The following is a 115,343-nucleotide window of genomic DNA, read 5'->3' on the forward strand; positions in this document are numbered from 1 at the left end:
CTCCTCGTCGGCCTCGAGCCGGTCCTGCACCATGCGCACGGCACGATCCTTGAACGCTTGCGGATACTTCGAAGGCATATCCCAATCCTCTCGAAAACGGATCGGAACGAAACCCAGGACGGTTCAGTGGAGGAATCGGGCGGCGGCTAGCGCTTGGCGGTGCAGCCCGCGCTCGCGGCTCGGGCCGACCGTGGTCGGGCGGGTTCTGGGCCGCGGCAGAATCTCTGAGCCGCGGCAGAATCGCGGGGATTGTGCCGCGATTGGGGGATTGTGCCGCGGTTCGGAGCGTGTGCGGCGGTGCTGAGGCTGAGGTGCGCCGGGTGCGCTTCGCGCGCGGCGCGCCCGCACTCGCGGCGGCGCGAGCGGCGGGAGACTGGGGACATGCAGATCGAGCGGGCGGCCGAGGCGTTCGCCGCGCACCTGGAGCGGGTGCGGCGGCTGTCGCCCGCGACCGTTCGGGCGTACCGATCGGACCTGGCAGACCTCGCCGATGCCGTCGGCGACCTCGAGCTCGCCGGGATCGACATCGAGCACCTGCGCGACTGGCTGTGGCGCGCGACCAAGCGGGGCGACGCGCGGTCGACCCTCGCCAGGCGAACGTCGTCCGCACGCTCCTTCTTCGCGTGGGCGCACGACGAGGGCCTGGTGCCCGCCGACCCGAGCCTGCGTCTCGTGACCCCGAAGCGCGGGCGCACGCTGCCGCAGGTCGCGACCGCCGACGCGATGCGCGATGCGCTCGATGCGCTCACCGCGGCCGCCGCCGAGGGCGACCCGATCGCGCTGCGCGATCACGCGGCCCTCGAGCTGCTCTACGGCGCCGGCATCCGCGTCTCCGAACTGTGCGGGCTCGACATCGGCGACGTCGACCTCGACCGGGGGACGGCACGCGTGCTCGGCAAGGGGTCGAAGGAGCGGGTCGTGCCCTTCGGTGCGCCGGCCTCGCGAGCTCTCGGTGCGTACCTGACGCGGGCGCGACCCGCACTGCGGGAGCGCGCGAAGCGCGGTGCGGCTGGCGGGGACCCGGAGCCGTCGGACCGCGCGCTCCTGCTGGGGGCGCGCGGCGGGAGGCTCGGGCCCCGCGCCGTGTACGACCTCGTCGCCCGCACGATCGGCCCCGCGGTGGGCTCGTCGTCGGTGGGGCCGCACGCGCTGCGGCATTCGGCCGCGACCCACCTGCTCGACGGCGGAGCCGACCTGCGCGCCGTACAGGAGATGCTCGGGCACGCGAGCCTCGGCACGACGCAGATCTACACGCACGTCTCCTCCGAGCGCCTGCGTCAGAGCTACCGCCTGGCGCATCCGCGAGCGTAGGCCGAGTGCCGACGGGGCGGCCCTGCCGGCCACCGTGGCCGTCAGGCTGGGGCGTCGCGGGCAGATCGGGAACTCCCCGCGAACGAGGGAATCCGTGCGGCACCGGACGTGTCGACGCTGCGGGGGGAGGGGACTTCCCCGCGCGCGAGGGAACCCGTGGTCCGGTGCTCGCCGCCTCCGCCGCGGCCCCGAGTTCGGATTCGCGACGAACCGGACGCCCGTGATGGCTACGCACCCGGCGCCGTGCCCGTGGTGAGCCGGATGCTCGGTTCGCGGCGGGCCCGGTGCCCGAGCCTGTGGTGAAACGGATGTTCGGATCGCGACGGACCCTCCGCTCGAGCCCGTGGTGAGCCGGATGCCGCGGTTCGCGGCGGGCCCGGTGCCCGAGCCTGTGGTGAAACGGATGTTCGGATCGCGACGGACCCTCCGCTCGAGCCTGTGGTGAGCCGGATGCCGCGGTTCGCGGTGCGACCTATGTGCAGCAGGGCAGCAGCACGGCGCGGGGGACCCCGCCGAGGAGCAGGCGGGGGTTGATGTAGTCGCCGTGCAGGCGCACGCCGAAGTGCACGGCTCCCCGCGGCGCATGGCCGCCGGAAGCGACGACGCCGACGGCGTCGCCTGCCGCGACGGCGTCGCCGGGCGACAGGGCGCTCTCGACGGGCTCGAGCGTCGTGACGAGGCCGTCGCCGTGGTCGATCGTCACGAGCGGCCGGTCGACCACGACGCCTGCGAACGCGACGACGCCGCCGGCGGGGGAGCGGATCTCGCCGGCCGCCGCCAGGTCCATCCCGCGGTGACCCGGGGCGTAGTCGTGTGCCGGCCCGGCGAACTCCGCGAGCACGTGGACCGGCACGACGGGCCAGACCCACGGCTCGCGCGTGGGCACGGTCGCCGACCCACCGGCGGGCGCGGCCGGGCCGAGGAACCGCGCCGCGGCCGCCACGGCGTTCTCCGCGCGCGGTGCGCCCGCGGCGGCACGCGCACGGGAGGGGAGCGGAAGAGGTCCCGTCACGGCCGCGGCTGCCTGAGTCGGCCCGGATCGCTCTGCGACCGCTCCCGGGTGACGGGCATGGGCGGGATCCGCCGCGATCAGCGTCAGCGCGAGCGCGGTCGCGAACGCGAGGAACAGGCGGAACGACGCGCGCCGCCCCGCACCGCGGCGGGTCGGAGCGCGCACGCCGATGGAGTCGTCCGGCCTGCGGCGGATCGTCGTGCTCATGGCGCCACTGTGCGCCGACGCACCGCCGATCGGAACAGCACGGATCGGGGTGTGCATCGTCCCCACCGCGGGCAGGCGGGTGTGGGCGAGGAGTCGGCGACGCCGCCGGCGCACATCCCTCGGTCGCCGAACCCGCGCTCGCGCGTGGCCCCGGATCGTCAGCCGTGAGTGAGGGGCGGGAACAGGGGCCGAGCGGCGCGCACCCCTCGGCTGCCCCACAGCCGTTCCGAGGAGGTCGAGCTGATATGCTTGCCCCTGCACCCCGGGTGATCGGGGTGACTTCGCGTGCCCAGAGCGGGCGCCCGCAGCGGCCGGACGGCCGACGCGGCTCCCGCGGCAGCTTCTCCCTTCGGTCCCTCTCGATGAGGGTGGGAGTGCGTCGGGCACCAGGACACCAACCGCAGAATCGCGCCCGCGAGGGCGCCAGACAAGGAGTACGACCATGGCCGTCGTCACCATCCGCCAGCTGCTCGACAGCGGCGTTCACTTCGGACACCAGACCCGCCGGTGGAACCCGAAGGTCAAGCGCTTCATCCTCACGGAGCGCAGCGGCATCCACATCATCGACCTGCAGCAGTCGCTGGGCTACATCGACAGCGCGTACGAGTTCGTCAAGGAGACGGTCGCCCATGGCGGCACGATCCTCTTCGTCGGCACGAAGAAGCAGGCGCAGGAAGTCCTCGCCGAGCAGGCGCTGCGCGTCGGCCAGCCCTACGTCAACCAGCGCTGGCTCGGTGGTCTGCTGACCAACTTCCAGACGGTGTCGAAGCGCCTCGCCCGCATGAAGGAGCTCGAGGAGCTGGACTACGAGAACCCCTCGGAGTCGGGCTTCACCAAGAAGGAGCTGCTCCTCAAGAAGCGCGAGCTCGACAAGCTGCACAAGTCGCTCGGCGGCATCCGCAACCTGCAGAAGACCCCGTCGGCCCTGTGGGTCGTCGACGCCAAGCGCGAGCACCTCGCGATCGACGAGGCCAAGAAGCTGGGCATCCCGGTCATCGGCATCCTCGACACGAACGTCGACCCGGATGACCTGCAGTACCCGATCCCCGGCAACGACGACGCGATCCGCTCCGTCTCGCTGCTGACCCGCATCATCGCCGACGCCGCGGCCGAGGGCCTGCAGGCCAAGCACAACCCCGAGGCCGGCGACGCCGAGCCGCTCGCCGAGTGGGAGCAGGAGCTCCTCGCCGGCGACGAGGCGAAGGCGGCCGAGGGCACCGAGGCTCCTGCCGAGACCGAGGCGCCCGCCGAGACCGAGGCGAAGCCGGCCGAGGCCGCTGACGCCGAGGCCCCCGCAGCCGAGTAATGCTCATGGCCCGGCGGTCATCGCCGCCGGGCCCTCAACGACCAACTGATAGGGAGAGCCGCACAATGGCCAACATCAGCATCGCTGACATCAAGACGCTGCGCGAGCAGCTCGGCACGGGCATGGTCGACACCAAGAAGGCGCTCGAGGAGGCCGGTGGCGACATCGAGAAGGCCACCGAGATCCTGCGCCTGAAGGGTGCGAAGGGCAACGCCAAGCGCGCCGACCGCTCCACGAGCGAGGGCCTCGTGGCCTCGCGCGAGGTGGGCGGCAAGGCGACGCTCATCGAGCTCGCCTGCGAGACCGACTTCGTGGCGAAGAACGACAAGTTCATCGCCCTCGCCGACCAGGTCGTCGACGCCGTCGCCGCCGCGGGCGCCGAGACGGTCGAGGCCGGCCTGGCCGCCGCTGCCGGCGACAAGACCGTCGACCAGCTGATCAGCGACGAGGCCGCGATCATCGGCGAGAAGGTCGAACTGCGCAAGGTCGCGACCCTCTCGGGCGACGCCTTCCAGGTGTACCTGCACCGCACGAGCAAGGACCTGCCCCCGCAGGTCGGCGTGGTCGTCGCCTACTCGGGTGACGACGCGGAGACGGCTCGCTCGATCGCGCAGCACATCTCGTTCGCCGACCCGCAGTTCCTGTCGCGCGACGAGGTCCCGGCCGAGGTCGTCGACAAGGAGCGCGACATCGTCACCGAGATCTCGCGCAACGAGGGCAAGCCCGAGGCAGCCCTGCCGAAGATCATCGAGGGCCGCGTCAACGCGTTCTTCAAGCAGGTCGTGCTCGGCGAGCAGCCCTACGCGAAGGACAACAAGCTGTCGATCGACCAGGTCGCGAAGGACGCCGGCATCACGGTGACCGGCTTCGCCCGCTTCAAGGTCGGCGCGTAACAGCCCGATTCAGGGGCCCGGATCCGCGAGATCCGGGCCCCTTTTTCGCGGCATCATCCGTACCCGATGGCGGGCGACTGCGGATGCCGCACCCATCAGCTAGCGTGAGAAGCGGCCTGGACGGAACGCTTCGCGAGAGAAGGAACACACATGCGCAATGAGACGGGGCGCCGGCGCGTCCTCCTGAAGCTCTCCGGCGAGGCCTTCGGCGGTGGCACCCTCGGTGTCAACCCGGATGTCGTCGGCCAGATCGCGCGCGAGATCGCAGAGGTGACCGACGAGGTCGAGGTCGCGGTCGTCGTCGGCGGCGGCAACTTCTTCCGCGGCGCCGAGCTCAGCCAACGAGGCATGGAGCGAGGCCGCGCTGACTACATGGGCATGCTCGGCACCGTGATGAACGCACTCGCGCTGCAGGACTTCCTCGAGCAGGCGGGCGCCGCAACGCGAGTGCAGTCGGCCATCGAGATGACCCAGGTCGCGGAGCCGTACATCCCGCTGCGCGCCGAGCGCCACCTCGAGAAGAGCCGCGTCGTCGTGTTCGGCGCCGGTGCCGGCATGCCGTACTTCTCGACCGACACCGTCGCCGCCCAGCGCGCGCTCGAGATCGGTGCAGTCGAGGTGCTCGTCGCCAAGAACGGCGTCGACGGCGTGTACACGGGCGACCCCCGCACCGACGCGACCGCCACGAAGCTCGACAGCGTGACGTACTCCGACGCTCTGCAGCGCGGCCTCAAGGTCGTCGACTCGACCGCCTTCAGCCTGTGCATGGACAACGGCATGGACATGCGCGTGTTCGGCATGGAACCGGCGGGCAACATCACGCGCGCCCTGCGCGGTGAGGAGCTCGGCACGCGCGTCAGCTCCTGACGCCACGGCGGACAACGCGCCGGGCCGCCCGGCTCGGCGCGCGGCGCGGACTGCGCCAAGTAGACTCGACCCAGTTGTATCGACGAATGGAGCCACCGTGATCGCGGATGTTCTGAAAGAAGCGACCGGCCGCATGGAGCGCGCTGTCGAAAGCGCGAAAGATGACTTCGCCACGGTGCGGACGGGGCGCGCGAACCCGCAGCTGTTCGAGCGGCTGACCATCGACTACTACGGCTCGCCGACGCCGCTGCAGCAGCTGGCATCGATGCAGAACCCCGAGGCGCGCACGATCGTGATCACGCCCTACGACAAGTCGGCGCTGAAGGCGATCGAGGACGCGATCCGGGAGATGCCGAACCTCGGGGCGAACCCGACGAACGACGGCAACCTCGTGCGGGTCACGATGCCGGAGCTCACGCAGGAGCGCCGCAAGGAGTACGTCAAGCTCGTGCGCGCGAAGGGTGAGGACGCGAAGGTCCACGTGCGCGGCATCCGGCGCAAGACGAAGGACGAGCTGGACGCGCTCCAGGGCGAGGTCGGCGAGGACGACATCGCACGCGGCGAGAAGGAGCTCGACGCCCTGACCAAGACCTACGTCGACAAGATCGACGAGGCGCTCAAGCACAAAGAAGCCGAGCTCCTCGAGGTCTGACCGAGCATGTCGCGGGGGTCCGACGAGGGCGAGAAGCCGCCGGGCGAAGAGCACGGTGACGACGCTCAGCACACGCACTTCGAGGGCGCGCGCGAGCGGATGGAGCACACGCGCGAGCAGTTCGACCAGGCACGCGAGCGCGCCCGTGATCAGGTCGAGCACGCGCGCGAGCAGTTCGATCAGGCGAACGAGCGCATCAAGGAGCGCACGGGCCGCGACCTGCTGCTCGCGATCGCCGTCGCGCTCGTGCTCGGTGCCGCCGTGCTGTGTTCGCTGCTGTTCCTGAAGGGGCTGTTCGTCGTCGTCGCCCTCGCGGGTGCCGGGATCGGCGTCTTCGAGCTCGTGCGGGCGTTCCAGGGCGGCGGGCGCCGCGTCGACCTCGTTCCGCAGCTCGTCGCGGTGCCGCTCATTCTGCTTCCGGCATACTTCCTCGACGAGCAGGTGCACTGGACGAGCCTGTTCCTCGCGATCGCGCTCATCATCGTCTGGCGGCTCGTCGCCCAGATGACCGAGGGCGACGGCCGCGCCCGCGGCGCCACCGGGGTGCTCGACGACGTCGTCTCCGGCGGATTCATCGCGCTGTACGTGCCGTTCCTCGCGAGCCTCGCGCTCGCGCTTCTCCGCCACGAGAACGGCGAGTGGTGGATCCTGGCGTTCCTGATCGTCGTGGTCGTCGCCGACACGGGTGCCTATGCGTCCGGCCTCGCCTTCGGCAAGCACAAGATGGCGCCCCGCATCAGCCCGAACAAGACCTGGGAGGGCCTCGCCGGCGCGGCGGTCGCGGCTCTCGTCGCCGGTGCCCTGCTCGCCCACTTCATGCTCGGGCTGCCGTGGTGGTCCGGCCTGATCATCGGCGCCGTGATCCTATTGACGGCGACGATCGGCGACCTGGGTGAGTCGATGCTCAAGCGCGACCTCGGCATCAAGGACATGAGCGACTGGATCCCCGGGCACGGCGGCGTGCTCGACCGGCTCGACAGCATCCTGCTCTCCGCGGGCGCGGCGCTCGGCCTGTTCCTCGCGCTGTCGCCGCTGAGCTCGCTCTGATCCGCCCGCCGCTACACTCAGTGCGAACCACAGACACGAGGACCGAGGATGAGTGACACCGCGACCATCGACTCCGGGGCCGAGGCAGGCGCGCCGAAGAAGCTCCCCTTCCCGGTGACGCACGGCCGGGAGCGCGGGTACGACCGCCGGCAGGTCGAGGAGTTCATGGCGAGGGCCCGCGCCGCGTTCGAAGCAGGGGGAGCGGACGAGCCGGGCGCGCTGACGGCGGAGGACGTGCGCCGCGCCGCGTTCACTCTCACGAAGAAGGGCTTCGAGGTCGAGGCCGTCGATCAGGCGCTCGGCCGCATCGAGGAGGCATTCGCCGCTCGCGAGCGGCGCCGCGCGATCGATTCGGAAGGGCCGAATGCCTGGGTGGACCGGGCGCGCGACGAGGCACAGGTGATCCTCGACCACCTCGACCGGCCCGCGAAGCATCGCTTCGCGCGCGTCGGTGCGTTCTCGCACGGCTATGCTCCCGACGAGGTCGACGCGGTCGCCGACCGGATCACGGAGTTCCTGCAGCTCGGCACGCCGCTCGAGGCGGAGCAGGTGCGACAGGCGGCGTTCCGGGTCGTCCGCCGCGGCTACCGCGAGGAACAGGTCGACGCGCTGCTCGACGCCGTCGTCGAGATCATCCTCGCCGTGCGCTGAGCGCGCGGGGGAGAATCTCGAATCAATGTCACGGCATGGTAACGAGCCTGGTACAGTGGGGGCACTGTGACTCCCGACACACCTCAGAAGCAGAAGCAGACCACGCTCTCCCGCCGCGAGACCCGCGCCCTCATGCAGGACGCGGGGCTGATCGAGCGCCGCGAGAAGCAGGCGTGGTCGGTCAAGCGCACCGTCACGACGGCTCTCGCCGGCGTCGGTGCGCTCGCGCTCGTCGGTGCGTTCGCGGCGCCGAGCCTCGGCGCGTTCTCGGACCCGGCCGAGGCCGCGGCGACGATCCAGACGACGTCGGCCTTCGAGGACACGCTTGCCGAGGCGCAGGTCTACGCCGCCGACGAGAACGTCGAGCCGATGGCGCTGCAGAGCAGCGCCTACGAGGTGTACGTCAAGCCGAAGCCCAAGCCGAAGCCGAAGCCGGAGCCCGAGACGGCATCGAACGAAGGCGATTCCGACAGCAGCGGCGAATCGAGCGGCGACTCCGGCGGTGGCGGCAGCGCGCCGAGCCCGTTCTACTCGGGCGGCGGCTCGAAGGAGGAATGGCTCACGGCCGCCGGCATCGCTGAGTCCGACTGGGGCTACGTCGACTACATCGCCAACCGCGAGAGCGGCTGGAACCCGAACGCGACCAACCCGACCTCGGGTGCCTGCGGCATCATCCAGGCACTTCCGTGCAGCAAGGTGCCCGGCAGCGGCTACGACCCGGTCGACAACCTGCGGTGGGCCAACGGCTACGCGATCGACCGCTACGGCAGCTGGGCCGCGGCGTACAGCTTCTGGACCGCCAACCACTGGTGGTGACCGGAGCGATCCCATCGCCCCCTGCTCGCGCTTCGGCGGCGCAGGGGGCTTTCGCGCGCCCCGAACCATCCGGTGCCCGCTCGACCACGGGGGGAGCGCGCTGATGGGGCGCTCGCGCAGCAGGCGCGCCGTCGACAGGCGCCGCCGCGAGGAGCAGTCGCGCGACGGCTTCGACCGGATGCTCTCGGGCTTCCGACGCACGGAGACGCGGCGCGGCAGGGAGTACTCCGTCCAGCCTGTGTCGGGCCAGCGCGCCGTCAAGGAGTACACCTGCCCCGGCTGCAGCGGAACCGTGGCGGTCGGAGCGGCGCACGTCGTCGTCTGGCGCGAGGACGGCGTGATGGGCCCCGAGGCCGACCTCGCCGCTCGACGGCACTGGCACACCCACTGCTGGTCCATCGCCTGAGCGACGCGCAGGTGCCGCGCTGCCGTCGTTGTCGTCGGTCGCTGGCCCGGAAAGGCCCGCTTCCCTCCTCCGCCTCGGCATCACGACCCCTGCGCGCCGCTCGGGGGTGATGCGCGGGGGCCGCGCTGCCGTCGTTGTCGTCGGTCGCTGGCCCGCAAGGCCCGCTTCCCTCCTCCGCCTCGGCATCACGACCCCTGCGCGCCGCTCGGGGGTGATGCGCGGGGGCCGCGCTGCCGTCGTTGTCGTCGGTCGCTGGCCGCCGGATAGGGTGGGCGGGTCGTGTCTGACGAGCGAAGGGAACGATCGTGGCGGAGATCCGTGGGGCCGTCGAGCTGCCCGCGAGGCGCGAGGACATCGAGCTGACGACGCGGGACGGGCTGACGCTCGTCGGGGAGCTGGCGCTGCCGGCCGGGCGCGCGCCGGTCGCGACGCTCGTGACGCTGCACCCGCTGCCCACAGCGGGCGGGTTCATGGACTCGCACATCATCCGGAAGGCTGCGGCCCGACTGCCCGAGCTCGCGGGGCTCGCTGTCCTGCGCTTCAACACCCGCGGCACATCCTCGCCGCGCGGCACGAGCGACGGTGCGTTCGGCGACGGCGTCGCCGAAGAGGCCGATGTCGCGGCGGCGATGGCGTTCGTCGCCGAACGGGGGCTCCCGAACCCGTGGCTGCTCGGCTGGTCGTTCGGCACGGAACTGGCGCTGAAGTACGGCCGCGAACACCCCGTGCGCGGCATGATCCTGCTCTCGCCGCCTCTGCACCGCGCGACCGACGACGATCTGCGGGCGTGGAACGGCGACGAGCGCCCCGTCGTCGCGCTGATCCCCGAGTTCGACGACTTCCTCCGGCCCGCCGAGGCGGCGGAGCGCTTCTCGGTCGCGCCCGGCATCCGGCTCATCGCCGTCGAGGACGGCAAGCACCTGTGGGTGGGGGAGAAGCAGACCTACCGCGTGCTCAGCGAGATCGTCGGGCTGACGGCGCCGGAAGCGCTCCCGCTGCCGACCGAATATCCCTGACGCCTCAGCGGGCGTCCATCCGGGGGATGAGCACCTGGCGGTAGATGATCAGGATGCTCGCCGCGATCGGGATCGCGATGAGGGCGCCCAGGAGGCCGAGCAGGGCGCCGCCGGCGAGGGCCGCGACCACGACGACTCCGCCGGGAACGGAGACGGCCCTGCTCATCACGCGCGGCGAGATCACGTATGCCTCGATCTGCATGTACACGAGGTAGTAGATCGCGGCGATGATCGCGGTCGTCACGGAACCCGTGCCGGGGATGAGGCACACGAGGACGATGATCGTCGACGCCGTGATCGAGCCGACGAGGGGGATCAGCGACCCGAGGAACGCGATGACGGCGAGCACGGCGGGGAACGGCGCATCGATGATGTTCAGGAAGATCATGCTGAGCACGCCGTTGATCAGGCCGAGCGACAGCTGGCCCATGACGTAGTAGCCGACGGAGTCGGTGATCTGGTCGGCGACGCCGATGAAGCCCGGTCGCTTCGACGCGGGAACGACCCGGTAGACGGCCGAGCGCAGCGTCGGCGTCGACGCCGTGAAGTAGATCGTCAGGATCAGGATGATGAAGGCGCCGAACAGACCCTGGGCGACGCCGACCGTCAGCCCCAGCACGCCCTCGCTGATCGTGTCGATGTTGTCGAGGAGCCAGCTGTTCACGCGTTCGAACAGTTCGTCGACCTGAAGGGTCGGGAACGTCGTCTCGAGCCACGTGACGGTATCGGTCTGCCACGAGCCGCTGTTGATCAGGAACGAGATGCGGCGCACGAGCTGCGTGATCTGCTCGATCAGGGTCGGGAACACGATCCAGATGATCCCGCCGAAGACCGCGAGCGTCGCGATCACCGTGGTGAGAACGGCGAGCCAGCGCGGCAGCTTCTTGCGCTCCAGCCAGGACACGACGGGGTCGAGGCCGAGCGAGATGAACAGCGCCGTTCCGACGTAGAGCAGGATCGACGAGAGCGCCTGCACGCTCTGGAGCAGGATGAGCCCGAGCCCGACGCCCAGCGTCGCGACCAGGGCGACCCGGAAGGGGTTGTGGATCTTCATCGTTCTCCTCGCGTCGAGCAGTTCGCACCAAGCCTATGCGGGTGGGGGCGGCGAGCGGAGCCTCCCCGCGGGCGTTCCGCCGGATCGTCCCGGTCGGCCCATCCAGCGCTCCCGCGGGTTTCTCCCCGATCGTTCAGGGGCGGGCCCGGTACCCTGAACCGTTGAGTTCTCGACAATCGCGAGCGGCCACGGGCGCTTCCCGCCCCGCGCCGCGCGCCGAGGGAGTGGTTACGTGCGTTTCGTATGGGCTGTGGTGGCGTTCATCCTCGCCGCCGGTCTGATCGCGGTGGGCGTCGCCCAGCGCACCGTTCTGCTGGGCCCCGACTCGGAGACGATCACGGTCTCGTCCGAGGAGGACCTGCCCTACACGGTGATCGACTCCGACGTGTTCGAGGCGCTTCCCGAAGCGCTGCCGGGCGAACGAGGCACTCTGACGATCGAGAGCGAAGGCCCCATCTTCGCGACCTACGCGCGCACCCTCGACGTCGAGGGCTGGCTGAGCGACCAGACCTACACCCGTGCATCGGCCGACGGCGGCTCGATCGACGTCGCGACGGTCGCCCCGACCGCCGAGATCGACGGCGAGTCGCCCGTGCGCACCCCCGCCGGCTCCGACCTGTGGCTCGAAGAGTTCACGGCCGAAGGGTCGATGGAGGAGAACTTCACCTTCCCCGAGGGCATGGAGCTGAGCGTCCTGATCGCGTCGGACGGCGAGGCAGCGGCACCCGAGACCATCGAGGTCACGTGGCCGATCGACAACAGCACGCCGTCGGCGCCGTGGTTCATCGGCGCCGGCATCGCGATGCTCGTGCTCGGCATCATCCTGTACATCTTCGCCGTGCTGCACGCGCGGCGCTCGCGCGGCCCGCGCCGCAAGGGGCAGCCGGTGCCGCTGACGGGCCCCGTCGCGACGGCGAGGGACAAGCACGCGGCCAGCCCGCTGCCCGGAGCCGCCGTCGGCACCCAGGATGCGCTCGAGGAGGGCGAGGACGCACGGGGCGGAGACGCCGCGGGCGACGACGGCCGCGACGGCCCTTCGGATGACGACGCGAACGGCACCGGGGCATCCGGCGGCGCCTCCGGATCCGGGTCGGGCTCGTCGAGCGGGCCCCCCGAGGGCGGCACGGCGCGGCGCACCGCGGCGACCCGCCGCGGCTGGCGTCTCGCGCTCCCCGCGCTCGGCCTCTCGGCCGCGCTGCTCGCCGGCTGCACCCCCGATGCGCCTGCGGAGGGCCCTTCGCCCTCACCGAGCGCGACGGCGGACGACACAGGGGCCGACGCGCAGCAGCCGGCGGTGACGGAATCGCAGGCGGCGCGCATCGTCGCGGACGTCTCTGCGCATGTGACGAAGGCGGACGAGGAGAGGGACGCCGACGTCGCGGACGACCGCCTGACGGGCGTCGCTCTCGCGATGCGCGAGGTGAACTACTCGCTCGGCGAGGAGATCGACGACTACGGGTCGCTGCCGGGCGTACCCGCCGAACCGATCGTGGTCCTGCTCCCGCAGGCGTACGACGGGTGGCCCCGTTCCGTGATGGCCGTCGTCGAAGACGCCGAGGACGAGACGGTCGCGCCCACGATGCTCGCCTTGACCCAGGAGGACCCCTGGTCGGACTACAGGGCGACGTACATCTCGCAGCTGCGCCCGTCGGCCGAGATCCCGGATCTCGCGCCCGCCTATCAGGGCACGGCGCTCGTTCCGCCGGACTCGTCCTTCCTGCAGGTCGCGCCTCAGGATCTCGCCGGCGCGTACGCCTCGATCCTCGGAGACGGGGAGGAGAGCGAGTACGCCTCGCTGTTCGACATCGAGAACGACGGGTTCTACGCCGAGGTCCAGGACAAGCGGGCGCAGACGAAGAAGAACTTCGACAAGACGGGCGAGGAGACCGGCGACCTCACGTTCGACGAACGCGGTGGGGACACCGATCCGTTCTCGCTGCTGACGCTGCACAGCGGTGCGATCGTCGGCGTCTCGGTCGTCGAGACCGAGCAGGTCACCCCCGCCGAGGGCGAAGACCAAGACCGCACACTGATCAAGTTCGAGGACGACGCGGTGCTGAAGGCGCTCACGGGCGAGGAGGAATCGGCCGGGGGCGTCAAGACCGAATACGTCGACCAGCTGTTCTTCTACGTTCCGGCGAAGGGATCGGAGGAGAAGATCCAGCTCCTCGGCGCTTCCTCGTCGATCCGCGACGCCACCATCCTCGAGGTCGAGGATGATGGAGACGAAGAAGAAACAGCGGAGTAGCGCCCGCGCTCCGCACGCCACCCGCTGACCACCGCTCTCGACGAAAGATCGCACCCGATGTCGAACGTTCCTCCCGAGGCGGCCGCCCTGCGCGGCGCCGTCGACCTGTCGTCGCTCAAGAACCGCCAGACCGCGCCTCCGCAGGGCGCAGGCGCGCCCGGTGCCGTTCCGGATGCCGGGGCGCCTGCGGCATCCGGAGCCCTCGTCCGCGACGTCACCGATGCCACGTTCAACGAGATCCTCGAGCTCTCGCGGACCGTCCCGGTCGTCGTCGACCTCTGGGCCGAGTGGTGCGGGCCGTGCAAGCAGCTCAGCCCCGTGATCGAGAAGGTCGTGCGGGAGCTCGGCGGCCGCGTCGTGCTGGCGAAGGTCGACGTCGACGCGAACCCGCAGCTGCAGCGCGCCTTCCAGGCGCAGTCGATCCCGATGGTCGTCGCGCTGCTGGCGGGGCAGCCGGCGCCGCTGTTCAACGGGGCGATCCCCGAGGAGCAGGTGCGCCAGGTGCTCGACCAGCTGCTCCAGATCGCGGCGCAGAACGGCATCACGGGCACGGTGGAGGCCGGCGACGCACCCGAGGCCGATGCCGAGCCGGAGGAGAAGCCGCTCCCGCCGCTGCACGCCGAAGCGTTCGCGGCGATCGAAGCCGGCGACTACGCCCGCGCGGCCGAGGCGTACGAGAAGGCCCTCAAGGAGAACCCGCGCGACGACGAGGCTCAGGCCGGGCTCGGGCAGGTGCGCCTGCTCGGCCGCGTGCAGGACGTCGACCTGCAGCAGGCCCGCCAGGTGGCGGCCGAGGCGCCGAACGATGCCGCCGCTCAGCTCGTGGTCGCCGACCTCGACATCGCGGGCGGCCACGTCGAGGACGCCTTCGAACGGCTCCTCGACCTGTTCGCGTCGCTCGACGCGGAAGCGCGGGGGCCGGTGAAGGATCGCCTCGTCGAGCTCTTCGGCGTGATCGGCGCTGCCGACCCGCGCGTCGTGAAGGCGCGCACGCGGCTGACCAACCTGCTCTTCTGAAGCCGCGATGAGCGCGCACGTCTACCTCGATCACGCTGCGACGACGCCGCTGCGCGACGAGGTGCGCGACGCGTGGCTCGAGGCACAGAGCGTCCTGGGGAACGCATCGTCGATCCACGGCGCCGGTCAGCGCGCGCGGCGCGCCCTCGAGGACGCCCGCGAACGGCTCGCCGCGGTGCTCGGCTGCCAACCCATCGAGGTCGTGCTCACGAGCGGCGGCACCGAGTCGGTGTCGCTCGCGCTCCAGGGGCTGTGGCGCCGCCGCGCGCCCGGTGCCGACGGCATCGTCCTACCGGACGGCGAGCACCACGCGAGCCTCGACACGGTCGAGTGGCTCGCGAAGCGCGAGGGCGCGCGCGTGACGCCCGTGGCGCTCGATCCCTGGGGACGGATCGACCCGGACGCGTTCCGCGAAGCGCTGCGCGTCGGCTCCACGGGAGAGGAGCTGCGCGACCGCGTGCCTCATCCGGGGGCGGATCCGTCGCGCCGTGACGACGCAGGCGATGTGCCGCCGGCGGGCGTCGGCGGGCGGGACGTTGCATCGCCGATCCTGGTCGCTCGTCAGGCGCCGGTGTCGGATGGGCGCGACGGGGGCGCCGGGCCATTCGCCCGTGCCGCGCTCGCGACGGCGCTCGTCGCGGCGAACGAGACGGGCACCCTGAACGACGCCACGGGGCTCGCACGGGCCGCGGCCGAGGCGGGAGTTCCGCTGCACCTCGACGCCGTCGCGGCGCTCGGGCACGCTCCGGTCGCGTTCGACCTGTGGCGCGGAGGCGCCGAGCCCGGGGTGGGGCTCGTTGCGATGAGCGTCTCCGGGCACAAGATCGGCGCGCCCGTCGGCACGGGCGCGCTCGTGGTCTCGCGCACGATCGATATCGAGCCCCTGCTGCACGGCGGCGGCCAGCAGCGCGGGCTTCGATCGGGCACCCAGGACATCGCGGGGGCCGCTGCGCTCGCGCGCGCCGCCGAGCTCGCGGAGGCGGAGCGGGGGGCCGAGACGGAGCGGCTGTGGGGGCTCCGTCACCGATTCCTCGCGCGGCTGGGGCGCGACATGCCCGAGGCGGTCGTGCTCGGGCATCCGGATGACCGACTCCCGGGCACGATCCACCTGCACCTGCCGGGGGCATCCGGCGAATCGCTGCTGTTCCTGCTCGACCAGCGCGGCATCTCGGTGTCGACGGGGTCGGCCTGCCAGGCCGGCGTCGCCGAGCCGAGCCACGTCGTGATGGCGCTCGGCTACGGCCAGGCGGAAGCGTCGCAGGTGCTGCGCATCAGCTTCGGCCGCACGACGACCTCCGCCGACGTCGACGCGCTCGCCGAGGCGCTGCCGGAGGCCTACCGCCGGCTGGTCTGATCGCTCGGGCGCGCCCTCCTGGTCTGACCGCTCAGGTGACCCGATGGGTGGGTCACGCCGCGCCCCAACCCGCATGCAGCGGCACCGGAACGGCCGGTCGTCCGCTCTGGTGCGCCGTGTTGCGGGTGGGGAGCGCTCTGACCGCACGAAGCGGCACCCGAGGGCTGTCTCCGCGCTGACCCTCCGCCCAGGGGTGGCGCGTACCCTGGTTCTATGCGTGTTCTAGCGGCGATGAGCGGCGGCGTCGACTCCGCCGTGGCGGCGGCCAGGGCCGTCGAGGCAGGCCACGAGGTCGTGGGCGTGCACCTCGCGCTCTCGCGCGCGGGCGGTACGCTGCGCGCCGGCAGTCGCGGCTGCTGCACGATCGAGGATTCGATGGATGCCCGCCGCGTCTCCGATAAGCTCGGCATCCCGTTCTACGTATGGGACTTCTCCGAGCGCTTCCGCGAAGACGTCATCGACGACTTCATCGACGAGTACCGTGCGGGGCGCACTCCGAACCCGTGCATGCGCTGCAACGAGAAGATCAAGTTCGCGGCTCTCTTGGAGCGCGCCATCGAGCTCGGCTTCGACGCCGTCTGCACGGGCCACTACGCCACGCTCATCGAGGGGGAGCGCGGCCTCGAGCTGCACCGCTCGAGCGAGGAGGCGAAGGACCAGTCGTACGTGCTGGGCGTGCTGACGGCCGAGCAGCTCGCGCACTGCATGTTCCCGCTGGGCGAGACGCCGCAGAAGGCGCTCGTGCGCGCCGAGGCCGAGCGCCGGGGGCTCGCCGTCGCCTCGAAGCCCGACAGCTACGACATCTGCTTCATCCCGGATGGCGACACACGCGGCTGGCTGGCCGAGAAGGTCGGCGAGGAGCAGGGCGAGATCGTCGACCGCTCCGGCGCCGTGGTGGGCTCGCACGAGGGCGCACACGCGTTCACGGTCGGCCAGCGCCGGGGCCTGAAGCTGGGGGTGCCGGCGCCCGACGGCAAGCCGCGCTTCGTGCTCGAGGTGCGACCGGTGTCGAACCAGGTCGTCGTCGGGCCGAAGGAGGCGCTCGCCGTCGCCGAGCTCGCCGGGTCCCGGTACACCTGGGCGGGCGCCGCGCCGCTCGACCCCGAGGCTGCGTTCGCCTGCGATGCGCAGGTGCGCGCCCATGGCGAGCCCGTGCCCGCGACGGCGCGGGTCGAGGCGGGCGAGCTCGTCGTCGAGCTGCGCGACCCCCTGACGGGCGTCGCCCCCGGCCAGACCGCCGTACTCTACGACGGCACCCGCGTGATCGGCCAGTGCACGATCGACCGCACGGTGTCTGCCGTGCCCGTCGCGGCATAGCCCACCGCGCCGCGACGGTCTGCACACCGCGCCCGGTCGCAGATGACGCGCTTCGGGAACTTCGCACAGCGCGGAGCCTGCGATGGCGACGTCGGGGGTGGACGGGAAGCCGTTGCGGTCGCAAGCACGGCTCTGTCGGGGCGACCCGACGTGCGCGATCTGCCACGGGGCGGTCCGTGCGCGATGCCGGTGGGGACGGATGAGGCGTCACGGCTGGGTATTCGGCGCATGCGGCAGAAGTCATAACTCTGCCCTCTGGTGGCCATAGGAGCCGCATAGGGTTCGCCCGTTCACTGGTGGTCGAACGAAAGGTGAACAATGCCAGACCCGACGATGCTCCTCATCGACCTCGCCGCCATCACTGTGCTGACGGTAGCGATCTACTTCCGACGCCACCGCCGACGCGACCTCGTCGTCGCGTTCTTCGGGGTGAACGTCGGCGTATACGCCGTTGCGTATGTGCTCGCCACGGGGTCGGTCGCCGCCGGGCTCGGACTGGGGCTGTTCGGCGTGCTGTCGATCATCCGGCTGCGCTCGAGCGAGATCTCGCAGCGCGAGGTCGCCTACTACTTCGCGGCGCTCGCGATCGGCCTGATCGCCGGACTCTCGACGACCTTCTCGGTGTGGCCGACCCTGCTCATCGCCGTGATCGTCGCGGTCCTGGCGATCATCGACCACCCCGGCCTGTTCGCCGCGACTCGGCAGCGCACCGTCAACCTCGACGAGGCGATCGTCGATGAGGACGAGCTGCGCGGCGTGCTCTCGGAGCGGCTCGGGGGCGAGGTCAAGGCCCTCACGGTGCAGCACATCGACTTCGTCAACGACACCACGCTGGTCGACGTGCGCTACCGCGCGGCGCGCAGCACGGCTCGCTCCGCGGCGCGCACCGCCTCGCGAACGGCGGTCGGCGCGTGAGCGGCGCGATCGACCTGCGCCGGCAGGCGGGCGACGCGAGCGGTGCGAGCACCCGGACGGTGCAGCGCGGCGCCCGCACGGCGCCGAGCCGCGCGCACGGCACCGGCCGCACGGGTGTGCCCGCGGTCGACCCCGCCGTCGAAGCCGCCGCACGTTTCGCCCCGATCTCGCTCGAGGAGCTGATCGCCGAGGCGGAGCTGCTCACTCGTGTCGACCGCAAGTACCTCGTGCCGATCGACCAACTCGGAGCCCTGCTCGGCGGCCTCGGTTCGGCGACCCGAGTGCTCGAGATCCAGGGCGAGCGCGGCAGCGCCTACGCCTCGATGTACTTCGACACCCCGGGACTGCTGAGCTACCGCCTCGCGGCGCGGGGCCGGCGTCGGCGCTTCAAGCTGCGCTCGCGCCATTACGTCGACACGGGCGACGCGTTCCTCGAGATGAAGACGAAGGGCGCGCGGGGCGCCACAGTGAAGGAGCGCATCCCGCACCCCGTCGACGCGGTCGACGAGCTCACGCCGGACGGCAGGGAGTATGCCGCCATCGGCATGCGGGCGCTCGGCCTCGACACCGACGCCGCCGACGCGCTCCGGCCCGTGCTGCGCACGACGTATCGCCGCACGACGCTGCTGCTTCCGGACGGCGGTCGCGCGACGGTCGACACCGAGCTCGCCTGGGAGGGCGTGGACGGCGCCCGGCTCGACACGCCCCGCCTCGCGATCGTCGAGACCAAGTCGGCCTCCCGGCCATCCGGTTTCGACCGACGTCTGTGGCGCTCCGGCATCCGGCCCGACGGCATCAGCAAGTTCGCCACGGGGCTCGCCGCCATGCACCCCGAGCTGCCCTCCAACAAGTGGAGCCGCGTGCTCCGCACCCACTTCGCCCGCTGATGGGCATCGCGGCGGGCATGAATCGTCGCCCGCCGCATGACGGAAGACCCCACGAAGGAGACCCACCATGAGCACCGAACCCCACCCCCATTTCCGCCCTCGTATGCGCGCCGTGGCCGGCCTCGGCATCACGTTCGCCGCCGGCGTCGCCGTGCTCGCGGGCTGCGCCACGGCTGGTGCTGACGCCACGGAGGCGTCGACCGAGCCGACGCAGACCTCGGCGGAGACCCGGCCCGAGAACGTACAGGCGATCATCGACGAGAACTCCGACCAGACGGTCGTGAAGGACGACGAATGGTCGGCCGACGACGCACAGGACGTCGCACTGACAGGCGACGGCGTGGAGGCGGATGCCGGGGGCGTGAGCGCGTCGGACGGGACCGTGACGATCTCCGAGGCCGGCGTCTACCGTCTCAGCGGCGAGCTGGATGGCTCGATCGTGATCGACGCCGCAGACGACGCGCAGGTCGTGGTGATCCTCGACGGCGCGACGATCAGCGCCGAGGGCGGCCCGGCGATCTCGTCGATCGCGGCGGACGACGTTGCGATCCACCTCGCCGACGGCTCCCACAACACGGTCTCGTCTACGGGGACGTACGACGAGGACGCGGATGCGAACGCCGCGATCTATGCCGACAACGACCTCACGATCTCGGGCACGGGCGCGCTCACGGTGAACGGCGAGGCGAACGACGGGATCACGAGCAAGGATGACCTCGTCGTGCTCGACGGAGCGATCTCGGTCACGGCCGCCGACGACGGCCTGCGCGGCAAGGACTCGCTCACGGTGCGCGGCGGTGACATCACCGTCGGCGCGGGCGGCGATGGACTCACGAGCGACCAGGACGAGGACGAGACGAAAGGCTGGACTCTGATCGAGGGCGGCACCCTCGACATCACGGCGAGCAGCGACGGCATCGACGGCTTCACCGATGTCGTCATCACCGACGGTGAGGTCACGATCTCGTCGGACGAGGGCCTTGAGGCCGGCAGCATCGGCATCACGGGTGGCACGATCGACATCACCGCAACGGACGACGGGATCAACGGCTCGGACGGATCGACTGACAGCTCGACGACGGACACCGCTGGTGGCGCGAGCGATGGGTCGGGGGAGAGCGCCGAGCCTTCCGAGGAGGCGACCGACTCGTCCAGCGGAACAGCAGCAGCCGCGACCAACGCGGAGGACGAGGCGGCCGCCCCCGGCGGGGCCGCTCAGGGCACGCGGCCCGAGCCCCCGACCGATGGCGAGATGCCGGGCGGCGGGCAGCGCCCGAGTGGCGAGCTGCCGACCGACGGCGACATGCCGCAGCGCGGCGGCGGAATGGGCGGTGAGATGGCGGACACCGGCGAGTGGGTCCTGATCGAGGGCGGCGAGGTCACGATCGATGCCGGCGGCGACGGGCTCGACTCGAACGGTTCGCTCGACATCTCGGGAGGCAGGGTCGTCGTCTCCGGCCCGGCGAACGCCGGCAACGGCGCGCTCGACGTGAGCGGCACGCTCACGACGAGCGGCGGCACGCTCGTCGCGTTCGACTCGGGCGGCATGAGCCAGGCTCCGTCGGCGGACTCCGAGCAGGCGTGGGTCGCGGCCTCCGCCGCGGGTGAGGCCGGCCAGTCGGTCGAGGTCACGGATGCGAACGGCGCCGTGATCTGGCAGGGTGACGCCGCGAAGGCCTTCGGCGCGGTCATCGTCTCGACACCGGATGTCGCGATCGGCGGTACGTACACGGCCGTGGTCGACGGCACGGAGTCGGCGGCGGCCACCGCCGGCGAGGCGATCGCCGGCGGGATGGGCGGCGGCCCGCGGGGCTGACGTGCAGCGTGTCGGCGACGAGGGCATATCTCTCGATTCCGACCCACTGCGTTGGCCTGAGTACCTGCACGCGTTTCGCTCCTCGGTCGGCCGGCAGAGCCTGCTTCCCCTGGGCGCAGCGATCAGGCACACGCCGGGTAGGCTCACGCCGCCCGAGAGGCTCCGCGCGATGCGAAGCAGCTCGTGGACGGGGCAGTCGGGACGCGCGCCGATCCGATTCAAGAGACACGCCCGAGCCCGCGGCAGTCGTCGTTGCAACGCATGCGCTGTCGATGCGGGCTGTGCGACGGCTGCGCTGGGCCTCGAGCTGGCTCCAGACGAGGGGAGTCAATCCCGCTGAAAGATGGCGAGAGGGCGTTGTTTCCGATGCATTGGTGGTTCATTCCGACCACGGGGGCGGCCAAGGTGCGGGCGAGCACCTTGGCCGCTCCCGGCGTCAGAGGGCGTTCTTCAGCCCGACGACGCGCTCGACGATCGCCACGATGACGACCGAGAACAGGATGAGGACCACCGAGAGAGCGGCGACCACGGCATCCGCCGAGTTCTCGACGTACCGCAGCACGTAGACCGGCAGCGTCGGGGCTCCGGACTCCGCGACGAAGAGCGATATCACTGCCTCGTCGAACGACACGATGAATGCCATCACACCGCCGGCGATGACGCCCGGCCGGATGATCGGCAACGTGACCCGTCGGAAGACGGTGAACGCGTCGGCCCCCAGCACTCGGGCTGCCTCCTCGCACGAGGTGTCTGCCGTCTGCATCGCCGTCAGCGTCGTGCGGATCACATAGGGCACGGTGATCGCGATGTGCCCGATCACGATGCTCGCGTACGTGTTCGTCAGGCCCAGCGGCCCGAGCACCAGCACGAGGCCGAGCGCGAGCACGATCGTCGGCACGAGCAGCGGCGACAGGAAGAAGCCCGCCACCGCGCCCTTGCCGGGAAACTCGTATCGGTCGATCGCGAGCGTCGCGGGCACTCCGATCGCCAGCACGATCAGAGTGGTGATCGATGCCGTGATCAGGCTGGTCCTCAGCCCATCCATGAACTGCGCCTGCTCGGGCAGGGCCTTGTACCAGTCGAGCGTGAACCCCTCTGGAGGGAACGACAGGTACTGATTCGAACTGAACGAGATCACGAAGACGATCGCAAGCGGTGCCAACAGGAAGACGTACGCCAGGACGACGACGATCTTGAACAGCAGGCCGCCGTACGCGAACTTCTTCTTGAACGGAACGGGTGCAGCAGTCATGTCAGCTCATGCCTCCGAGCTTTTTCGCAAGGGCCTGATACACCGCGACGACGGTGCCGAACAGAACGAGCAGGATGATGGCAAGCGCTGAGGCGAACGGCCAGTTCAGTAGGCCGGTCGCCTGGTCGTAGATCTCGGTCGCGAGCACCTGCACGACGCCGCCGCCCAGGAGCCGTGGCGTGACGAAGGTGCTGATCGAGAGCACGAAGACCAACAGGAAAGCGGTGAGCACACCGGGAAGGCTGAGCGGGAAGGTGATGCGGAAGAACACCTTCGCCCTATTCGCTCCGAGTGAGCCGGCGGCCTCCTCGAGCTGGGTGCTGATGCGCCCGAAGCCCGACATCATCGCGAGGATCGCGTACGGCATGAAGATCTCGACCAGCCCGATGATGACGCCCGTCATGTTGTTCGCCATCGGGATCGGCGCGTCGATCAGGCCGACGCCGAGCAGGCTCGAGTTGACGAGCCCGTCGTCGTTCAACAGCACCATCCAGCCGTACGTGCGCACGACCGAGCTCGTCAGCAGCGGTGCCAGCGCCATCGCGAGGAGCACGCCGGACCACTTGCTCTGCGTGCGCGCGAGGAACAGGGCGATCGGATACGACACCACGATGCAGAGCACGCCGACGACGAGCCCCATCAAGAACGTGTCGACCGTGACCTGCCAGTAGTACGCGTCGGTGAGCGGCTCGAGGATCGTCTGGAACGTGAACGTCTCGACGACGATGCCGTTCCCTGAGCCCTCGTTGAACGCCATCCGGATCATGTATGCCAGCGGGAACACGAAGCTCACGGCCAGCCCGATCAGGCCAGGAACGACGAGCGTCAGTGCGGTCAGGCGTGAGCGACGCCTGGTGCGTCGCTCCTGCTCGCCCTGCTCGCGGTGCGGTCCCGTGCCCCGGACGGACGCGATCGTCTGCGTCGCACTCATGGCGCCGCGTCCTCGACTGGTTCCGGCAGCACGAGTGCGTCTTCTGGGCGCCACGAGATGATCGCGGCGTCGCCGACGGACATCCGGTCGGTGCCGCTGGTGAGGCGTTCCGCCGTGAACGATGTCTCGCCGACGCGCACCCGGTACGACAGGGAGTCGCCGGTGTAACTGAGCGACTCTATGGTGCCACGCAAGCCGGCGGCGGCGGCGGCCGGTTCTGCGCCCAGGCGATGGGGCCGGATCAGGAGCGTGCGCCGACCCGTGAGTCCGGGCGAGCCGATCGCGGGATGAACCCCGAACCCGGGAACGTCGACTCGGTACCGTGAGTCGGCGCCCGACTGCCGCTGCTCGTCCACGATCGTCACGGTGAGCAGGTTCGCCCGCCCGATGAAGTTCGCGACGAACCGTGTGCGCGGCCGTTCGTACACCTCGATCGGGGAGCCGAACTGCTCGATCAGCCCGCCGTTCATCACAGCGATGCGATCGGACATGTCGAGCGCCTCGTCCTGATCGTGCGTCACGAACAGGGTCGTGGCACCCGTGCGCTGCTGGATCTGCCGGATCTCGGCGCGCATTGTCTCGCGGAGCTTGGCGTCGAGGTTCGACAGCGGCTCGTCGAGCAGCAGGAGAGTGGGCTCGACCACGAGCGCGCGGGCGAGGGCGATCCGCTGTTGCTGGCCGCCGGAGAGCGCCCTGGTCTGACGCTTCGCGAGGTGCTCGAGCTGCACCATCTCGAGCGCACGGTGCACGAGGCGATCCTGCTCCTGCTTCGGCTTCTTGCGCATCTGCAGGCCGAACGCCACGTTCTCGTGTACGTTCATGTGCGGGAAGAGCGCATACGACTGGAACACCATGCCCATGCCGCGCTTGTGCACAGGGGTGTTCGTGATGTCGGCGCCGTCGACCATGATCTGGCCAGCGGTCGGGTCCATCAGCCCCGCGACCATGCGCAGCGTGGTGGTCTTGCCGCAGCCCGAGGGGCCGAGGAGGGACACCAGGTGCCCCTCCTCGACGTGCATGTCGAGGCGGTCTACGGCCGGGGCGATGCCCTGCGCGTACTGCTTGGTGAGACCGACCAGCGACAGTTTGTGAGTGCCGTTGTCAGCCACCGATGACCTCGCGCTTCCAGCGGTCGGTCCACTCGCCGCTCACCGTGCCGAGCCAGGCGGGGTCGAGCTGCAGAACCTTCAACGACCCGTCGGTCTTCACGACCCGGTCGGCGACCTCCGCCGGCAGTTCCACATCCGTGCTCGGCGCGTAATAGAGCGCTTCGGCGAACGCGACCTGCGCCTCGTCGGAGAGCGCATAGTCCATGAACGTCTTGGCGGGCTCGGGATTCGGCGCTTCGGCCGACAGGTTGATCGCGTTCATCTGGTACACCGTGCCCTCCTCGGGGAAGGCGATGCCCAGCTTGCCGTCGCTCTCGTCCGAGTAGTACTGGCCGCGGGCGTTCTGCCCGAGACCCAGAACACTCTGGCCGGTGATGATGCTCTGGTACTCATCCGGGTTCGGCGCGAAGGACTGGATGTTCGGCGCGAGCTCGGCGAGTCTGGCGATCGACTTGTCGATCGACTTCGTGTAGTCTTCGCCGAGCATCTCCGACGTGATCGCGGTGAGGTCGATGCCGAGGGCCGACGGCGGCGCCACGACCTGCACCTTGCCCGCGTACGTGTCGTCCCAGAGGATCTCCCAACTGGTGGGCGGCTCGGGGATCGTCTCGGTGTCGTAGAGCAGGCCGACGGCATCGAGTCCGACGAGCGGGCCGTAGCCGTCGGCGTTCAGGAACTCGTCCCTCACCTTCGCGATGTTCGGGACGTCCGCCTCGCTGACTTCCGCGAACAGGCCCTGTTGGTTCCCGCTGTCGGAGACCGAGCTGTCCATGATCGCGACGTCGGTGATGGGGTTCCCGCCCTCCGCCTGGATCGCGCTGAGCATCTCGGCGGAGGACCGCTTCGACGAGTAGTTGATCGTGATGTCCGGGTACTTCTCGAGGAACGGGTCGATGACGGCCGTCTGGTACTGCTCCTGCCAGATGCCGGCGTACCCGATGATGTTGACCTCGCCGGATTCGGGGCTGCTGCTCGTTTCTTCGCTACCGCCGCCGCAGCCGGCGAGCGTGAGAACGCCTGCTGCGGCTACGGCCATGAACGTCGCAATGCGACGGGAGGTGATTGCGGGCATGTGCGTGTCCTTCGTGTCGTGCGCCCAGGTGCGAGGGCGGCGGCTGACAGGACGTCGGGATTCCAACGTCTTCGTTGGCGTTCGGGGAACCGGCATCGTCCCCTCCGCTGTCAGCAACGTAGGAACTGCAGAGCGCCAGGGCGAGGTTTATGCCAGATCTGTGCCATGTCATCCTGGACAACATCAGTGAGGCAGGGGGCTGTTGCAGTTTTGTGCACGATGCTCGGCACGAACTATGCCAGGCCATAGAGTGCCGGATGCCGCGCCTCACCGCGCTGGTGCAACCTGCGGGAGCCGGGACTTCAGAAACCGAACCGAATTGATGAAGTCGATGTCCTCCTGCGGCTCGCGCTTGGGCTCGACGGTCAGCGTGCCCCGGTAGTCGTCGGCGAGCAGAGCGCTGACCTGGCCGGCGATGTCCGTCTCGCCGGTTCCGAAGTGCTGCCAGCGCATCTCGCCGTCGATGAACGTTCCGTCCTTCAGGTGCACGTTCCGGATGTGGGGGCGCAGCAGCTGGTAGCTCTCCGAGAAGTGCTTCCGCTCGGCCTCGTAGATGTTGCCCGTGTCCCAGATCAGACCGAAGTTGCTCCGGCCGACGCCCTCGAGCAGTGCAAGGCAGTTCTCGCCCGTGTCGGCCCACGAGCCGGGCAGCGGCTCCAGCTGCACCTCGAACCCGCGAGCCGCGGCGATATCGGCGGTCTCCCCGAGGAGGTCGATGACGCGGGCACGGTCCGAGGGCTGATCGAGACGGCTGCGCTCGACGCCGAAGGTGACGAGCGTGCTCACGCCGATGCGTTCGGCCAGATCGAGGCTCATCGACAGCAGTTCATTGCCGTGCAGGCCGATCAGGTCGCTGTACAGGTCGGCCTTGTACAGCCCGGGGGAGACGGTCGAGTACGTGATGCCGAACTGCTGGGCGTACGACTTCAACCGGTCCCACGCGGCCGCTTCGACGACGGGGAAGCGCTTGGCCTCGACCATGCGGATCTCGAAGTTCGAGATGCCTTCTTCTGCGGCCATCCGGAAGATCTTCGGGAACGCGCCGGCGGATCGATCGGGAGTGACTTCATCGGTGACAGTGGACAGGATCATGTGTGTGCTTTCGGTTCGTGTGCGAGCGGGGGTCAGCCCTTGACGGCGCCCGTGGTCATGCCGCGGACGAGCGAGTTCTGGAGGAGGAGGTAGACGACGAGGCTGGGGACGAGCGCGAGGAAGGCACCGGCGAGCAGGACGCCGGTGCCGACTTCCACGTCGGCGCGCAGGCTGCTCAGGGCGACGGTCACGGTGTAGTCGTCAGCGCTGTTCGCCGCGATGAGCGGGAGCAGGTACTGATCCCAAACGCTGATGAACCCGAAGATCGTGACGACTCCGAGCGCGGGCTTGCACAGCGGGAGGATGATCTGGAACAGGATCCGCATGTCTCCGGCCCCGTCGATCCGCGCCGCTTCCTCGAGCTCGTCGGGGATGTCGCGCATGAAGGCGGTCATCACGAGGATCGAGAAGGCGTTGGCCGCGACGGGCAGGATGATCGCGAACACGGTGCCGCGCAGATTGATGCCGGTCAGCGGGACGTCGCCGAGCACTACGGCCAGGGGGACGGCGACGAGCTCCTCGGGGAGCATCATCGTCGCCAGGAACAGCCCGAGCACGATCGCCTGGCCCCGGAACCGGTGGCGCGCGAGCGCGTACCCCGCCGTGATCGCGACGAGCGTCTGCAGCAGCAGGCCGCCACCGGCGATGACGATGGAGTTCCAGAAGAAGCCCCAGATACCCTGCTCCGCAGCGACCTCGAAGTTGCGCATGCTCGGATTCGTGGGCCAGAGGGTCAGCCGCGTCGGGTCGGGGTTGAGGTCGAACGCGCCGGCGATGATCGTCAGGATCGGCCCGGCGAACACGTACAGGACGAGGACCGTCACGATGATGCGCAGCACCAGGGAGACCCAGTGATCGGACCGCCACCCCAGCGCCGTGTCGAACTGCTCCGCGTTGCCCACCTTGCGTCGGCGCCGACCGCGGTGCGCCGAGGTGACGATCGTCTCGGTCTCCGTCGTCGTGCTGGTCGCGTGGGGGAGCGTACGAGACATCAGGCGTCCTTCTTCCGTCGCATGACAGCCGCGGCGACCAGGGTGAGAACGACGGTGGCGACGAGGAGGATGATCGAGGCCGCCGCGGCCAGACCGAGCTCGTTCCGCTCGAAACCGAGCGAGTACGTCAGCGTCATCCAGACCTCGGTGGCACCGGACGGACCGCCGCTGGTGAGCACCCACACGTCGGTGAAGACGCGCAGGGCCTTGATCGCGGCGAGCACGATGACGATCGTGAACGCCGGCCGCAGCGCGGGGATCACGATGTAACGGAGGCGCTGCAGGGTGTTCACGCCGTCGATGGCCGCCGCCTCGTACAGGGAGCGGTCGACCCCGGCGAGCCCGGCGAGGATGATCACCATGTTGTACGGCGCGCCCTGCCAGATGCCGACGATCATCACGGACCAGAGTGCGACATCCGGGTCAGTGAGCCACCCGACCGGGGGTACCCCGAACAGCCCGACGACTGAGTTGAGGTAGCCGTCCGCCGCCGGGAAGTAGATGATGCGCCAGACCTCGGCGATCACGGCGGTCGCGGTGACGACCGGGAGGAACGCCGCCGTGCGGATGAACCACAGGTACCGGCTCGCTCCTTCGAGCAGCAGAGCCAGGACGAAGCCGCCCACGACGGCACCGAGCGCGGTCCCGACGCCGAGCACGATGGTGTGCCAGATCGCGCTGCCGAACTCCGGGTTGGTCAGCACCGAGACGTAGTTGTCCAGGCCGCCCCAGACATCGCCGAGGAACGGGCGGACCTCGTGGAAACTCATCTCCAACCCGGTGAACATCGGGATGAACTTGAAGTATGCGAACAGGAGCAGGCCGGGGAACAGGAAGCCCCAGACGATGACCGTCCTGCGGACGTTCCGGCCCCGATGGCGGCGACGAGCGGGCGGCGCCGCCGTCGCCGCGCTCGGTGCCCGATTCGGCGCGCTGACTGTCATCGCAGTGCGTCCTGTGCGGCGAGCTCGTCGTCGATCCGGTCGGCCAGATCGCCGAGCACGCCGGCGACGTCCTGCGAACATTCGCCGTACATCGCGTTGAAGGTCTCGGCGATGTCCTGTCGGATCGCCGTGAAGTCGATGTCCGAGGGGAACAGCTGCGAATCGGTCAGCTGCTCCTGGACGACGGCCCAGCGCTCGTCGCCGTAGATGGCGGCGGCGTCGAGGCTCTCGTTCACGGGGAGGCGCACCACCGGCTGGCCGGGAGCGGTCATCCCGATCTCCTGGCCCTCTGCGGAGATCAGGTACTCCGCGAGCGCCTGCTGCTGCTCCGGCTTGTCGCTCGATGCGCCGTAGTAGATCGAGGTGCGCTCGGCGAGCACCGTGCCGCCCGCGGGGCCCGCGGGCGCCGGGATCACCTCGTACGTGTCCTTGCCGGGCGCGTTGTCGAAGTTCGCGAACGCATACGGCCCGGTCTCGTAGATGCCGGCCTGGCCGTCGGCGAAGAACGGTGTGGCGCTCGCGTTGGTCAGGGCGCCCGGCTGAACCAGATCCGCCTCGCAGAACAGGCCCTGGAGCTGCTCGGCGGCGGCGACGCTCTCCGGGCTGTCGATCACCGCTTCGTACTTCCCGTCGCCTCCGTCGACGAAGTCACCGCCGAGCTGCCAGATCGGTGAGGCGAGCCACCAGGCGAAGTAGCCGCGGTCGGTGGTGCCGGGAACGGCCATGCCGTACGTGTCGCCGTCGACGCCGTTCCCGTCGGGATCCTCGGTCGCGAACGCCGCGGCGAGCTCGATCAGCTCCTCCCGGGTCTTCGGGACGTCTTGGCCGACGTTCTCGCGCCAGTCCTTCCGGATCATCGTCATCCGCGGGTGTTGGCTGAAGGGCACGCCGTAGTACTCGCCATCGGCCATCCTGACCGAGTCCCACGACTCGTCCGACATCTGATCGGCACCCGCCAGGGCATCGCGATCGACGGTGAGCAGCATTCCCTCGTTCACGTAGTTCGCCATGCTCGACTGGTCGTAGATCATGATGTCGGGCAGGTCGCCGGTGGCGGCGCGGGCGCGCAGCTGCGTCTCGAACTCGACGGTCGCGAGGTAGTCGACTTCGATCCCGGTCTTCGCGGTGAACGCCTCGAACACCGCCTCGTACGTGTTCGAGGCCTCGGGGCCGCTGCGCGACCAGACCTCGAGCGGCTCGCCGTCGTTCCCGCCGGCGTTGTCGGTGCTCCCACCGCCGCATGCGGACAGCACCAGCATCGTCGCGGTGCCCAGTGCGGCAATGGGGGCCAGGGTGCGCATTCGCTTCGTCATCGTTCTCTCGCCTCTCTCGGCAGGTCACGGACAGGCCTCGTCGCCTGCTCTCCGCAAAGCTATGCACGCTCCGGACGGAAGAACAGCGATTCGACCATGGGGGATCCTGATACCCGTATCGCGGTTCCGAGTGGCGGCGTCGTGATCGGTGCGGGACGGCATGCGCCGCGCGCGCTGGATACACTCGGCACGACCGGAACGGTGCGAAGGGACGGCGGCGAGATGGACGTGAAGAAGCTGGAGGCGTTCTGCAAGGCCGTCGACCTCGCGAGCATCTCGCGCGCGGCGGTCTCGCTGCATCTCACGCAGTCGGCGCTCAGCCAGCAGCTGTCGTCACTGGAAGCGTCGATGGGCACCCAGCTGCTCGCCCGCACGCTTCAGGGCGTGACGCCGACGCAGGCCGGCCTGATCCTGTATCGGCACGCGCAGTCGATCATCCGCAGCGTCGACGAGGCGATCGCGGACGTGCGCTCCGGCGGCGAGAACGTCAGCGGTCGGGTCTCGATCGGGCTCGCGCCGTACAGCCTGGCCGAAGCGCTCGCGGTGCCGCTGCTCGAAGAGGTGCGGCACGAGCATCCGAACGTCGCGGTCCATGTCCGGGAGAACTTCGGCGGTCTGCTGAGCGAGCAACTGGCGGCCGGTCAGATCGACATGGGCATCCTCTACACGCCGGTACCGCTGCGCGCCGTGCACGTCGAGCCGATCTACGTCGACGAGCTCCAGGTCGTGTCGCATGCGGATCGCGGCCTCGGCGATGTCGTTCGGTTCGTGCAGCTGACCGACATCGGTCTCTACGTCCCGACGAGGCAGCACGCGATACGCACGGCGGTCGACGCCGGTTTCGGTCGCCACGACACCTTCCCCCGGATCGCCGGCGAGATCGAGAGCATGCCCACTCTGATCGGTGTGATCGAGCGGGATCTGGGCATCGGGATCGTTCCGGCGACCTGCATTCCGCCGATTCCGAGCGGCTCCGACCTGCGCGTCAGCCGGTTGGACGAAGACTCCGTGGAGGTGCGGTTGGCGTTCTGCACGCCGGCGCACGCCGCGCAGACGCCGCAGGCCGCGGCGGTGGAACGCATCCTGAGGCGCCTCGTCGCGAGGCGCCTCCTGGGTCTGAGTGCCTGATGCCCCTCACACGCGCGGCGGCCGTGAGGGGCGTCAGGGGTCGGTCGAGCGCGGGTCAGTAGAACTCGACGGTGTCGACGACGTTGCGCAGCGGTTCGCCGTCGAGGAAGCGCCGAGCGTTGTGGGCGAACAGCTCGGCGATGCGACGCGGCTCCTCGGCCGAGAGCGCTGCCGTGTGGGGCGTGACGAGCACGCGCGGGTGCGACCAGAGCGGGCTGTCGGCGGCGAGGGGCTCGTGCTCGAACACGTCGAGGGCGGCGAACGAGACGCGCCCGTCGTCGAGCGCCGCGACCAGCGCCCGCTCATCGATCACCGTGCCGCGGCCGACGTTCGTGATGATCACGCCGGGCTTCGCGGCCGAGAGGAGGTCGGCGTCGATGAGGTGCCTCGTGCTGTCCGTTCCTGGAAGCGTCGCGACGACGGCATCGACCTCTCCGACGACGTCTCCGAGCTCCTCGAGCGGCACCACGCGATCGACGCCGTCGACCGCGCGACCGGAACGGCTCGTCCCCCACACGGTCGCTCCCAGAGCGGAGAAGCGAGCCGCCGCGGCGGCTCCGATGCCGCCGAGGCCGAGCACCAGAACGGTCATGTCCTCGACGTGCCGCATCTCCCAGCGGCCCTCCCATGTCCCGGACGCCTGGGCGGCGCGGATGCGGGGGAGGTCCTTCGCGCCCGCGAGCACGCCGAAGACGGCGTACTCCGCGAGCGTCGCGCCGTGCACCCCGGCAGAGGTCGTGAACACCACGCGATCGAGCTCGTCATCGCTGAGGCCGGCCGCCTTGACTTGGCCGCCGCCGCCCGCCGCCATGATCTGGACCCAGCGCAGCTTCGGGTTCGTGCGCACCGTCCGTGCGAGCGCGGCCGGGTCGACGTCGGGGATCGAGAACAGCACGTCAGCGGAATCGACCATCTCCTCGAAGCGTCGCTGCTCGTCCGGCGTGCGCACCTGTGCGGGGTCGCCGTCGAAGTCGGCCGCCCAGCGCATCGGCTTGTACAGCGAGTGATCCCTGACGACCTCGACGCGCGGTTCGAGGCGTTCGATCTCTCGGCACAGTTCCTCGGCGAGATCCGTGCCGACGACGACGCGCAGCCGGGGTGTGGAGTCAGTCATGTTCGTCCTGTTCTGCGGAGCGGAGCCGACCACGACGAGCCGTCGTCGGCGGATGGAGCCACCATCATTGCATGGCACAATGCGTGCCGAGATCGGGTGGTCAAACTGCCGATTTCTCGCATTTCCGTGTCGGGATCACGTGCGTGTTGGCATCAGAGTGGCAAAATTTCTTGCCGATCGGTGCGCGGCATCGAGCGAATGCGTAGCCTGCCTGTACGCGCTCACTGGCGGCGCACCCCACAGGCTCCGATGGCGGAAGGAACGAGCGGATGACGCGGAGGATCGACCTCGTCGCCGACCTGGGCGAGGGCTTCGGCGACTGGAAGATGGGCGACGACGAAGCGATGCTCGACGTGCTGAGCTCCGCGAACATCGCCTGTGGCTTCCACGCCGGCGACCCGCGGATCATGGACGCCACCGTCGCCTCGTGCGCCCGCCGCGGGATCGCGATCGGTGCCCACCCGAGCTTCCCCGACCTGGGCGGGTTCGGCCGACGGGCGATGGACCTCACGGCGCACGAGGTGCGCACCGATGCGACCTACCAGCTGGGTGCCCTCGCCGGGTTCGCCGCACATCACGGCACCCGGGTGACGCACATCGCGCCGCACGGCCGACTCGGCAATCTCGTGGCCGTTCGCCACGACTACGCGGACGCGATCGTCGAGACCGTACTCGGCTTCGATGACAGCCTCACGGTGATGGCGCAGGACGGCGAGCTCGCCGCTGCCGCCCGTGCCGCAGGTCTCCGCGTCGGGATCGTGGGCATCGTGGACCGCGCATACCGGGCGGACGGCACCCTCGTGCCGCGTTCGGAGCCGGGCGCCGTCATCCACGACCCGGCGGAGGTCGCCGACCGCTCCGTGCGCCTCGTGCTCGAGGGCAAGCTCACCAGCGTCGACGGCGTCGACCTCGAGATCACGGCTGACACGCTGCTGATGCACGGCGACAACCCCGCAGCCGTCGCGCTCTCGCGCGAAGTGCGGGCCCGCCTCGAGGCCGCAGGTGTCGTCATCGCACCGTTCTCGACCGAAGCGGCACGATGAGGTCGCCCATCCGCATCCAGGAGACCGGGGAATCGGCGATCCGCGTCATCGGCTCGTCCGGCGACCGGGAGGCCGACTGGCGGGTCGTCCACAAGATCGCTCGTGCGGTGACCACGCCGGGAATCGAGGGCGTGCACTCGGCGATCCCGACGTACGACGCCGTGCTGATCGAAGTCGACCCGGAACGCACGACGCTCGCCGCGATCCATGCGATCGTGCAGGCCGTGGCCGGCGAGATCGACCCCGACGAGCCGCTCACCCAGCAGCCGCGCGAGTTCGTCGTGCCCGTCGTGTACGGCGGCGAACACGGTGAGGACCTCGCGGACGTCGCGCGTCTCACCGGCCTGAGCGAGGAGGAGGTCATCGCCGCCCACCTCGCACCGACCTACGTGATCCGGTGCCTCGGAGCACCCGGCGGCTCGCCGATGCTCGATGGGCCGACACTGCCCGTCCCCGTCCCGCGGCTGACGAGCCCGCGCACCCACGTGCCGCAGGGCGCCGTGTCGCTCGCGGGCCGGCAGGCGACGATCACCCCGACGGCCGCGCCCGGTGGCTGGTCCCTGATCGGCCGCACGCCGCTCTCGGTCCTCGACCTCTCGGAGGAGACGCTCGTGCCCTACGCACCGGGGGACATCCTGCGGTTCGAACGTATCGACGAGCGACGTTTCGCGGAACTCGCGGGGCGGCGCCTGACCGCAATGGAGACGGCGCCGTGACCGCTTCGATCCGCATCACCGAGGCCGGGCGTGCGGCCGTGACGGACCTCGGCAGGCACCGGGGGCCGGGGGTCGGCCTGCCCGTGAACGGAGCACTCGACCAGTACTCGGCGCGGGCGGCGAACATTCTCGTCGCGAACGCCGAGGGAGCGCCCCTCATCGAAGCGCTGGCGTTCGACATCGCATTCGTCCCATCGCACGACGTGCTGATCGCCGTCACCGGTGCCGACATGCTGGTCACGGTGGACGGCGTCGAAAGGCCGATGTGGGAGCCCGTTCCCGTCGAGGCCGGGCAGGAAGTCCGGCTCGGCGACATGCTCGGCGGGATGCGCACCTACATCGCCGTGCGGGGCGGATTCGACGTGCCCGAGCTCCTCGGCAGCTGTGCCCCCGACCCCGCGATCGGGTTCGGTACGACGCTCGCGGTGGGCGACAGCATCGGCCTGCATGCCCGCACCGGCGTTCCGGTGAACCCGTACTTCGGCATCTCGCTGTTCAACTTCGGGGTCGACCGGCCGTACTTCGGCGACACCGCCTGCATCGACGTCACCGACGGCCCCGACATCGACGAGTTCGCCGGAACGGCCGGGCTGCTCTTCGAAGCCCCATACCGCGTGAGCACCCGCAGCAATCAGGTCGGACTCCGGCTGAGCGGCGTGCTGCCGACGCGGGTCGGCTCCGGCGAGATGATCTCGCGGGGCGTTCCCGTCGGTGCGATCGAGGTGCCGCCGGGGGGCGAGCTGCTCGTGCTGCACCGCGGCCGAGGCGTCACGGCTGGGTACCCCGTGCTCGGCGTCGTGACCTCGACGTCGCTCGACACGCTCGGCCAAGTACGCCCGGAGACCGAGGTCTCGTTCCGCCGCGTCAGCCTCGAGCGGGCCGCCAGGGACGCCCGGGTGTGGCGCGAGCGCCTCGACCGGCTCCGCGACCGCGTCGGCACCGTCTTCTCGTGCCTCGGCGTCACGCCCGCCGGCATGGAGCGTGCCGAGTCATGAACCGACCGACGCCGCGCCGCGGTGCTCGGACCACCATCAATTGAGAGAAGGGACGTCGCAGTGACATACAGCGACTACACGACCGCACTCGTCACGGGTGCCTCAACCGGAATGGGCGAGGCGACGGTGATCAGGCTGCGTGAGCAGGGCCTCGAAGTGCACGCCGTCGCTCGGGACGAGAAGCGGCTGGCCGCGCTGGCCGAGCGCACGGGAGCGATCCCGCACGCCATCGATCTCACGGACATCGATGCCGTCGAGCGCGAGCTGGGCGGGCTCCAGATCGACGTTCTCGTCAACAACGCGGGCGTGAGCGGGCCGGGTAACATCCTGGACGCACCACGGGGCATGGTCGACGCGATGGTCGACGTGAACGTGCGCGCCGTGCTCCACCTGTGCCGACTGTTCCTGCCCGGCATGGTCGAGCGCGACCTCGGCCACGTCGTCAACATCTCGTCGATCGCCGGCCTGTACAACTTCTTCGGCCACACGGCCTACCACGCCACGAAGGCCGCGGTGCACCAGATCTCCCGCCAGCTGCGCAACGACACGCTCGGCAAGCGCATCCGCGTCACCGAGGTCTGCCCCGGCCGGGTCGAGACCGAGATCTTCGGCCGGAACATGGGCGGCAGCCCCGAGGCGATGAAGGAGGCGTGGGAGACCTATTACGAGGGGTTCGAGTCGCTGACGGTCGCCGATATCGTCGCCGCGATCGACTTCGCGCTCGCGGCGCCCCGCCACGTGAACATGGGGCTGATGGAGATCATGCCGACGTTCCAGGTTCCCGGCGGTCTCACGTTCGACAGGAGGGAAGACGTATGAGCACGGACACTCTCCGCCCCCTGGCGGCCCCGCCCCACATCACGACCAAGATCACCCGGCCCGACGCGGAAGCGCTCGCGCGCCTCGGTCGGTTCGGCTCGGCGAGCATCCACGAGGCGCAGGGGCGCCGCGGGGATGTCAGCTCCGTGATCAAGCCGATCGACAACGCGATGCGCTTCGCCGGGTCGGCCTTCACGGTCGTCTGCGCCCCGCGCGACAACCTGATGCTGCAGGTCGCGATCCATTACGCACAGCCCGGCGACGTGCTCCTCGTCTCGGCCGGCGAGATGGGTCAGGCCGGCACGTTCGGCGATGTGCTCGGCAACGCGGCGAAGGCGAAGGGCATCGCCGCCGTCGTCACCGACAGCGGCGTGCGCGACACGCAGTCGCTGCGCGCGCTCGGGCTTCCCGTCTTCTCCGGAAGCGTCGCGATCACCGGCACCGTGAAGAACTCGCTCGGCCGCGTGAACCAGCCGCTGGTGTTCGGCGACCAGCTCATCCACCCGGGCGACGCCGTGGTCGGCGACGCGGACGGCATCGTGGTCGTTCGCCGCGACGAAGTCGACACCGTCGCGGAGCTCTCCCGCAGGCGTGAAGAGCACGAAGACGAGCTCATCGAGCTGTACAAGGCGGGCCGCACGACGATCGACCTGTGCGGGCTGCACGACGTGCTGCGCGAGAAGGGCCTGACGACGGACATCGACGATGTCGATCCCGACCACGGCCTGGGGGCCAAGCCATGACCGCGTTCGTCCCCGCGAAGCGCGTCCAGCGCATCAAGGTGTCGCCGTCGACGGCCGCGGCCGCTCGCGTTCGCGAGCTCAAGGCCGCCGGTCGGGAGATCATCGACCTCACGGTCGGCGAGCCCGACTTCGACACCCCGGAGAACGTCAAGCGGGAAGGCATCCGTGCGATCCGCGACGGTGAGACGAAGTATACCTCCGTCAACGGCACCGTCCGCCTGCGCGAAGCCATCCGGGAGCGCATGCTCCGGACGAGCGGCATCGAATACTCCGACGACCAGATCACAGTCGGCGGCGGCGGCAAGCAGGTGATCTACCTGACGTTCACGGCCTCGCTCGACGAGGGCGATGAGGTCATCATCCCGTCCCCGTACTGGGTCTCATACCCCGACATGGTGGCTGCCAACGACGGCACTCCCGTGATCCTGCACACGAAGAGCGAGGACCGTCACAAGGTGACGCCGGATGCGCTGCGCGCCGCGATCACGCCGCGGACCAAGTGGCTCGTGCTGAATGCGCCGAGCAACCCGACGGGCGTGCTGTACTCCCGAGGCGAGCTCGCGGCACTCGCGGAAGTGCTCGAGGAGAACCCGCACGTGCGCGTGCTGACCGACGAGATCTACGACGAGATCGTCTTCTCCGATGAGCGCGCCGTCGGGCTCGCAGAAGCTGCCCCATCCATCCGTGACCGTGTCCTCACAGTGAACGGCGTCTCGAAGAGCTACGCGATGACGGGCTGGCGCCTCGGGTATGCGGTCGGCGACCCCGCCGTGATCAAGGCGATCAACCTGCTCCAGTCGCAGACCTCATCGTGCCCGTCGTCGATCACCCAGGCCGCCGCCGCCGAGGCCCTCACGGGCGACCAGAGCTTCGTCACCGAGTCGGTCGCCGTGTACCGCCGGCGCCGCAACCGCGCCGTGGAACTGCTCGGTGCCATCGACGGGCTCGAACCCGTCGAACCCGACGGCGCGTTCTATCTCTTCGTCGACTGCGCCGGTCTGATCGGCAGGCACACGCCCGCCGGCGACGTGCTCGAGAACGACCAGGGCGTCACCCTATACCTCCTCGACGAGGCCGGAGTCGCCGTCATCCAGGGCTCGGCGTACGGCGCGGAGTCGTTCTTCCGGATGTCGTTCGCAACCGACCTTGAGACGATCGAAGCGGGCGCCGCCGCGATCGGAGAGGCGGTCGCCGCGCTCTCGTAGCCGGCAGCCGGAGGGGCGCAGGCCCTTTCGGCACCGCGACTCGGAACGAATCGAAGGAGAACTCGTGATCCCCGAGAGAAGGTACGCGCGCCGCGTCAACCTGACGGACATCGCCCGAGCCTGCGGCGTCGCGCCGTCGACCGTCTCGCGCGCGCTCAACAATCCCGGGCGGGTCAGCACGGCGATGCACGAGAGGATCTCGCAGAAGGCGATCGAGATGGGCTACGCGTCCGCGACTCTGCCGCAGGGGCCGCGTCGGCGCTCCCGGGGGACGATCGCGCTCGTGGTGCCGAACCTGGTGAACCCCTTCGTCCACGATCTCATCCGCGGCAGCCAGGCGCAGGCACAGGCAGCCGACTTCCTCTTCCTCATCGTCAACACCGAGGACTCGGAGCACCTCGAGCAGAAGTGGCTCCGGGAGCTCTCGCAGACCGTCGACGGCGTCGTGCTGTCGTCTCCGCGCACGAGCGACGCCGAGCTCCGTGCGGTCGCCGATGCCGTGCCGCTCACGCTCATCAACCGCGACGTGCCGGGGATCTCGGGCGTGACGATCGACACTCCGAGCTCCTCGGTCGAAGCGCTGCAGTACCTCGGCTCGCTGGGCCACCGCCGTGTCGCATACGTGCGCGGCCCGGAGACGTCGTGGACGAATCGGGAGCGCGTCGCCGCGCTGCAGCGCGCGGTCCCGGACATCGGCATCGAGCTCGTTCCCATTGGCGCGTTCCACCCCTCGCTCACGGCGGGAGCAGCCGCCGCGGACGCCGTGGCCCTGACGGGGGTGACCGCCGCCCTGTTCTTCAACGACACGCTCGCCCTCGGCGCGATGACCCGGTTCCGGCAGCGCAGCATCCGGATCCCCGAGGACATCAGCGTCGTCGGCTGTGACGACATCATGGCCGCCGAGACGTCCTATCCGCCCTTGACCACGATCACCAGTTCGGGGGAGCGCGTCGGGCGCTCCGCCACCGAGCTCCTCATCCAACACTTCACGGCGCGCTCGCCCCGGGTGCGGACCGAGACCATGGCCGCTCACCTCACGGTGCGGGATTCCACGGGCCCCGCGCCCGCCGGCGTCGAGTCACCCGCATTGATCTACGGTGTGCGCTGAGCGGCACCGCAGCACCTCTTCCGAAAGGCATCTCCCCATGAATGAACTGTTCGATGTGTCCGGGCGCCTGGCCTTCGTGACGGGATCGTCGCGCGGGCTGGGGCGTTCGTTGGCGCTGGCCCTGGCGCAGGCGGGGGCGCGAGTCGTCCTGCACGGCCGCGATGAGGCGGCGCTGGAGGAGACCCGGGCGGCGCTGGTCGAGGCGACGGGCGCCGATGTGTCGTGGGTGTCGTTCGACGTGATGGATGCGGGCGCCGTGGAGCAGGGAGTGTCCGGACTGGTTGCCGAGCACGGCGTGCCGGATGTTCTGGTGAACAATGCGGGGCTGCAGTCGCGGGCGCCGTTCACGGAGTTCGCCGTGTCGGATTGGGATCGGGTGATCGCGAGCAATCTGTCGAGCGCGTTCTACGTGTCGCGGTTCGTGACGCCGGGGATGGCGGAGCGGGGCTCGGGCAAGGTGATCAACATCGGCTCCGTGCAGTCGGTGCTCGCCCGTCAGACGATCGCTCCGTATTCGGCGTCGAAGGGCGGCGTGGTGATGCTGACGAAGGGGATGGCGGCGGATCTGGCGCGGTTCGATGTGCAGGTCAACGCGATCTCTCCCGGATACTTCGCGACGGAGATGAACCGGGCACTGGTCGAGGACGAGGCGTTCAACGCGTGGCTGATCGCGCGGACGCCTGCGCAGCGGTGGGGGGACTTCCGGGAGCTGTGGGGGACCTTGATCTATCTCGCATCAGATGCATCGAGCTTCGTCTCCGGCCAGAACATCCTGGTCGACGGCGGCATGACGGCGGTGGTCTGAGATGGCGGAGACGATGCGTGCGGCGTTCATCGACGGCAAGGACACGCTGGAGGTCCGCGCCGCTGAGCTTCCGGTTCCGGGCGACGGGCAGGTGCGCCTGAAGGTCGATTACGTCGGCGTGTGCGGCTCGGACCTGCACTACTACTTCGAGGGGGCGAACGGGGAGTACGCGGTGCGGGAGCCGCTGGTCCCCGGGCATGAGTTGGCGGGCAGAGTGGATTCGGACCCGTCGGGTGCGTGGCCGGTCGGCACGCCCGTGACGGTGCATCCGGCGCGGTTCGGGGAGTCGGTGCCCGGGGTCGAGGATGCCCCGCACCTGTGGCCGGGCGGCTCGTATCTGGGCAGTGCGTCGACGTGGCCGCACACGCAGGGCGCGATGACGGAGTATCTGATCGTCGACGAGCGGATGGTGCGAGCCCTGCCTTCGGGGCTGAGCGTGCGGCGGGCGACGTTGGCCGAGCCGCTCGGGGTGGCGCTGCACGCGGTCGCGCGTGCCGGGGATGTGGCGGGGCGTCGCGTCCTGGTATCCGGTGCGGGCCCGATCGGGCTGCTCGCGGTCGTGACCGCGCAGGCGCGCGGGGCGGCGAGCGTGACGGTCGCCGATGTGCTGCCGGAAGCGCTCGAACGCGCCGAAGCGCTCGGCGCGGATGCCGTAGTGCGGGTCGGGGCCGAGGAGCTTCCGCGGGAGGCGTTCGATGTGGTGCTGGAGTGCTCGGGTGCGCCAGCGGCGATCTCGGCGGCGGCTGCCGCCGCGGTCAGGCGGGGTGTGATCGTTCAGGTCGGGATGGTTCCGGATCGGGCGCTGCCGGTCAACCTGGCCCCGCTGATCGCGAAGGAGGTCGAACTGCGCGGGACGTTCCGTTTCCGCGACGAGATCGATGCCGCGATCGACCTGCTCGCGGTCCGGGCGGATGTCGAGTCTGTGATCACCCATGAGTACGGTCTCGATGACGTCGTCGAGGCGTTCGCGACCGCGCGGGACGGGAAGCGCTCGAGCAAGGTCGTCGTCGCCCTCTGAACACCTGCGTGCTCCGGAAACGTCGGCGGGGGTTCGTAGACTGAAGCCGTGGCCGATACTGCAGACGAGACGACCCTCGACGCCGCGCGATCCGAGGCTCAGGAGCTCACGGCGCGCATCATCGATGCGCGCGAGGCGTACTACGGGCGCGACACCTCGCCCGTCGACGATGCCGAGTACGACGGGTGGATGCGCCGGCTCGAAGACCTGGAGCGGGCACACCCCGAGCTGCAGAACCGTGATTCCCCGACGCTGAGCGTCGGGGCGCCCGGCGAGACCGAGCTCGACACGATCGAGCACGCCGAGCGCATGCTGAGCCTCGACAACGTGTTCTCGCTCGACGAACTGCGCGAGTGGTGCGCCAAGACGCGGGCCGCGGCCGGGCGCGACGTCGCGTGGCTCACCGAGCTCAAGATCGACGGCCTCGCGCTCAACCTGCGCTACGAGAACGGAAGCCTGACCTCGGCCGCGACGCGCGGCGACGGCCGCATCGGCGAGCTCGTCACGCAGAACGCGCTGCGCCTCGCCGACGTGCCCGAGCGGCTGGCCGGTTACGGGCATCCGGCGCTCGTCGAGGTGCGCGGCGAGGTGTTCATCCCCGTCGCGGCGTTCGAGGAGCTGAACGCGCTGCAGGCCGAGCTCCGCGAGCGCGCCTACGCCGAGTCGCGTGAGAAGTGGGAGCACGTGCGCAGCGCGGGGAAGAAGGCGTTCGACGAGGAGGCCAGGCGCCGCTCCGCCGAGCGCCGCTTCCCGGCCTTCGCCAACCCGCGCAACGCCGCCAGCGGCGGCCTGCGCCAGGATCTCGACAAGAAGGAGGGGCTCGAGCTCGAGGCCGGCGAGGCGCGCCTCGGCTCGCTGCGCCTCTACGTGCACGGCATCGGCGCCTGGCCCGACCCGCCCGTCGCCGCCCAGAGCGAGGTGTACGAGCTGCTCGCCGGGTGGGGTCTGCCCACGAGCCCGCACACGAGGGTGCTGGCGACCGACGCCGAGCTGGCCGACTTCGTGCACCATTACGGCGAGAACCGCGCGAGCGTCGAGCACGAGCTCGACGGCATCGTCGTGAAGGTCGACGAGCTCGCCCTGCACGCGGAGCTCGCGGAGACGAGCCGCGCGCCCCGGTGGGCGATCGCGTATAAGTACCCGCCGGAGGAAGTGCAGACGCGCCTGATCGACATCCGGGTCGGTGTCGGCCGCACGGGCCGCGCGACGCCGTATGCGGTGATGGAGCCGAAGCTCGTCGCCGGCAGCGAGGTCAGCCGCGCCACCCTGCACAACCAGGAGGTCGTGGTCCATAAGGGCGTCCTGATCGGCGATCTCGTCGTGCTCCGCAAGGCCGGCGACGTCATTCCCGAGGTGCTCGGCCCCGTCGCGGAGGCCCGTGACGGCTCGGAGCGCGCGTTCGTGATGCCGACGGAGTGCCCCGAGTGCGGGCACGAGCTGCGCCCCATGAAGGAGGGCGACATCGACCTGCGGTGCTCGAACCCGCGCACGTGCCCCGCGCAGGTGCGCGGCCGCGTCGAGCACATCGGCTCCCGCGGCGCGCTCGATATCGAGGCGCTCGGCGAGGTCGCGGCCGCCGCGCTCACGCGACCCGCCCGCAACGCGCAGACCGGGGAGGAGCTCGCTCCGCTCCTGCCGACGGAGGAGGGCCTGTTCGACCTCGAGCTCGAGCGGATCGTGCCCCTCGAAGTCGTCGTCACCGACCCCGAGACGGGGGAGGACCGCGTCGGAGACGACGGCGAACCCGTGCGGCGGGCACCCTTCCAGCGCATCGAGAAGGTCTACCCGCCCGGATGGGAGGATGCGACGCCGGCGGAGCGGCGCAGGGCCGGCGTGCGGAAGGACCACCTGATCGTGCATCCGTCGGCGCAGGCGGTGAAGCTCCTGGAGGAGCTCGAGAGGGCGAAGACGAAGGAGCTGTGGCGCCTGCTCGTCTCCCTGAACATCCGGCACGTCGGCCCCGTCGCGGCACGGGCGCTCGCCGCGTACTTCGGCTCGCTCGATGCGATCCGGGCGGCCGGTCGCGACGAGCTCGCGGCGGTCGAGGGCGTCGGCCCGATCATCGCCGATGCGCTGCTCGACTGGTTCGAGGCCGACTGGCACCGCGTGATCGTCGACCGCTGGGTCGCCGCGGGCGTGCGCTTCTCGATCCCCGACCACCCGGGGCCGGGGGCCGCGTCGGCGGCCGGGGGCGTGCTCGCGGGCCTGACGGTGGTCGCGACGGGAGCGCTCGAGGGGTACACGCGCGACGGTGCGCAGGAAGCCATCGTGCAAGCCGGCGGCAAGGCGGCCTCCAGCGTCAGCAAGAAGACCGACTTCGTCGCGGCGGGGCCGGGCGCGGGCTCGAAACTGGCGAAGGCGGAGTCGCTCGGAGTCCGGGTGCTCGATGCGGAGCAGTTCCGCATCCTGGTCACAGAGGGCCCCGGCGCGCTTCCGCCCGCCGAAGCGTAGGCACCGCGGCCGCTGCTGGCCGGGTCTCGGTATGGCAACGGTACGCGCGCCGGTCGACGGGGCCACGCTGAGTCGGTAGCGTGCAGGGATGAGTCCGCAGACGTACTTCATCATCGCACTCGTGGTCTACTTCGCGGGAATGATCGCCATCGGCGTCTTCGCCACGCTGAGGACGAAGAACCACGAGGACTACATGCTCGGCGGCCGGAGCCTTCCTCCGGCAGTCGCGGCGCTCAGCGCCGGCGCGAGCGACATGTCGGGCTGGCTCGTCATGGGGCTGCCCGGCGCTCTCTACGCCACCGGTCTCATCGAGGCATGGCTCGCCATCGGTCTGACGATCGGCGCGTACCTCAACTGGCTCTTCGTCGCCCCGCGCCTGCGCGCCTACACGGAGGTGTCGAAGAACTCCATCACCGTCCCGAGCTTCCTCGAGAACCGCACGAGGGACACGTCTCACGTGCTGCGCATCGTCGCGGGCGTCGTCATCCTCGTCTTCTTCACTCTCTACGTCTCCAGCGGCATGGTCGCGGGCGGAAAGTTCTTCGAGAGCGCGTTCGGCGGCGACTACATCGTCGGCATGCTGCTCGTCGGCGGCGTCACGCTGGCGTACACCCTGTTCGGCGGCTTCCTGGGCGCGACCTACACCGACTTCGTGCAGGGCATCATGATCTTCGCGGCACTGCTGATCGTCCCGGTGCTCGCCATCGTGTCGATCGGCGACCTCAGCGCGGTCGCGCAGGGGATCCAGACGGTCGCACCCGAGAACCTGAACTGGTTCGGCAGCGGCCTGTCGGGCGCCACGATCATCGCGATCGTGTCGTCGCTCGCGTGGGGGCTGGGCTACTTCGGTCAGCCGCACATCATCGTCCGCTTCATGGCGCTGCGCAGTGCGGGCGACGCGAAGACCGCGCGCCGGATCGGCATGAGCTGGATGATCCTCTCGCTGCTCGGCGCCGTTGTCACCGGCCTGGTCGGCATCGCGTGGTTCGAGATCAACGGCATCGAGCTGCCAGACGCCGAGACCGTGATGCTCGTGCTCGCGCAGAACCTGATGCATCCGTTCGTCGCCGGCCTCGTGCTCGCGGCCGTGCTCGCGGCGATCATGTCGACGATCTCGAGCCAGCTCATCGTGTCGTCCTCCGCGCTCGTCGAGGACATCGCGCGGCTCGTGCTGAAGAAGACCGTCAGCGAGAGGGCGCTCGTGTGGCTGGGGCGCGCGGGCGTGCTCGTCGTTGCGGTGATCGCGATCCTGATCGCCCTCGACTCCGAGGCGAGCGTGCTCGACCTCGTCGGCTTCGCCTGGGCGGGCTTCGGCGCGGCGTTCGGTCCGCTGATCCTGCTGTCGCTGTTCTGGCGCAAGCTGACGAACGTCGGCGCGATCGTCGGCATGATCGCCGGCGCCGCGACGGCATGGGTCTGGGGCCAGTACCTCTCCGGCGGGATCTTCGACCTCTACGAGATCATCCCCGGATTCCTCATAAACCTCGTGCTGGCGTACCTCGTCAGCCGCGCGACGTACCGGGAGGGGAGCGCCGGCGACCAGGAGGTCCAGCGGGAGTTCACCGACACCCAGGCGATCATGCTCGACGAGGTCAAGGGCCAGTAGGCGCCGCACGGGCGCCGGAAAAGCGCCGCGGGCCTGACCGGCCCGCGGCGCTCCCCTTTCCGGGTCAGGACGCGAGCAGCTGCTCGCGGACCTGCTTGCGCATCACCTTGCCGATCATCGACTTCGGCAGCTCGTCGACAACCACGAAGCGGCGCGGCGCCTTGTACGGCGTCAGGATGCGCTTGACGTAGTCGCGCGCCTCCTCAGGGTCGAAGTCCGGCTCGCCGTCGAGCACCACCGCCGCCACGACCTCCTCGCCGCCCGGAGACGGCATGCCGACGACGGCGGCATCGGCGATCGCCGGGTGCTGGCGGAGGGCGATCTCGACCTCGGTCGGCGCGACGTTGAAGCCGCCCGTGATGATGAGCTCCTTGATCCTGTCGACGACCGTCAGGAAGCCGTCCTCGTCCATCTCGACGATGTCGCCCGTGCGGAACCAGCCGTTCGAGAACACGCGCTCGGTCGCCTCCGGCTTGCCGTAGTAGCCGCCGAACACCTGGGGGCCGCGCACCAGCAGCTCGCCGGGGGACCCCTGGGGAACGTCGGCCGAGGGGTCGTCGGGGTCGGCGACGCGCACTTCGGTGCCCGGGAGCGGCAGGCCGATCGTCCCGGCCTTCCGGTTCTCGCCGACGGGGTTGACCGCCAGCACGGGGGAGCATTCGCTCAGGCCGTAGCCCTCGACGAGCATCCCGCCGGTCTCGGCCTCCCACGGCACGACGAGCGCGTCGTCGAGCGCCATCGCGCCCGAGACGCCGATTCCCGTGCCGGCGAGCGACACGCCCTTCTCCTGAGCGCGCTTCAGCAGCCGCTCGGCGATCGGAGGCACGGCGGGCAGCACGGTTGCGGGGTGCTTCTTCGTGACGTCGAGCACCATGTCGGGGTCGAACTTCGGGAACAGCACGAGCCGGGCGGCACGCGACATCGCGTACGTCAGGCAGAGCGTGAGGCCGTAGGCGTGGAACATCGGCAGCACGGCGTACACGACGGTGCCCTCGCCGTCGGCGACGTCGGGCGTCCACGCCCGCGCCTGCGCCGCGTTCGCGAGCAGGTTGCGGTGCGTGAGCACGGCGCCCTTCGGGTCGCCCGTCGTGCCCGAGGTGTACTGGATCACGGCGACGTCGTCGGTGCCGGGGCGCGGTGCGTCGGTCGGCAGGGGCGCGTACCCGCAGATCGCCTCCCAGGACACGGCCCCGTGCACGGGCTCGGTGAGCTGCCCCCTCTGCTCGCGCAGCTTCGGGAACGGCAGCTTCAGCGCGAGCTGCATGTAACCGGGCATGCCCGTCGTGACGTCGACGGAGATGATCGAGTCGAGCGCCAGGTCGTCCGGGAACTCCTGCACGGTCTTCGCGACCGTGCTCCAGACGATCGCGTGCCTGGCGCCGTGGTCGGAGAACTGCTTGCGCAGCTCCCGCGGCGTGTACAGGGGGTTGTGCTCGACGACGATCGCGCCGAGCCGCAGCACGGCGTAGAACGCGATGATGTGCTGCGAGCAGTTGGGGAGGATCAGGGCGACGGGGTCGCCCTTGCGCACGCCCTGCGCGCGGAGCCCCGCGGCCGCTCGTTCGACGGCGGCGGCGAGCTCGCGATAGCTCGTGACCCTACCGAAGAACTGCAGGGCGGGGGCATCCGGATGCGCGCTGGCGGACTCGGCGACGAGATCGAGCAGGGAGCCCGAAACCTCGGCGAGGTCTTCTGGTACGCCGGGGGCGTACGAGGCGGTCCAGGGGCGCGGCGGGTCGAACTGCGTCGTCACGCTCGCAAGTCTAGGTCGTTCGGGTGCGCGCACGCGCGGATCGGGGGACAATGGCGGTATGGGTGAGAGAACTCCGCTCCGGGAGCGCATCAGGGAGGCCGGCGGCCTGTACAACTGGGCGAACTCCCGCCTGATCCGGTACGCGGGCCCGCCGTCGGTCGGCAAGCTCACCGACTACACGCCGCCGCCGTGCGACGGCTGCCGGCGGCCGAAGGCCGAGCACGTCGAGGGCGCCGACGGCTCGCTGGCCTGCCCGTCTGCCGGCGGATAGCGCCGACCCGCGCCCGGTTAGACTTGGCTGGTGTCTGAAATCACCCCAGAACTCGTGCGCCACCTCGGTGTGCTCGCCAGGATCCAGCTGGACGACGAGGAGGTGACGCAGCTGACGGCCGACCTCGACGCCATCGTCGAGAACATCGCCAAGGTCAGCGAGGTCGCCTCCGACGACGTGCCGGCGACGAGCCACCCCATCCCCATGCAGAACGTCTTCCGGGAGGACTCGCCGGGAGACATGCTCACGCTCGACCAGGTGCTGCAGAACGCGCCCGATTCCGACGGCGAGCGGTTCCGCGTGACGGCGATCCTCGGCGAAGAGCAGTGACGGGGGAGAAGATGACCGACATCATCCGGATGACCGCGGCTGATCTCGCGGCGAACCTCGCCTCGGGCGAGATCTCGAGCGCCGAGGCGACCCAGGCGCACCTCGACCGCATCGCTGCCGTCGACGGCGACGTGAACGCGTTCCTGCACGTCAACGAGAACGCCGTCGCGACGGCACGCGCGATCGACGAGCGCCGCGCCGCCGGCGAGGACCTGCCGGAGCTCGCGGGCGTTCCGCTGGCGATCAAGGACGTGCTCGTCACGACCGACATGCCCTCGACATCCGGATCGAAGATCCTCGAGGGCTTCATGTCGCCGTACGACGCGACCGTCGTCGCGCGCTCGCGCGCGGCCGGCCTGGTGCCGCTCGGCAAGACGAACATGGACGAGTTCGCGATGGGATCGTCGACCGAGCACTCCGCGTACGGCCCGACGCGCAACCCGTGGGACCTCGACCGCATCCCCGGCGGCTCCGGCGGCGGCTCGGCCGCGGCGGTCGCCGCCTACGAGGCGCCGTTCGCCCTCGGCTCGGACACCGGCGGTTCGATCCGCCAGCCCGCCCACGTCACCGGCACCGTCGGCACGAAGCCGACCTACGGCGCCGTCAGCCGCTACGGCTCGATCGCGCTTGCATCGAGCCTCGACCAGGTCGGCCCCGTCTCGCGCACGGTGCTCGACTCGGCGCTGCTGCAGGACGTCATCGCCGGGCACGACGTGCACGACGCGACCTCGATCGAGCGGGACTGGCCGTCGATGGCCGCAGCCGCCCGTGCGGGTGCGAACGGCGAGGGCGTCAAGGGTCTGAAGATCGGCGTCGTCAAGCAGATGCCCGACTCCGGCTTCCAGGCCGGTGTCGCGAGCTCGTTCCACGACGCGCTCGCGAAGCTCGAGGCCCAGGGGGCCGAGATCGTCGAGGTCAGCGCGCCCCACTTCGAGTACGCCGTCGCCGCGTACTACCTGATCCTGCCGGCGGAGGCGTCGAGCAACCTCGCCAAGTTCGACTCGGTGCGCTTCGGCCTCCGCGTCGACGTGCCCGGCGGCACCGTCGAAGACGTGATGTCGGCCACGCGCGACGCGGGCTTCGGCCCCGAGGTCAAGCGCCGCATCATCCTGGGCACCTACGCCCTGTCCGCGGGTTATTACGACGCGTACTACGGCAGCGCGCAGAAGGTGCGCACCCTGATCCAGCGCGACTTCGCGGCGGCCTTCGCCGACGTCGACGTGATCGCAACGCCGACGGCGCCGACCACGGCGTTCAGGCTCGGTGAGAAGCTCGACGACCCGCTGGCGATGTACCTCAACGACCTCACGACGATCCCGGCGAACCTCGCCGGTGTCCCCGGCATCTCGGTGCCGAGCGGCCTCGCGGCCGAGGACGACCTGCCGGTCGGCGTGCAGTTCCTCGCGCCCGCGCACGAGGACGCCCGCCTGTACCGCGTCGGCGCATCGCTCGAGAAGCTGCTCGTCGACGAGTGGGGCGGCCCGCTGCTGTCGCAGGCACCGGCACTGAACGGAGGGGCACGCTGATGGCCCGCGCAGAACTGATGGACTTCGACGAGGCGCTCGAGCGGTTCGAGCCGGTCATCGGCCTCGAGGTGCACATCGAGCTGAACACCGCGACGAAGATGTTCTCGTCGGCGGCGAACCCCGCCAACACGGAGAACCACGACGCCGAGCCGAACACGCTCGTCGCGCCCGTCGACATGGGCCTGCCCGGCTCGATGCCGGTCGTGAACGGCGAGGCCGTGCGCAAGTCGATCACGCTGGGCCTCGCGCTCGGCTGCTCGATCGCGCCGTCGAGCCGCTTCGCGCGGAAGAACTACTTCTACCCCGACCTCGGCAAGAACTACCAGATCAGCCAGTACGACGAGCCGATCGCGTTCGAAGGCTCGGTCGAGGTCGACCTCGGCGACGGCGAGACGTTCGTCATCCCGATCGAGCGCGCCCACATGGAGGAGGACGCCGGCAAGCTGACGCACGTCGGCGGCACCACCGGCCGCATCCAGGGCGCGTCGAGCTCGCTCGTCGACTACAACCGCGCGGGCGTGCCGCTCGTCGAGATCGTGACGCACCCGATCTTCGGCGCCGAGCACCGCGCGCCCGAGCTCGCGAAGGCGTACCTCGCGACGATCCGCGACATCGCGATCGCCACCGGCATCTCCGAGGCCCGGATGGAGCGGGGCAACGTGCGCTGCGACGCGAACGTGTCGCTGCGCCCGCGCGGCGAACAGAAGCTCGGCACCCGCACCGAGACGAAGAACGTCAACTCGATGCGCTCCGTCGAGCGCGCCGTGCGATACGAGATCCAGCGGCAGGCGGCGATCCTCGCGGCCGGCGGCACGATCACGCAGGAGACGCGGCACTGGCACGAGGACACGGGCGAGACCTCGCCCGGTCGCCCGAAGTCGGACGCCGACGACTACCGCTACTTCCCGGAGCCCGACCTGCTGCCGGTCGCACCGAGCGACGAGCTGATCGACCAGCTGCGGGCCGCGCTGCCCGAGGCGCCGACCGCGCGCCGCCGCCGGCTCAAGGCCGAGTGGGGCTTCACGGACCTCGAGCTGCAGGACGTCGTCCACGGCGGTCTCCTGAACGAGGTCGAGGCGACCGTCGCCGCCGGCGCCTCCGCGCAGTCCGCCCGCAAGTGGTGGACGGGTGAGATCACGCGCGTCGCGAACGCGCAGGACGCGGCCCCGGCCGACCTCGTCTCGCCGGCGCACGTCGCCGAGCTGCAGAAGCTGATCGATGCGGGAACCCTCACCGACAAGCTGGCGCGTCAGGTGCTCGAGGGCGTCATCGCGGGCGAGGGCGGCCCGCAGGAAGTCGTCGACGCCAGGGGCCTCGCCGTGGTCTCCGACGACGGCGCGCTGATCGCGGCGATCGATGAGGCGTTCGCGGCCCAGCCCGACGTGCTCGAGAAGATCAAGGGCGGCAAGGTCCAGGCGGCGGGCGCCGTCATCGGTGCCGTCATGAAGGCGATGAAGGGCCAGGCCGACGCGGCCCGCGTGCGCGAGCTCATCCTCGAGCGCGCACAGCAGTAACCATCCGGAACTGCACCGCTCGGGTGCGGCTTCGTGCGGGTCGAGTCGATCGACACCCGCGAGAAGCCGCACCTGAGCGGTTCTCGCGCGGGAGAATGGACGCATGGGGCGATCGGACGGGACGGGGCGGCGGGTGTCGTCGCCGGGCGCCGACGACTCGGGCACCGGCATCCTGCACATCGACATGGACGCGTTCTTCGCCGCAGTCGAGGTGCTGCACGACCCCTCGCTCGCGGGCGAGCCCGTCGTGATCGGCGCTCCCGACGGCCGCAGCGTCGTCTCGAGCGCGTCGTACGAGGCGCGGCGCTACGGCGTGCGCTCGGCGATGCCGATGGCCCGCGCGATCCAGCTGTGCCCCAGGGCGCGCATCGTTCCGCCGAGCTTCGAACGGTACCGCGAGGCGTCCGCGCGGGTCATGGACATCTTCCGCGCGTTCACCCCGCTGGTCGAGCCACTGTCGATCGACGAGGCGTTCCTCGACGTGCGAGGGGCGCGGCGCCTCTGGGGGAGCCCCGGCGAGATCGCCCGGATGATCAGGGAGCGCGTGCGCGACGAGACCCGCCTCGTCTGCAGCGTCGGCGTCGCCGGCACCAAGCACGTCGCGAAGATGGCCTCGACGATGTCGAAGCCGGACGGCCTCCTGATCGTTCCGGGATCCGAGACCCTCGCCTTCCTCGAGCCGCTCTCGGTCCGTGCGATGTGGGGGATCGGTCCGCGCGCCGCGGAGGCCCTGGAAGCGCGCGCCATCCGGACGATAGGCGACGTGCGCCGCGCGCCGGAACACGTCCTCTCCCGAGCGCTCGGCGACGCGGGCGCTGCCCGGATCGCGCAGCTCGCGAACGGCGCGGACCCGCGCGAGGTGCAGACGCAGCGCGTCGAGAAGAGCGTCAGCCACGAGGAGACGTTCGAATACGACGTGGCCGACGCGCAGACACTGCGCGCGGAGCTGCTCCGGCTGGCCGATCGCGTCGCCGTGCGCCTGCGGAAGGCGGGGGCCGAGGCGGGCGGGATCGCGATCAAGGTGCGCTTCTCCGACTTCACGACGATCACGCGTTCACAGGCGCTGCCGGAGGCGACGGACGTCGGGCAGCGCCTCGGGGAGGCCGCACGCGCGCTCTTCGCGGCGGTCGGGCGCCGCGACCCCGTGCGCCTGATCGGCGTGCGCGCGGAGAAGCTCCGCCCCGCAGGCGGCTCCGCCGTCGCGCTCTGGGACGACGACGAGGACTGGCGCCGCGTCGACGGTGCGCTCGACGACGCGGCGGCACGCTTCGGATCGGGCGCCGTCACACGGGCGGCGTTCCTGGGCGGTTCGCCGACGAGGGCGCCGGCGGTCCCGCCGCGCCCGCCGGAGATCTCCGACTGACGCGCCGCGCATGACGCGCGCGACGGCCCCGCGGCCTCAGAACGGCGATGCGCGTCAGGTGGAGGCCGCCGCGCGCCGCGCGAGGTCGTGCTGGTGCGGCGCCGGTGATCCGGAGTAGGTTGGTGCCATGCCCAACATCGCTCTGGAACTCGCGAAGCTCTCGGCCACGGCCGGCGTCAAGTCTGCGTACGGCGAGAAGCAGGAGGTCGACGGCGTCACGATCGTTCCCGTGGCCGCGGCGTGGTCGGGCTTCGGCGCCGGTGAGGGCGACGGCAGCGCCCCCGGCGGCAGCGGCGCGGGTCAGGGCTCGGGCGGCGGCGGGGGCAGCCTCTCGATTCCGCTCGGCGTGTACGTGCGGCGGCAGGAAGGCCTGCGCTTCGAGCCGAACCTCATCGCGCTCCTTGCGGTATCGGTCCCGGTGATCTGGGTCGCGGGCCGCGCCCTGCGCAAGATCATCCGTGCCCTCAAGCGCTGACGCCGCGTTCCGCCTCGCCTTCGACGACGCGTTCTCCCGCGTCGCGGCGAGCGTGCGCGCCCTGGCGCATGTGAACCCGCGCATCGTCATCGACGGGCGCAGCGGCTCCGGCAAGACGACGCTCGCAGCGCGCCTCCGCGACGAATGGCCACTGCCGGGGGAGCCGCGCGTCGTCGCGCTCGACGAGTTCTATCCCGGTTGGGACGGGCTCGCGGAAGCGACCAGGGTCGTGGCGGACGACATCCTGAGCCCGTTGGCGGCCGGGCTCGACGGCGCGTATTCGCGCTGGGATTGGACGGCGGGGCGCGAGGCCGAGCGCCGTCGGGTCGATCCGGATGAGCCCCTCATCGTCGAGGGGGCTGGCGCGCTCTCGGCGCGCGCCGCCGAGAGCGCCGATCTGAGCGTGTGGGTCGACGCGCCCGAGGCGTCTCGGCGCGCGAGGGCCCTCGCACGCGACGGCGAGACCTACACGCCGCACTGGGAGAGATGGGCTGCGCAGGAGCGAGCCCACATCGAGCGCGACCGCCCAGCAGAGTCCGCCGACATCGTCATCGAATTGCCATGACGTGGTCATTTCGGCAGAGTAAGGGACCCAAAGCGTGGCACGGTGTGTGCCACGATACGCACGGCCGTGGCTTGTCATTAACGGGGAGTCCGGTGCGTGGCGATACGCGCGCGGGTCGCTTCGGCACAAAAACGGCAAACTATGATGTCGGCGTTCGCCATGCCTTTTAGTGTCGGAGCACTTGCCCACGGATGTGCCCGCACGGCACCGATGAACATGTACGCGACGGAGCTAGATGTCACACTCTGAGACCCACAGGAAGACACCGGCCAAGGCGGCGATCGCCTCCTGGATCGGGACGACGCTCGAGTACTACGACTTCGCCGTTTATGGAACGGCATCGGCACTCGTACTCAATCATCTGTTCTTCTCGCCCGAGCTGAGCACGGGCCTGGCGGTACTGCTGAGCATGGCCACGCTCGCGGTCGGCTACGTCGTCCGGCCGCTGGGCGCCTTCATCCTCGGCCCGCTCGGCGACCGTTACGGCCGAAAGTTCGTGATGATGCTGACACTGTTCGGCATCGGTGTGTGTACATTCCTCATCGGATGTCTGCCGACATATGAGCAGATCGGGGCACTCGCGCCGATTCTCCTTGTGGTCATCCGGATCATCCAGGGGCTCTCCGTATCGGGCGAGCAGGCTAGCGCGATCACGATGAGCCTTGAGCACGCGTCCGACAACCGTCGGGCATTCACGACGAGCTTCACCACGAGTGGTTCGGCATCGGGTGGTCTGCTCGCGACGGCCGTCTTCATTCCGTTCGCCGCACTTCCTCCGGAGCAGCTGTACACCTGGGGATGGCGGGTGCCGTTCTGGCTATCGGCGGTCGTCGTCGTCGCGGCTTACATCATCAGGCGAAAACTCGCCGAGCCGCCGGCATTCATCGAGACGCAGGCCGTCAAGATCAGCCTCAAGCCGGTTGCGCAGGCGCTCCGGTTCCACTGGGTCACGATCATCCGGATCGCCGCTTGTGCTCTGATCGCGGGCGTGAGCTATGTGTTCGCAACATTCGGCATCGCGTTCGCGACGACAGGATATGAGCTCGACAAATCAACGATGCTGTGGGTGCCGTCGATCGCCAGTTTCGTCGCGCTCATCTACACACCGTTCGCCGGCCTGCTCGCCGATAAGATCGGCCGAAAGCCCGTCTTCATCATCGGCGCTCTGGGCGCCGGCCTCACGACTGCGCCCTACCTGTGGTCGATCACGACGGGCAACTGGGCGCTGATCTTCGCCTTCGGCATCGTCTGTAATGGCCTCTTCTACTCCACGGCGAACGCGGCTTGGCCGGCGTTCTTCGCCGAGATGCTCCCGAACCGGGTGCGGGTGTCCGGCCTGGCCATCGGCACGCAAGTCGGGTTCGCGATCGCCGGCGCGATCGGTCCTGTCGTGTCGACCGCACTGGCGGGTGACGACGTGCGGAACTGGATCGGCCCGACGATGCTTGCGTTCGTGCTGATGGCGATCGCGACGATCGCAGCGCTCACTGCGAAGGAGACACGCGGCTACTCGCTCGACGAGGTTGACGACCTCCAGCAGACTGAGCTGGAGAAGGAGACCGTGACGTCGTCGATTATCGTGCCGGCATCGCGCTGACCTCGGCGACAGCCCGGATGGAGCCGAGCGCGCCGCCCGCCAGGGCCGTGCTCATCCGGCACCGGACGATCTGAGGTGTGACGACTCGCGAAGACGCGTTCGGCCGTCCGTTTCGTCGTGCTCGCGTCAGCCACAGCGACGGTGACGGGCCCGTCACGGGCGCGAGCTCCAGCCAATCGAGACGCTGGAACGACGCCGGTCCAGGTGTCATGACCCCTAGGGCACGTTGCTAAACCTGGCACCTACCGCGCTTGCCGTTGCGCGCCGTCTCGCGGCGTCCTCGTCGGTCGACGATGCGGAGCATCGCTTCCCTCATCGTCCTGGCGATACGACGCACATCGACCAGGGCCCACGCCTCCCGCGAGGCTCCGCGCGATGCGAAGCAGCGCGTGGAGGGGGCGGTGGGGACTCGCTACGGCACCGGGTAGAGCCAACGCACCCTAGCGGTGCGAGGAGAGCCGTCCTCAGGCGCCCAGGTCCGCGATCGCGCGGCCGACGGCCTCGCTGAGCTCGGGCTCGGCGTCGGCGTCGAGGCGATCGGCGAGCGCGCGGAAGGCGTCGAGCGCCTCGCCCGCGCGATCCGACGCGGCGAGCCCGGATGCCCGGTAGAACAGCGCGAGAACGGTGAAGTGGGCGAGCCCCTTCGCCTCCGCGCTCTCGGATGCCGCCCGCAGCGCGGCGGCGCCGTCGTCCGTGCGACCCAGCGCGAGGAGGGCGCGGCCGAGGGAGATGCGTGCGTCGGCGGCGCGCTCGGCGAGGTCGGCGGCCTCGGCCGTAGCGATCGCCTCTTCGAGTGCCGCGAGACCCTGTGCGTCGCCGCCGAGGCTCGCGATCCACCCCGCGACCTGCAGGCCGCGCGCCACGAGGGCCGGAACGCCCGAGCGGCGCGCCAGCTCGACGGCGTGCTCCGCGGCGGCCGGCGCATCCTCGTCCCCGACCTCGTGCAGGAGGTCGGCGAGGTCGAGCGAGGCCGCGGCCGCGTACCCCCACAGCTCGGCTCCCTCCGCGATGCGGGCAGCCCATCCCCACACCCGGTAGGCGAGGCCGTACTCGCCGCAGCGCTTGGCGGCCTCGCCCAGGCCGCTCGCGACCTTGGCCAGGACGGCGGTCTCCTGATCGTCGGACTCGCGCAGCTCGTCGAGGACGAGCTGGAAGTTCTCGAGCGCCTCCTGCGGCTGCCCCGCGCCCAGCTGCAGAGACGCGAGCGTGTGGCGGTGGCCGGGGAACGCCATCCCGACCCTGTCGAGCGTGCGCACGCCGAAGGCGGCGCGAGCCGAGGCCTCGCGGGGCCTGTCGAGGTCATCGTAGATCTGCGCCGCGAGCATCGCCGCGTTGCCGATCAGCTGCGGGTCCTCCGTGCGTACGGCGTCCGCGATCAGCGCCTCTGCCGCCTCCGCCGCCTCGGCGAAGCGCGCCTTGCTCGCGAGCGACACCGTCAGGATCCGGCGGGCGAGGGGCAGTTCGAGCGCCTCCGCCCGCGGGTCGGCCACCGCCGCTGCCGCGATCTCGGCGGCCTCCTCGAACAGCTCGGCCCTCGTCAGGGTCGAAAGGTGCGTGTCGAGCACCGAGTGCCACAGCAGGTCGGGGTCCTCGTCCGGCAGCACCAGGGCGGCCTCCCGCGCCTCCGCCAGGGCGAGCTCCGCGTCGGCGTCGCCCGAGCCCGGATGCTCGACCAGCAGCGAGGCGTGCGTGATCAGCAGGTCGGCCAGGACGGAGGCATCGCCGCCGGCGGTGCGGGCCCTGTCGATCTCCTCGGCGATGCGGTCGGCGTCGGAGCGTTCTGCGCAACCCATCAGGAGGAGCCCGAGGCGCGATTCGACCTCGGCGTGCTCCGTGCGCCCCGCCGCCGCGAGCGCCGCGACGCGCTCCCTGTGGGCCGCGGCGGCGCGCTCGTCGTCCCCCTCTGCCAGCGCCGCCCACACGCGCACGGCGTGCAGCAGCGGGGCCTCGTCCCGCCCGGCCGTCTCGAGCCCGCGCTCGGCGGCGGTGCGCGCCCGCTCGGGGGCGCTGCCCGACAGGAACCGGCGCGCCTCGCGCACCCACCCGGCGGCGTCGACCGGTTCCGGATGCGCGGGGGCGGCGGGCGCGAAGGCCTCAGCCGTCGAGAACGGCACGTCGTACCGCTCCTCGCGCAGCGCCCGTGCGGCGCCGATGCGACCGAGGTAGTGATCGTTGCGGTTCCGAGCATCGAGCGCGCGGGCCAGGCGCTCGGCCGCCGCCCAGGCTTGCTCGCCGAACTCGGCGATCGTGTAGTCGCGGGGCTCCGCGCCGAAGAGCCGCGCCGCGTTCTCGCTGCGTGAGCCGCGCAGCGTGCGGTCCCCGAGACCCGCGTCGACCGCGGCGTCGAGGAGGACCGCGATGGAGCGCAGCACCGTCATGTGGTGCTGGTCGCTGATCTGATCGACGACGAAGCCGGGGAGGTGCCGCTCGAGCAGGTCGATGCCGCGTTCGACGTTGCCCGTGACGGCGAGGAACTCGAAATGGAAGCGGACCATCGAGATCGCGTCGGGGTTCGTGCGGGCGACGCGATAGCTGCGCGCGTGCACCGCCATCGCTTCGTCTGCGCGCCCCGCCCGCAGCAGGGCGAGGAGGATCTGGGAATCGGCGTACTCCGGCTCCTCCCCGCACGAGAGGTCCTGCGCGTGGATGTCCTCCCAGAGCCGGATCGCCGTCGCCTCGTCGCCGAGCAGCGCGGCGAACCCCGCGTCGGTCGAGCGCACGCAGGCCTCGCAGTGCGAGTAGTCGTCGCGAGGGGTCAGGTCGCGCTCCTGGGCATACCGCGCCGCGGCGTCGAGGTCGCCGAGGTCGAGCGCCACGTCGCGCCGCGCCTGCAGCACGCCGTTGCGGCTCAGCCCGGCCTCGAGGAAGCGGCGCTCCATGTCGTCGAGCACGGCGTCGACGCGCGCCGCGGGGAAGCGGCTGTTGCCCGCGAGCAGGCCCGCGATCCACTTGTGCTGGAACAGGAGGTCGGGCGAGTCCTCGCCGGTCGCGATCGGGAACCGCGCGGGGTCGGAGTCGTGCTTCGCCACGCACCACGCGAACGACGTCAGCATCGCGTCCGCGTCGTTCACCCAGTGCGCGATGTCGGTCATCAGCATCCGGGCGCGGTACGACACCTCGTCGGCGCCCGCCTCGTCCGCGAGCCGGATGGCCCGGTTCAGCTGCTGTCTCGGGTCGTCGCCGAACGCCCCCTGTTCGACCTGCTCGAGAATGTGCTCCGCCTCGATCGCCGTGCTCACGCGTCCTGCGCTCCTTCGTTCGTGATGTCGATTCCGTCCCAGCCGTCCGTGACGCCCGCGCTGAGCGCGATCATGTCGCCGAGGGCGCCCGTGAGCATGTCGCGGTCGGCCGGGGTCAGCGGCCGGTGCGATGCCAGCAGCGACTGAACGTAGAGAAGCTTGATCGTGCGGTCGAACACCACCTCGTCCGTGACCTGCGCCACCTGCCTCACGAGCGGGCTCGACCAGTTCAGGCACAGCTCGATGCCGAGCCCGCGGCGCTCGCCCTGCCGACGCTCGTCGAGGATCGCACCGATGTCGCCGAGCACATCGCCCCACAGCGACCCCGACGCCTGGTCCTTCGCCTGCTCGATCTCCTGCCGGCGCATCGACTCGGGGTCGGCCACGCACAGCCCCGGTACGCTCGCGGGTTCGAACGCGCGCACGCCCACCTCGGTCCTCGCGTCGGCGAGAGCGGCGGCCGCCCGCCGGGCGAGCGCCCGCGCCGCGTCGGCGTCGTCGGCGGGAGGAGGCGAGAGCTCGGCGAAGACGTCGCCCACCCGCACGCGGCTCACGCGCGCGCCGGTGAGGGACGGCAACCGGCGCAGCAGCTCGGCGTCGTAGGAGTAGCCGGCGTTGACCACGGGGGCGTCGGCGCCCGCGACGGCGGCCACCTGCCGGAACTCGTCGACCGTCTCGACGTAGCGGATCTCGGCGCCCGACTCGGCCAGCTCGGTCACGGTCCGCGTGCCGGAGGAAGTCTCGAGCGTCAGCCACGGCAGCACGGCCCTGGCGAGCTCGTCGTCGTGCACGGCCATCGCCTTCAGCGCCATCGCGTGCACGGAGAGGAACTCCTGGAACCGCCACGGCTCGTTCTCGGAGAGCCGCACGATCCAGTCGCGCAGCGCACCGCCGAGGCGCTCGCGGGTGACCTCGAGGGCGGTGTCGTCGACGAACGCCTCGCGCGAGGCCGTCGGCGTGAGGTGCTCCGTGTTGATCACGGCGCGCACGAAGAACGCCCACGGCGGCAGCAGCGTGTCGAGCTGCTCGGAGACCAGCATGCGCCCGAGGTGCACCGTGCTCGGCTGGCGCATGCCGGGCGGGGCGGGGAACGGCAGGACGAAGGCGACGCCGGACGTCCCGGTCTCGGGCACCGACAGCGGGATCACGTCGAGAGGGGCGCGCCCGAGCAGCTCCTCGCCGAGCGCGTCGAGCGCCGGCCTGTCGGCGTCCCGGTCGAGGAAGGCGGGCTCGCGCGTGATCGTGTCGCGGCCGCCGCGGGCGTCGGCGACGGCGACGCGCACCGGCAGGTATCCGCCGAAGCGTGCGGCGAGGCCCGTCACGCGCGCTCGCTCCAACAGCGCCCGCTCGTCGGGGCGCGGCTCGAGCACCACCTCGGTGCCGATCGGCAGCGACGCGGTCTCGGCGCCGTCGAGCTCGCGCACCCGGAACTCGCCCGTCGCGTCGCCCACCCACTCGATCGCGGGCGCCCCGGATGCCGAGCGGCTGATCACGGTGATGCGATCGGAGACCATGAAACAGCTGAGCAGGCCGATGCCGAACTGCCCGAGGAAGCTCTCCCGCCGCACCTGCAGAAGCTCATCGCGCTTCGAGGATCGGCCGACCGTCGAGAGCAGGTCGGCCGCCTCGGCGGCGGTCAGGCCCACCCCGTTGTCGCGGAATCGGAACGGCTCGCCGCCTTCCGCCGGGGTGATCTCGATCAGCCCGGCGGGGGCATCCGGATCGCGCTCGCCGCGGGCGCGGATCGCGTCCCTTCCGTTCTGGAGGAGCTCGCGCAGGAAGACCTGGGGACTGGAGTAGATGTGGCGGCCGAGGAGATCGACGACGCTGCGCAGATCGACCTGGAACGGGCGGGTGGTAGACGAGCTCACCCGACTAACCTATGCGCGGCGCCGGCGCCCCGGTCACAGATCCGGGGCGGCACCCGGCTCCGCTCATTCCTCGCGCAGCGAATCGGCGGCCTGCACGAGGCCGTCGAGGCGGTAGCCGAGCCAGTCGAGCACGCTGAAGCGGGGGTCGTCCGGGTCGTGGTCGCCCTCGGTCGTCACGCCGAGGCGGCTCGCGATCACGAGGCGCAGCGCCGTGAGCGTGCGCAGCCACGGGTCGATCGCCTCCTCGGCGACGGCGATGTCCACGGGGCCGAAGTCGGGGTCGCCCTCGGGGGAGTCGTCGCCGGAGGCCTCGGGCTGCTCGGCCAGTACTCCGTCGAGCGCCTTCCTCACGATCTGGGCTTCGCGAGCGCGCCGATGCAGCAGGTCGGCGCGCGTGAGCGAGCGGAACTCACCGGCGGCCTCGGGGTCGTCCGGGTACACGTCGGGGGTCAGCCGCTCCACGGCGGGGTCGTCCTCCGCCGGCGTGCCCGTGACGAGGTCGCCGAACTGCCCGACCAGGTCGCGCAGGTGGTCGGCCTCGATGCGGGTCAGCGTGAGCATCAGCATCCGGTCGGTCATGCGTTCGCCTTCCTGACCGTGGCCCACAGGCCGTAGTCGTGCATCGCCTGTGCGTGCATCTCCATCTGCTCCCTGGCACCCTCGGCGACGACCGCGTGGCCCTCGTGGTGCACCGCGAGCATGAGCTGCGTCGCGCGGTCCTGCCCGAAGCCGAAGTACTCGCGGAACACGCGCACGACGTAGCTCATCAGGTTCACGGGGTCGTCCCACACGACCGTCTGCCACGGCACATCCGGCGCGGCGCGCAGGTCGACGGACTCGTCGACGTCGGGCAGCGCGGTGCTCACGCCCACCCCAACTCGTGCAGGCGCGCGTCGTCGATGCCGTAGAAGTGGCCGATCTCGTGCACGAGGGTCGTGTGCACCTCGTCGCGCAGTTCTTCCTCGGTCGCGCACTGGGCCAGGTGCGGCTCGCGGTAGACCATGATGCGGTCGGGCAGGTCGCCCATGCCGTAGCGGTCGCGCTCCGTCAGCGCCAGGCCGTCGTACAGCCCCAGCAGGTCGAGGCTGCCGTCCTCCGGGCGGTCCTCGACGACGAAGATGACGTTGTCGAGCCCGTCGACCATGTCATCCGGGAGCCGATCGAGCTCGTCGACGACGAGCCGCTCGAACGCTTCGGCGTCCATCTGCATGGCGGCGTCGCCGGCTGCGGCACGGTCGGTCATGCAGCTCCTCGGGTCGTCGGGGTGTCCGCCCAGTCTACGAATCCCGGCGCGTGCCCAGGGCGGGCTCGCTCGAAGTTCTCGCACGGCCGAGTGGCGATGGACGCGGACGCGTGCGCTGGTCGGGGAGGCCCAGGTTAACCGGAGGTGAACGACGCATGCACAGCGGCGCGGCGGGGTGTGCGCCGGTATGCCGCCGGTCTACGCTGATCGCGGTCCTCGGCGGCGGTGCGGGGTTCGGCGTGCCGGCGCTCCGCTGCGGCGGAGGTGGTGCCGTCGCGGGGACGGACGACTCAGCACGAGAAGAGAGCGAACGCGTGATCCCGACCGATTCGCCCACCGCCCACCGCGACCTCCAGCTGCCGCTCGCCGGAGGCCTGCGAGCCCCTGCGCCCCGCACGCTCGTCGAGGTACTGCGTGCGACGGCGGCCGCGCATCCGGAAGCGAGCGCCCTCGATGACGGCTCCGGCGCACTCAGCTACGCCGAGCTGCTCGAGGCCGTCGACGCGAAGGCCGCCGAGCTGCGCCGCGAGGGCGTGACCCGCGGCGACAAGGTGGGCGTGCGCGTCGCGAGCGGCTCGCGCGATCTCTACATCGCGATCCTCGGCATCGTCTTCGCGGGCGCCGCGTACGTGCCGGTCGATGCCGACGACACCGACGAGCGCGCCCGGCTGGTGTTCGGCGAGGCGGCGGTGGCCGGCATCATCGGCGACGGCGGGTTCGTGCCGACCGCTCGGCGGGCCCCGGAGGAGCCGGTCGCTCCCCGCGCGGAGGCGGTCGCAGGAGAAGGCGCCGCGCTGACGGCGAGCGCCGGCCCGGATGGCGCTGGCACGCCGAGTCTCACGGTCGCGGATGAGTCAGCAACCGTCGCGCCGACTGCGGGCGATAGCCCGGATGGCGTCAGCGCGCCGAATGACACGGCCGCAGGTGAGCCGGAAACCGCCGCTGCAGCCCCAGGCCCCCCTGCCGTTTCCGTAGCTGCCCCCGATCGCGACGACGCGGGCGACCCCGCCCTCGACGACGCGGGCGACCCCGCCCTCGACGACGCGGGCGACCCCGCCCTCGACGACGACGCGTGGGTGATCTTCACATCGGGCTCGACGGGCGTGCCCAAGGGCGTGGCCGTCTCGCACCGATCGGCCGCGGCGTTCGCCGACGCCGAGGCGAACTGGTTCCTGCGCGACGCGGCGCTCGGCCCCGGCGACAGGGTGCTCGCCGGCCTCTCCGTCGCGTTCGACGCCTCGTGCGAGGAGATGTGGCTCGCGTGGCGCAGTGGCGCGTGCCTCGTGCCCGCGCCGCGCTCGCTCGTCCGCTCGGGCGAGGACCTCTCCGGATGGCTCGTCCGCCAGAACATCACGGTGGTCTCGACGGTGCCGACGCTCGCCGCGATGTGGCCGGCCGAGGCGATCGAGAACGTGCGCCTGCTGATCTTCGGCGGCGAGGCCTGCCCTCCCGAGCTGGTGGCGCGTCTCGTCGACGAGGGGCGCGAGGTCTGGAACACCTACGGCCCGACGGAGGCGACCGTCGTCGCGTGCGGCTGCCCGCTCGACGGGGAGAGCCCCGTGAGCATCGGCCTGCCGCTCGACGGCTGGGACCTCGCGGTCGTCGACACGGACGGCAACAGGGTCTCCGAGGGCGAGACGGGCGAGCTCATCATCGGCGGCGTCGGCCTCGCGCGCTACCTCGACCCCGCCAAGGACGCCGAGAAGTACGCGCCCATGCCGTCGCTCGGCTGGGACCGCGCATACCGCTCGGGCGACCTCGTCCGCTACGAACCCTCCGGCCTGATGTTCGTCGGCCGCGCCGACGATCAGGTCAAAGTCGGCGGGCGGCGCATCGAGCTGGGCGAGGTCGAGAACGCGCTGCAGGATCTGCCGGGCGTGACCGCCGCGGCGGCGGCCGTGCGCAAGAGCGAGGCCGGCGTCCCGGTCCTCGTCGGCTACCTCGTCGTCGAGGGGGAGGAGCCGCTCGACCGCGCGGCGGCCAGGGACGCGCTGGGCGACCGCCTCGCCGCCGGCGTGATGCCGCTGCTCGCCGTCGTCGACGAGCTCCCCGTCCGCACGTCCGGCAAGGTCGACCGCGCGGCGCTGCCCTGGCCTCTGCCGGAGGTCGAGGGCACCGAGATCGCGGGACTGACGCACACGGAGGAATGGCTCGTCGCGCAGTGGCAGGCCGTCCTGGGCGTGCCCGTTCCCGACACGCGCGCCGACTTCTTCGACCTCGGCGGAGGGTCGCTCTCGGCGGCGCAGCTGGTCTCGCGGGTGCGACAGCGGGTGCCCGAATTCACGGTCGCCGACATCTACGACATGCCGAAGCTGAAGCAGATGGCCAAGGCGCTCACCGCGACCGACGACGCATCCGGTGCCGACGGCTTCCATCAGTCGGCGCCGACGCGCCGGCGCACGCAGTGGGCGCAGGTGCTCGTCGGGCTGCCGCTGTTCATCACGAGCGGCCTGCGCTGGCTCACTTACGCCCTCACGGTCACGACGCTGCTGAACCTGACGACGGGCTTCGAGGCGCTTCCGACGGCGCCGTGGTGGGCGATCATCGTGTGCCTCGTGCTGTTCGCGACGCCGTTCGGCCGGATGGGCATCTCGGCGCTGGCGGCACGGCTGCTGCTGGCGGGCGTGCAGCCGGGCGATTACCCGCGCGGCGGCCGCGTGCACATGCGGCTGTGGCTCGCCGAGCAGTTCGCGGTGCAGATCGAGGCCGTCGGCCTCGCCGGTGCGCCGTGGATGACCCTCTATGCCCGCGCGCTCGGCGCCGACATCGGCAGGAACGTGAGCCTGCACACCCTGCCGCCCATCACCGGAATGCTCACGATCGGCAAGGGCTCAGCGATCGAGCCCGAGGTCGACCTGACGGGCTACTGGATCGACGGCGACCTGCTGCGCCTCGGCGAGGTGCGCATCGGCGAGCGGGCCTCGATCGGCGCGAGGAGCACGCTCGCCCCCGGCACGCGCATCGACGACGGCGCCGAGATCGCGCCGGGAGCGGCCGTGTTCGGCCGCGTGAAGGCCGGTCAGACCTGGGCGGGGTCGCCCGCCGTCCGCGTCGGCGGCGACTCGTCGGCGGACTGGCCGAAGGGCTCAGCGCCGCGCTCGCGAACGTGGCAGACGATCTACGGAGTCACGTCGGCCCTGCTCGCGCTGCTGCCGATCTGCGCCTTCCTCGCCGGAGCGGCGCTCGTGGCGGCCGGCATCCGGGGCTCCGACACGCTCGGCGAGGCCTGGCTCGTCGCGCTGATCTGGCTGTTCCCCGCCGTGCTCGTGGTCGGAGTCGTCTACGCGGGCGCCGTCGTCGTGATCGTGCGACTGCTGTCGATCGGGCTGCGCGAGGGCACCTACCCGGTGCTCAGCCGTGTTGGCTGGCAGGCCTGGGCGACCGAACGCGTGCTCGACGCGGCGCGCACGCTCCTCTTCCCGCTGTACGCCGGCCTGTTCACCCCGGTATGGCTCCGGATGCTCGGGGCGCGCGTCGGCAGGAACGTCGAGGCCTCGACGGTGCTGCTCATTCCGAGCCTCTCGCGCATCGACGACGGCGCGTTCCTCGCAGACGACACCATGGTGGCCTCCTACGAGCTGCACCGCGGTTGGCTGCGCGTCGGCAGGGTCCGGATCGGCAAGCGGGCGTTCCTCGGCAACTCAGGCATGGCGGCCCCCGGTCACCGGGTGCCGAAGAACTCCCTCGTCGCGGTGCTCTCGTCGGCGCCGACGAAGGCGAAGTCGGGCTCATCGTGGCTCGGCTCGCCGCCCGTGCGCCTGCGCCGCGTGTCGCAGGATGCCGACGACTCGCGCACGTACGACCCCGGTGCGGGCCTGCGCATCGCCCGCGGCCTGTGGGAGCTGTGCCGCATCGTCCCCGTCACGATCAGCTGCGGGCTCGGCCTCACGCTCATGTTCGTCCTGGCCTGGCTGTGGCAGGCGGTCGGCGGATGGTGGACGGCCGCGCTCGCGGGGGCCGTCATGCTCGTCGCCGGTGCCGTCGCCGCGCTCATCTCGACCGCCGCGAAGTGGCTGATCGTGGGGCCCATCCGAGCGGGGGAGCAGCCGCTCTGGTCGAGCTTCGTCTGGCGCACCGAGGTCAGCGACGCGTTCACCGAGATGCTCGCGGCGCCCTGGTTCGCCCGCACGGCCGCCGGCACTCCCGTGCTCACGCTGTGGCTGCGCTCGCTCGGCGCGAAGATCGGCGCGGGCGTGTGGTGCGAGTCGTACTGGCTGCCCGAGCCCGATCTCGTCCGCCTCGGCGACGGCGCGACCGTGAACCGCGGCTGCGTCGTCCAGACGCACCTGTTCCACGACCGCATCATGAGCATGGACACCGTCGAGCTCGGTCCCGGCGCCACGCTCGGCCCGCACAGCGTGATCCTGCCCGCCGCGTCGATCGGCGACCACGCGACCGTCGGCCCCGCGTCGCTCGTCATGCGCGGCGAGGGCGTGCCCGTCGGGTCGCGCTGGAGCGGGAACCCCATCGGACCCTGGCGCGCCGTCAAGGTGCGCGCCTACCAGTCGACGACGTAGTCTCGCGAGAATGCGGCGGGCCGTATCGGCGAGGGCGGCCCATCGACGGCGGCTCAGCGAGGAGGAAGCACACCGGATGCCCCAGCAGTACACCCCGAACAGCGGCGATCGCGGCTACGCCGTGACCCACTACGATCTCGAGATCGATTACACACCCCGTACCAACCGCCTCGACGGCCGCGCCCGCATGAGCATCCGGATGCTCGACGACGCGCACGCGCTGAACGTCGACCTCGTCGGGCTGCAGGCGGGCAAGGTGCGCATCGACGGCAAACCGCACAAAAAGGTGCAGCAGGGCCAGCACGGCCTCAAGGTCAAGCTCCCGCGGAGCCTGCCCGCCGGTGCGGAGCTCGAGCTCGAGATCGAGTACGGCGGGCGGCCGGGGCCGCGGCGCTCGCGCTGGGGCACGCTCGGCTGGGAGGAGCTCGAGGAGGGCGCGATGGTCGCATCGCAGCCGATCGGCGCCCCGACCTGGTTCCCGTGCAACGACCGCGTCGACGACAGGGGCACGTACGACATCCGGTTCACGACCGATCGGGAGTTCTTCGTCGCCGTCACGGGCGCCCCCGGCGCCGTGAGTCACAAGGGCGGGAAGACGACGCGGGAGTTCTCGCTCGACGTTCCGACCGCGAGCTACTTGGTCGCGGCGCACCTCGGGCCGTACGCCGAGTACGCGGGCGCCGCATCCGTCGGCGCGGCAGGGCTCGGCTGGCGCATCGTGACGCCGCCCGCCCAGCGCGCCGAGACGCTGACGGCGTTCGAGCACGTCCCCCGGATGATCGAAGCGTTCGAGGGCTGGTTCGGCCCGTATCCGCAGCCCGACCTGACGGTCGTTGTCACGGCGGAGGAGCTGGAGATCCCGCTCGAGGCGCAGGCGCTCGTGACCTTCGGAGCCAATCACTGCGCCCCGGACGAACAGCGGCTGATCGCGCACGAGCTCGCCCACCAGTGGTTCGGCAACAGCGTCGGCATCGGCCGATGGCGCGACATCTGGCTGAACGAGGGCTTCGCCTGCTTCTCGGAGTGGGTGTGGTCGGAGGCGGCGGGCGGGCCGAGCATCGCGGAGCACGCGGAGGCGCACTACGCCCGCCTCGCCGGGCTGCCGCAGGATCTCGTGCTCGCCGACCCCGGCCCGGCCGACATGTTCGACGACCGCGTCTACAAGCGGGGGGCACTGGCGCTCGAGGCGCTGCGCCGCACGATCGGGCACCAGCCGTTCCGCACGCTGCTCCGCGAGTGGGCGACCCAGAACCGGCACCGCCTCGCGCGGCCGGCCGACCTCATCGCCCTGGCGGAGGGGCACTCGCCCGCGCCGCTCGACGGGTTCTGGGAGGCGTGGTTGCGCGATCCGGCACTCCCGGAGCTCCCGCCCCGCGCGGCGCGCCGCGGCGCGGCGTAGGCGTCCGCGCGCGGCGGCGCGGCACCGGGACGAGCTCGGCGCGTCTCATTTGTGCCGTTGTCGGCGTCTGGCGCGTCTTTCGTCGACAACGGCGCAAGTTGGGGAATCCGGTGGCGGTGTCTACGCCAGGCGATGCTCAGGAGTGGGTGGGTCGTGCTGTCGGAGCGCGGCGAGGTGGACCTCGCGTGCGCACGGGGTCGAGCGCGTCTCATTTGTGCCGTTGTCGGGGTTTGGCGCGCTTCTCGTCGACAACGGCGAAAATTGGGGATTCTGGTGGCGGTGTCTACGCCAGGGCGATGCTCAGAACCGCCCGCGTGGTGGCATCGAGATCGATGATCGCGTCTGTGACGTCGAGGCCGCGAGGGTGGGCGTCGGGAGCATTGCCCGCCGCACCTCGGGCGTTCCGGAGGCCGGTGCCCCGCGCCTTCGCGACGGCCTCGAGACGCGTCCAATCGGCGATCGTCGGTGCAAGGGCATCCGGGGTATCGCCGGGGGCAGGCTCGCGCGCTTCATCGCGATGGAGGGCCGGGCGCGCCGCATCGCGAGACGCTTCCGTGCCGACCGGGACCCTGGCGGCAAGGGCCTCACGGACGCGCACCAGCGTGGCGGCGTCGTCGAGCTCCATGTCGATGCCGAACGCGCTTGCGCCTTCCGGTGCGACCGCCGCGGCGGCGAAGCCGCCCGCGTACGACACGCTCACGAGCCTCCCCGGTGCGCCCGAAGAGAGCCGCACCCGGATGGCACCGTGCGCCCCGCCGCACGCGGGGCACACCTGCACGAGGGTGCTGCCCTCGGGCAGCAGCTCGCCGAGAAGCCCCCGCGAAACGCCGCGCCGATCGCTGCCCGTCGGTGCGACCGCCACCCGCACCCCGCCGTTCAGATGACGCGCAATTCGGTTCTGCGCGAAGAAAACCGTCGTGCGCGTCATGTGAAGCGGGTCAGATCAGGCTGCGGAGGAAGTCCTCCGCGGAGACGCCGGCCTCCGCCGCGCGGGCGCGCAGGCGGGTCGACTCGCGGGCCGTGAGGGTGATCCGGATCTCGTTGTCGACGGCGGCGGGCTGCTCGATGTCGTCGAAGAGCGTCGGCTGGGCGATTCCGACGGCGCCGCCCGCTGCGTGGTCGGTGAGTGAGACGCGCTCGCGCACGGCCGCGCCGCGGCGACGGGGCCCCGCGGCGTCATCCCCTGCCGGGGCCGGAGCCGTGTTCGTGCGTGCGGTCGCGGGCGCCGATGCTGCGGAGGTGCCCGACCGGCGGCGCGGCCCAGGTGTCTCCGCGTCCGCATCGCTGAGTGCGCTGCCCGCACCGGGCGAGCCAGCGGTGTCAGCGACGGAGCCCGGTTGCTCGGTTCCGTCGCGCTCGTCGCCGCCGGCGAACCCTGGCCCCTCCGCGACGGGGGAGCGGCGCTGGAACGCCTGTGCCGCACCGTTCGCGCGCACATCGGCCGCCTCGTTCAGGGGATGGCCGGCGTGGCCCTTGACCCACTCGAAGCGCACGTCGCGGCCGGCGAGCTCGGCGTCGAGGGCCTCCATGATCTCGCGGTTGAGCACGGGCTTGCCGTCGGCTTTGCGCCAGCCCTTCCGCTTCCATCCGCGCATCCACTTGGTTACCGAGTCGATCACATACTTGCTGTCGCAGTGCACGACCATCGCCTCGCCCGTGTGCTTCGTCGCCCGCAGCAGTTCGAGCACGGCGGTCAGTTCGCCCTGGTTGTTCGTGCCGTGAGGCGCGCCGCCGGCGGCCCAGCTCGTGTCGTCGATGTACCAGGCCCAGCCCATCGGGCCGGGGTTGCCGAGTGCGGAGCCGTCTGCAGCGGCGATGATCGTCATGGAGTCAAGCCTATTCGTGGCCGGCGACCTCTCCGGAACGGTGAGCATCGCAGCTCGATGCGGTTCTCAGAAGGCGTCGAAGGTCGCCGCTGCACCGGGCGCGACTCGCGGCAGAATCTCCGAGCTGCGGCATTCTCGCGTGGACTATGCCGCGGTTCGAGAATTGTGCAGTGTCTCGGCGCCGGGCGCGACTGCCGCGGCACCGGCGGGCCGCGCTGCGCGAGCCGTTCACCGCGGGTTCACGCTCGTGGTGTCGGATCTCAGCATGGGTCGTGTGCGCACGGTGGCCGGGGTCGCGTTGGCGGCCGCCTGCGCCGCCTCGGCGGTCTGGGGCGCTCGCGAGCTGCTGAGGCGCCAGGCCGCGATCGCGCGCGAGCGCATCGGCAAGCCGCTCGGCGAGGAATCGATCCCCGCCGACCGGATCTGGCGCCGCAAGCTCGGCGGCGAACCCGTCGAACTGCTCGTGCTCGGCGACTCGCTCGCGGCGGGTCTCGGCGCCGAACGCCGCAAGCAGACGCTCGGTGCGCGGCTCGCGAAGGAGCTCGCGCGCCGCATGGACAGGCCCGTCCGGCTGCACACGGCGGCCGTAGTCGGATCGGAGTCGAGCGCCCTGAAAGCGCAGATCGACGGCCTCGACCCCGCGCTGCGCGCCGACGTCGCGGTGATCGTCGTCGGAGGCAACGACGTCACCCACACGGTGTACCCGACGACGGCGGCCGCCCAGCTGTCCGAGGCGATCCGACGCCTGCGCGAGCGCGGTACGCCCGTCGTCGTCGGAACGTGCCCCGACCTCGGAATGCTCCCTGCGGTGCCGCAGCCGCTGCGCACGATCCTGTCGCGGATGTCGCACCACATGTCGATCGTGCAGGCGCGGGCGGCGCGTCGGGCGGGCGCCGTGCCGGTGAGCCTGCGCCGCACGCTGAGCCGGGCGTTCCGGGAAGCACCGGACGAGATGTTCAGCCTCGACCGGTTCCACCCCAGCCCCGCCGGCTACCGCCGCGCCGCCGATGCGCTGCTGCCCGCCGTCGCGGAAGCCGCGCTCGTCGGCGCGGCGTAGGCGCCGCCGCGGCCCGGGGCCTACGGCACCCGGTGCCCGGCGGCGCGGGTCAGCTCGTACCACTCGGCGCGGGTGAGGTACACGTCGGAACCGGCGGCCGCGGCGGCCACGCGGGCGGGGGTCGTCGTGCCGAGCACGACCTGCATGCCCGCGGGGTGGCGCGTGATCCAGGCGATCGCGATCGCGATCGGTTCGACGCCGTACTGTGCCGCGAGGCGGTCGATCACGGCGTTCAGCTCCGGGAACTCGTCGGAGCCGAGGAACACGCCGCGGAACATGCCGTGCTGCAGGGGCGACCACGCCTGGATCGTGATCTCGTTGATGCGGCAGTACTCGAGCAGGCCGCCGCCGTCGAGCACGGCCGATTGCTCGAGCCCCATCATGTTCGCCGCGATGCCCTGCGTCACCAGTGCGCCGTGGGCGATCGACAGCTGCAGTTGATTGGCGACGAACTTCTGCTCGACGGCCGTGCGCAGCAGGTCGATCTGGCCCGGCGTGTGGTTCGAGACGCCGAAGCTGCGCACCTTGCCCGCGCCCTCGAGCTCGTCGAAAGCCTTCGCGACCTCTTCCGGTTCGACCAGGGCGTCCGGGCGGTGCAGCAGGAGCACGTCGATGTAGTCGGTCTGCAGCGCCTTCAGCGAGCCGTCGACCTGCCGGATGATGTGGTCATAGGAGAAATCGAAGACTCCGCCCGCGTCCTTCACGATGCCGCACTTCGTCTGGATCGTGATCTCGTCGCGCTCGGCGGCGCTCAGGGACAGCGCTTCGGCGAATCGCGTCTCGCAATGGTGCACGTGGTCGCCGTAGATATCGGCGTGGTCGAAGAAGTCGATGCCGGCATCGCGCGCCGCGCGGTACAGATCGCGGATCTGGTCGTCGCTGGAGTCGTTGATGCGCATCATGCCGGCGACGACATTGGGCGCGACAGCGTCGGCGGGGCCGAAGGGGACGGTCTTCATCGGAGGGCTCCTCACGGTGGTGATGCGGCTGCGGTGCCGCGCGCCCAGGCTATCGCCGACGTCGGACATCCGGCGTCGGCGTGCGGGCCGGAACCGACAGGGAGCCGCCGGCCCCGGACGCCTCCCGCGTGGTGGGACGAACGCCGCTTGGCACGCGGCTCCGGATCGCGTACAGTGGTGCTCGGAAAGCGTTTACCCAACGACGAGTAAGGACCTGAACGTGACCGAGAACACCCCCGCCGTCCGCGAGATCGGCATCATCATGAACGGCGCCAGCGGGCGCATGGGCTACCGCCAGCACCTCGTGCGCTCGATCCTCGCGATCCGCGACGAGGGCGGCTTCGAGCTCTCCGACGGCACCAAGGTGACGGTCCGCCCGCTGCTGGTCGGCCGCAGCGAGGCCAAGCTCGCCGAGATCGCCGCGCAGCACGGCATCGAGGACTACACGACCGACCTCGACGCGGCGCTCGCCGACCCGAAGTGGGAGATCTACGCAGACTTCCTCGTCACCAAGGCCCGCGCCACGGCCCTGCGCAAGGCGATCGCCGCCGGCAAGACGATCTATACAGAGAAGCCGACCGCCGAGACGCTGGAAGAGGCGATCGAGCTCGCGCAGCTGGCGAAGGATGCGGGCGTCAAGGCCGGCGTCGTGCACGACAAGCTCTACCTGCCCGGCCTGCAGAAGGCCAAGCGCCTCATCGACTCGGGCTTCTTCGGCCGCATCCTCTCGGTGCGCGGCGAGTTCGGCTACTGGGTCTTCGAAGGCGACTGGCAGCCCGCCCAGCGCCCGAGCTGGAACTACCGCGTCGAAGACGGCGGCGGCATCATCGTCGACATGTTCCCGCACTGGAACTACGTGCTCGAGAACCTGTTCGGCAAGGTCAACAGCGTCTACACGCAGGCCTCGATCCACATCCCCGACCGCTGGGACGAGCAGGGCGAGCACTACGCGACGACGGCGGAGGATGCCGCGTACGGCGTGTTCGAGCTCGAGGGCGGCGCCGTCGCGCAGATCAACTCGAGCTGGACGACCCGCGTGAACCGCGACGAGCTCGTCGAGTTCCACATCGACGGCACCCACGGCTCGGCCGTCGTCGGCCTGTTCGGCGCGAAGATCCAGCCGCGGGGCGCCACGCCGAAGCCGGTCTGGAACCCCGACCTCGAAGACACGATCGACTACGACGCGACCTGGCAGAACGTGCCCACCAACGAGGTGTTCCTGAACGGCTTCCGCCAGCAGTGGCAGGAGTTCCTCGAGAGCTACGTCATCGGCACGGACTACGCGTTCGACCTGCTGGCCGGCGCCCGCGGCATGCAGCTGGCTGAGGCGGGCCTGAAGTCGGACAAGACGGGCGCCAAGGTGTCCCTCGACGAGATCGTGCTCGACTGATATGTCCGACGGCTTCATCCTGCTGGGCGAGGACGGCGCGACGTCCCTCGCCCCCGTGAACGACGCCGCTGGCTTCTCGAAGCCCGCGGGCGGCCTGCGCTCGCGCGTCGCCTATGCGGCCGCGCACGTGGCGCCGGTCGCCTGGGCCGACAACACGCCCGGTCAGCCCGCCGCGATCGACTGGGACTCGACGCTCGCCTTCCGCCGCAACGTCTACTCGTGGGGCCTCGGCGTCGCCGACGCCATGGACACCGCCCAGCGCAACATGGGCATCGACGCCACGGCGGTCCGCGAGCTCATCGCCCGCAGCGCCGAGGTCGCCCGCGAAGAGGGCGGCTCGGTCGCGGTCGGCGTGAACACCGACCACATCGAGGACGCGTCGATCTCGCTGCAGCAGATCATCGACGGCTACGTCTACCAACTCGAGCACGCCGAAGAGCACGGGGCGGTTCCCGTGCTGATGGCGAGCCGCCACCTGGCGCGCGCGGCCGAGAGCGCCGACGACTACCGCGCCGTGTACCGCGCGGTGCTCGCGAAGGCCACGGGCGAGGTCGTGCTGCACTGGCTCGGCACCGCGTTCGACCCGCAGCTCGAGGGCTACTTCGGGGCGAGCGATTGGCGCGAGTCGTCGAACACCGTCGTCGACATCATCGCCGAGAACGCCGACAAGGTCGCGGGCATCAAGATGAGCCTCCTCGACGCCGACAGCGAGGTGCACGTGCGCGAGCGCCTGCCGCAGGGCGTGAGGATGTTCACGGGCGACGACTTCAACTACGTCGGCCTCATCGGCGGTGCGGATGTGCCGCAGGCGGCCCAGCCGGAGCGCTCCGCCGACACTGATCGCACGCACTCCGACGCGCTCCTGGGCGCGTTCGCCGCGATCACGCCCGTGGCATCCGGGGCGATCCAGGCGCTCGACGCGGGCGACCCCGACCGGTACTACGAACTGCTCCAGCCGACGGAGGCCCTCAGCCGCCAGGTGTTCGCCGCTCCGACGTTCTACTACAAGACCGGCGTCGCGTTCCTGGCCTGGCTGAACGGGCACCAGCCCGCGTTCCAGATGATCGGCGGTCTGCACTCGGCGCGCAGCCTGCCGCACCTGAGCGAGATCGTGCGCCTCGCCAACGACGCGCACGCGCTCGAGAGGCCCGAGCTCGCGGTGCAGCGATGGAACGACTACCTGCGCCTGAACGGAGTGACCGCATGACCGCCCCGCACCCCCGCCTGTCGATCAATCAGGCGACCATCAAGCACACGACCGCCGCGCAGGCGATCGAGGTCACGCGCGCGGCCGGCATCGGCGCCATCGGCCTCTGGCGCGAGCAGGTGCAGGAGGCGGGCCTCGACGAGACGGCGAAGATGCTCGCCGACAGCGGGCTGCGATACTCCACGCACTGCCGCGGCGGCTGGTTCACGGCGGAGGAGGGCCCCGGCCGGGTCGCGGCGCTCGACGACAACCGCCGCGCGATCGATGAGACCGCTGTGCTCGCGGCCGCGGGCGCCGAGGGCTCCCGGCCCGTGCTCGTGCTCGTCGTCGGCGGCCTGCCCGAGGGGTCCCGCGACCTCCTCGGCGCCCGCGAGCGCGTCCGCGACGCGGTCGGTCAGCTCGCGCCGTACGCCGCCGAGCGCGGCGTGACCCTCGCCCTCGAGCCGCTGCACCCGATGTACGCCTCCGATCGCTCGGTGCTGTCGACGCTCGACCAAGCGCTCGACATCGCCGCCGACTTCGCGCCCGAGACCGTCGGCGTCACGATCGACACGTTCCACCTGTGGTGGGATCCGGATGTCATCGAGGGGATCGAGCGCGCGGGTGCCGAGGGGCGCATCGCCACCTACCAGGTGTGCGACTGGAAGACGCCGCTCGAGGCCGACAACCTGCTCTCGCGCCACTACCCGGGCGACGGCATGATCGACTTCGCCGACATGACCCGCGCCGTCGAGGCGACGGGCTACGACGGCGACATCGAGGTCGAGCTGCTGAACCAGGCGATCTGGGACACGGAGCCCGCCGAGGCCGTGCGGCGCACGATCGCCGGCTTCGACGTCGCAGTCGCGCCCTACCTCAGGGCGTAGCCCGTCGAATCCCCGGCATCCGGAGGGCCTTCGATACGATGAGACGCATGACGACCCCCGCCCCGCGAGCCGCGACCCTTCAGGACGTGGCGCGCGAGGCGGGGGTCTCCCTCGCCACGGCGTCGCGCGTGCTGAACGGCTCGACGCGCAAGGTCGCCGAGGCCTATCGCGAGCGGGTCGAGGCCGCGGCCGACGCGCTCGGCTACGCCGCGAACATGTCGGCTCAGGCGACGGCGAGGGGCACCTCGTCGACGCTCGCCCTGCTGGTCGCCGACATCGCCGACCCGTACTTCGCGCAGATCGCCTCCGGCGTCGCGCACGCCGCCGCCGACGAGGGCCTCGTGCTCACGATCGGCATCACGGAGCGCGAGGCGGCGCAGGAGGCCCAGTTCGTCCGCTCGCTGCGCGGCCAGCGCCCGCGCGGCGTCGTGCTCGCCGCTTCTCGATCGAGCGCCGGCGCGAGCGAGGCGCTCACCGCTGTGCTCAACGAGGTCGAGCAGATGGGCGGCACCGTCGTCTCGCTCGGCGCGCCCAGCGGAACCCCGGGCGGCCGCATGATCGCGGTGCAGAATCGCGAGGGCTCCCGGATGCTCGGGGCGGCCCTGGCGCAGCGCGGCTACTCCTCGGCGATCGCGCTCGGGGCGGCGGAGGGCCTCGTCACGAGCGACCAGCGCCTCGGCGGCTTCGCCGAGGGCTTCACCGGTGACGTGGCCGTGCGGCGCGACGGCTTCGACCGCGAGTCCGGCTACCGCGCGATGTCCGATGCGCTCGCCGCGGGCGTCCCAGGCGGGACCGTCGTGTTCGGCATCACCGATATGGTCGCGCTCGGTGCGATCGCCGCCATCCGGGACGCCGGCCGCTCCGTGGGCGACGACATCGCCGTCGCCGGCTTCGGCGACGTGTTCCCCGACATCGAGGTCGCCCTGTCGATGACGACGGTGCGCGCGCCCCTGCGCGACCTCGGCGAGCAGGCCGTCGCGGCCGTCGTCGCCGACGACTGGTCGGACGCCGACCCCCTCGGTGTCGAGGTGCTGCTGCGCGGCTCGACCCCCGGCCGCTGACCCGCGGCGGGTGCGGCCCATGGGCGCTGAGACGCGGCAGAATCCGCGAGCCGCGGCAGAATCGGGCGAATTGTGCCGCGGCCCAGGGATTATGCCGCGGCTCAGGAACTGCGGCGATCGCGCTGCGAGCTCCTGAGGGTCTCGGCTTCGAGCCCTGAGTCGAGGGCGGCGGGTGCGTTTCGGCACCGTACGCCGAGCCGGGCGCGGCACCGTGAGCGCTGAGACGCGGCAGAATCCGCGAGCCGCGGCAGAATCGAGCGGACTGTGCCGCGGCTCAGGGATTGTGCCGCGCCTCAGACCCCCGCGACGACCGCGTTGTCGAGCTGGAGGGGGTCGACGCCCGCGCGGTCGGCCTTCGCCGTGAGCAGCACGTAGGCGACGCCGTGCTCCGGGTGGAGCCAGAACTCCGTGCCCGACCATCCGGCGTGGCCGCATCCGTCCGTCGAGATGAGCCCCGGCGTGCGGTTGTTGAGGTTCAGAGTGAAGCCCCAGTCCTGGCCGCGCTCGGCCGGGTAGGGATCGAGGCGCGCCATTCCCTGCGTCACCGGGCGCCGCATGAAGGCGAGCCCCGCGGGGGTGAGGACGCCCGCCGTGCCGTCGCGGTGAGTGCGCAGCAGGTCGGTGGCGAGCCGCAGCAGGTCGTCGGCGCGGGCGAACAGGCCGGCGCCCGGGTCGCGGTTCGCGACGAGCTGCGACCAGTTCATCCCGGCCTCCGCGATGCCGTCGACCGGCACGTAGCCATCCGGATCGAGCGTGATGCCGGTCGCGCCGATCGTCTCGGCCCAGTCACGCACCGCCGCATCCCAACTGCGCCCGGTCGCGTGGGCGATGAGCTCCGCGATGCCGGTGTAGCCGAGCGTCGAGTACCGCGATGCGGTGCCTGCGGGGAAGTCTCGGCCGCGCGTGCGCAGTTCCGTCGCGAGGGGTACCGCGGTGTCGAGAGCGGGCTCCGAGATACCGGATGAGTGGCTCGCGAGGTGCCAGAGCCGCACGACGTCGTCGCGGTCGCGGCCGAACTCGGGCACGGCGGCAGTCAGCGGCGTCTCCGGCGTGAGCAGCCCGCGCTCGATCGCGCGGGCCGCCGCGATGCCCGTGAGCACCTTGGTGATCGAGAACAGGGGATAGGTCGCGTCGGCCGCCACGGGGCCGAACGCGTCGAGGGCGACGGTGCCGTCAGCGGTCGCGACGCCCAGCACCGCGTTCGGCAGGCGGCCGGAACCGACATGTCGGCGCGCCCAGTCGAAGGCGGCGTATGTGCTCATGAGGTCCTCTCGGGTGCTCTGGGCGCGTGATGCACCTCGACAAGTCTCCCGGTCATCCGAGCGGATCACGGGCGGGTGGGGGAGTGTTGCCCGCACGGGCCCGCATCGCCGGGCCCATCGAGGCTCGGAAGCGGCACGCCGGGCCGGAATGCGTCAGCGCTGGCGATCAGCGGAACCGGATGCCGAGCCCCAGCGCCGGGCCGCCCGTCGCCCGCCCGTCCGCGATGCGCAGCCCCGTCGGCTCCGCGAGCGCTCCGAGCTCGCCGAAGCCGGCAGACTCGACGTCCTCGACCCACGTCTCCTCGGGGAGCGCGTACGACAGCTGGCTCGACAGCTCCGGCAGCAGGTGCGGCGCGAGCTGTGCCCCGCGGTCGCGGGCGAGCTCCGCGATCTCCAAGAAGGGCGTGATGCCGCCGACCCTGATCACGTTGGGCTGGATCACATCGACGGCGCCCGCGTCGATCGCGTCGCGGAACTGGTACCAGGTGTGCCGATTCTCGCCGAACGCGATCGGCACATCGATGCGGCGGCGCAGCTCGGCGTGACCCGCGATGTCATCGGCGCGCAGGGGCTCCTCGATCCAGGCGGGCGAGAACTCCGCGAGCCTGCCCATCGCGTCGGTCGCCTTCTCGAGCGACCAGCGCTGGTTCGCATCGATCATGAGGGTGCGATCAGGGCCGAGCACGTCGCGCACGGCGGCCACGCGCTCGACGTCGCGGGCGATGTCGGGGCTGCCGACCTTGAACTTCACCGCCGTGAAACCATCGGCGACCCAGCGCTCGACCTGGCCGACGAGATCGTCGAGCGAGTAGTGCAGGTTCACGCCGCTGCCGTACGCCGGGAGCGACGCGTGCCTGCGGCCCAGCAGGTCGGTGACGCTCCGGTCCGCGCGGCGCGCGCGCAGATCCCACAGCGCGAGGTCGAGCCCCGCGAGCGCGATCGTCGTGACCCCGCCGCCCCCGGCCTCGTGCAGGTGCTCCCACAGGGCGCGCCAGACGTCGGGCTCGGCGTCACGGCCGATCGCGGCGCTGGCGATGTCGTGGTCGAGCAGCGCCTGCACGGCGCGGGCGCCGATCGACGGCGTCCACGAGAAGCCGTGCCCCACGGCGCCGGATGAGTCGGTCACGTCGACCGCGACGACGCTGATCTCCGTGACGTCGGGGCCCCACGGGCGAGTCAGCGGGACCGTGATCAGACGCGTGTCGACGGCGGCGATCGTCGCAGTCATCCGGTCGCCCCCGCCGTGTCGGGGGTGCGCACGAGCTCGTCCCGCCAGAGGTGCCTGGCGCGCCACCCCAGCAGCTCCTCGGCGCGCGCGCTCGAGAACATCGACTGCGAACCGGTCAGCTGGTCGGCGGCACCCGCCGCCGCCGGCAGGAAGCTCCGGATGGCGGTGGCCGTGTCGGATTCGCAGAGGGCATCGGGCGCCCCGACGAAGAACGTCGATCCGTTCGGCACATCGGCCGCGCGCTCGACCCATGCGGCCACGAACGCCCCCGCGTCGCGCGCGTCGACGTAGTTGAACAGCGCAACGGCGCTGAGCGCCGGGTCGGAGATGCGCTCGGCGACCGTGTGCCCCTGCTGAGTGGGCGCGCCTGCCCACTCCTCCGGAGCGATCACGTAGCAGGGGCGGAAGACGCCGAAGCTCATCCGGCCGCCGTGCTGGCGCACCGCCATCTGCACGATCTGCTCCATCGCGACCTTCGACGCGCCATATCCGTTCCACGGCGCGACGGGGTGATCCTCGTCGAGCGGCAGGTAATCGGGCTTCCAGCCGCTGGGGGAGTGATAGCCCATGACGGTGGGGCTGGAGGCGAGGAGCATCTTCTCCGCGCCCGCGTCGAGGGACGCCTGCAGCACCGACCAGACGAGCTGCGTGTTGATGCGGTACGTGTCGGGGTCGGGCAGGGCACCCGGTACGGCGATCGCCGCCAGGTGCACGACGGCGGCGGGGCGGATGTCGGAGAAGACCGCCGAAGTCGCGCCGGCGTCGAGGAGGTCGACGGCGACCTGCCGAGCCGGGAGCCCGTCGAGGGCCTCGCGGTCGAGCGACGTCACCTCGTGCCCCTCGGCCGCGAGTGCCGCGACGACGCTGCGGCCGAGCCGGCCGGCGCCCCCCGTGACGATGATTCGGCTCATCGCGATTCACCGCCGAGCGCGCGGGATGCCGGGCCGAGGTCGAGGTCGGCGATCCTCACCGCTTCGCCCGTGGCGAGCGACCGGTTGCCCGCGATGCCGACGACGACGCTGCGCACGCCGTCCGTCCAGTCGGCGGTGAGGCCGAGCGGGTCGTCGCCCGCGCCGTGGAACACGTCGCCCAGGAGCTCCTGGTCGCCACCGCCGTGGCCGCCGTCGGCGACGGGGATCGGGATCTCGCGCGCGGGGGAGAAATGCGTCTGCACGACGAGGCTCTCGCTCGCGGGCCTGGCTCGGTCGTCGACGACGAGGTCGGGCCTGGCGCTCGGGTCGACGACGGTGCGGCCCTCGTCATCGGTGACGACGCTGCCCCGCTCGACGACCGTGAGCTCCGCACGGCCCTTCGTGCCGTTCACCGCGACCGTGTACCCCTCCCACGGCGAGTGCGCGTTGAGCGAGTAGCTCATGGTCGGGCCGCCCGAGTAATCGACGATGAGGGCCAGGTTGTCCTCGATCGTGATGCCCTCGTCGAACACGTCGCGGTCGCGGAGGTAGCCGTCGTTCGCCTCCTGCTCGAAGTACAGCCCCTTGAGCTTGTCGTCGGCACGCATGTCGAGGCTGAACGCGTCGGTGCGGGGGTCGTCCGTCGAACCGCGTTCGGCGCGCTCACCGAGGCCGCGGGCACGCGCGTTCTCGGCTCCGTAGAAGCGCAGCCCGCCCGAGGCGAACACGCGGCTCGGGGTGTCGTGGATCCACCAGTTCACGAGGTCGAAGTGGTGGCTCGACTTGTGAATGAGGAGCCCGCCGGAGTTGGCTTTGTCTCGGTGCCAGCGGCGGAAGTAATCGGCGCCGTGCGCCGTGTCGAGCACCCACTCGAAGTGCACGCTCGTCACATCGCCGATCTCCCCGGACGCGATGACCCGCTTCAGCGCGGAGTTCCGCGGCGAGTAGCGGTAGTTGAACGTGATGGTCACGCTGCGGCCCGTCCGTTCTGCCGCCTCGGCGATTGCTCGGACGCCGCCCTCGTCGATCGTGAGCGGCTTCTCGACGATCGCGTCGGCCCCGGCGTCGAGGGCGGCGACGACGTACCGCGCGTGCAGGTGGTCGGGGGTCGTCACGATGACGGCGTCGATCGAGTCCTCGGCTACGACGGCCGCGAGGTCGTCCGGATCGAAGCGGCGCGGGGAGCCGAGGCCAGGAGTCTGCCGCTCGTGCCAGTCGAGGCGGCCCGGGTTCGTGTCGGCCCACGCGACGAGCCGGCCCGCGTCCGCGTGCGTCGTCGCGAGCGCCTCGAGGTACATCTGGGCGCGGGATCCGGTGCCGATGAGGGCGAAGCGGCGGGTCATGTGAACGTGATCCTCTCGGAAGAAATCGGTTGCTCGTCGGGTGTGTCTGCGTGCGGGGTCGCGCCGCCGGTCATGCGCGCGTGAGGGGGAGCGGCCGGGGGAGGCCGCGGACGTCTGCGGTCGGCCACACGGGGTCGCGCGTGAGCACCTCGACGCCGGCCGAGCTCGTGATGATCGTGTCCTCGAGCTTGGCACCGGGGACCCAGGGGTTGAACGCGAAGGCCTGGCGCTCGGCGACGGTGCCGACGGAGTCCGGGGCGAGCTTCGGGTCGCGCCCGGCGTAGCCCGTCGGCCCGCCCTGGTGGTGGCGCGCCCACGCGTCGCGGCCGAAGCCGTTCGCGGCGTACGCGGCCCGGATGTCGCGGAAGACGTCATCGTACCCCCGGCCGGGGCGGGCGGCGGCGAACACGTCGGCCTCGACCTCGCGGAGGCGGGCCTCGGCGTCGGTGTTCGCCTGGTCGTCGGAGAACGCAACCCAACGCGACATGCTCGCGTGCAGCCCGCGCCTGACGGTCGTGACGACGGCCAGGGCGCGGTCGCCGAGCGGGGCATCGGTCGGGATCGGGTGCTGCACGCGGGATCGCGATGCGCCCGCGACGAGCACGACCGACGGCTCCGCGCCGATGTCGTAGGACGCGGCGGCGAGCCGGGAGGCGAGGGTGCGCTCCGACCAGTCGGGCCGCGCCTCGCCGAGGACCCGCGTGACGGCGGCTGCGGTGTCGGCGCCGAGCGACCGGTAGCGGTCGAGCTCGGCCGGGAGCAGGGAGGCGCGCGCCGCGCGCAGCTCGCCGGCGATCTCCTCCTCCGCGACCGCCCCATCCGGGATGTCGCCGAGGCTCGCGTGCCAGGGCACGACGCGCCAGTCGACGTCACCGCCGATCTCCTCGGCCGCGAGGCGGTCGACCTCATTGGCGAGCGTCGTGATCGCGACGCGGCCGTCGCGGTCGACGAGTGCTGAGAGCACGGGGGCGCCGCCGAGCGGAACGCCCGTGCGGGCACCTTCGAACAGCCACGCGAGCGAGGCGGGCGTCGCGAGCACGACCGCGCCCGCGCCGCGCTGTTCGAGCACCGACGCGACGCGGCGGAGCTTCGCCGGGCGATCGCCCGCATCGACCTCGATGGAAACTGCCATAGGTAGACAGTAACCGGTTTCCCGCTTATTGTGAACTCGCCGGACGAACACGGGAGGCGGTCACGATGGCGACCAGAAGAGCGGGGCAGACCACGACGCGCGGCACGACGATCTCCGATATCGCCGCGGCCGCAGGCGTGTCGAAGGCGACCGTCTCGCGGGTGATGAACGGCGTGTCGACCGTGAACGCCGACATCGCGCAGCGCGTGCGGGACGTGATCGACGAGCTCGGGTACTCGCCGAGCCAGACGGCGCGATCGCTCTCACTGGGCGAGAGCCGCACGGTGGGCGTGCTCGTGCCTGATCTCGAGAACCCGATGTTCCACCAGGTGCTGAACGGCTTCAACCGTGCCGCTGCGGCGGACGGCTACCACGTCGTCGTCTCCGACGCGTTCGAAGACGCGGAGCGCGAGCCGGGGCTGGCGCTCGACCTGCGCGACCGCACCGACGCGATCGCGCTGTTCGCGCCGCGCATGACGCGCGAGAACCTGCTCGACCTCTTGCCGAGGGTGCAGCCCGTCGCCGTCTTCAACCGCACGACGGGGAGGAACGCCCCCTCGGTCCTGGTCGACTACCGGCAGGGCATCGTGCTGTTGGCCGAGCACCTGATCGGGCTCGGGCACCGGAGCATCGCCTTCCTCGAGGGCCCCGCGTTCAGTCGTTCGAACTGGGAGCGCGAGAAGGGGCTCGACGAGGTCCGCGAGAGGCATCCCGACGTCGACATCCTCGCGGTTCCGTGCGGGCACTCGTTCGCCGACGGACACGCTGCGTGGCCTGCGCTGTCGGAGACGGGGGCGAGTGCCGCGATCGCGTTCAACGACGTCGTCGCGCTCGGCCTGCTCGGCCGCCTGGCGCAGGAGGGCGTGTCGGTGCCCGGCGACCTCTCGGTCGTCGGCTTCGACGACATCCCGTTCTCGCAGTACTCGTCGCCCTCGCTGACGACCATGACGTCGGGGCTCGGCGACGTGGGCGAACGGCTGTGGCGCGAGCTGCGCGCCGAGATGGTCGGCGGCGTCGGCGAGCGCGAGCCCGTGATGTTCGCCCCGTCTCTGGCGGAGCGCGGCAGCGCGGGGGAGCGCGCATGATCATCGAGCTGCTGCGCGACGGGGCCGCCGCCGTGCGGTACGACACCGGCGACGGCATCGCGCCCGAGCTGTCGCCCCGCCCGTTCCTCACCGCGACGACCCCATCGGGAGTGCCTGCCACGGACACGGCGCCGGCCGACCACGCGCACCACTTCGGGCTCAGCCTGGCGATCCCGGATGTCGATGGCACGAGCTTCTGGGGTGGCCGCACGTTCGTCCGCGGTGCAGGGCCGACGATGCTCGACAACCATGGCCGGCAGCGGGTGCTCTCGCGTGAGGTCGCGGGGCCGGGAGCCCTCAGCGAGCGCCTCGTGTGGGTCGGCGCCGGGGGCGAGGAGCTGCTCGACGAGGAGCGGGAGGTGATGGCGCGCCGGGCGGACGACGGCTGGGAGGTGCACTGGCGATCGCGCCTGACGCCGCGCGGCCGGGGCGCAAGCTTCGGGAGCCCGCAGACGAACGGCCGGGACGGAGCGTTCTACGGTGGGCTCTTCTGGCGCACGGCGTTCGACAGAGCGCGCGTCTCGTGCTCCGACGGTGAGGGCGAGGCCGCCGCGCACGGGTCGACGTCGCCGTGGCTCCTCGTCGTCGCCGACGATGCGGCGGTGCTCGCGGCGACCGCGACGGGCATGCCGTGGTTCGTGCGCACCGGCGAATACGTCGGCTTCGGCCCCGCCGTCGCCGTGGACGAGAGGCGGCGCCTCGCGGCGGGGGAGGCCCTCGAGGTCGACCTCTGCGCTGCGCTGCTCGACGGTCCGCCGCGCGACCCCGCGGCGCTCGCCGCAGAGCTGCTCGTGCGCACTTCGTAACAACTCGCGGCGACCCCTTGGTAACCGGTTCCCGGTGTGCTACGTTCGCATCAGCAACCGGTTTCTGGCGCAGGTCGGCAGAACATCTCACGACAGGATCGACGCAGATCCGCAACGGCGAAGAAGCCACGAGAGGACGCATTCATGGCGGTGATCCAAGAGTTCGCCAAGACGCGAAAGGCGCCACCGGAACGGCGCAAGGGCGACGGCAGGGCGGCACTCATCTTCCTGGCCCCCTGGTTCATCGGGCTGGCCCTGATCACGGCGTTCCCGCTCGGGGCCTCCCTGTACCTGTCGTTCACCGACTACAGCCTTCTCGAGGCGCCGAACTGGCTCGGGCTCGACAACTACCAGCGCATGCTGGAGGACCCGCGGCTGGGGAAGGCCCTCGGCGTCACCTTCGTGTACGTGTTCGTCTCGGTGCCGCTGCAGCTCGCCGCGGCGCTCGGGCTCGCGATCATCCTCGACAAGGGGCTGAAGGGGCTGGCGATCTACCGCTCGGTCTTCTATCTCCCGTCGCTGCTCGGCGCGTCCGTCGCGATCGCGATCCTGTGGCGCCAGGTGTTCGGGGCCGACGGCCTCATCAACCAACTGCTCGGGCTCTTCGGGATCCAGGGCGAGGGGTGGGTCTCGCACCCCGACTACGCGCTCGGCACCCTGATCGTCCTGAACGTGTGGACGTTCGGCGCCCCGATGGTCATCTTCCTCGCGGGGCTGCGCCAGATCCCGCAGATGTACTACGAAGCCGCCGCGATCGACGGCGCGGGCCGCTTCCGGCAGTTCTGGTCGATCACGGTGCCGCTGCTGACGCCCATCATCTTCTTCAACCTCGTGCTCCAGCTGATCGGTGCGTTCCAGACCTTCACGCAGGCCTTCATCGTGTCGAACGGCACGGGCGGGCCGGTCGATTCGACGCTCTTCTACACGCTCTACCTCTACCAGCGCGGCTTCGGCGCATACGACATGGGATACGCATCGGCGCTCGCCTGGCTGCTGCTGCTCATCATCGCCGGCATGACCGCGGCCAACTTCCTGATCTCGAAGTACTGGGTGTTCTACGATGACTGACTCGCTGACCCGCAGGGCCGACACCCGGCCCGCACCGACCGTCACCGAGGCGATCTCGCTCACCCCGCGCGAGTCGCGCCGGATGCGGCGGAGGGCGCTCGGGCCGACCTGGAAGCGCGTGCTGAAGCACGTCCTCCTGATCGTCTTCGGCTTCATCATGCTGTACCCGCTGCTGTGGATGCTGTCGAGCTCGTTCAAGCCGACCGAGCTGATCTTCCGCGAGCCGGGCCTCATCCCGAGCGACATCGACCTCAGCAACTACAGCGAGGGCTGGAACGCCCTGCTGCATCCGTTCGGCCACTACCTGTGGAACTCCGCGATCGTCGTCGCGGGCTCGGTGCTCGGCAACCTCGTGTCGTGCTCGATGGCGGCGTACGCCTTCGCCCGACTGAAGTTCCGCGGCCGCGGGCTCTGGTTCGCGATCATGCTGATGTCGATCATGCTGCCGATCCACGTGATCATCGTTCCGCAGTACGTGCTGTTCGCGGGCCTCGACTGGATCAACACCTTCCTGCCGCTGATCGTGCCGAAGCTGCTCGCGACCGACGCGTTCTTCGTCTTCCTGATGGTGCAGTTCTTCCGCGGCATCCCGAAGGAGCTCGACGAGGCCGCGCGGATCGACGGCTGCGGGCACGGCCGCATCTTCCTGCAGATCATGCTGCCGCTCTCGCTGCCCGCCCTCGCGACCACCGCGATCTTCACGTTCATCTGGACGTGGAACGACTTCTTCAGCCAGCTGATCTTCCTCACCGACCCCGAGATGTACACCGTCCCGATCGCGCTGCGCACGTTCGTCGACGCGACGACCTCCAGTTCGTGGGGCGCGCTGTTCGCGATGTCGATCGTCTCGCTGATCCCGGTGTTCTTCGTCTTCCTGTTCGGCCAGAAATACCTCGTGAAGGGAATCGCGACGACCGGTATCAAGTGAGCGCCCCGGCGCAGAACAGAACAACGGCGTTCTCAACGCACACACCAAGGAGTGAACACATGCGATACAACAAGCACGTCCGCAACTCGGCCATCGCGCTGACCGCCGTCGGCGCGCTGGCACTCACCGGATGCGGCGGCTCCGGCGACGAAGGGGGCGGGGGAGGCGGTGACGTCGAGATCCGCTTCTCGTGGTGGGGGTCCGACGACCGCCACCAGTCGACGCAGGAGCTCATCGACCTCTTCGAATCGAAGAACGAGGGCATCACGGTCACGCCCGACTACACCGACTGGGGCGGGTACTGGGACAAGCTCGCGACCTCGGTCGCCGGCGGCAACGCCCCCGACGTCATGACGCAGGAGGAGCGTTTCATCGCCGACTACGCCACGCGGGGCGTCGTCACCGACATGTCGCAGCTCGACATCGCGACCGACGAGATCCCCGAGGCCGTGCTGGCCACGGGCCAGATCGACGGCGCGCAGTACGGCATCCCCACCGGCGTCAACGCGTACACGATCGTCGCCGACCCCGATCTGTTCGCAGAGGCGGGCGTCGAGATGCCCGACGACACCACGTGGACGTGGGAGGACTTCGTCGACATCGCCGGCCAGCTCTCGGAGGGCCTCGGCGACGGTGCCTGGGGCATGCAGGACATCGGCTTCAACGAGGCGGGCCTGAACATCATGGCGCGCCAGCACGGCGAGAACCTCTACAACGAGGACGGCACCGTCGGCGCCTCGGTGGAGACCGTCACGGAGTTCTTCGAGATCGGCCAGCAACTGATCGAGAACGGCGGGCAGCCGGACGCCTCGCGCACCGTCGAGATCCAGAACGCGGGCCCGGAGGGTTCGCTGCTCGGCACGAACACCGGCGCCATGGGCATCTGGTGGTCCAATCAGCTCGGTGCCCTGAGCGCCTCGTCCGGCCACGACCTCGAGCTGCTCCGGATGCCGGGCGAGACCGAGTTCGACGCTCCCGGAATGTACTTCAAGCCCGCCATGTACTACTCCATCGCGGAGGACACGGAGCATCCGGAGGAAGCGGCCAAGTTCGTCGACTTCCTGCTCAACGACCCGGAGGCGGCGGAGATCATGCTCACCGACCGCGGTCTGCCGGCGAACCTCGACGTGCGCGATGCGATCCAGGACCAGCTGGAGCCCGCCGACCAGCGGATGAGCGAGTTCATGTCCGACATCGAGGACGAGATCGGCGACGCGACCCCCGTCCCGCCGGACGGCTCCGGCGAGGTGCAGGACATCACGATCCGGCTCAACACCGAGGTGCTCTTCGGCGACAAGACGCCGGAGGAGGCGGCTCAGGCGTTCATCGACGAGGTCAACGCCGCGACACAGGGCTGATGCCCACGCGCCCCGCTCCCTCTCCAGGGGGCGGGGCGCACTTCTTCCACCCGAAGCACGATTCACAAAGGAGTGACATGCAGCGCACGAGAGGGAACAGCAGGACGAAGGCGGCCGTCGGGGCCGCACTGGCGGCGGCGCTCGCGCTGACGGGCGCGCCGGCGCTCGCCGCGACGACGGACGCAGCGGGATCCGGCGCCGAGGCCGGCACCTGGTTCGAGAGCGCCTACGCGACGTGGTCGGGAAGCGACGACGGCTACCGCGTGTACGTCAGGGCGCAGGAGGCCTTCGACTGGCGCGACGACAGCCGCATCTCGGGGTGGCTCGCCGAATGGGATGAGGTCGACTCCCAGCTCGTCCGGGTCATCGACGAGGCGCGCGGCACTTGGCGCGTCGACGTGCCCGGACTGCCGCGGGGCACGTACGACATCGAGGTGCGCGACGGCGACGGCGCTGTCGTGCACGCGTTCGACGGGCTGCAGACCTCCTCGTACCCGCGGAACGGGGCGGCTTTCGTCCCCTCCGACGAAGACGTCTACGGCTTCCCCGGCACGAACGGAGCAGCGCCCGAGGGCGTCACGGGGGGCTACCTGGCCGACGGCCGCATCGATCCGGATGCCGAGCTCGTCTACCTGACCGCCGAGACGATGGGCGACTTCGACGCCGCCGTGTTCGCGGAAGGGCGCGGCGATGCGCGCGAGGGCGACGAGCCGCTCGTCGTGCGCGTCATCGGAACGGTCGGATCGTTCGACGAGGTCGCGGCGACGAAGGCCGAGGCCGGTGCCGAAGTGCCGGCGGGCGTCGGCGACGGGCGGATGATGTCGATCGGGGCGGGCAACGGCGATGTCACGATCGAGGGCATCGGGCCGGACGCGACCGTGTACGGGTGGGGCTTCACGACCGCGGGCGCCAGCAACGTCGAGTTCCGCAACCTGAGCTTCGACCAATGGCTGGACGACGCCGTGTACCTCAACGGCGGCGGGAGCGGGACCAGGGCATCGAACCTGTGGGTGCACAACAACACGTTCGGCTACGGCCAGAACAAGCATCTCGCCCTCGGCCAGGATCCGGATCAGGCCAAAGGCGACGGCGCCGTCGACGTGTCGAACCACGCGCGCAACTACACCGTCGACTACAACCGCTTCGACGGGAGCAGCAAGGCCATGCTCATCGGCGGCGGCACGGGGTCGATCAGCCAGCACTACGGCACGATCCACCACAACTGGTTCCACGGCTCCGAGGAGCGCACGCCGCGCGTCCGCAACGGGCGGGTGCACGTCTTCAACAACCTGTACCAGGACATCCAGGGCCACCCGTTCCACAACCAGCTCCTGGAACGGAACACGGGCTACGGCATCGGTGCGGCGCACAACGCGACGGTCTGGGCCGAGGGCAACATCTTCGACGACGTGAACTACCCGTTCCTCCGCAGCCGCCAGGGGCACGCGCGCGGGTCTCAGGTGATCGACTACGAGCCGGGGCCCGGCGAGAGCGCCGACGCGAACGCGGGCTTCAACCACTTCTTCGGCGACGCTCCCGGCTTCATCGTGTCGCAGGAATCCGTCGCACAGGGCGACTTCCCCGAGAGCGTCGCAGGGTTCCGCAGTGCCGACGATGTCGAGGCCGGCATCACGGAGGAGGACCTCGACTCGCTCCGCGAGGCGGCAGGGGCGCTGCAGCCGAACGTGCTCGACGAGGCCTCCGCGGCGAACTTCGACCCGACGCTCGACGTCGGCGTCGTGGTGGCGGACGGCTCCACGACGACGAACCCGACGATGAAGACGGACCCGCTCGCGCAGCTCGACTGGGCGTTCCGGCCGGCTGAGGGCGGCGTATGGTCGACGGGAACGCCGGACGAAGCGGCGGCGCTCAGGGCCGAGATCGAGGAGCGAGCGGGGGCGATCCGCAGGGACGTGCCGCAGCAGACGCCCAGCGCGCCGAGGATCACGGGCGTCGAGATCAACGATGAGCGGCGTTCGGCGACGAGCGAGTTCATCCCCGAACCCGGCCGCATCGTCGTGCACGAGGGGACCTTCACGATCGACTGGGCCGGCGAGGACCCGTTGGCCGAGGCGTACGAGGTCGAGTGGGATCGCGGAGAAGGGGAGTGGACCCCGATCGCGACCATCGCGGCGAGCGCGCGGCCCACGACGCTCCTGACGGAGACGATGAACCAGTTCGCGCTGCCGGAGTCCGTCGAGATCCAGGCGGAGGCGGACGATCCCGATGCGCAGTTCCTGTTCCGCGTGAGGGCGGTGAACCCCGCGGGCGCCAGCCCCTGGTCGGAGACCTATGCGCTGAACGGAGAGCTCGTGCGTGCGACGCCGGCAGCGACGGTGGAGCGCCGCTCCGGCGCGACGAACCAGCTCACCGTCACGGTCGACGAGGAGTACTCGGACGGCCTCGTGCTCGAGGAATCGGCGGTATTCGACGTCCGGAACAACGCCGACGGCGCCTACCGGGTCGGATCCCGCCTTGTGCACGTCGACACGTACGGCGGCACGAAGGTCCGCGACGTCCGGTTCGTCGACTGACGATCCGGTGACAGCGGCGGGCGGCGCTCCATCGGATGCGACGATGCGCCGCCCGCCGCGCGCGAACCATCGACGATTCGGCACCACACAGGAACGAGAGACACATGAGAGATCGGACGTCCTTTCGTCGGGCCATTGCGCTCGGCATCTCCTTGGCGACGGGGCTGTCGCTGTTCGGGCTGGCGCTGCCGGCCGCTGCCGGAACCGGGCCCACCGGCGCGATCGCGCGGCAGATCGCGCCGGCCGCGACCGACGAGGATGCGGGCGAGGTGGTCGTGACCTTCGACACCGGCGGCGGCGGCGAGGTCGAAGCGCAGCGGCTGAGCCCGGGTGCGGCGATCGCCGAGCCGGACCGCCCGACGAAGGACGGCGCGGTGTTCGTCGGCTGGTACGCCGACGCGGCCGCGAGCAGCGCGATGTGGGATTTCCGGAACGGCACCGTGACGGAGCCGTTGACGCTGTACGCGAAGTGGGTCCAGGTCGACGAGACGCACCTGCTGCTGAATGCCTACGCGTCCGAGGAGGAGCTGGAGAGCCCGTACGTCGCGTCGACGCTGCAGGCGCTCGGTGAGCTCTCGGACGATGAACGGCTCCTGACGGTTCCGGACGGCACGACCGTCTACGTCGCCCCCGGGGTATACTGGACCGACAGGACGTACCGCGAGGGCGGTGTGATCGCCGGGCCGAACGTCGGGCTGAGCATCCTCGGCGAGGACGTGTCGTTCCTCGGCCTCACGGACGACGCGACCGACACCATCATCGCCGGCAACCGCGGCGAGGGAGGCGAGAGCGGCCTCGGCGCCGATGGGAGCTGGTACTCCCTCGGCATCTCCTCGGGGTTCCGCGGCGAGAACATCACGATCGCGAACTACGCTCAGCAGGATCTCGTGTATCCTCGCGATCCCTCACAGAACATCGAGAAGCGCCTCGATTCGAAGAACCACGCCGAGGTGCTGACGCGCGCCGTCGGAACGGGCGCCCCGGATCGGATCCATTTCGAGAACATGCGGTTCGTCGGGTATCTGAACATGATGCTCGGCCTCGCACCGGAGCGCGCGTACTTCAAGGACAGCTTCTTCCAGCTGACCGACGACTCGGTGTTCTCGGGGAAGAAGAACGTCTACGAGAACTGCACGTTCCATTTCTTCGGCAATCATCCGTCCGTCAACGGCGCCGACGACGGCGGCATCGTCGCCCTGCTCGGCAGCGAGGTCGTGGGCATGCCGCAGATGACGAGCAGCGATGTCTTCCTGGCGAAGCAGTCCAACGAGATCGGACCGGACGCCAACGGCATCTTCGCCATCATCGACACGCATTTCTCCGGCCGGATCGAGACGGTCGAATGGGAGAACGTCGTGCGCGAGGACGCCCGCCACTTCGTGTCGAACAACACGATCGGAGACGAACGCGCACCCCTGGCGATCAGCCCGGCTCAGCCGCAGACATCGGTGGAGCTGACGGGGTCGGCACTCGAGGCGTTCAAGGTCGGCGACGAGTACAACGTCTACAACCTGCTCAAGGGCGACGACGGCTGGGACCCGAAGGGCCAGGCGGGCGGCGGCTGGGAGCCGTTCGCCGACCTGCCGTACCGGTTCCTCGTGGGCGCCGAGGGGAAGACGATGCGCTCGGGCGAGACGGGGGAGTCGAATCGCGCCGTGCTGACGCCGGCGGTCGCCCCCGCCGGCTCCGCCGACCCCGCGGCGATCGAGTGGGAGTACGACACCGAGCTCCTCGACGGCACCATCGACCCGGAGACGGGCGTCGGGACGTTCACGGCCGCGCCGAACGCCACGGGCGCCGAGATCAGCACGATCGTCACGGCGACGCTGCCGAGCGGCATCTCGGCGGGCGCGACCCTGCACATCCGGCCGCTCCCGGTCGACCCTCCTGTCGTCACGGACACATCGCTGACGATCGGCGAGAACGCGGCCTCTCTCGACTACGCACTGGACGAGGCTGACTACCGGGAGGCCTCGGTCATCGATTGGTACCGGGAGAGCGGCCCCGACACGACCGACGGCGTCCACATCGGGACGATGCGCAACGATGACGCCGGCTTCTTCATCGACGAGCCGTACACCGAGTACGCGCTCGGCCGCTACGACGTCGGTTCGTACCTGCGCGCCGTGATCCGGCCGAAGTACGAGTTCAGCGGGTACGGAGACCCCGTCACGGTGCGCTCCGAGCGCCCGGTCGAGGCGGCCGACGTGACGGAGGCGTCGCTGTCGACCGACTTCAGGAACCTCTTCGTGACGGACGAGGACCACCTCACCACGACGGGGCGCTGGTTCTTCGACCGCGTCAGCGGCACGGCCGTGCCGTGGGGTTGGGGCATCGGAACGAACGGCACGGACCGGATCTGGGGGCTCCAGAACAACTCCGGCGGCGCAGGCACGCGGTTCGTGTTCGGGCAGGAAGGCGCATACGGAGACATGAGCCTGACCCTGGACTACTCCACCAGCAAGGTCGAGGGGCAGGGGTTCGGCGGAAGCGGTCACTTCATGGACGTCTACGTGAAGTACGACCCGGCGGCGCGCGTCGGCTACGGGCTCCGCGTCGAGCGGACCGCGGCGGGCGGTTCGAACGCGACGATGTGGACGCTGAACAGGTACGACGGCGACACGGTGACGCCCGTGACTGAGCCCATCCGGACGGCGGCGTTCATGCCGAAGAGCGAGATCACGATCGGCGTCGAGGGCGATACCCTGCGGGTGCGGGCGACGACCGAGTCCGAGCGAACGCCCCTCCAGGTGGAGCAGGGGCTGTCGAACTCGGTCGATCTCGCGTGGACCGACACGACGGGGGCACTGCGCGGGAACGACGACGCCGGCTTCGGGTTCCGGATCAACAACTCCGGCAACTCGTCGTACGACTACGCGGGCAGCGGCATGATGACCAACAACACCGTGATGCTGCACGGCGTGACGGTCACGGCGGAGGAGGCGGCGCGCGAGAGCACCGTGACGTTCGACACCAGGGGCGGCAGCGACGTCGCCCCGGTGACCGTGGAGGCGGGCGCCGCGGTCGGCGAACCGGCGGCGCCGACGCGCGGCGAGGACCTGTTCTTCGCCTGGGCGACCGACCCGTCGTGCGAGGCGATGTACGACTTCGGCAGCGCCGTGACCGGGGACCTGACGCTCTACGCGTGCTGGGAGATGCTCGTCGCGGCCGAGCCGTCGGCGCGCGTCGACAAGGTCGCGGGACCCGAGAACGCGCTCACGATCACGGTCACGGAGGAGTACTCCCGAGGCACGTCCAGGGAGCACGTGGAGGCGTTCACGATCAGGAACAACGCGTCGGGCGTGTTCGAGGTCGCCGGCTACCGCGTCCACGTCGCCACGTACGACAACACGGGGGTCAGGGACGTCCGCCTGGTCGGCTGATCGCGTCCCGCGCATCGGCGCCCCGCGAGCGGGGCGCCGATGCGCGGGACGCGCGGCGACCGGCTTCCGCGCCGGCCCCGGTTCGGGTTGACTGAGGGGAGCCCTGTTCCCCGAAGAAGGAGACTGACGTGCGACGTCGCCGTCCCATCGCCGCGCTGGCCGCGGCCGCCCTGGCACTGCCCCTCTCGATCGCCGCGCTCGCTGCGCCGGCGCACGCGAGCCCCGATTCGACGCCGAACGGCCCGTACGTGCAGTGCGGCAAGCAGCCGATCAACCTGAACGGCATGCTGTCGAACGAGGAGCTGCAGAACGAGATCGACCGGCTCGAGTCGCGGCGAGGCGACGTCGTCTCCGTCGAGGAGATCGGCCGATCGGTCGAGGGGCGCGCGCTGAACGCCGTGACCGTCGGCAGCGGCCCCCGTACGCTCGTCGTGCAGACCCAGATCCACGGCGACGAGCCGATCGGAACCGAGGCGGCCGTGGCGCTGCTGAAGAGCGTTTCGGCACCGACGGCTTCCGCGCAGGAGGTCCGCGACGCGGTCACGCTCGTCGTGGTGCCCCGCCTCAACCCCGACGGGTGGGAGCGGTACAACCGCGACGACTGGGCGAGCCGCCTCGACCCGCGCCGCAACAGCAATGACGTGGACCTGAACCGCACGTTCGGCCCCTCCGATCAGGACATGAGTCTCGCCCCGGAAGCGGTCGCCATCCAGGACCTCCTGACCGAGCTCCAGCCCGACCTCGTCCTCGACTACCACCACCAGGTCACCTACGGCACCGAGGACGGCGGCATGGCGACCATGTCGGTCATGTGGGGCACGCACCCGGATGTCGCGCCCGAGGTCGCCGACACGGGCAAGCGCGCCGCGTCGGTCATCGGTGAGGGCCTGGCGGGCAGCGGCCACGCCGCCGTCACGCTCTACCCGCAGTCCGACACCGCCACCACGGCGCGCAACGGCCTGTCGATGGACGGCATCCCCACCCTCCTGATCGAGCAGCGCGGTCAGCAGGAAGCGGGCCAGAAGTCGTCCGGCGTGCTCACGAAGGAGGCGCTGACGAGCATGGACTCCGTGCTCGGCGCGTTCGCCGACGGCAGTTTCGAGTCCGTCGACCCGGAGACCGCGTACGACCTGCCGGAGCGCGGCGACCGCATCCGCACCTCCTGCAAGGAATGACCGGCCGGCCGAGCTGACGCGGCCTGCCCGAACGCGCCGGGGCGCACGGCTCCCCGTTCCCGCACCCCGGCGCGATCGGGCGTCCGGGCGCATCGGCCGCGAGCCGAGTGCGCCCCGATGCCGGAAAGCGCTTGCTCGGCTAGACTGGGTCGACGGCGCGGGCGCCCGCGCCCCTGCCGCGCTGTTCGCACCGACCCTGAGGACCACACCGCATGAACGCACCTCGCATCGCCGTCATCGGAACCGGTGGCTACGGAAAGCACCACATGAACACGGCGATCCGGATGCAGGAGGAGGGCACGGCGCTGCTCGCCGCGGTCGCCGACACGCACCCGCCCGCTGCCGAGGAGCTCCCGGCCGGCACAGCGGTCTTCACCGACGGCGCCGAGATGATCGCCGCAGGCGGCACCGACATCGTCGCGATCGCGACGCCGATCCACACCCACTTCGATCTCGCGTCCGCGGCCATCGAAGCCGGCAACGACGTGCTCCTCGAGAAGCCGACCACGGCGACGCTCGAGCAGTTCGAGGAGCTCGTCGCCCTGGCGGGGGCGAGGGGCGCGCGCGTGCAGATCGGCTTCCAGAGCCTCGGCTCGGAGGGCATCCGGATCATCCGGGATCGGATCGCGTCGGGTGAGATCGGCGACGTCGTGCGCTACGGCGCGCGCGGCACGTGGCTCAGGAGCTTCGCCTACTTCAACCGCTCGAAGTGGGCAGGGAAGCGCCGCATGGACGGGGTCGTCGTCGCAGACGGAGCGCTCACCAACCCGTTCGCGCACGCGACCGCGACGGCCCTGGCGATCGCGGGGGCGACCCGCGTCGACGATGTCCGCGGCCTCGAGCTCGACCTGTGGCGGGCGAACGACATCGAGGCGGACGACACCTCGGTCGCGATCTTCGAGCTGCCGGGCGGCGTGCGGCTCACGACCGCCGTGACGGTGGCGGCGCGCGAGCAGGTCGAGCCGCTCGTCGACGTCGTCGGCTCGGAGGGCACGATCCGGTTCTGGTACACCCAGGACGTCATCGAGCGGCTCGATGCGTCGGGCGTGGTCGTCTCCACGGAGACCGTCGGCCGCTCGCCGCTGCTCGAGAACCTCGTCGATGCGCGCACCGACGGCGCCCCGCTGATCGCGCCCCTGGTCGAGACGGGCGCCTTCATGCGGCTCGTCGAGGGCGTCATGAGCGCCCCCGACCCGCGCCGGGCCGCCTCGGCTGAGGTGGCGACCGTCGACGACGAGTGGGGCCCGCGCCGAGTGATCGCGGGCGTCGCGGCCGAGGTCGACCGCGCCCTGCGCGAGGAGCGCACGTTCACCCAGCTCGGCAGCGCGTTCACGCGGGGCTGAGCGGCCCCGTTTCCCGCGGCGGGGCGACGTGATGAACGCGTACCCCTGCGGCTCGAGCGTGCGCTTCTCGCCGGCCGGCAGCGTGACGGACACCGGCTCCGCGCCGTGGTTGATCACCGTGAGCAGGTCGCCGCGGCGGGCGACCTCCACCCCCTCGGGAACCTCGGCGAGCTCGCCCGAGACGCCGGCGTCGTCGAGCAGCACGCCGAGCACGGGGTCGAGGGAGCCGAGCGACGGGTGCGTCGTGAGGTACCAGGCGGAGCCGTCGCCGTGCGCACGGCGGGTGAGCGCGGGGCGGCCCGCCGATGGCCCGGTCCCGTAGCTCGACACGACCTCGGCGTCATCCGCCCAGACGGCCTCGGCGAGCACGGTGCCCTCGCCCGCGACGCGGCCCGCGTAGCGGGCGTACGCGCGCTCGTCGCGTTCGGCGGTGTCGGACGACCCGAGCTCCCCGGCTCGTTCGGCGATCTTGGCGCGGGCGGGCGGCACGAGCGCCCGGAAGTCCTCGAACGCGACGCCGAGCATCGGGCCGAGCTGCGTGAGGAACCCGCCCTCGCGGAAGGCGTCGTTCCCATCGACGACGTCGGTGAACGGGCCAGCGGCGAGAACGCCGCCGTGCTCGACGAATGCCCTCAGCGCCGCGGCGCCCTCGTCTCGCAGGAGGTACAGGAACGGTGCGAGCGCGAGCCGGTAGCGGTCGTCGACCTTCTCGGGCGGCACGATGTCGGCCATGACGCCCCTGCGGGTGAGCGCGGCGTGCCAGTCGCGCACGAGCTGCAGGTAGTCGACGGTGGTCGGGTGCCCATCGCCCTCGACCGCCCACCAGTTCTCCCAGTCGAAGATGAGGGCGACCCTGGCGTCGTCGGCGGGCGGCGGCAGCTCGCCGAGCCGCGCGAGACGCTCGCCGAGCGCGACGACCTCCCGCCATGTCCGGGTCCGGGTGCCGGCCTGGGGGATCATCGCCGAGTGGAACTTCTCGGCACCGGAGCGGGACTGGCGCCACTGGAAGAACATGATGCCGTCGGCGCCGCGGCCGATCGACTGCGCCGTCTCCGCGGCCAACTGGCCCGCCGCCTTCGACGGGTTCGTCCGCCGCCAGTTCACGGCGTCCGATGCCTGCTCCATCAGGATCCACGGCTGCCCGCGCTTGAGCGAGCGCACCAGATCGCGCTGGAACGCCGTCGTCAGCGGCCGCTGCGGATCGAGAGGGTCGGGGTAGCAGTCGTCCGTGATGACGTCGATGTGCTCGGCCCACTTCGCGTAGTCGGCCGGCGGGAACGCGCCCATCATGTTCGTCGAGATCGGCTGCGTCGCGCCGGAGGCGCGGATGATGTCGCGCTGCATCACGTAGATCTCGAGCCACATGTCCGACATGAAGCGCTTGTAGTCGAGCACCTGGGCCGGGTTCCGGATGAACGGCGCCCTCCGCGGGGGGAAGACCTCGTCGAGCGATCCGTACCGCTGCGACCAGAACGCCGTTCCCCACGCCCTGTTGACGCCCTCGACGTCGCCGTACCGGTCGGCGAGCCATGCCCGGAACGCGTCCCGAGCCGAATCCGAGAACTCCTCGTTCAGGTGACAGCCGAGCTCGTTGTCCACGTGCCACATCACGATGGCGGGGTGGTCGGCGTACCGCTCGGCGAGGCGGCGCACGAGCTCGGCGGCGAGGCGCCGGTACGTCGGCGAGGCGGGGGAGTGATGCTGGCGCGAGCCGTGCCAGTACGGGGAGCCGTTCTCGTCGGCGGCCAGGACGTCCGGGTGCGCGCTCGTGACCCACGGCGGCGGCGAGGCGGTCGCCGTCGCGAGGTTGACCCCGATGCCTCCCGCGTGCAGCAGGTCGACGATGCGGTCGAGCCAGCCGAAGTCCCAGGTGTCGGGGCCCGGTTGGAGGCGCGACCACGCGAAGATGCCGAGGCTCACGGTCGTGACGCCGGCCTCCCGCATCAGCTCGACGTCCTCCGGCCAGATCTCCTCCGGCCATTGGTCGGGGTTGTAGTCGGCTCCGTACAGCACGATGGCTCCAGTTCTCTCGGTCGGAACGAGTGAGCCGCACCCCTGGGTGCGGCTCACCTGCGGATCAGTCTGCGGATCAGGCAGTGCTTCTGCCGCGCCTGCGGGCGGGGGCGGCGACGGCCGCGAGGGCCGCGCATCCGGCGGCGGGGATCGCGAGCGGCAGCAGCATCCACCCGGCGAGGCCGACGAAGCACGCGGCGACGACGGCGTAGAGTGCGCCGATGGGGTCCGCCGCGACGGCGGTTGGGGCGGCGCGGAAGGCCGCGCGCCAGCCGGCCTCGGAGGTCCACGCCGCGCAGACGAGGAGGAGCCCGCCCGCCGCCGCGGCCGCGATCACCCAGCCGAGCGCCTCGATCACGGGGCCGCCGGGCATCGCACCCGAGCGAGCGACCACGATGTCCAGCGCGAGCACGCCGCCCAGGAGCGCGGTCGCGGCACCGACGAGCAGGCCCGCCGGCAGCGCCTTGAGGAAGTCGGCCCACAGGGCGCGGAACGGAGATCCCTCCGCGCGCACGAACCGACGCACGTGCCGGATGCCGGCCGCGAGGGCCGCCGGCAGGGTCAGCACGGTGAAGCCGAAGCCCACCACGACGACCCCGACCAGCAGCACCTCGCCGAGGAGGGCGAACGCGCCGACCGCGCCCGGGTTCGGCGCCGGCGCGTCGTGCGTCGGGCCGATCCCGGTGCGCGCCGCGCGGCGCATCGCGCGCTGCTGCCTGCTCATCGCGTCAGCCCTTCAGCCCCTGCGTCGCGACGCCGTTGACCAGGAAGCGCTGGAACACGATGAAGAACAGCAGGATCGGGATGAGGGCGATGAACGACGCGGTGACGGTCGCGCCGTAGTCGCTCGTCGACGTCTGGTCGTTGTAGAGGCGCAGCGCGATCGGGAGCGGGTACTTCTCGGGGCTGTTCAGGTAGAGCAGGGGGCCGAGGAAGTCGTTCCACTGCCAGATGAACGCGAAGATCGCGCCGGTCACCATCGACGGCTTGATGAGCGGCAGGATGATCGAGAAGAAGATGCGCCCGTGGCCGGCGCCGTCGATCCGGGCCGCCTCGTCCATGTCCTTCGGGAGCCCCCTGATGAACTGCACCATCAGGAAGACGAAGAAGGCCTCCGTCGCGAGGAACTTCGGCAGGATCAGCGGCACGAACGTGTCGACGAGGCCGAGCTGGTTGAACCAGATGTACTGCGGGATGATCACGACGTGCACGGGGAGCAGGAGCGTGCCGATCATCGCCGCGAACAGGATCGCCACGCCCTTGAACTTGATGCGCGCGAACGCATAGGCCGCTAGCGACGACGAGAACAGCGTTCCGACGACCGCGGCGACCGACAGGATCGTGGAGTTCAGGAAGAACCGCCACATCGGCACGCCGCCGATGCCCTCGGAGACCGTCGCGTAGTTCTCGAGGGTCGGGTCGATGGGGATGAGCCCCTGGTTCTGGCCGAACTCGCTGTTCGGCTTGAACGTCGAGGCGAAGAGCCACACGAGCGGGTAGATCACGACTGCGGCGATCAGCAGCAGCGCGATGAACCAGATCACCGTCTGCCAGCCGCGGCGGGTGATCTTCTTGCGGGGGGCCGGCTTGCCCGTCGTGACGAGAGCGGTGGCGGTCATCGGTCTTCTCCCGTGTAGTGGACCCAGTTCTTCTGGGTGCGGAACAGGATCACGGCGATGACCGCGACGGCGATCATCACGATCCACCCGATCGCGGAGGCGTAGCCCATCTGCGTGTCGGTGAAGCCGCGCTTGTACAGGTACAGGGTGATGAAGTTGGTCATGCCGGCGGGGCCGCCGGTGCCGTTGGAGATGATGTACGCGGACGCGAACACCTGGAACGCGGCGACCAGCTCGAGCAGCAGGTTGAAGAAGATCACCGGCGAGAGCATCGGGATCGTCACGGCCCGGAACCGGCGCAGCGCGCCGGCGCCGTCGACCTCCGCCGCCTCGTACAGCTCCTTCGGCACCTGCTTCAAGCCCGCGAGGAAGATCACCATGGTAGAGCCGAACTGCCACACCGCGAGCAGGATCATCATGGGCAGCACGAGATTCACGTTGCCGATCCACCCGCCCCAGTTGATCCCGAAGACCTGCAGGGTGCTGTCGACGGGGCCGTCGGTGCTGAACATCGCACGCCACACGATCGCGACCGACACCGACGCGCCGATCAGGCTGGGCGCGTAGAACGCCGAGCGGAAGAAGCCGGCGCCCCTGTCGCGGTAGTTCAGCAGCAGGGCGATCGCCAGTGCCGCCGCGAGCTTGATCGGGGTGCCGACCAGCACGTAGACGAGGGTGATCTGCGCCGACTGGATGAACACCGGGTCGTCCGTGAACAGCCGGATGTAGTTCTCGAACCCGACCCACTCGGGCGCCGAGAACAGGTTGTAGTCGGTGAACGACAGGTACAGCGAGTACGCCATCGGCCCGAGCGTCAGCCCGAGGAAGCCGATGATCCACGGCAGCAGGAACGTGTATCCGGCCGCGGTCTCCCTCAGCGTCCGCTTTCGGTGGGCGGCGGAGCGCTCCCAGCGGACACCGCCCTTCTGCGAACCGCCGTCGGCGGTCACGACCCGCCTCGTCTCAGTTGTGCTCATGATCTCCCGATCGGTAGCGGTGGGCGGCGCGGGGTGCGCCGCCCACCGGTGACAGCATCAGTTCAGCGCCGCGTCCATCTCGCCGAAGAACTGCTCGACGGCCTCGTCGACGGTCATCGTGCCGAAGCCGAGCTCCTTGCCCAGCTCGAGGAACTTCTGCTCGAGCGAGCCGTAGCCGACGATCGGCACGGGCGGGGCCGAGCCCAGGCGGTCGGCGATCGACGCCTCATAGTCCTTGATCTGCGTGCTGAGTTCGTCGAGCTCCGCCGCCTCGAGCGCGACCGTCGACGCAGGGAGGCCGCGGTTCGTGCCGAAGACCTCGCCCGACTCCTCCGAGTTGATCAGGAAGTCGACCAGCATCGCCGATGCCTCGGGGTGCTCCGTGCCCTCGGCGACGGCGTGCAGCATCGAGGGCTTGAGGTAGAGGTCCTTCGCGTCCTCCTCGAAGTACGGCGGGGCCTGCAGGCTGAGCTCGGTGTAGTCCTCGCCGAGGTTGCCGAGGTACCCGGCGCCGAAGTTGTCCCACGTGCCCTCGCTCATCACGAAGGCGGCGTCGAAGCCGCTCAGCGGTGCGATCTCCTCGAGGTTCTTCGCGGGGAAGCCGTAGTCGGCGCGCGCCTCCTCGCCCATCGCCCAGAACGTGCGCAGGTCGTCCTCGGTGAACTGCGGCTCGCCATCCTCGGAGAACAGGTCGGTGCCCTGCGAGCGCATGTACAGCTCGAAGAGCTGGATGCGCCCCGACCAGTCGGTCGCGCCCCATGCGTCGACGCCGTTGGCCTGCGCGGTCTCGGTCGCCTCCTTCATCCAGGCGTTGTAGTCCTCGAACGACCCGCCGGCGAAGTCCTCGACGCCCGCGTCGGCGAGCAGCTTCGTGTTCCCGAACAGGCCCCACGCGTTCGTCGAGGTGGTGATGCCGTAGTTGCCGCCGGCGACCTCGCCGATCGCCAGGATGTCGTCGGAGAGCGATTCGTCACTGATCTCTTCGCCGATGTACGGCGTGAGGTCGAGCAGCAGGCCGTTCTCGGCGTACTGGCGCAGGAACGAGTAGTCGAACTGCATCACGTCGGGCAGACCGCCGCCGGCGGCCTCGGTCTGGCGCTTCTCCCAGTACGCGGGGAAGTCGAGGAACGACGAATTGATCGTGATGTTCGGGTGCTCCTCGGTGAACAGGTCGAACATCTGCTGGTACAGGTCAGCGCGCTGGTCGTTGCCCCAGAGCGAGAAGTTCAGGGTGATCTCCTCGTCGGGGTCGTAGCCGTCGCTCCCGCCGCCGGAGCAGCCCGCGAGTGCGAGGCCGGCGATCGCGGTTCCCGCGACGGCCGAGAGGAGTCTTGTCGTGCGAAGCATCGTTGCTCGTCCTTTCAGAACATCATTGTTCGGTCACGAAGCTGAGTTCGGGCCAGCGCTGGAAAGCGCTTGCCAAGATTCTAGTGGAAGCTCAAAACGTTTTACAAGTCTCGAGGGCGTAACGATCGCCCGGAGGGGTGCGGCGGCGGCGCCGTGCCGCCGCCGCACCGGGGTCAGCTGCCGAGGATGACGTCGGCCTCGCTGAAGAACTGCTCGACGGCCTCGTCCACGGTGACGGTGCCGAGCCCCAGCTCCTTGCCGAGGTCCCAGAACTTCTGCTCGAGCGAGCCGTAGCCGGCGACGGGGACGGGCGGTGCGTCGCCGATGCGGTCCTCGACCGACTCGAGGAAGTCGGCGACCTGCTGGTCGGGGCCCTCGAGGGTCGCGCCCTCGAGCTTCGTGTCGGATGCGGGGAAGCCGACCGAGGTGCCGAAGATCTCCCCGGCCTCGGGGCTGTTCACGACGTAGTCGAGGAAGATCGCGGCGGCCTCGGGGTGCTCGCTCGACTCGGAGACGGCCATCTGCAGGCCCGCCTGGCGGTACAGGTCCTGGGCGCCCTCGACGTCGAGCGGCGGCGCGACCACCGAGATGCTCGATGCGCCGGAGTCGCCGAGGTAGGAGGCGATGAAGTTGCTCCAGCTCGCCTCGCTGGCCGTGAGGTTGCCGCCGAAGCCCGAGACGGGGGTGATCTCCTCGAGCGCCTGCTGCGGCACCGTGACGCCGTCGCGGTCGGCCGCCCCGCTCTCCCAGAACGCGGCGAGCTGCTCCTCGGTGAACCCGAGCTCACCGTCCTCCGTGTAGAGGTTGCCGCCCTCGGCGCGCAGGACGTTCTCGAAGTTCTGGATGCGCTGCGTGTAGTCGGTGCCGCCGTAGATCTCGCCGCCGGTGGCCTCGGTGACGTCGGCCATCCATTCCGAGTACTCGGCGTAGGTCGTGCCGCCGGCGTAGGGCTCGATGCCGTGCTCGGCGAGGATGTCGTCGTTGAGGAACACCGACCAGGTGCTGTAGCCGATCGGCAGCGAGTACTGCGTGCCCTCGAGGGCGCCGGTGCCGAGCAGGCCCTCGTCGATCGCGTCGGTCGACACGTACTCGCTGAGCTCGCCGAGGTCGGCGAGCAGGCCGTTCTCGGCGTACTGGCGCAGGTAGGTGTCGGAGAACTGCCACACGTCGGGGAGGCCGCCGCCGGCCGCCTCGGTCTGCCGCTTCTCCCAGTACGCGGGGAAGTCGGTGAACGAGCCGTTCACCGTGATGTTCGGGTGCTCCTCGTTGAAGGCGTCGATGAGCTGCTGGTAGCGCTGGGCGCGATCGTCGTTGCCCCACCAGGTGAAGGTGAGCTCGACCTCGGCTTCGGGGTCGTACTCGCCGCCGTCGGACGAGCAGGCGGCGAGTGCGCCGGCCGCGACGCCGAGGACGGCGACGGTGGTCAGGGAGCGTCGGAGGGATAGCTTCATTGCGGTTCTCTTCTCTGGTGCGAGCTGATAGGAAAGCGCTTGCTCGCGACACAATAGAAGGAATCAAAACGATTCACAACCCCGATGACGGCCGATGGCGCCGTCCGCGACGGCGCCGGGTGCTCGGTGCGCCGGGGGTCGTGCGCCGACGCGGTGGGCGGCGGGAGGGCCGTTCGTGCGCGGTGGGCGGCGGGAGGGCCGTTCGCGCGCGGTAGGGTGGCGGAAAGCGATTTCTCGTGCGCACGACCTGCGCGCCGATCCGTCATCGTCGACGAAGAGCACGAAGGAGGCGCCCATGCAGGGGGGCACGCTCGAGCCCGCGCGCCGGACCCGGCGCATCGGGATCCGCGACGTCGCCGAGCACGCCGGCGTGTCGATCGCGACGGTCTCGAACGCGCTGAATCGGCCGCAACGGGTCAGCGACGCGACGCGTACGCGCGTCTCCGCCGCCGTCGAGCAGCTCGGCTACGCGCCGTCGCCGGCGGCGCGCATGCTGCGCGCGCAGAAGAGCGGGCTGATCGGCATGACGGTCATCAACATCCGGAACCCCTTCTTCGGCGCGCTGATCTCCGGCGCCGAGCAGGCGGCGGCCGCCCGGTCGATGCGCGTGTTCTCCGGCAACGTGTCCGACAGCGCGCAGACGGAGAAGGACCACCTCGGCCTGTTCCGCTCCGTCCATGTCGAGGGCGCGCTCATCACGCCGTTCGGTGACACGTCGTCCGCGATCCGGAGCCTCCGCTCCCACGGAATCCCCGTCGTGCTCGTCGACGGCGCGGACGAGACCGGCACCCTCTCGTCCGTGTCGTTCGACAACCGCACGGCGGCCGACATGGTGGCCCGCCACCTGCTCGAGACCGGGCGGCGCAGGGTGCTGTTCCTCGGCTCGCGCCGCGAACTCGCCCAGGTGCGCGATCGCGAGGACGGGGCGCGCGAGGTGCTGGCCGCGGCCGGCTCGACCATGGCGGCCGAGCGCCTGCACCGGACGGACCCGGAGGCGGGGCTCGAGTACGGCGCGAAGCTCGCCGCGGGGGCCGCCGGCGACCTGCCCGACGCGATCATCTGCTCGAACGACCATCTCGCGGCCGGCCTCGTGCGGGCGCTCGTCGACGGGGGTGTGCGCGTGCCGGAGGACGTCGCCGTCGTGGGCTACGACGACACGCCCCTGTCGCGCGTCGCCGCCGTGCCGCTCACGTCGATCCGGCAGCCGGCGGTGGACATGGGGCGGCGAGCGGCGGAGCTCCTGCTGGGTGCGATCGGCCGTTCGCCGGAGCCCCGGCAGAACGTCGTCTACGCCCCGGAACTCGTCATCCGCGCGTCGACCGTCGGCTGACGGCTGCCCCTGGCGTCCACGCCACCGGGGTTGAAACGTTCGGACCCGACGCGCTAACGTGACACCGTCGGTGCGGGAAAGCGCTTGCTACATCCGGGTGGGCGAAGGTGCGCGGCGACGTGACGAAGAGGAGATTCGATGGAGAACTCGGCATTCATCCGGCCCAGGGCGCTGCGCATCGGCGCGTGCGCTGCCGCGGCCGCGCTCGCCCTGACCCTGCCAGTGGTCGCCGCATCGGCGGCGCCCGCATCGGGCGCACGGGAGCACGTGCCGGCGCAGCTCGAGCAGGACCTGGGGCGCGGCCTCGCGGCCGCGACGACCGACGACGGCGTGTTCGTCAGCTGGCGCCTGCTGGGCGGCGAGACGACCGGCGCCTCCGGCACGGGGATGACGGGCGCGGACTTCGCCCTGTACCGCGACGGCGAGCGCATCGCCACCGTAACCGACAGCACGAACTATCAGGACGCCGAGGGCTCGGCGGATTCGCGGTACCAGGTCGCCCCGATCGTCAACGGCGTCGAGCTGGAGCGCAGCGACGTGGTCGCTCCGTGGGGCGGTCAGTACGGGTCGATCCCGCTGCAGAAGCCCGAGGGTGGACGCACGCCGGCCGGCGTCCTGCACCCGGAGGGCGAGGAGTACACGTACGCGGCGAACGACATGTCGGTCGCCGATGTCGACGGCGACGGCGAGTACGAGTACGTCGTCAAGTGGTACCCGTCGAACGCGAAGGACGTCTCGCAGCGCGGGTACACGGGGAGCACCATCCTCGACACGTACGAGGCCGACGGCACGCTGCTGCACCGCATCGACCTGGGCAGGAACATCCGATCGGGCGCGCACTACGCGCAGGTGGTCGTCGAGGACTTCGACGGCGACGGCAGTGCGGAGATCATGGTGAAGACGGCGCCGGGAACGACCGTCACGGCCGGCGGCGAGACGACGCCGATCACACTGCCGCAGCGCGACGTCGACGCCGGCGTCGCGAACGACGACGACTACCGGATGTCGGCCGACGACTATGCGGAGCACCTCGCCGGGATCTTCGAGGGATGGGCCGAGCGCGATGAGGTCGTCTCCGGCCAGTGGCCCGCGACCATCGAGGCGGCTCTCGGTATCGAGCAGCGCTACGACTACCCGCTCAGCGGCGCGGACGCGGCCGAGCTCGCCGACTACTTCATCGACGAGTGGGCGGTTCAGCGCAGCGGCAGGAACCTGCTGCGCGAGTTCGAGGGCTTCATCCTCACGGGCCCGGAATACCTCACGGTGTTCGACGGCGACACGGGCGCCGAGCTCGACACGGTCGACTACGAACCGGGCCGCGGCGACGACGGACTGCTCTGGGGCGACTACGCCATGAGCCGCATCGAGCCGGGCAACCGCGTCGACCGGTTCCTCTCAGGGGCGGCGAACCTCGACGGCGAGTCGGTCTCGGCCGTCTTCGCGCGCGGCTACTACACGCGCGCCGTCATCGCGGCGTACGACTGGGACGGCGAGCGCCTCTCGATCCGATGGGTCTCCGACAGCGGGCACGTGCCGATGACGAACCCGTTCGACGACGGGCCGCACGGCGGCGTCGGCTCCGACCCGGAGCTCGGCGCGCTCGCGGGCCAGGGCTTCCACTCCCTGTCGGCCGCCGACGTCGACGCCGACGGCGCGCAGGAGATCGTCTACGGCGCCGCCACGGTCGACGACGACGGCTCCCTGCTGTACAGCTCGCACGACGTGCTGCCCGAGGGGAGCGCCGACCCCGGCGCCACGGCGAAGCTCGGCCACGGGGACGCGATGCACGTCACCGACATCGTTCCCGGGCGCGACGGCCTCGAGATCTTCACGGTGCATGAGGGCGGCAGCTACGCGCCGTACGGTTGGGCGCTGCGCGACGCCGCGACGGGCGAGATCATCGACGGCGAGTACTCGGGCCGCGACACGGGCCGCGGCATGATCGGCGACATCGATCCGGAGCGCGAGGGCCTCGAGTACTGGGCCTCGATGCCTCCCGGTTCCGACCTGGGCACGGCGACCGCGGGCACGAACGCGTCGATCCGGTGGGCCGCGGACGGGACGACGCAACTGGTCGCAGGCTACGGCGACGAGAACGTCCGCATCGAGAACGGTGAGGGCGAGACGCTCTTCACGGCGGAGGGGACCCGCACCAACAACGGCACGAAGGGAAACCCGGGCCTCGTCGCGGACGTGACGGGCGACTGGCGCGAGGAACTGCTCGTCCGCGACGCGGACAGCACCGAGATCCGGGTCTACATGTCGACGGACCCGACCGATCGCAAGCTGACGACGCTGATGCACGACCCTCAGTACCGGGTCGAGGTCGCGCGCCAGAACACGGCGTACAACCAGCCGAGCTACACGAGCTACATGCTCGCGAGCGACACCGACTTCGCCGACGTGCCGGTGCTCACGGAGCCCGTGGCGGCGCCCGCCCCGGAGTTCGTGGAGCGGCCGGGCCTGGGGCGCGACGGCTACGTCATCCCGGATGCCGATCACGTGACCTATTACGTCGACGGCGAACCGGTCGAGGCGGGCTTCCACCGGGAGAAGCGGGCGGTCGAGATCACGGCCGTGGCGGACACGTGGTTCCGTACGGACGGCGAGGCGACCTGGTCGCATACGTTCCGCACGGGTCGCTGACGCGGAACGGGAGGCCGCGCCCCGCTGGAGCGCGGCCTCCCGTTCCGTACGCTGGACCCATTCCCGCAGGCGCGGATCTCGCAGGAGGAAGCCACCGCCACGACGCACGAGCCGAAGCGCCGCCGCGTCGCCGTCATCGGCGCGGGACAGAACCAGAGCGACGACCCGCGCGAAGCGACAACGAGCGGCGGCAGGGTGCCGCGGCCGCATCAGAACCAGGAGACAGGCGCATGACCGGATTGAGGATGACCCACGAGATCGGCCGCGAGATCGCGGTGCGGGACGGCGAGGTCGAGCTGTTCCGCTACGTGTACGCGCCCGACGATCCGCAGCTCGAGTCGCCCCGCCCGTACGTGCACCCGCTGCGGACCCGTGCCGGCAACGACGTCAGCCTGTACCGGCCGCACGACCACGTCTGGCACAAGGGTCTGTCGTGGTCGCTGCCGGTCGTGAACGATCAGAACTTCTGGGGCGGGCCGACGTACATCCGGGGCGAGGGGTATGTGCAGCTGCCGAACAACGGCACGCAGGCGCACCGCGCGTTCACCGAGCTGACCCAGGACGACGACGGCGTCGCGATCGAGCACGAGCTCGACTGGACGACGCAGGCCGGCGGGGCGTACATGGCCGAGGTCAGGCGGATCGAGGCGCACCTCAGCGACGCCGGATCGTGGGTGATGACGTTCGCGACGACCCTCGAGAACGTCTCGGGAGGCCCGATCGCGCTCGGCTCCCCGACCACGAAGGGCCGCGAGAACGCCGGCTACGGCGGCCTGTTCTGGCGCGGCCTGCGCTCGTTCACGGACGGAACCCTCGTCACCGCCGCCGGCACCGGCTCCGGCGGCGACGTGCGCGGCCAGCGGCACGAGTGGATGGCCTTCGAGGGCAGGCAGGACGCAACCGACGCGACGAGCCTCGTGCTGATGCTCGACGATGCGGCGAACCCCCACCACCCGCCCCAGTGGTTCGCGCGCTCGGAGGAGTACGCGGCGCTGAACCCCGCCCCCTTCTTCAGCGAGGAGGTCGTGATCCGCGCGGGGGAGAGCGCGGCGTTCCGGTACGGAGTGGGCATCGCCGACGCCGACGCCGGAGGCGCGCAGGACCTGCTCGGCTCGGTCAGGCGCGTGCTCGCGGGCGCGGGGTCGTGACGACCCGCCCCGGCGGCGCGCCGGTGTCGTCCTCCGCAGCACGGAGCGCTCTATCATGAGCGGGGCCGCGACCCGCCCCCTCCCGGAATGGGCGCGTGAGGCGTCGCTCGGCATCTTCGTCCACTGGGGCCCGTACTCCGTGCCGGCGTGGGCGGAGTCGCCCGGCGCGTGGGGCGCGGTCGACCCCGACACCTGGTTCGCGCACAACGGCTACGCCGAGTGGTACGCGAACACGATCCGCATCGAGGGTTCGCCCGCAGCGCAGCACCAGGCCGATGCGCACGGCGGCCGGCCGTACGACGCGTTCGTCGACGCGTGGCGAGCCGAGGAGTACGACCCGGTCGACTGGGCGCGACTGTTCCGCGACCTCGGCGCCGACTACGTCGTCCCCGTGGCGAAGCACCACGACGGCATCGCGCTCTGGGACGCACCGGGCGCCGAGGAGCGGAGCACCGCGCACCGGGGCCCGAGGGGCGATCTGATCGCGCCTCTCGCCGACGCGGTGCGGGCGGAGGGGATGCGCTTCGGCGTGTACTACTCGGGAGGCCTGGACTGGGCGCACTCCGCGTTCCCGCCCATCACCTCGATGGAGGACGTCGAGCGCTGGCGACCTGTCGACGCGGACTACGCCCGGTACGCGACAGCCCACGTCCGCGACCTCGTCGACCGGTATCGGCCGTCGGTGATCTGGAACGACATCGACTGGCCGGATGCGGGCAAGGCCGACGGGTCGCTCGACGCGCTCATCCGGCACTACCGCGCCGTCGTTCCCGACGGCATCGTGAACGACCGGTGGGGCGGTGCCGCTGCGGACTACCGAACGAGCGAGTACGCGCACGACGCGCAGAACGAATCGGGCGTCGGCTGGGAGCACAACCGCGGCCTGGGTTTCTCGTTCGGCTACAACGCCGAGGAGGACCCGGCGCATGCGCTGTCGCCGCGCGGGCTCGCACGGCTGTACGCCGACGTCGTCTCGCGCGGTGGGCGCCTGCTGCTCAACGTCGGCCCGGACGCCGCCGGGCGCATCCCCGCTTGTCAGCGCCGCACGCTCGAAGGCGCCGCCGCCTGGCTGCGCGCCGTCAAGCCCTGGACGGCATCACGGCGATCGTTCACAGAGGCCGAAGCGGCGCAGCTCCCGGATGCCGGATGGTCGTGCGGATGGATGAGCCGCGGCCGGCCGGTCGTCGTCGCGGAAGCCGAGCCGACCGCGGTCCGGATCGACGGCGTCCCGGCGACCGTCTTCGTCCTGCCCGCCGACGACGCGGCATGATCCGGTAGCGTCGGACCTGTTCCGCGACCGCGCGCCGGTGGGGCGGTGCCCCGTTCTCGGAAGGACCGGGCGACGTCCGCACCCCGGCCGCCCGGCGCGACGCCCGCACCGCAGCGACGAGGAGCGCGATGACCGATACACCCGCGGCAGCGACGGGAGAACCCCGCCGACCGACCGTCACCACCGCCGACCGCGTCGTCGCCGGCCGCACGCTGCGCATTTACGCACCCGAGCGCCCGAGCGGCGCCGGGCTCGTCTGGCTCCACGGCGGCGGGTTCTCGCGCGGCGACATCGACATGCCGGAAGCCGACTGGGTCGCGCGCGAGCTGGCGGCTCGCGGCATCGCGGTGGCATCGCTCGACTACCGCCTCGCCGCCGTCGCGGGCGAAGCGGCCTTCGGCACGATGCAGGGCCGCCACTACCCGGCCGCGTCGGACGACGCGCTCGCCGCGTGGGAGTGGGCGATGGCGCACGCCGATGAGCTCGGCGTCGACCCGGCTCGCGTGGGCTTCGGCGGCGCGAGCGCCGGCGCGAACATCGCCGTGGGCGCGACGCTGCGGATGCTCGCCGACGGCCGGCGGACCCCGGGGCTGATGGTGCTGGCGTACCCGACGCTGCTCGCGGAGCAGCCGGCACCGGCCGCGGAGCTGCGCGCGAAGCTCGAGGCGGACCCGGTCGCCGATCGCTTCGGGCCCGAGGTCGTGCTCGCCATGTACGAGAACTACCTCGGCGGAACGGTCGCCGGCGCACCCTCCGCGGCGATCCCCGGGCTGGCGTCGGCGGAGGAGCTGGCGGGCTTCCCGCCGACCGTCATGGTCAACAGCGACGCCGACGAGCTGCGCGTCTCGGGGGAGGCGTTCGCCGACCAGCTCCGTGCCGCAGGCATCGAGGTCGCGGCCGCGACGGAGCCGGGCACCACGCACGGCCACCTCAACCGCCCGAACGAGGGCACGGCCGCCCGCGACACGATCGACCGCTTCGCGAGCGCGCTGCTGCGCTGATCCGGGTCGCCCGAGGCATTCGGGCGGCCCGTCCGCGGGCGGGCTCGGGGTTCCCCGATCCGGCCGAGCGCGACGGCGTGCGGCCGCGCTCGGCCGGATCGGACCGCCGAGGCGCACACGACGGGGCGGGAACGGCCGCGCGCCGCTCCCGCCCCGCGTGCGATCACGCCTGGCCGGCCGCCTCGTAGGGGGCCGTGACCCTCGTGATGGTCCCGTCGGCATCCGTCGCGGTCAGAGCCACCTCGCCCGCGGCGATCTCCTCGGCACGTGTGTGGAACGTCACGGACTTCGTCGCACCAGCCGCCAGGTGCTTCAGCGCCTTGTCCCCATACGCCGATCCGATCTCGACCGAGACGGGCTCATCCGAATCGTTCGTCACGCTCACGACGAGCACCTGCCGGCCGCCGACGGTCCGCGTGTCCGCCTCACCGCTCACGGGCGAGGCGTGCACCGGCTCGAGCGCCGGCGCCTCGGTCGTGTACCGGATGTGCGGCGCGGCAGGCGCCTCCATGCCCTCGCCCAGGAAGTAGCTGGTGTGCGGGGGCTGGTTGTACGCGGACACCTGCGTCGCGACGGCCGCCCGGTAGACCGGATCGGACATCAGCGTGCGCAGCCGGTGCTCGGTCTCGTCGACCGTCGTGAAGATCCGCAGCGCGGACGAATCGGCCGTGCGATACACGAGCTCCTCGCGCCAATCGCCGAGGAAGTCGGCCTGCAGGGCCGGGTTCCCCTTGGTCGAGTTGTTCGTCAGCACGCCCTCGGGCGCGAACACCGTGGTCTCCTTCGCGTTCTCGTAGTCCCAGTCGGACACCGTCGGCGAGCCGGCGCCGGTCTCGGCGTCGTACTCGTGGTCGACGATCTCGCTGAGCAGGTCGCCATCCCACTGCGCGACGAAGTTCGCCGCGGGGATCGACTCCGAGATCAGCTCGCCGGACGCGCTCTTCAGCGTTCCGACGGGGGAGTTCCACGCGGCATCTCCGCCGACGGCCCACCCCTCGGCGCCGTCGTGCCGAGGGTCGATGTCGGCCATGGCGGCTCGGCCTGTGTCGCGCTCAGCGGGGATGTCCCACAGGACGTCTCCCGTGGCCGCGTCGCGGAACGTCGCGCCCCTGTTGCCCGAGCTGCCCATGTCCTCGTGCGCCGCGAACACCTCGAGACCGGGGCGCGAGGGGTCGAAGTCGCTCACGTGCAGCGCGTCGCCGTGGCCGAGGCCGGTGGAGTACAGACCCGTGCCGTCGTCATCGATCGCGGCCGAGCCGTAGATGATCTCGTCCTTGCCGTCGTCGTCGACGTCGGCGACGTTCATGTTGTGGTTGCCCTGACCGTAGTAGTCGCCGTTGCCGGGAGCCGACGAGTCGAAGGTCCAGCGCTCCGAGAGGCTCTCACCATCGAAGTCGAACGCCGCGACGACCGCGCGCGTGTAGTAGCCGCGGCTGAACACGACGCTCGGGTGCTCTCCGTCGAGGTGGGCCACCGACGCCAGGAAGCGGTCGACGCGGTTCCCGTAGCCGTCGCCCCAGGAGGCGACGTCGCCGCGCGCCGGAACGTAGTCGATCGTGTCGACCGCCGCTCCCGTCGCGCCGTCGAAGGCCGTCAGGAACTCCGGGCCCTGCAGCACGTAGCCCGACGAGTTGCGGTGGTCGGCGTCGGCGTCGCCGATCACGGTGCCGGTGCCGTCGACCGTGCCGTCGGCCGTCTTCACGAACAGCTCCGCGCTGCCGTCGCTGTTCAGGTCGGCGACCATCGGCTGCGTGTAGTGCGCGCCTGCCCGGATGTTCCGACCCAGGTCGATGCGCCACAGGTTCTCGCCCGTCAGCTCATAGGCGTCGAGGTAGACGTTGCCCGTGTAGCCGGACTGCGAGTTGTCCTTCGCGTTCGTCGGGTTCCAGAGCAGCACGATCTCGTACTGCCCGTCGCCGTCCAGATCGCCGATCGTCGCGTCGTTCGCCGTGTACTCGTACGGCTGCCCGTCCTTCGTGTACCCGCCCTCCGGCTTGTCGAGCGGCACGTCGAGGTGCTGCTCCGCCCACGGCGAGAACTCCTCGGTCGACCAGTGCTCGACGCCGTCGCTCACCTGCGCGATGCGGTAGCTCGCCTCGGCCGTGCCCTCGGCGTCGGTGTAGTTGGTGCTGCCCGTGATCGGCTCATCCGTGATGCGCTCGCCGTCGCGGTAGACGTGGAACGCAATGTCCTCAGGGTCGTCGCCGTTCATGCGCCACCCGATGTAGGTGCCGTCGCCCTGGGCGACGGCGACCGGCTGGCGGCCGATGCGCTCCGCGTCGCGGTCGAGCACCGTGCCGCCGTCGACCTCGAGGGCCGCCGATGCGTCACCGGTTCCGCCCGCGTTGACGGCCTGCACGCGGTAGAAGTACGGCACCGTCGTCAGGACGTCCTCGTCGACGAAGGCGGCCTCGTCGGTGCGTCCGATGACGGCGAAGTCGCCGTCGGCGGCCTCCGCGCGGCTGACGAGGTAGAACAGAGCGTCATCCGATGCGTCCCAGCTCAGCGCGACGCTGCGCGCCTCGACCGCATCGGCGGCCAGGCCCGTCGGCGCCGCCGGCACCGCGACATCCGGATCGAACACGTCGACGTCGACGGCCACGGAGGCGACCGATTCGTCGTCGCCCGTGACCGCGGTCACGTCGTACGAGTAGGTCGAACCGGCCGCCGCCGTCGCGTCGATGGCGCGGAGCTCCTGGGTCTCGGCGACGAGCTCGCGCTCACCGCCGGCGGAGCTGCGGTAGACGCGGTACGAATCGGCCTCGGCGGCCTCGTCCCACGCCAGCGCGACCGATCCCGTCGCGCCGTCGACGTCCACGGACTCGACCGCGAGGCCCTGCGGCGCCACGAGGATCGGCGTGATCTCGAGCGCGTTCAGATGACCGGTCTGCCCGCTCACGGTCAGGTCGAGCCGACCGTCCTCGACGACGATGCCGTCGAACGCCTTCTCCGTTGCACCCCTGCTGACCGACATCCCGCCGTAGTCCTGGCCCTCGAACGCGATGTTCGAGCGCACCGTGCCGAGCGTGTCGCCGACCGTGACGGTCGCGGCGTACTCGCCGTTGGGCAGCTCGGTCGCGAACTCGTATTCGCCGCCGAAGTACGCCACGAAGTCGCGGGCGGCGGCGTCGAGGGAGTCGCCGCGGTCGCGGTCGATCATGCCCATGGGGTCGACGATGCCGAAGCCGCGCTCGGCGCTGTAGACGGTTTCGCGCGTGACCTCGTCGAATCCGTCGGCGACGACCGAGCCGACGGGGCCGAAGTCGTAGCGGTACTTCGCGGTGCGCGTGCCGGCGACGACCGTCTCGCTGGGCTCGCCCTCGCCGAGGCCGTTCGCGGCCGCGACGCGGAACTCGTACGAGGTGCCCTCATCGAGGCCGGACACGGAGGCCTGCGGGATCGTCGACGTCGTCGCGAGTGCGAAATCGATCGTGCCTGCCGGCGCGCGGTAGACGCGGTAGATGTCGGCACCCGGCGTCTCGTCCCAGCGCAGCGCGACCGATGAACCCGTCGTGCTGTCGAGCGTGAGGCCCGTCGGTGCCGCGGGCACGGCATCCGGCGTCGTCACCTCGACGGCGTCTGAGATCGGCAGGCCGAGCTCCGCGACGTCGAGCGCGATCAGCCGCGCCATCTGGATCGCGCCGTACTCCTGGAAGTGCGTGTCGTCCTGCGTGCCGTCCGGGCGGTTCGGGTACACGCCCGCCGGCACGTGCAGGAACACCGACTTCGCGTTCTCCACGCCGATCTCATCGAGGTACGCGCGGCTCGATGCGGAGAGGTCGACCAGGTCGACCTCGAGTTCGGTCGCGACGTCCTTCATCGCCTGCACGTACTCGGGGAAGCTCTCGTTGAAGGCGCCCGTCTCGGTGTTCACGTCGAGGCGGTTGACGGGGGTGACGAGCACGGGGGTGCCGCCGCGCTGGCGCGTGCCCTCGACGTAGATCTTCAGGTAGTCGCGGAAGTCCTCGGGGCTCGTGTAGCGCTCGGGAACGGACGCCGTCGCGTCGTTGTGCCCGAACTGCGTGAAGACGTAGTCGCCCGGCTTCACCGAGCGCAGCACGTCGTCGAGCCGCCCCTGCTCCACGAACGAGCGCGAGCTGCGGCCGCCGATGGCGTGGTTGTCGACGGCGACGTCGTCGCTCAGGAAGCGGTCGAGCATCTGGCCCCAGCCGGCCTGCGGAACCCAGTACGGGTCGTAGGTCTGCACGGTCGAGTCGCCCGTGAGGTAGGCGGTCGGAACGGCGCCGGCCTCGTCTGCGGGGTGAGCCGTGATCTCGATCGCGGCGATGTTCGGGGTCTCGCCGCCGAACGCGAACGACAGCTGCCCGTCGACGAGCGCGATGTCGTAGTCCATCTCGAGGAACTCGCCCGTCGCCTTCTGCGTGGGCTGCACCTTCTGCATGAACTCGGTCGTGATCGAGATGTCGGTCGCGCCACCGGTGTCTCCGGCGATGAGCGACACGGTGTAGTCGAGGTTGTCGAGGTCGACGGCGAACGTCGCGCCCGCGGCCGTGACGAAGTCGCCGCGCAGCGCGTCGTCGCCGCCCCTGTCAGTGCCGGTGACGCCGGCCGGGTCGATGAAGCCGAAGCCCCGCTCCGGCGTGTACGCCGTCTCGGCGGTGACGGCCTGGTAGCCCTCCGCCGCAGCTCCGGGGCCGAAGTCGAATCGGACGGGCTCCGGTACCTCCTGCATCGTCGTATCGCGCTCCGCCGCCGTGGCGGCGCCGCTCGCGCAGACGATGCCCGAGACGGTCATGGCCGCGGCGAGCGCCGCCCCTGTGACGCGCAGCGTTCGGCGTGGGGAGCCTGTGCCCCCTCGCCGCGCGCGTCGGAATGCCGTTTCCATTCGATCCTCTCTGATCCGATTCGCTGGCGGCGTCTTCGCCGCAGCGGCGCCCGCGAGGGCTCGCGCAGGCAGCCGGTCCATCCGGGCGAACACAGCTGAGAAAGCGCTATCCCGAAGTTAGTGAACCGTTTTACGCGGCGTCAAGCCCGTGTTTCGGAGTGCGTCGCCGGGGGAGGCGCCGCCGGGGCTCAGCGGCCGGTCGTCCGCGCGGAGTTCCGCGCCGCAGGGCGTGGAAGCGGGGCGCTGCGCCTGACCGGCCGTAGGCTGGGCGGGGGAATGCCGTGTGACCTGCGCGGGGAGGAGGCCGGATGCACCTGAAGTCGCTGACGATCAAGGGCTTCAAGTCGTTCGCGCAGCCGACCACCTTCGTGCTCGAACCGGGGGTGACGGCGATCGTCGGTCCGAACGGCTCCGGCAAGTCCAACGTCGTCGACGCCCTCGCCTGGGTGATGGGGGAGCAGGGCGCCAAGAGCCTCCGCGGCGGCAAGATGGAGGACGTCATCTTCGCGGGCACCGCGACGCGCGGCCCGCTCGGCCGGGCCGAGGTGCAGCTGACGATCGACAACTCCGACGGCGCGCTGCCGATCGAGTACAGCGAGGTCACGATCAGCCGCACGCTCTTCCGCAGCGGACAGAGCGAGTACTCGATCAACGGCGAGACCTGCCGCCTGCTCGACGTGCAGGAGCTGCTGAGCGACTCGGGCCTCGGCCGCGAGATGCACGTGATCGTGGGGCAGGGTCGCCTCGACACGGTGCTGCAGGCGACGCCGGAGGACCGCCGCGGCTTCGTCGAGGAGGCCGCGGGGATCCTGAAGCACCGCAGGCGCAAGGAGAAGTCGCTGCGCAAGCTCGCCGCGATGGAGCAGAACCTCCAGCGGCTGAGCGACCTGGCGGGGGAGATCCGGCGCCAGCTCAAGCCGCTGGGGCGCCAGGCCGAGATCGCCCGCGAGGCGCAGACGATCGCCGCCGTGGTGCGCGATGCGAAGGCGCGCCTGTTCGCCGACGAGGTCGTGCAGCTGCGTCGTGCCCTGGCTGACCACGCGCGGAACGAGCAGGAGCGCCACACCGAGCGGCTCGTGCTGCAGGACCGCGCCGATGAGGTGAAGGCCCGGATCGCCGCGCTCGAGGCGGCGCAGAGCACGACCGAGGTCGACGAGGCCCGTCGCGTCGCGTTCGATCTCGAGCAGGTGCAGGAGCGGCTGCGCGGCCTGTTCTCGCTCGTCGGGCAGCGGCTCGCGCTGCTCGGAGCCGAGGAGGACGATCCGCAGGCGCAGATCACGGTGACGCAGGCGGCGATCGACGAGGCGCGCGAGCGCATTACGGAGGCGAAGGACGGCGTCGGCGCCGCACACGACGCCGTGGCGGACTCCGCCAGGCGCCTCGCGAAGGCGAAGGCCGATCTCGACGCGCTCGACGAGGAGATCGCGGCGCAGAGCGCGCTCGTCTCCGAGTACGACATGCGCGTTTCGCAGCTGCGCGGCAACGCGTCGTCGGCCGAGTCGACGCTCGAGGCCGTGCGCCAGGCGGTCACGCGCCAGCAGGTGCAGCTCGATGCCGCGAACGAGCGCCGAGACGAGGCGACAGCCGCGTACGAGGCGCTCGACGACGCGGAGTTGCAGGAGGGCGCCGCCGCCCGGCTGCAGGAGGAGTACGAGGCGGCCCAGCAGTCGGCAACCGCGGCCGAGGGGGAGGTCGAGCGGCTGCGCGAGGCCCACCGCGCCGCCGAGCGCGAGGCCGACGCCCTCACGGCGAAGGCGTCGGCGCTCGGCAGCGCGCTGCAGGTGCTGGGCGGTGCCGCAGACATCGTCGCGGAGGGCGGCGACGGCGTGATCGGCCTCGTGGGCGATTCGGTGCAGGTGCGG

90 protein-coding genes and 1 pseudogene (1 of these 91 running past the window's edge) are annotated in these 115,343 nt (G+C 70.9%); 59 read left to right on the forward strand and 32 right to left on the reverse strand.

Annotation, left to right across the window (positions count from 1 at the left end):
• Positions 1-381: 381 nt before the first annotated feature.
• Positions 382-1,311, forward strand: a complete 930-nt coding sequence (locus C0010_RS07285) for a tyrosine recombinase XerC (RefSeq protein WP_105566420.1) — start codon at positions 382-384, stop codon at positions 1,309-1,311.
• A 472-nt stretch (positions 1,312-1,783) separates the two neighbouring features.
• On the opposite strand, the gene C0010_RS07290 is transcribed toward C0010_RS07285, so the two are convergent.
• Positions 1,784-2,530, reverse strand: coding sequence for a M23 family metallopeptidase (locus C0010_RS07290; RefSeq protein WP_105566421.1), 747 nt, complete (start codon positions 2,528-2,530; stop codon positions 1,784-1,786).
• 442 nt (positions 2,531-2,972) lie between these two features.
• On the opposite strand from C0010_RS07290, the gene rpsB reads away from it, so the two are divergent.
• The 9 genes from rpsB (at position 2,973) to C0010_RS07335 (ending at position 10,184) form a co-directional block, all read left to right on the forward strand.
• The gene (gene rpsB, locus C0010_RS07295; RefSeq protein ID WP_105566422.1) at positions 2,973-3,836 is read left to right on the forward strand and encodes a 30S ribosomal protein S2; all 864 of its coding nucleotides are present in this window, start codon (positions 2,973-2,975) and stop codon (positions 3,834-3,836) included.
• Positions 3,837-3,901: 65 nt separating this feature from the next.
• Positions 3,902-4,729: a translation elongation factor Ts gene (tsf, locus tag C0010_RS07300; protein WP_105566423.1), complete on the forward strand. Its 828-nt coding sequence runs from the start codon at positions 3,902-3,904 to the stop codon at positions 4,727-4,729.
• A 150-nt stretch (positions 4,730-4,879) separates the two neighbouring features.
• Complete coding sequence (gene pyrH, locus C0010_RS07305) at positions 4,880-5,596, forward strand: UMP kinase (protein WP_105566424.1); 717 nt, start codon at positions 4,880-4,882, stop codon at positions 5,594-5,596.
• Between the two features lie 97 nt (positions 5,597-5,693).
• Positions 5,694-6,248 carry a ribosome recycling factor gene (frr, locus tag C0010_RS07310; RefSeq protein WP_105566425.1) on the forward strand — a complete coding sequence of 185 codons (555 nt, stop codon included), beginning with the start codon at positions 5,694-5,696 and terminating at the stop codon, positions 6,246-6,248.
• A gap of 6 nt (positions 6,249-6,254) precedes the next feature.
• Positions 6,255-7,295, forward strand: a complete 1,041-nt coding sequence (locus tag C0010_RS07315; RefSeq protein ID WP_324998177.1) for a phosphatidate cytidylyltransferase — start codon at positions 6,255-6,257, stop codon at positions 7,293-7,295.
• A 48-nt stretch (positions 7,296-7,343) separates the two neighbouring features.
• The gene (locus C0010_RS07320) at positions 7,344-7,946 is read left to right on the forward strand and encodes a DivIVA domain-containing protein (protein ID WP_105566426.1); all 603 of its coding nucleotides are present in this window, start codon (positions 7,344-7,346) and stop codon (positions 7,944-7,946) included.
• A 66-nt stretch (positions 7,947-8,012) separates the two neighbouring features.
• Positions 8,013-8,762, forward strand: a complete 750-nt coding sequence (locus C0010_RS15250) for an aggregation-promoting factor C-terminal-like domain-containing protein (protein ID WP_232531812.1) — start codon at positions 8,013-8,015, stop codon at positions 8,760-8,762.
• 103 nt (positions 8,763-8,865) lie between these two features.
• Complete coding sequence (locus C0010_RS07330) at positions 8,866-9,168, forward strand: hypothetical protein (protein ID WP_174150251.1); 303 nt, start codon at positions 8,866-8,868, stop codon at positions 9,166-9,168.
• A gap of 302 nt (positions 9,169-9,470) precedes the next feature.
• Positions 9,471-10,184 carry an alpha/beta hydrolase gene (locus tag C0010_RS07335; protein WP_105566427.1) on the forward strand — a complete coding sequence of 238 codons (714 nt, stop codon included), beginning with the start codon at positions 9,471-9,473 and terminating at the stop codon, positions 10,182-10,184.
• 4 nt (positions 10,185-10,188) lie between these two features.
• On the opposite strand, the gene C0010_RS07340 is transcribed toward C0010_RS07335, so the two are convergent.
• Complete coding sequence (locus tag C0010_RS07340; RefSeq protein ID WP_105566428.1) at positions 10,189-11,238, reverse strand: AI-2E family transporter; 1,050 nt, start codon at positions 11,236-11,238, stop codon at positions 10,189-10,191.
• A gap of 253 nt (positions 11,239-11,491) precedes the next feature.
• Between C0010_RS07340 and C0010_RS07345 the strand changes: the two genes are divergently transcribed.
• From C0010_RS07345 to C0010_RS07375, 7 genes are all read left to right on the forward strand, one after another.
• The gene (locus C0010_RS07345) at positions 11,492-13,486 is read left to right on the forward strand and encodes a glycosyl transferase (protein ID WP_105566429.1); all 1,995 of its coding nucleotides are present in this window, start codon (positions 11,492-11,494) and stop codon (positions 13,484-13,486) included.
• A gap of 57 nt (positions 13,487-13,543) precedes the next feature.
• Complete coding sequence (locus C0010_RS07350; RefSeq protein WP_105566430.1) at positions 13,544-14,503, forward strand: tetratricopeptide repeat protein; 960 nt, start codon at positions 13,544-13,546, stop codon at positions 14,501-14,503.
• Positions 14,504-14,510: 7 nt separating this feature from the next.
• Positions 14,511-15,857: a cysteine desulfurase family protein gene (locus C0010_RS07355; protein ID WP_232531813.1), complete on the forward strand. Its 1,347-nt coding sequence runs from the start codon at positions 14,511-14,513 to the stop codon at positions 15,855-15,857.
• A gap of 213 nt (positions 15,858-16,070) precedes the next feature.
• The gene (mnmA, locus tag C0010_RS07360; RefSeq protein ID WP_105566431.1) at positions 16,071-17,174 is read left to right on the forward strand and encodes a tRNA 2-thiouridine(34) synthase MnmA; all 1,104 of its coding nucleotides are present in this window, start codon (positions 16,071-16,073) and stop codon (positions 17,172-17,174) included.
• A 318-nt stretch (positions 17,175-17,492) separates the two neighbouring features.
• Complete coding sequence (locus C0010_RS07365) at positions 17,493-18,089, forward strand: DUF4956 domain-containing protein (RefSeq protein WP_105566432.1); 597 nt, start codon at positions 17,493-17,495, stop codon at positions 18,087-18,089.
• Positions 18,086-18,976 carry a polyphosphate polymerase domain-containing protein gene (locus C0010_RS07370; RefSeq protein WP_232531814.1) on the forward strand — a complete coding sequence of 297 codons (891 nt, stop codon included), beginning with the start codon at positions 18,086-18,088 and terminating at the stop codon, positions 18,974-18,976. Before C0010_RS07365 ends, C0010_RS07370 begins: the two co-directional genes overlap by 4 nt.
• Before the next feature lie 67 nt (positions 18,977-19,043).
• Positions 19,044-20,792, forward strand: coding sequence for a carbohydrate-binding domain-containing protein (locus tag C0010_RS07375; protein ID WP_105566433.1), 1,749 nt, complete (start codon positions 19,044-19,046; stop codon positions 20,790-20,792).
• 436 nt (positions 20,793-21,228) lie between these two features.
• On the opposite strand, the gene C0010_RS07380 is transcribed toward C0010_RS07375, so the two are convergent.
• The 8 genes from C0010_RS07380 to C0010_RS07415 all read right to left on the reverse strand — a co-directional run bounded on the left by C0010_RS07380 (position 21,229) and on the right by C0010_RS07415 (position 29,497).
• Positions 21,229-22,044: an ABC transporter permease gene (locus tag C0010_RS07380; protein ID WP_105566434.1), complete on the reverse strand. Its 816-nt coding sequence runs from the start codon at positions 22,042-22,044 to the stop codon at positions 21,229-21,231.
• Position 22,045: 1 nt separating this feature from the next.
• Positions 22,046-22,975 (reverse strand): ABC transporter permease, encoded by a 930-nt coding sequence (locus tag C0010_RS07385; RefSeq protein ID WP_105566435.1) that lies wholly within the window; start codon positions 22,973-22,975, stop codon positions 22,046-22,048.
• Entirely contained in the window at positions 22,972-24,084 is a 1,113-nt protein-coding gene (locus tag C0010_RS07390) for an ABC transporter ATP-binding protein (RefSeq protein ID WP_232531816.1), read from the reverse strand. The genes C0010_RS07385 and C0010_RS07390 overlap by 4 nt, the downstream gene beginning before the upstream one ends.
• Positions 24,077-25,156: an extracellular solute-binding protein gene (locus C0010_RS07395; RefSeq protein ID WP_158685363.1), complete on the reverse strand. Its 1,080-nt coding sequence runs from the start codon at positions 25,154-25,156 to the stop codon at positions 24,077-24,079. Before C0010_RS07395 ends, C0010_RS07390 begins: the two co-directional genes overlap by 8 nt.
• A 267-nt stretch (positions 25,157-25,423) precedes the next feature.
• Complete coding sequence (locus tag C0010_RS07400) at positions 25,424-26,248, reverse strand: sugar phosphate isomerase/epimerase family protein (RefSeq protein WP_105566437.1); 825 nt, start codon at positions 26,246-26,248, stop codon at positions 25,424-25,426.
• Between the two features lie 32 nt (positions 26,249-26,280).
• Positions 26,281-27,240 carry a carbohydrate ABC transporter permease gene (locus C0010_RS07405; protein ID WP_105566438.1) on the reverse strand — a complete coding sequence of 320 codons (960 nt, stop codon included), beginning with the start codon at positions 27,238-27,240 and terminating at the stop codon, positions 26,281-26,283.
• Positions 27,240-28,184 carry a carbohydrate ABC transporter permease gene (locus C0010_RS07410; RefSeq protein WP_105566439.1) on the reverse strand — a complete coding sequence of 315 codons (945 nt, stop codon included), beginning with the start codon at positions 28,182-28,184 and terminating at the stop codon, positions 27,240-27,242. The genes C0010_RS07405 and C0010_RS07410 overlap by 1 nt, the downstream gene beginning before the upstream one ends.
• Positions 28,181-29,497, reverse strand: coding sequence for a sugar ABC transporter substrate-binding protein (locus C0010_RS07415; RefSeq protein ID WP_198410799.1), 1,317 nt, complete (start codon positions 29,495-29,497; stop codon positions 28,181-28,183). Before C0010_RS07415 ends, C0010_RS07410 begins: the two co-directional genes overlap by 4 nt.
• Positions 29,498-29,719: 222 nt before the next feature.
• Here C0010_RS07415 and C0010_RS07420 point away from each other — a divergent pair, with 222 nt between their 5' ends.
• Complete coding sequence (locus C0010_RS07420) at positions 29,720-30,625, forward strand: LysR substrate-binding domain-containing protein (protein WP_158685365.1); 906 nt, start codon at positions 29,720-29,722, stop codon at positions 30,623-30,625.
• Positions 30,626-30,680: 55 nt separating this feature from the next.
• On the opposite strand, the gene C0010_RS07425 is transcribed toward C0010_RS07420, so the two are convergent.
• On the reverse strand, positions 30,681-31,739 hold the full coding sequence (locus C0010_RS07425) for a D-2-hydroxyacid dehydrogenase (RefSeq protein WP_105566610.1): 1,059 nt from the start codon (positions 31,737-31,739) through the stop codon (positions 30,681-30,683).
• A 269-nt stretch (positions 31,740-32,008) separates the two neighbouring features.
• Here C0010_RS07425 and C0010_RS07430 point away from each other — a divergent pair, with 269 nt between their 5' ends.
• The 11 genes from C0010_RS07430 (at position 32,009) to putP (ending at position 44,248) form a co-directional block, all read left to right on the forward strand.
• Positions 32,009-32,782, forward strand: a complete 774-nt coding sequence (locus tag C0010_RS07430) for a LamB/YcsF family protein (RefSeq protein WP_105566441.1) — start codon at positions 32,009-32,011, stop codon at positions 32,780-32,782.
• Complete coding sequence (locus C0010_RS07435; RefSeq protein WP_105566442.1) at positions 32,779-33,498, forward strand: 5-oxoprolinase subunit B family protein; 720 nt, start codon at positions 32,779-32,781, stop codon at positions 33,496-33,498. The genes C0010_RS07430 and C0010_RS07435 overlap by 4 nt, the downstream gene beginning before the upstream one ends.
• Positions 33,495-34,493, forward strand: a complete 999-nt coding sequence (locus tag C0010_RS07440) for a 5-oxoprolinase subunit C family protein (RefSeq protein ID WP_105566443.1) — start codon at positions 33,495-33,497, stop codon at positions 34,491-34,493. Before C0010_RS07435 ends, C0010_RS07440 begins: the two co-directional genes overlap by 4 nt.
• Before the next feature lie 60 nt (positions 34,494-34,553).
• Entirely contained in the window at positions 34,554-35,312 is a 759-nt protein-coding gene (locus C0010_RS07445) for an SDR family oxidoreductase (RefSeq protein WP_105566444.1), read from the forward strand.
• Entirely contained in the window at positions 35,309-36,055 is a 747-nt protein-coding gene (locus C0010_RS07450) for a 4-carboxy-4-hydroxy-2-oxoadipate aldolase/oxaloacetate decarboxylase (protein WP_105566445.1), read from the forward strand. The genes C0010_RS07445 and C0010_RS07450 overlap by 4 nt, the downstream gene beginning before the upstream one ends.
• Positions 36,052-37,260, forward strand: coding sequence for an aspartate transaminase (locus C0010_RS07455; RefSeq protein WP_105566446.1), 1,209 nt, complete (start codon positions 36,052-36,054; stop codon positions 37,258-37,260). Before C0010_RS07450 ends, C0010_RS07455 begins: the two co-directional genes overlap by 4 nt.
• 64 nt (positions 37,261-37,324) lie before the next feature.
• Positions 37,325-38,368 (forward strand): LacI family DNA-binding transcriptional regulator, encoded by a 1,044-nt coding sequence (locus C0010_RS07460; RefSeq protein ID WP_158685367.1) that lies wholly within the window; start codon positions 37,325-37,327, stop codon positions 38,366-38,368.
• A gap of 37 nt (positions 38,369-38,405) precedes the next feature.
• Positions 38,406-39,173 carry an SDR family oxidoreductase gene (locus C0010_RS07465; RefSeq protein WP_105566448.1) on the forward strand — a complete coding sequence of 256 codons (768 nt, stop codon included), beginning with the start codon at positions 38,406-38,408 and terminating at the stop codon, positions 39,171-39,173.
• A gap of 13 nt (positions 39,174-39,186) precedes the next feature.
• The gene (locus C0010_RS07470) at positions 39,187-40,191 is read left to right on the forward strand and encodes a zinc-binding dehydrogenase (RefSeq protein WP_105566611.1); all 1,005 of its coding nucleotides are present in this window, start codon (positions 39,187-39,189) and stop codon (positions 40,189-40,191) included.
• A 189-nt stretch (positions 40,192-40,380) separates the two neighbouring features.
• The gene (gene ligA, locus C0010_RS07475) at positions 40,381-42,642 is read left to right on the forward strand and encodes an NAD-dependent DNA ligase LigA (protein ID WP_408631074.1); all 2,262 of its coding nucleotides are present in this window, start codon (positions 40,381-40,383) and stop codon (positions 42,640-42,642) included.
• A gap of 88 nt (positions 42,643-42,730) precedes the next feature.
• The gene (putP, locus tag C0010_RS07480; RefSeq protein ID WP_105566450.1) at positions 42,731-44,248 is read left to right on the forward strand and encodes a sodium/proline symporter PutP; all 1,518 of its coding nucleotides are present in this window, start codon (positions 42,731-42,733) and stop codon (positions 44,246-44,248) included.
• A gap of 64 nt (positions 44,249-44,312) precedes the next feature.
• Here putP and C0010_RS07485 read toward each other — a convergent pair whose 3' ends face one another.
• A complete protein-coding gene (locus tag C0010_RS07485; RefSeq protein ID WP_232531817.1) occupies positions 44,313-46,001 on the reverse strand; it encodes a long-chain-fatty-acid--CoA ligase in 1,689 nt (562 codons plus the stop codon).
• A gap of 58 nt (positions 46,002-46,059) precedes the next feature.
• Here C0010_RS07485 and C0010_RS14935 point away from each other — a divergent pair, with 58 nt between their 5' ends.
• The 8 genes from C0010_RS14935 to C0010_RS07520 all read left to right on the forward strand — a co-directional run bounded on the left by C0010_RS14935 (position 46,060) and on the right by C0010_RS07520 (position 53,642).
• Positions 46,060-46,272, forward strand: coding sequence for a hypothetical protein (locus C0010_RS14935; RefSeq protein ID WP_158685368.1), 213 nt, complete (start codon positions 46,060-46,062; stop codon positions 46,270-46,272).
• 30 nt (positions 46,273-46,302) lie between these two features.
• Positions 46,303-46,602: an Asp-tRNA(Asn)/Glu-tRNA(Gln) amidotransferase subunit GatC gene (gene gatC / locus C0010_RS07490; RefSeq protein WP_105566452.1), complete on the forward strand. Its 300-nt coding sequence runs from the start codon at positions 46,303-46,305 to the stop codon at positions 46,600-46,602.
• A gap of 11 nt (positions 46,603-46,613) precedes the next feature.
• Complete coding sequence (gatA, locus tag C0010_RS07495; RefSeq protein ID WP_105566612.1) at positions 46,614-48,128, forward strand: Asp-tRNA(Asn)/Glu-tRNA(Gln) amidotransferase subunit GatA; 1,515 nt, start codon at positions 46,614-46,616, stop codon at positions 48,126-48,128.
• Positions 48,128-49,642 carry an Asp-tRNA(Asn)/Glu-tRNA(Gln) amidotransferase subunit GatB gene (gene gatB, locus C0010_RS07500; RefSeq protein WP_105566453.1) on the forward strand — a complete coding sequence of 505 codons (1,515 nt, stop codon included), beginning with the start codon at positions 48,128-48,130 and terminating at the stop codon, positions 49,640-49,642. The genes gatA and gatB overlap by 1 nt, the downstream gene beginning before the upstream one ends.
• A gap of 103 nt (positions 49,643-49,745) precedes the next feature.
• Positions 49,746-51,005, forward strand: a complete 1,260-nt coding sequence (gene dinB, locus C0010_RS07505; protein ID WP_105566454.1) for a DNA polymerase IV — start codon at positions 49,746-49,748, stop codon at positions 51,003-51,005.
• Positions 51,006-51,132: 127 nt separating this feature from the next.
• Positions 51,133-51,480: a spore germination protein GerW family protein gene (locus C0010_RS07510; RefSeq protein ID WP_105566455.1), complete on the forward strand. Its 348-nt coding sequence runs from the start codon at positions 51,133-51,135 to the stop codon at positions 51,478-51,480.
• On the forward strand, positions 51,464-52,045 hold the full coding sequence (locus C0010_RS07515; RefSeq protein WP_105566456.1) for a nucleoside/nucleotide kinase family protein: 582 nt from the start codon (positions 51,464-51,466) through the stop codon (positions 52,043-52,045). Before C0010_RS07510 ends, C0010_RS07515 begins: the two co-directional genes overlap by 17 nt.
• A gap of 235 nt (positions 52,046-52,280) precedes the next feature.
• Positions 52,281-53,642 (forward strand): MFS transporter, encoded by a 1,362-nt coding sequence (locus C0010_RS07520; RefSeq protein ID WP_174150253.1) that lies wholly within the window; start codon positions 52,281-52,283, stop codon positions 53,640-53,642.
• A 464-nt stretch (positions 53,643-54,106) separates the two neighbouring features.
• On the opposite strand, the gene C0010_RS07525 is transcribed toward C0010_RS07520, so the two are convergent.
• From C0010_RS07525 to C0010_RS07545, 5 genes are all read right to left on the reverse strand, one after another.
• Entirely contained in the window at positions 54,107-56,881 is a 2,775-nt protein-coding gene (locus C0010_RS07525; protein WP_105566457.1) for a hypothetical protein, read from the reverse strand.
• Positions 56,878-58,752, reverse strand: a complete 1,875-nt coding sequence (locus C0010_RS07530) for an HSP90 family protein (RefSeq protein WP_105566458.1) — start codon at positions 58,750-58,752, stop codon at positions 56,878-56,880. Before C0010_RS07530 ends, C0010_RS07525 begins: the two co-directional genes overlap by 4 nt.
• 63 nt (positions 58,753-58,815) lie before the next feature.
• Positions 58,816-59,331: a DUF2017 family protein gene (locus C0010_RS07535; RefSeq protein WP_105566459.1), complete on the reverse strand. Its 516-nt coding sequence runs from the start codon at positions 59,329-59,331 to the stop codon at positions 58,816-58,818.
• On the reverse strand, positions 59,328-59,618 hold the full coding sequence (gene clpS / locus C0010_RS07540) for an ATP-dependent Clp protease adapter ClpS (RefSeq protein WP_408631073.1): 291 nt from the start codon (positions 59,616-59,618) through the stop codon (positions 59,328-59,330). The genes C0010_RS07535 and clpS overlap by 4 nt, the downstream gene beginning before the upstream one ends.
• Positions 59,615-59,962, reverse strand: coding sequence for a metallopeptidase family protein (locus C0010_RS07545; RefSeq protein ID WP_105566614.1), 348 nt, complete (start codon positions 59,960-59,962; stop codon positions 59,615-59,617). Before C0010_RS07545 ends, clpS begins: the two co-directional genes overlap by 4 nt.
• A gap of 347 nt (positions 59,963-60,309) precedes the next feature.
• Here C0010_RS07545 and C0010_RS07550 point away from each other — a divergent pair, with 347 nt between their 5' ends.
• The gene (locus C0010_RS07550; RefSeq protein ID WP_198410800.1) at positions 60,310-64,512 is read left to right on the forward strand and encodes a Pls/PosA family non-ribosomal peptide synthetase; all 4,203 of its coding nucleotides are present in this window, start codon (positions 60,310-60,312) and stop codon (positions 64,510-64,512) included.
• A 76-nt stretch (positions 64,513-64,588) separates the two neighbouring features.
• On the forward strand, positions 64,589-65,911 hold the full coding sequence (locus tag C0010_RS07555; RefSeq protein ID WP_105566462.1) for a M1 family metallopeptidase: 1,323 nt from the start codon (positions 64,589-64,591) through the stop codon (positions 65,909-65,911).
• A gap of 283 nt (positions 65,912-66,194) precedes the next feature.
• On the opposite strand, the gene C0010_RS07560 is transcribed toward C0010_RS07555, so the two are convergent.
• Both C0010_RS07560 and C0010_RS07565 read right to left on the reverse strand, forming a co-directional pair.
• Positions 66,195-66,839, reverse strand: coding sequence for a 4'-phosphopantetheinyl transferase family protein (locus tag C0010_RS07560; RefSeq protein WP_105566463.1), 645 nt, complete (start codon positions 66,837-66,839; stop codon positions 66,195-66,197).
• A gap of 10 nt (positions 66,840-66,849) precedes the next feature.
• Positions 66,850-67,737, reverse strand: coding sequence for a ribonuclease H family protein (locus C0010_RS07565; protein ID WP_105566464.1), 888 nt, complete (start codon positions 67,735-67,737; stop codon positions 66,850-66,852).
• Positions 67,738-68,002: 265 nt separating this feature from the next.
• Here C0010_RS07565 and C0010_RS07570 point away from each other — a divergent pair, with 265 nt between their 5' ends.
• Positions 68,003-68,794: an SGNH/GDSL hydrolase family protein gene (locus C0010_RS07570; RefSeq protein WP_105566465.1), complete on the forward strand. Its 792-nt coding sequence runs from the start codon at positions 68,003-68,005 to the stop codon at positions 68,792-68,794.
• 20 nt (positions 68,795-68,814) lie between these two features.
• Here the strand turns inward: C0010_RS07570 and C0010_RS07575 are convergent, their stop codons facing one another.
• Positions 68,815-69,753 carry an aldo/keto reductase gene (locus tag C0010_RS07575; protein ID WP_105566466.1) on the reverse strand — a complete coding sequence of 313 codons (939 nt, stop codon included), beginning with the start codon at positions 69,751-69,753 and terminating at the stop codon, positions 68,815-68,817.
• 262 nt (positions 69,754-70,015) lie between these two features.
• Here C0010_RS07575 and C0010_RS07580 point away from each other — a divergent pair, with 262 nt between their 5' ends.
• The 4 genes from C0010_RS07580 to C0010_RS07595 are packed head-to-tail and all read left to right on the forward strand — an operon-like array spanning position 70,016 to position 74,277.
• A complete protein-coding gene (locus tag C0010_RS07580; RefSeq protein WP_105566615.1) occupies positions 70,016-71,143 on the forward strand; it encodes a Gfo/Idh/MocA family protein in 1,128 nt (375 codons plus the stop codon).
• A gap of 1 nt (position 71,144) precedes the next feature.
• The gene (locus tag C0010_RS07585) at positions 71,145-72,350 is read left to right on the forward strand and encodes a DUF993 family protein (RefSeq protein WP_105566467.1); all 1,206 of its coding nucleotides are present in this window, start codon (positions 71,145-71,147) and stop codon (positions 72,348-72,350) included.
• A complete protein-coding gene (locus C0010_RS07590; protein WP_105566468.1) occupies positions 72,347-73,216 on the forward strand; it encodes a sugar phosphate isomerase/epimerase family protein in 870 nt (289 codons plus the stop codon). The genes C0010_RS07585 and C0010_RS07590 overlap by 4 nt, the downstream gene beginning before the upstream one ends.
• Before the next feature lie 47 nt (positions 73,217-73,263).
• Entirely contained in the window at positions 73,264-74,277 is a 1,014-nt protein-coding gene (locus tag C0010_RS07595; protein ID WP_232531819.1) for a LacI family DNA-binding transcriptional regulator, read from the forward strand.
• A gap of 293 nt (positions 74,278-74,570) precedes the next feature.
• Here the strand turns inward: C0010_RS07595 and C0010_RS07600 are convergent, their stop codons facing one another.
• The 5 genes from C0010_RS07600 to C0010_RS07620 form a co-directional block, all read right to left on the reverse strand.
• The gene (locus C0010_RS07600; RefSeq protein WP_105566470.1) at positions 74,571-75,539 is read right to left on the reverse strand and encodes a serine hydrolase domain-containing protein; all 969 of its coding nucleotides are present in this window, start codon (positions 75,537-75,539) and stop codon (positions 74,571-74,573) included.
• A 166-nt stretch (positions 75,540-75,705) separates the two neighbouring features.
• The gene (locus C0010_RS07605; protein ID WP_105566471.1) at positions 75,706-76,767 is read right to left on the reverse strand and encodes a mandelate racemase/muconate lactonizing enzyme family protein; all 1,062 of its coding nucleotides are present in this window, start codon (positions 76,765-76,767) and stop codon (positions 75,706-75,708) included.
• Positions 76,764-77,678, reverse strand: coding sequence for an NAD-dependent epimerase/dehydratase family protein (locus C0010_RS07610; protein WP_105566472.1), 915 nt, complete (start codon positions 77,676-77,678; stop codon positions 76,764-76,766). The genes C0010_RS07605 and C0010_RS07610 overlap by 4 nt, the downstream gene beginning before the upstream one ends.
• Positions 77,675-79,021: a Gfo/Idh/MocA family protein gene (locus C0010_RS07615; protein ID WP_105566473.1), complete on the reverse strand. Its 1,347-nt coding sequence runs from the start codon at positions 79,019-79,021 to the stop codon at positions 77,675-77,677. The genes C0010_RS07610 and C0010_RS07615 overlap by 4 nt, the downstream gene beginning before the upstream one ends.
• Before the next feature lie 70 nt (positions 79,022-79,091).
• Positions 79,092-80,153 carry a M24 family metallopeptidase gene (locus C0010_RS07620; protein WP_105566474.1) on the reverse strand — a complete coding sequence of 354 codons (1,062 nt, stop codon included), beginning with the start codon at positions 80,151-80,153 and terminating at the stop codon, positions 79,092-79,094.
• A gap of 65 nt (positions 80,154-80,218) precedes the next feature.
• On the opposite strand from C0010_RS07620, the gene C0010_RS07625 reads away from it, so the two are divergent.
• From C0010_RS07625 to C0010_RS15405, 9 genes are all read left to right on the forward strand, one after another.
• The gene (locus tag C0010_RS07625) at positions 80,219-81,238 is read left to right on the forward strand and encodes a LacI family DNA-binding transcriptional regulator (protein ID WP_105566475.1); all 1,020 of its coding nucleotides are present in this window, start codon (positions 80,219-80,221) and stop codon (positions 81,236-81,238) included.
• A complete protein-coding gene (locus C0010_RS07630) occupies positions 81,235-82,044 on the forward strand; it encodes a DUF6807 family protein (RefSeq protein WP_105566476.1) in 810 nt (269 codons plus the stop codon). Before C0010_RS07625 ends, C0010_RS07630 begins: the two co-directional genes overlap by 4 nt.
• Before the next feature lie 144 nt (positions 82,045-82,188).
• On the forward strand, positions 82,189-83,112 hold the full coding sequence (locus C0010_RS07635; protein ID WP_105566477.1) for a carbohydrate ABC transporter permease: 924 nt from the start codon (positions 82,189-82,191) through the stop codon (positions 83,110-83,112).
• Positions 83,105-84,040 (forward strand): carbohydrate ABC transporter permease, encoded by a 936-nt coding sequence (locus tag C0010_RS07640; RefSeq protein ID WP_198410801.1) that lies wholly within the window; start codon positions 83,105-83,107, stop codon positions 84,038-84,040. The genes C0010_RS07635 and C0010_RS07640 overlap by 8 nt, the downstream gene beginning before the upstream one ends.
• 59 nt (positions 84,041-84,099) lie before the next feature.
• Positions 84,100-85,398 (forward strand): ABC transporter substrate-binding protein, encoded by a 1,299-nt coding sequence (locus C0010_RS07645; protein ID WP_105566478.1) that lies wholly within the window; start codon positions 84,100-84,102, stop codon positions 85,396-85,398.
• A gap of 77 nt (positions 85,399-85,475) precedes the next feature.
• A complete protein-coding gene (locus tag C0010_RS07650) occupies positions 85,476-87,932 on the forward strand; it encodes a pectate lyase family protein (protein ID WP_105566479.1) in 2,457 nt (818 codons plus the stop codon).
• Positions 87,933-88,036: 104 nt separating this feature from the next.
• Entirely contained in the window at positions 88,037-91,315 is a 3,279-nt protein-coding gene (locus tag C0010_RS07655; RefSeq protein WP_198410802.1) for an InlB B-repeat-containing protein, read from the forward strand.
• A 128-nt stretch (positions 91,316-91,443) separates the two neighbouring features.
• On the forward strand, positions 91,444-92,490 hold the full coding sequence (locus C0010_RS07660; protein ID WP_105566481.1) for a M14 family metallopeptidase: 1,047 nt from the start codon (positions 91,444-91,446) through the stop codon (positions 92,488-92,490).
• Positions 92,491-92,774: 284 nt separating this feature from the next.
• Complete coding sequence (locus C0010_RS15405; RefSeq protein WP_408631075.1) at positions 92,775-93,833, forward strand: Gfo/Idh/MocA family protein; 1,059 nt, start codon at positions 92,775-92,777, stop codon at positions 93,831-93,833.
• Between the two features lie 66 nt (positions 93,834-93,899).
• Here C0010_RS15405 and C0010_RS07670 read toward each other — a convergent pair.
• The 6 genes and pseudogenes from C0010_RS07670 to C0010_RS07695 all read right to left on the reverse strand — a co-directional run.
• A pseudogene (locus tag C0010_RS07670) lies at positions 93,900-95,903 on the reverse strand (beta-galactosidase); the annotation flags it as partial.
• 19 nt (positions 95,904-95,922) lie between these two features.
• Positions 95,923-96,570, reverse strand: coding sequence for a hypothetical protein (locus C0010_RS14940; RefSeq protein ID WP_158685370.1), 648 nt, complete (start codon positions 96,568-96,570; stop codon positions 95,923-95,925).
• Positions 96,571-96,574: 4 nt separating this feature from the next.
• Entirely contained in the window at positions 96,575-97,465 is an 891-nt protein-coding gene (locus C0010_RS07680) for a carbohydrate ABC transporter permease (protein WP_105566482.1), read from the reverse strand.
• Entirely contained in the window at positions 97,462-98,442 is a 981-nt protein-coding gene (locus C0010_RS07685; RefSeq protein WP_105566483.1) for a carbohydrate ABC transporter permease, read from the reverse strand. The genes C0010_RS07680 and C0010_RS07685 overlap by 4 nt, the downstream gene beginning before the upstream one ends.
• A 57-nt stretch (positions 98,443-98,499) precedes the next feature.
• Positions 98,500-99,789, reverse strand: coding sequence for an ABC transporter substrate-binding protein (locus C0010_RS07690; protein ID WP_105566484.1), 1,290 nt, complete (start codon positions 99,787-99,789; stop codon positions 98,500-98,502).
• A gap of 173 nt (positions 99,790-99,962) precedes the next feature.
• A complete protein-coding gene (locus C0010_RS07695; protein ID WP_105566485.1) occupies positions 99,963-101,240 on the reverse strand; it encodes an ABC transporter substrate-binding protein in 1,278 nt (425 codons plus the stop codon).
• A 295-nt stretch (positions 101,241-101,535) separates the two neighbouring features.
• On the opposite strand from C0010_RS07695, the gene C0010_RS07700 reads away from it, so the two are divergent.
• From C0010_RS07700 to C0010_RS07720, 5 genes are all read left to right on the forward strand, one after another.
• Positions 101,536-102,570, forward strand: a complete 1,035-nt coding sequence (locus tag C0010_RS07700; RefSeq protein WP_105566486.1) for a LacI family DNA-binding transcriptional regulator — start codon at positions 101,536-101,538, stop codon at positions 102,568-102,570.
• Between the two features lie 138 nt (positions 102,571-102,708).
• On the forward strand, positions 102,709-105,216 hold the full coding sequence (locus C0010_RS07705; protein ID WP_158685372.1) for a rhamnogalacturonan lyase: 2,508 nt from the start codon (positions 102,709-102,711) through the stop codon (positions 105,214-105,216).
• Between the two features lie 230 nt (positions 105,217-105,446).
• Positions 105,447-106,364 carry a DUF6807 domain-containing protein gene (locus tag C0010_RS07710; RefSeq protein WP_105566487.1) on the forward strand — a complete coding sequence of 306 codons (918 nt, stop codon included), beginning with the start codon at positions 105,447-105,449 and terminating at the stop codon, positions 106,362-106,364.
• Between the two features lie 55 nt (positions 106,365-106,419).
• A complete protein-coding gene (locus C0010_RS07715) occupies positions 106,420-107,634 on the forward strand; it encodes an alpha-L-fucosidase (RefSeq protein WP_105566488.1) in 1,215 nt (404 codons plus the stop codon).
• Between the two features lie 128 nt (positions 107,635-107,762).
• Positions 107,763-108,635: an alpha/beta hydrolase gene (locus C0010_RS07720; protein WP_105566489.1), complete on the forward strand. Its 873-nt coding sequence runs from the start codon at positions 107,763-107,765 to the stop codon at positions 108,633-108,635.
• Positions 108,636-108,798: 163 nt separating this feature from the next.
• On the opposite strand, the gene C0010_RS07725 is transcribed toward C0010_RS07720, so the two are convergent.
• Positions 108,799-113,391 carry a rhamnogalacturonan lyase family protein gene (locus C0010_RS07725; RefSeq protein WP_105566490.1) on the reverse strand — a complete coding sequence of 1,531 codons (4,593 nt, stop codon included), beginning with the start codon at positions 113,389-113,391 and terminating at the stop codon, positions 108,799-108,801.
• Positions 113,392-113,789: 398 nt separating this feature from the next.
• Here C0010_RS07725 and C0010_RS07730 point away from each other — a divergent pair, with 398 nt between their 5' ends.
• A protein-coding gene (locus C0010_RS07730) for an AAA family ATPase (protein WP_105566491.1) crosses the window boundary here: on the forward strand, positions 113,790-115,343 show its 5' portion. The gene runs 2,286 nt beyond the window's last position; only the first 1,554 of its 3,840 coding nucleotides appear in the window; the start codon lies at positions 113,790-113,792; the stop codon falls past the right edge of the window.

Source organism: Microbacterium halophytorum, assembly GCF_002970975.1.
Classification (GTDB): domain Bacteria; phylum Actinomycetota; class Actinomycetes; order Actinomycetales; family Microbacteriaceae; genus Microbacterium; species Microbacterium halophytorum.

Excerpts from the sequence above, each read along its gene's own strand:
- C0010_RS07285 (WP_105566420.1), top strand. The coding sequence starts at position 382 with ATGCAGATCGAGCGGGCGGCCGAGGCGTTCGCCGCGCACCTGGAGCGG.
- C0010_RS07290 (WP_105566421.1), bottom strand. The coding sequence starts at position 2,530 with ATGAGCACGACGATCCGCCGCAGGCCGGACGACTCCATCGGCGTGCGC.
- rpsB (WP_105566422.1), top strand. The coding sequence starts at position 2,973 with ATGGCCGTCGTCACCATCCGCCAGCTGCTCGACAGCGGCGTTCACTTC.
- tsf (WP_105566423.1), top strand. The coding sequence starts at position 3,902 with ATGGCCAACATCAGCATCGCTGACATCAAGACGCTGCGCGAGCAGCTC.
- pyrH (WP_105566424.1), top strand. The coding sequence starts at position 4,880 with ATGCGCAATGAGACGGGGCGCCGGCGCGTCCTCCTGAAGCTCTCCGGC.
- C0010_RS07315 (WP_324998177.1), top strand. The coding sequence starts at position 6,255 with ATGTCGCGGGGGTCCGACGAGGGCGAGAAGCCGCCGGGCGAAGAGCAC.
- C0010_RS07320 (WP_105566426.1), top strand. The coding sequence starts at position 7,344 with ATGAGTGACACCGCGACCATCGACTCCGGGGCCGAGGCAGGCGCGCCG.
- C0010_RS07330 (WP_174150251.1), top strand. The coding sequence starts at position 8,866 with ATGGGGCGCTCGCGCAGCAGGCGCGCCGTCGACAGGCGCCGCCGCGAG.
- C0010_RS07340 (WP_105566428.1), bottom strand. The coding sequence starts at position 11,238 with ATGAAGATCCACAACCCCTTCCGGGTCGCCCTGGTCGCGACGCTGGGC.
- C0010_RS07350 (WP_105566430.1), top strand. The coding sequence starts at position 13,544 with ATGTCGAACGTTCCTCCCGAGGCGGCCGCCCTGCGCGGCGCCGTCGAC.
- C0010_RS07355 (WP_232531813.1), top strand. The coding sequence starts at position 14,511 with ATGAGCGCGCACGTCTACCTCGATCACGCTGCGACGACGCCGCTGCGC.
- mnmA (WP_105566431.1), top strand. The coding sequence starts at position 16,071 with ATGCGTGTTCTAGCGGCGATGAGCGGCGGCGTCGACTCCGCCGTGGCG.
- C0010_RS07365 (WP_105566432.1), top strand. The coding sequence starts at position 17,493 with ATGCCAGACCCGACGATGCTCCTCATCGACCTCGCCGCCATCACTGTG.
- C0010_RS07375 (WP_105566433.1), top strand. The coding sequence starts at position 19,044 with ATGAGCACCGAACCCCACCCCCATTTCCGCCCTCGTATGCGCGCCGTG.
- C0010_RS07380 (WP_105566434.1), bottom strand. The coding sequence starts at position 22,044 with ATGACTGCTGCACCCGTTCCGTTCAAGAAGAAGTTCGCGTACGGCGGC.
- C0010_RS07385 (WP_105566435.1), bottom strand. The coding sequence starts at position 22,975 with ATGAGTGCGACGCAGACGATCGCGTCCGTCCGGGGCACGGGACCGCAC.
- C0010_RS07395 (WP_158685363.1), bottom strand. The coding sequence starts at position 25,156 with ATGCCCGCAATCACCTCCCGTCGCATTGCGACGTTCATGGCCGTAGCC.
- C0010_RS07400 (WP_105566437.1), bottom strand. The coding sequence starts at position 26,248 with ATGATCCTGTCCACTGTCACCGATGAAGTCACTCCCGATCGATCCGCC.
- C0010_RS07405 (WP_105566438.1), bottom strand. The coding sequence starts at position 27,240 with ATGTCTCGTACGCTCCCCCACGCGACCAGCACGACGACGGAGACCGAG.
- C0010_RS07410 (WP_105566439.1), bottom strand. The coding sequence starts at position 28,184 with ATGACAGTCAGCGCGCCGAATCGGGCACCGAGCGCGGCGACGGCGGCG.
- C0010_RS07415 (WP_198410799.1), bottom strand. The coding sequence starts at position 29,497 with ATGACGAAGCGAATGCGCACCCTGGCCCCCATTGCCGCACTGGGCACC.
- C0010_RS07420 (WP_158685365.1), top strand. The coding sequence starts at position 29,720 with ATGGACGTGAAGAAGCTGGAGGCGTTCTGCAAGGCCGTCGACCTCGCG.
- C0010_RS07425 (WP_105566610.1), bottom strand. The coding sequence starts at position 31,739 with ATGACTGACTCCACACCCCGGCTGCGCGTCGTCGTCGGCACGGATCTC.
- C0010_RS07430 (WP_105566441.1), top strand. The coding sequence starts at position 32,009 with ATGACGCGGAGGATCGACCTCGTCGCCGACCTGGGCGAGGGCTTCGGC.
- C0010_RS07435 (WP_105566442.1), top strand. The coding sequence starts at position 32,779 with ATGAGGTCGCCCATCCGCATCCAGGAGACCGGGGAATCGGCGATCCGC.
- C0010_RS07450 (WP_105566445.1), top strand. The coding sequence starts at position 35,309 with ATGAGCACGGACACTCTCCGCCCCCTGGCGGCCCCGCCCCACATCACG.
- C0010_RS07455 (WP_105566446.1), top strand. The coding sequence starts at position 36,052 with ATGACCGCGTTCGTCCCCGCGAAGCGCGTCCAGCGCATCAAGGTGTCG.
- C0010_RS07465 (WP_105566448.1), top strand. The coding sequence starts at position 38,406 with ATGAATGAACTGTTCGATGTGTCCGGGCGCCTGGCCTTCGTGACGGGA.
- C0010_RS07470 (WP_105566611.1), top strand. The coding sequence starts at position 39,187 with ATGCGTGCGGCGTTCATCGACGGCAAGGACACGCTGGAGGTCCGCGCC.
- ligA (WP_408631074.1), top strand. The coding sequence starts at position 40,381 with ATGCGCCGGCTCGAAGACCTGGAGCGGGCACACCCCGAGCTGCAGAAC.
- putP (WP_105566450.1), top strand. The coding sequence starts at position 42,731 with ATGAGTCCGCAGACGTACTTCATCATCGCACTCGTGGTCTACTTCGCG.
- C0010_RS14935 (WP_158685368.1), top strand. The coding sequence starts at position 46,060 with ATGGGTGAGAGAACTCCGCTCCGGGAGCGCATCAGGGAGGCCGGCGGC.
- gatA (WP_105566612.1), top strand. The coding sequence starts at position 46,614 with ATGACCGACATCATCCGGATGACCGCGGCTGATCTCGCGGCGAACCTC.
- gatB (WP_105566453.1), top strand. The coding sequence starts at position 48,128 with ATGGCCCGCGCAGAACTGATGGACTTCGACGAGGCGCTCGAGCGGTTC.
- dinB (WP_105566454.1), top strand. The coding sequence starts at position 49,746 with ATGGGGCGATCGGACGGGACGGGGCGGCGGGTGTCGTCGCCGGGCGCC.
- C0010_RS07510 (WP_105566455.1), top strand. The coding sequence starts at position 51,133 with ATGCCCAACATCGCTCTGGAACTCGCGAAGCTCTCGGCCACGGCCGGC.
- C0010_RS07520 (WP_174150253.1), top strand. The coding sequence starts at position 52,281 with ATGTCACACTCTGAGACCCACAGGAAGACACCGGCCAAGGCGGCGATC.
- C0010_RS07535 (WP_105566459.1), bottom strand. The coding sequence starts at position 59,331 with ATGACCGACCGGATGCTGATGCTCACGCTGACCCGCATCGAGGCCGAC.
- C0010_RS07545 (WP_105566614.1), bottom strand. The coding sequence starts at position 59,962 with ATGCAGATGGACGCCGAAGCGTTCGAGCGGCTCGTCGTCGACGAGCTC.
- C0010_RS07555 (WP_105566462.1), top strand. The coding sequence starts at position 64,589 with ATGCCCCAGCAGTACACCCCGAACAGCGGCGATCGCGGCTACGCCGTG.
- C0010_RS07560 (WP_105566463.1), bottom strand. The coding sequence starts at position 66,839 with ATGACGCGCACGACGGTTTTCTTCGCGCAGAACCGAATTGCGCGTCAT.
- C0010_RS07565 (WP_105566464.1), bottom strand. The coding sequence starts at position 67,737 with ATGACGATCATCGCCGCTGCAGACGGCTCCGCACTCGGCAACCCCGGC.
- C0010_RS07570 (WP_105566465.1), top strand. The coding sequence starts at position 68,003 with ATGGGTCGTGTGCGCACGGTGGCCGGGGTCGCGTTGGCGGCCGCCTGC.
- C0010_RS07575 (WP_105566466.1), bottom strand. The coding sequence starts at position 69,753 with ATGAAGACCGTCCCCTTCGGCCCCGCCGACGCTGTCGCGCCCAATGTC.
- C0010_RS07580 (WP_105566615.1), top strand. The coding sequence starts at position 70,016 with ATGAACGGCGCCAGCGGGCGCATGGGCTACCGCCAGCACCTCGTGCGC.
- C0010_RS07585 (WP_105566467.1), top strand. The coding sequence starts at position 71,145 with ATGTCCGACGGCTTCATCCTGCTGGGCGAGGACGGCGCGACGTCCCTC.
- C0010_RS07590 (WP_105566468.1), top strand. The coding sequence starts at position 72,347 with ATGACCGCCCCGCACCCCCGCCTGTCGATCAATCAGGCGACCATCAAG.
- C0010_RS07595 (WP_232531819.1), top strand. The coding sequence starts at position 73,264 with ATGACGACCCCCGCCCCGCGAGCCGCGACCCTTCAGGACGTGGCGCGC.
- C0010_RS07600 (WP_105566470.1), bottom strand. The coding sequence starts at position 75,539 with ATGAGCACATACGCCGCCTTCGACTGGGCGCGCCGACATGTCGGTTCC.
- C0010_RS07605 (WP_105566471.1), bottom strand. The coding sequence starts at position 76,767 with ATGACTGCGACGATCGCCGCCGTCGACACGCGTCTGATCACGGTCCCG.
- C0010_RS07610 (WP_105566472.1), bottom strand. The coding sequence starts at position 77,678 with ATGAGCCGAATCATCGTCACGGGGGGCGCCGGCCGGCTCGGCCGCAGC.
- C0010_RS07615 (WP_105566473.1), bottom strand. The coding sequence starts at position 79,021 with ATGACCCGCCGCTTCGCCCTCATCGGCACCGGATCCCGCGCCCAGATG.
- C0010_RS07620 (WP_105566474.1), bottom strand. The coding sequence starts at position 80,153 with ATGGCAGTTTCCATCGAGGTCGATGCGGGCGATCGCCCGGCGAAGCTC.
- C0010_RS07625 (WP_105566475.1), top strand. The coding sequence starts at position 80,219 with ATGGCGACCAGAAGAGCGGGGCAGACCACGACGCGCGGCACGACGATC.
- C0010_RS07630 (WP_105566476.1), top strand. The coding sequence starts at position 81,235 with ATGATCATCGAGCTGCTGCGCGACGGGGCCGCCGCCGTGCGGTACGAC.
- C0010_RS07635 (WP_105566477.1), top strand. The coding sequence starts at position 82,189 with ATGGCGGTGATCCAAGAGTTCGCCAAGACGCGAAAGGCGCCACCGGAA.
- C0010_RS07640 (WP_198410801.1), top strand. The coding sequence starts at position 83,105 with ATGACTGACTCGCTGACCCGCAGGGCCGACACCCGGCCCGCACCGACC.
- C0010_RS07645 (WP_105566478.1), top strand. The coding sequence starts at position 84,100 with ATGCGATACAACAAGCACGTCCGCAACTCGGCCATCGCGCTGACCGCC.
- C0010_RS07650 (WP_105566479.1), top strand. The coding sequence starts at position 85,476 with ATGCAGCGCACGAGAGGGAACAGCAGGACGAAGGCGGCCGTCGGGGCC.
- C0010_RS07655 (WP_198410802.1), top strand. The coding sequence starts at position 88,037 with ATGAGAGATCGGACGTCCTTTCGTCGGGCCATTGCGCTCGGCATCTCC.
- C0010_RS15405 (WP_408631075.1), top strand. The coding sequence starts at position 92,775 with ATGCAGGAGGAGGGCACGGCGCTGCTCGCCGCGGTCGCCGACACGCAC.
- C0010_RS14940 (WP_158685370.1), bottom strand. The coding sequence starts at position 96,570 with ATGAGCAGGCAGCAGCGCGCGATGCGCCGCGCGGCGCGCACCGGGATC.
- C0010_RS07680 (WP_105566482.1), bottom strand. The coding sequence starts at position 97,465 with ATGACCGCCACCGCTCTCGTCACGACGGGCAAGCCGGCCCCCCGCAAG.
- C0010_RS07685 (WP_105566483.1), bottom strand. The coding sequence starts at position 98,442 with ATGAGCACAACTGAGACGAGGCGGGTCGTGACCGCCGACGGCGGTTCG.
- C0010_RS07690 (WP_105566484.1), bottom strand. The coding sequence starts at position 99,789 with ATGCTTCGCACGACAAGACTCCTCTCGGCCGTCGCGGGAACCGCGATC.
- C0010_RS07695 (WP_105566485.1), bottom strand. The coding sequence starts at position 101,240 with ATGAAGCTATCCCTCCGACGCTCCCTGACCACCGTCGCCGTCCTCGGC.
- C0010_RS07700 (WP_105566486.1), top strand. The coding sequence starts at position 101,536 with ATGCAGGGGGGCACGCTCGAGCCCGCGCGCCGGACCCGGCGCATCGGG.
- C0010_RS07705 (WP_158685372.1), top strand. The coding sequence starts at position 102,709 with ATGGAGAACTCGGCATTCATCCGGCCCAGGGCGCTGCGCATCGGCGCG.
- C0010_RS07710 (WP_105566487.1), top strand. The coding sequence starts at position 105,447 with ATGACCGGATTGAGGATGACCCACGAGATCGGCCGCGAGATCGCGGTG.
- C0010_RS07715 (WP_105566488.1), top strand. The coding sequence starts at position 106,420 with ATGAGCGGGGCCGCGACCCGCCCCCTCCCGGAATGGGCGCGTGAGGCG.
- C0010_RS07720 (WP_105566489.1), top strand. The coding sequence starts at position 107,763 with ATGACCGATACACCCGCGGCAGCGACGGGAGAACCCCGCCGACCGACC.
- C0010_RS07725 (WP_105566490.1), bottom strand. The coding sequence starts at position 113,391 with ATGACCGTCTCGGGCATCGTCTGCGCGAGCGGCGCCGCCACGGCGGCG.